The sequence below is a fragment of the Aminobacter sp. UC22_36 genome, assembly GCF_044056035.1.
Classification (GTDB): Bacteria; Pseudomonadota; Alphaproteobacteria; order Rhizobiales; family Rhizobiaceae; genus Aminobacter.
Map to the genome: position 1 here is coordinate 738,661 of NZ_CP171996.1, position 113,555 is coordinate 852,215.

General features: G+C 63.2%; 98 protein-coding genes, 6 pseudogenes and 1 riboswitch (2 of these 105 only partly in view). Of the genes and pseudogenes, 49 read left to right on the forward strand and 55 right to left on the reverse strand.

Features of this window, described 5'->3' with window-relative positions; translation table 11 throughout:
* The 8 genes and pseudogenes from ACHMW7_RS06640 to pyc form a co-directional block, all read left to right on the forward strand.
* A protein-coding gene (locus ACHMW7_RS06640; RefSeq protein WP_395449515.1) for a 4-hydroxyproline epimerase crosses the window boundary here: on the forward strand, positions 1–65 show its end. Its footprint begins 937 nt before the window's first position; only the last 65 of its 1,002 coding nucleotides appear in the window; its start codon lies beyond the left edge, outside the window; the stop codon is at positions 63–65.
* A 345-nt stretch (positions 66–410) separates the two neighbouring features.
* The gene (locus tag ACHMW7_RS06645; protein ID WP_395449516.1) at positions 411–1,313 is read left to right on the forward strand and encodes a branched-chain amino acid ABC transporter permease; all 903 of its coding nucleotides are present in this window, start codon (positions 411–413) and stop codon (positions 1,311–1,313) included.
* A 4-nt stretch (positions 1,314–1,317) separates the two neighbouring features.
* Positions 1,318–2,913: a high-affinity branched-chain amino acid ABC transporter permease LivM gene (livM, locus tag ACHMW7_RS06650; RefSeq protein ID WP_395449517.1), complete on the forward strand. Its 1,596-nt coding sequence runs from the start codon at positions 1,318–1,320 to the stop codon at positions 2,911–2,913.
* Positions 2,913–3,738: pseudogene (locus tag ACHMW7_RS06655) on the forward strand (ABC transporter ATP-binding protein); the annotation flags it as partial. The gene livM and the pseudogene ACHMW7_RS06655, both read left to right, overlap by 1 nt.
* Before the next feature lie 1,312 nt (positions 3,739–5,050).
* Entirely contained in the window at positions 5,051–5,782 is a 732-nt protein-coding gene (locus ACHMW7_RS06660) for an ABC transporter ATP-binding protein (protein ID WP_184768004.1), read from the forward strand.
* Positions 5,783–5,793: 11 nt separating this feature from the next.
* The gene (locus tag ACHMW7_RS06665; protein WP_395449518.1) at positions 5,794–6,141 is read left to right on the forward strand and encodes a DUF6867 family protein; all 348 of its coding nucleotides are present in this window, start codon (positions 5,794–5,796) and stop codon (positions 6,139–6,141) included.
* A 144-nt stretch (positions 6,142–6,285) separates the two neighbouring features.
* Entirely contained in the window at positions 6,286–7,401 is a 1,116-nt protein-coding gene (locus ACHMW7_RS06670) for a branched-chain amino acid ABC transporter substrate-binding protein (RefSeq protein ID WP_395449519.1), read from the forward strand.
* 189 nt (positions 7,402–7,590) lie between these two features.
* Positions 7,591–11,049, forward strand: a complete 3,459-nt coding sequence (pyc, locus tag ACHMW7_RS06675) for a pyruvate carboxylase (RefSeq protein WP_395449520.1) — start codon at positions 7,591–7,593, stop codon at positions 11,047–11,049.
* A 118-nt stretch (positions 11,050–11,167) separates the two neighbouring features.
* On the opposite strand, the gene ACHMW7_RS06680 is transcribed toward pyc, so the two are convergent.
* A complete protein-coding gene (locus ACHMW7_RS06680) occupies positions 11,168–11,998 on the reverse strand; it encodes an SH3 domain-containing protein (RefSeq protein ID WP_395449521.1) in 831 nt (276 codons plus the stop codon).
* A gap of 376 nt (positions 11,999–12,374) precedes the next feature.
* On the opposite strand from ACHMW7_RS06680, the gene ACHMW7_RS06685 reads away from it, so the two are divergent.
* Positions 12,375–13,577, forward strand: coding sequence for an MFS transporter (locus ACHMW7_RS06685; protein ID WP_395449522.1), 1,203 nt, complete (start codon positions 12,375–12,377; stop codon positions 13,575–13,577).
* Here the strand turns inward: ACHMW7_RS06685 and ACHMW7_RS06690 are convergent.
* Positions 13,556–14,449, reverse strand: coding sequence for a LysR family transcriptional regulator (locus ACHMW7_RS06690; RefSeq protein WP_395449523.1), 894 nt, complete (start codon positions 14,447–14,449; stop codon positions 13,556–13,558). The two genes, ACHMW7_RS06685 and ACHMW7_RS06690, sit on opposite strands and share 22 nt — an antisense overlap.
* A gap of 95 nt (positions 14,450–14,544) precedes the next feature.
* Here ACHMW7_RS06690 and ACHMW7_RS06695 point away from each other — a divergent pair, with 95 nt between their 5' ends.
* A complete protein-coding gene (locus ACHMW7_RS06695) occupies positions 14,545–15,495 on the forward strand; it encodes an NAD-dependent epimerase/dehydratase family protein (protein WP_395449524.1) in 951 nt (316 codons plus the stop codon).
* A 54-nt stretch (positions 15,496–15,549) separates the two neighbouring features.
* Here ACHMW7_RS06695 and ACHMW7_RS06700 read toward each other — a convergent pair whose 3' ends face one another.
* From ACHMW7_RS06700 to ACHMW7_RS06725, 6 genes are all read right to left on the reverse strand, one after another.
* On the reverse strand, positions 15,550–15,708 hold the full coding sequence (locus ACHMW7_RS06700) for a DUF3309 family protein (RefSeq protein WP_395449525.1): 159 nt from the start codon (positions 15,706–15,708) through the stop codon (positions 15,550–15,552).
* Positions 15,709–15,804: 96 nt separating this feature from the next.
* The gene (locus ACHMW7_RS06705; protein ID WP_395449526.1) at positions 15,805–18,984 is read right to left on the reverse strand and encodes an efflux RND transporter permease subunit; all 3,180 of its coding nucleotides are present in this window, start codon (positions 18,982–18,984) and stop codon (positions 15,805–15,807) included.
* A gap of 2 nt (positions 18,985–18,986) precedes the next feature.
* Positions 18,987–20,117 carry an efflux RND transporter periplasmic adaptor subunit gene (locus ACHMW7_RS06710; RefSeq protein ID WP_395449527.1) on the reverse strand — a complete coding sequence of 377 codons (1,131 nt, stop codon included), beginning with the start codon at positions 20,115–20,117 and terminating at the stop codon, positions 18,987–18,989.
* Positions 20,118–20,359: 242 nt separating this feature from the next.
* Positions 20,360–21,490: a patatin-like phospholipase family protein gene (locus ACHMW7_RS06715; protein ID WP_395449528.1), complete on the reverse strand. Its 1,131-nt coding sequence runs from the start codon at positions 21,488–21,490 to the stop codon at positions 20,360–20,362.
* 52 nt (positions 21,491–21,542) lie between these two features.
* Complete coding sequence (locus ACHMW7_RS06720) at positions 21,543–22,325, reverse strand: 3-hydroxybutyrate dehydrogenase (RefSeq protein WP_395449529.1); 783 nt, start codon at positions 22,323–22,325, stop codon at positions 21,543–21,545.
* A 122-nt stretch (positions 22,326–22,447) separates the two neighbouring features.
* Positions 22,448–23,041, reverse strand: coding sequence for a hypothetical protein (locus ACHMW7_RS06725; protein ID WP_395449530.1), 594 nt, complete (start codon positions 23,039–23,041; stop codon positions 22,448–22,450).
* 187 nt (positions 23,042–23,228) lie between these two features.
* Here ACHMW7_RS06725 and ispG point away from each other — a divergent pair, with 187 nt between their 5' ends.
* Positions 23,229–24,482, forward strand: a complete 1,254-nt coding sequence (gene ispG, locus ACHMW7_RS06730) for a flavodoxin-dependent (E)-4-hydroxy-3-methylbut-2-enyl-diphosphate synthase (RefSeq protein WP_395449531.1) — start codon at positions 23,229–23,231, stop codon at positions 24,480–24,482.
* A 2-nt stretch (positions 24,483–24,484) separates the two neighbouring features.
* On the forward strand, positions 24,485–25,339 hold the full coding sequence (locus ACHMW7_RS06735) for a transglycosylase SLT domain-containing protein (RefSeq protein ID WP_395449532.1): 855 nt from the start codon (positions 24,485–24,487) through the stop codon (positions 25,337–25,339).
* Between the two features lie 12 nt (positions 25,340–25,351).
* Here ACHMW7_RS06735 and ACHMW7_RS06740 read toward each other — a convergent pair whose 3' ends face one another.
* The 4 genes from ACHMW7_RS06740 to ACHMW7_RS06755 form a co-directional block, all read right to left on the reverse strand.
* Positions 25,352–25,825 carry a PTS sugar transporter subunit IIA gene (locus tag ACHMW7_RS06740; RefSeq protein ID WP_395449533.1) on the reverse strand — a complete coding sequence of 158 codons (474 nt, stop codon included), beginning with the start codon at positions 25,823–25,825 and terminating at the stop codon, positions 25,352–25,354.
* Positions 25,826–25,827: 2 nt separating this feature from the next.
* Positions 25,828–26,013, reverse strand: coding sequence for a hypothetical protein (locus ACHMW7_RS06745; protein ID WP_395449534.1), 186 nt, complete (start codon positions 26,011–26,013; stop codon positions 25,828–25,830).
* Between the two features lie 140 nt (positions 26,014–26,153).
* On the reverse strand, positions 26,154–28,487 hold the full coding sequence (locus ACHMW7_RS06750; protein WP_395449535.1) for a response regulator: 2,334 nt from the start codon (positions 28,485–28,487) through the stop codon (positions 26,154–26,156).
* A 119-nt stretch (positions 28,488–28,606) separates the two neighbouring features.
* Positions 28,607–29,503, reverse strand: coding sequence for a polyprenyl synthetase family protein (locus ACHMW7_RS06755; protein WP_395449536.1), 897 nt, complete (start codon positions 29,501–29,503; stop codon positions 28,607–28,609).
* Positions 29,504–29,652: 149 nt separating this feature from the next.
* Here ACHMW7_RS06755 and mtgA point away from each other — a divergent pair, with 149 nt between their 5' ends.
* The 3 genes from mtgA to ACHMW7_RS06770 all read left to right on the forward strand — a co-directional run bounded on the left by mtgA (position 29,653) and on the right by ACHMW7_RS06770 (position 31,282).
* Positions 29,653–30,363 carry a monofunctional biosynthetic peptidoglycan transglycosylase gene (mtgA, locus tag ACHMW7_RS06760; protein WP_395449537.1) on the forward strand — a complete coding sequence of 237 codons (711 nt, stop codon included), beginning with the start codon at positions 29,653–29,655 and terminating at the stop codon, positions 30,361–30,363.
* Positions 30,364–30,517: 154 nt separating this feature from the next.
* Positions 30,518–30,700 (forward strand): 50S ribosomal protein L32, encoded by a 183-nt coding sequence (gene rpmF / locus ACHMW7_RS06765; protein ID WP_008834724.1) that lies wholly within the window; start codon positions 30,518–30,520, stop codon positions 30,698–30,700.
* 168 nt (positions 30,701–30,868) lie between these two features.
* Entirely contained in the window at positions 30,869–31,282 is a 414-nt protein-coding gene (locus ACHMW7_RS06770; RefSeq protein ID WP_395449538.1) for a hypothetical protein, read from the forward strand.
* Between the two features lie 31 nt (positions 31,283–31,313).
* Here ACHMW7_RS06770 and ACHMW7_RS06775 read toward each other — a convergent pair whose 3' ends face one another.
* Positions 31,314–31,742, reverse strand: coding sequence for a heme-binding protein (locus tag ACHMW7_RS06775; protein WP_395449539.1), 429 nt, complete (start codon positions 31,740–31,742; stop codon positions 31,314–31,316).
* 253 nt (positions 31,743–31,995) lie between these two features.
* Positions 31,996–32,598 (reverse strand): polyhydroxyalkanoate synthesis repressor PhaR, encoded by a 603-nt coding sequence (phaR, locus tag ACHMW7_RS06780; protein WP_395449540.1) that lies wholly within the window; start codon positions 32,596–32,598, stop codon positions 31,996–31,998.
* 295 nt (positions 32,599–32,893) lie between these two features.
* Between phaR and ACHMW7_RS06785 the strand changes: the two genes are divergently transcribed.
* Positions 32,894–34,078: an acetyl-CoA C-acetyltransferase gene (locus tag ACHMW7_RS06785; RefSeq protein ID WP_395449541.1), complete on the forward strand. Its 1,185-nt coding sequence runs from the start codon at positions 32,894–32,896 to the stop codon at positions 34,076–34,078.
* A gap of 185 nt (positions 34,079–34,263) precedes the next feature.
* Entirely contained in the window at positions 34,264–34,986 is a 723-nt protein-coding gene (locus ACHMW7_RS06790; protein WP_395449542.1) for a beta-ketoacyl-ACP reductase, read from the forward strand.
* Positions 34,987–35,058: 72 nt separating this feature from the next.
* Here the strand turns inward: ACHMW7_RS06790 and aqpZ are convergent, their stop codons facing one another.
* Entirely contained in the window at positions 35,059–35,748 is a 690-nt protein-coding gene (aqpZ, locus tag ACHMW7_RS06795; RefSeq protein ID WP_395449543.1) for an aquaporin Z, read from the reverse strand.
* A gap of 735 nt (positions 35,749–36,483) precedes the next feature.
* Between aqpZ and ACHMW7_RS06800 the strand changes: the two genes are divergently transcribed.
* The 5 genes from ACHMW7_RS06800 (at position 36,484) to ACHMW7_RS06820 (ending at position 42,398) form a co-directional block, all read left to right on the forward strand.
* Positions 36,484–39,753: a helicase-related protein gene (locus tag ACHMW7_RS06800; protein WP_395449544.1), complete on the forward strand. Its 3,270-nt coding sequence runs from the start codon at positions 36,484–36,486 to the stop codon at positions 39,751–39,753.
* 5 nt (positions 39,754–39,758) lie between these two features.
* Entirely contained in the window at positions 39,759–40,142 is a 384-nt protein-coding gene (locus ACHMW7_RS06805; protein WP_395449545.1) for an RNA-binding S4 domain-containing protein, read from the forward strand.
* Between the two features lie 150 nt (positions 40,143–40,292).
* Positions 40,293–40,631, forward strand: coding sequence for a ferredoxin FdxA (gene fdxA / locus ACHMW7_RS06810; protein WP_395449546.1), 339 nt, complete (start codon positions 40,293–40,295; stop codon positions 40,629–40,631).
* 359 nt (positions 40,632–40,990) lie between these two features.
* Positions 40,991–41,575 (forward strand): CarD family transcriptional regulator, encoded by a 585-nt coding sequence (locus ACHMW7_RS06815; RefSeq protein ID WP_395449547.1) that lies wholly within the window; start codon positions 40,991–40,993, stop codon positions 41,573–41,575.
* 265 nt (positions 41,576–41,840) lie between these two features.
* Positions 41,841–42,398: a cysteine hydrolase family protein gene (locus ACHMW7_RS06820; protein WP_395449548.1), complete on the forward strand. Its 558-nt coding sequence runs from the start codon at positions 41,841–41,843 to the stop codon at positions 42,396–42,398.
* Between the two features lie 28 nt (positions 42,399–42,426).
* On the opposite strand, the gene ACHMW7_RS06825 is transcribed toward ACHMW7_RS06820, so the two are convergent.
* Positions 42,427–43,200: an amino acid ABC transporter ATP-binding protein gene (locus ACHMW7_RS06825; RefSeq protein WP_395449549.1), complete on the reverse strand. Its 774-nt coding sequence runs from the start codon at positions 43,198–43,200 to the stop codon at positions 42,427–42,429.
* Positions 43,197–43,877 carry an amino acid ABC transporter permease gene (locus ACHMW7_RS06830; protein WP_395449550.1) on the reverse strand — a complete coding sequence of 227 codons (681 nt, stop codon included), beginning with the start codon at positions 43,875–43,877 and terminating at the stop codon, positions 43,197–43,199. The genes ACHMW7_RS06825 and ACHMW7_RS06830 overlap by 4 nt, the downstream gene beginning before the upstream one ends.
* 5 nt (positions 43,878–43,882) lie before the next feature.
* Between ACHMW7_RS06830 and ACHMW7_RS06835 the strand changes: the two genes are divergently transcribed.
* On the forward strand, positions 43,883–44,056 hold the full coding sequence (locus tag ACHMW7_RS06835; protein ID WP_395449551.1) for a hypothetical protein: 174 nt from the start codon (positions 43,883–43,885) through the stop codon (positions 44,054–44,056).
* A gap of 12 nt (positions 44,057–44,068) precedes the next feature.
* Here the strand turns inward: ACHMW7_RS06835 and ACHMW7_RS06840 are convergent, their stop codons facing one another.
* Positions 44,069–44,842 (reverse strand): amino acid ABC transporter substrate-binding protein, encoded by a 774-nt coding sequence (locus tag ACHMW7_RS06840; protein WP_395449552.1) that lies wholly within the window; start codon positions 44,840–44,842, stop codon positions 44,069–44,071.
* Between the two features lie 251 nt (positions 44,843–45,093).
* Between ACHMW7_RS06840 and ACHMW7_RS06845 the strand changes: the two genes are divergently transcribed.
* Entirely contained in the window at positions 45,094–45,963 is an 870-nt protein-coding gene (locus ACHMW7_RS06845; protein WP_395449553.1) for an RNA polymerase factor sigma-32, read from the forward strand.
* On the opposite strand, the gene ACHMW7_RS06850 is transcribed toward ACHMW7_RS06845, so the two are convergent.
* From ACHMW7_RS06850 to thiB, 4 genes and pseudogenes are all read right to left on the reverse strand, one after another.
* Positions 45,964–47,415 carry a M48 family metalloprotease gene (locus ACHMW7_RS06850; protein ID WP_395451280.1) on the reverse strand — a complete coding sequence of 484 codons (1,452 nt, stop codon included), beginning with the start codon at positions 47,413–47,415 and terminating at the stop codon, positions 45,964–45,966.
* 184 nt (positions 47,416–47,599) lie between these two features.
* Positions 47,600–48,360, reverse strand: a pseudogene (gene thiQ / locus ACHMW7_RS06855) (thiamine ABC transporter ATP-binding protein).
* Complete coding sequence (thiP, locus tag ACHMW7_RS06860) at positions 48,357–49,973, reverse strand: thiamine/thiamine pyrophosphate ABC transporter permease (protein WP_395449554.1); 1,617 nt, start codon at positions 49,971–49,973, stop codon at positions 48,357–48,359. Before thiP ends, thiQ begins: the two are co-directional and overlap by 4 nt.
* A gap of 144 nt (positions 49,974–50,117) precedes the next feature.
* A complete protein-coding gene (thiB, locus tag ACHMW7_RS06865; RefSeq protein WP_395449555.1) occupies positions 50,118–51,122 on the reverse strand; it encodes a thiamine ABC transporter substrate binding subunit in 1,005 nt (334 codons plus the stop codon).
* A 44-nt stretch (positions 51,123–51,166) separates the two neighbouring features.
* A riboswitch (TPP riboswitch) is annotated at positions 51,167–51,290 on the reverse strand.
* A gap of 104 nt (positions 51,291–51,394) precedes the next feature.
* On the opposite strand from thiB, the gene ACHMW7_RS06870 reads away from it, so the two are divergent.
* The gene (locus ACHMW7_RS06870; RefSeq protein ID WP_395449556.1) at positions 51,395–52,039 is read left to right on the forward strand and encodes a thiamine diphosphokinase; all 645 of its coding nucleotides are present in this window, start codon (positions 51,395–51,397) and stop codon (positions 52,037–52,039) included.
* A gap of 3 nt (positions 52,040–52,042) precedes the next feature.
* The gene (locus tag ACHMW7_RS06875) at positions 52,043–53,857 is read left to right on the forward strand and encodes an ABC-F family ATP-binding cassette domain-containing protein (protein WP_395449557.1); all 1,815 of its coding nucleotides are present in this window, start codon (positions 52,043–52,045) and stop codon (positions 53,855–53,857) included.
* Positions 53,858–53,866: 9 nt separating this feature from the next.
* Here ACHMW7_RS06875 and ACHMW7_RS06880 read toward each other — a convergent pair whose 3' ends face one another.
* The 3 genes from ACHMW7_RS06880 to ACHMW7_RS06890 form a co-directional block, all read right to left on the reverse strand.
* Positions 53,867–54,805 (reverse strand): homocysteine S-methyltransferase family protein, encoded by a 939-nt coding sequence (locus ACHMW7_RS06880; protein ID WP_395449558.1) that lies wholly within the window; start codon positions 54,803–54,805, stop codon positions 53,867–53,869.
* A gap of 162 nt (positions 54,806–54,967) precedes the next feature.
* Positions 54,968–56,446, reverse strand: a complete 1,479-nt coding sequence (locus ACHMW7_RS06885; protein WP_395449559.1) for a hypothetical protein — start codon at positions 56,444–56,446, stop codon at positions 54,968–54,970.
* A gap of 75 nt (positions 56,447–56,521) precedes the next feature.
* Positions 56,522–57,820 (reverse strand): adenylosuccinate synthase, encoded by a 1,299-nt coding sequence (locus ACHMW7_RS06890; protein ID WP_395449560.1) that lies wholly within the window; start codon positions 57,818–57,820, stop codon positions 56,522–56,524.
* 195 nt (positions 57,821–58,015) lie between these two features.
* Here ACHMW7_RS06890 and ACHMW7_RS06895 point away from each other — a divergent pair, with 195 nt between their 5' ends.
* The 3 genes from ACHMW7_RS06895 to ACHMW7_RS06905 all read left to right on the forward strand — a co-directional run bounded on the left by ACHMW7_RS06895 (position 58,016) and on the right by ACHMW7_RS06905 (position 61,322).
* Positions 58,016–58,909, forward strand: a complete 894-nt coding sequence (locus ACHMW7_RS06895; protein ID WP_395449561.1) for a DMT family transporter — start codon at positions 58,016–58,018, stop codon at positions 58,907–58,909.
* A gap of 74 nt (positions 58,910–58,983) precedes the next feature.
* On the forward strand, positions 58,984–60,708 hold the full coding sequence (locus tag ACHMW7_RS06900; RefSeq protein WP_395449562.1) for a SulP family inorganic anion transporter: 1,725 nt from the start codon (positions 58,984–58,986) through the stop codon (positions 60,706–60,708).
* Positions 60,705–61,322, forward strand: coding sequence for a ParB-like protein (locus tag ACHMW7_RS06905; RefSeq protein ID WP_395449563.1), 618 nt, complete (start codon positions 60,705–60,707; stop codon positions 61,320–61,322). Before ACHMW7_RS06900 ends, ACHMW7_RS06905 begins: the two co-directional genes overlap by 4 nt.
* A 74-nt stretch (positions 61,323–61,396) precedes the next feature.
* On the opposite strand, the gene serA is transcribed toward ACHMW7_RS06905, so the two are convergent.
* The 3 genes from serA to ACHMW7_RS06920 form a co-directional block, all read right to left on the reverse strand.
* On the reverse strand, positions 61,397–62,998 hold the full coding sequence (serA, locus tag ACHMW7_RS06910) for a phosphoglycerate dehydrogenase (RefSeq protein ID WP_395449564.1): 1,602 nt from the start codon (positions 62,996–62,998) through the stop codon (positions 61,397–61,399).
* 68 nt (positions 62,999–63,066) lie between these two features.
* Positions 63,067–64,242, reverse strand: a complete 1,176-nt coding sequence (locus tag ACHMW7_RS06915) for a phosphoserine transaminase (RefSeq protein WP_395449565.1) — start codon at positions 64,240–64,242, stop codon at positions 63,067–63,069.
* 176 nt (positions 64,243–64,418) lie between these two features.
* Complete coding sequence (locus ACHMW7_RS06920) at positions 64,419–64,559, reverse strand: hypothetical protein (RefSeq protein WP_395449566.1); 141 nt, start codon at positions 64,557–64,559, stop codon at positions 64,419–64,421.
* 316 nt (positions 64,560–64,875) lie between these two features.
* On the opposite strand from ACHMW7_RS06920, the gene ACHMW7_RS06925 reads away from it, so the two are divergent.
* Complete coding sequence (locus ACHMW7_RS06925) at positions 64,876–66,306, forward strand: ArnT family glycosyltransferase (RefSeq protein ID WP_395449567.1); 1,431 nt, start codon at positions 64,876–64,878, stop codon at positions 66,304–66,306.
* 93 nt (positions 66,307–66,399) lie between these two features.
* Here ACHMW7_RS06925 and ACHMW7_RS06930 read toward each other — a convergent pair whose 3' ends face one another.
* Together ACHMW7_RS06930 and ACHMW7_RS06935 are read right to left on the reverse strand one after the other, a co-directional pair.
* Positions 66,400–67,089, reverse strand: a complete 690-nt coding sequence (locus tag ACHMW7_RS06930; RefSeq protein WP_395449568.1) for an outer membrane protein — start codon at positions 67,087–67,089, stop codon at positions 66,400–66,402.
* A 189-nt stretch (positions 67,090–67,278) separates the two neighbouring features.
* Positions 67,279–67,995 carry an outer membrane protein gene (locus ACHMW7_RS06935; RefSeq protein WP_395449569.1) on the reverse strand — a complete coding sequence of 239 codons (717 nt, stop codon included), beginning with the start codon at positions 67,993–67,995 and terminating at the stop codon, positions 67,279–67,281.
* A 666-nt stretch (positions 67,996–68,661) separates the two neighbouring features.
* Between ACHMW7_RS06935 and ACHMW7_RS06940 the strand changes: the two genes are divergently transcribed.
* Positions 68,662–69,735 (forward strand): helix-turn-helix transcriptional regulator, encoded by a 1,074-nt coding sequence (locus ACHMW7_RS06940; RefSeq protein WP_395449570.1) that lies wholly within the window; start codon positions 68,662–68,664, stop codon positions 69,733–69,735.
* A gap of 224 nt (positions 69,736–69,959) precedes the next feature.
* On the opposite strand, the pseudogene ACHMW7_RS06945 reads toward ACHMW7_RS06940, so the two are convergent.
* A pseudogene (locus ACHMW7_RS06945) lies at positions 69,960–70,616 on the reverse strand (outer membrane protein); the annotation flags it as partial.
* A 598-nt stretch (positions 70,617–71,214) separates the two neighbouring features.
* On the opposite strand from ACHMW7_RS06945, the gene ACHMW7_RS06950 reads away from it, so the two are divergent.
* The 3 genes from ACHMW7_RS06950 to ACHMW7_RS06960 all read left to right on the forward strand — a co-directional run bounded on the left by ACHMW7_RS06950 (position 71,215) and on the right by ACHMW7_RS06960 (position 72,977).
* Complete coding sequence (locus ACHMW7_RS06950; RefSeq protein WP_395449571.1) at positions 71,215–71,865, forward strand: outer membrane protein; 651 nt, start codon at positions 71,215–71,217, stop codon at positions 71,863–71,865.
* Between the two features lie 346 nt (positions 71,866–72,211).
* Positions 72,212–72,433, forward strand: coding sequence for a hypothetical protein (locus ACHMW7_RS06955; protein ID WP_395449572.1), 222 nt, complete (start codon positions 72,212–72,214; stop codon positions 72,431–72,433).
* Between the two features lie 169 nt (positions 72,434–72,602).
* The gene (locus ACHMW7_RS06960) at positions 72,603–72,977 is read left to right on the forward strand and encodes a hypothetical protein (RefSeq protein ID WP_395449573.1); all 375 of its coding nucleotides are present in this window, start codon (positions 72,603–72,605) and stop codon (positions 72,975–72,977) included.
* 141 nt (positions 72,978–73,118) lie between these two features.
* On the opposite strand, the gene glmM is transcribed toward ACHMW7_RS06960, so the two are convergent.
* Positions 73,119–74,471 (reverse strand): phosphoglucosamine mutase, encoded by a 1,353-nt coding sequence (gene glmM, locus ACHMW7_RS06965; RefSeq protein ID WP_395449574.1) that lies wholly within the window; start codon positions 74,469–74,471, stop codon positions 73,119–73,121.
* Positions 74,472–74,774: 303 nt separating this feature from the next.
* On the opposite strand from glmM, the gene ACHMW7_RS06970 reads away from it, so the two are divergent.
* Positions 74,775–75,407 carry a LysE family translocator gene (locus ACHMW7_RS06970; RefSeq protein WP_395449575.1) on the forward strand — a complete coding sequence of 211 codons (633 nt, stop codon included), beginning with the start codon at positions 74,775–74,777 and terminating at the stop codon, positions 75,405–75,407.
* Between the two features lie 73 nt (positions 75,408–75,480).
* On the opposite strand, the gene ACHMW7_RS06975 is transcribed toward ACHMW7_RS06970, so the two are convergent.
* The 11 genes from ACHMW7_RS06975 to ACHMW7_RS07025 form a co-directional block, all read right to left on the reverse strand.
* Positions 75,481–76,650, reverse strand: coding sequence for a serine hydrolase domain-containing protein (locus ACHMW7_RS06975; protein ID WP_395449576.1), 1,170 nt, complete (start codon positions 76,648–76,650; stop codon positions 75,481–75,483).
* A gap of 205 nt (positions 76,651–76,855) precedes the next feature.
* Positions 76,856–78,790 carry an ATP-dependent zinc metalloprotease FtsH gene (gene ftsH / locus ACHMW7_RS06980; protein WP_395449577.1) on the reverse strand — a complete coding sequence of 645 codons (1,935 nt, stop codon included), beginning with the start codon at positions 78,788–78,790 and terminating at the stop codon, positions 76,856–76,858.
* A gap of 110 nt (positions 78,791–78,900) precedes the next feature.
* Positions 78,901–80,250 (reverse strand): tRNA lysidine(34) synthetase TilS, encoded by a 1,350-nt coding sequence (tilS, locus tag ACHMW7_RS06985; protein WP_395449578.1) that lies wholly within the window; start codon positions 80,248–80,250, stop codon positions 78,901–78,903.
* Complete coding sequence (ybgF, locus tag ACHMW7_RS06990) at positions 80,244–81,290, reverse strand: tol-pal system protein YbgF (RefSeq protein ID WP_395449579.1); 1,047 nt, start codon at positions 81,288–81,290, stop codon at positions 80,244–80,246. Before ybgF ends, tilS begins: the two co-directional genes overlap by 7 nt.
* Before the next feature lie 158 nt (positions 81,291–81,448).
* A complete protein-coding gene (gene pal / locus ACHMW7_RS06995) occupies positions 81,449–81,958 on the reverse strand; it encodes a peptidoglycan-associated lipoprotein Pal (protein WP_395449580.1) in 510 nt (169 codons plus the stop codon).
* 353 nt (positions 81,959–82,311) lie between these two features.
* The gene (gene tolB / locus ACHMW7_RS07000; protein ID WP_395449581.1) at positions 82,312–83,628 is read right to left on the reverse strand and encodes a Tol-Pal system beta propeller repeat protein TolB; all 1,317 of its coding nucleotides are present in this window, start codon (positions 83,626–83,628) and stop codon (positions 82,312–82,314) included.
* A 38-nt stretch (positions 83,629–83,666) separates the two neighbouring features.
* Positions 83,667–84,737 (reverse strand): hypothetical protein, encoded by a 1,071-nt coding sequence (locus tag ACHMW7_RS07005; RefSeq protein ID WP_395449582.1) that lies wholly within the window; start codon positions 84,735–84,737, stop codon positions 83,667–83,669.
* A gap of 7 nt (positions 84,738–84,744) precedes the next feature.
* Positions 84,745–85,197 (reverse strand): protein TolR, encoded by a 453-nt coding sequence (tolR, locus tag ACHMW7_RS07010; RefSeq protein WP_395451281.1) that lies wholly within the window; start codon positions 85,195–85,197, stop codon positions 84,745–84,747.
* Positions 85,198–85,213: 16 nt separating this feature from the next.
* The gene (gene tolQ / locus ACHMW7_RS07015) at positions 85,214–85,924 is read right to left on the reverse strand and encodes a protein TolQ (RefSeq protein WP_395449583.1); all 711 of its coding nucleotides are present in this window, start codon (positions 85,922–85,924) and stop codon (positions 85,214–85,216) included.
* A 362-nt stretch (positions 85,925–86,286) separates the two neighbouring features.
* The gene (ybgC, locus tag ACHMW7_RS07020) at positions 86,287–86,754 is read right to left on the reverse strand and encodes a tol-pal system-associated acyl-CoA thioesterase (protein ID WP_395449584.1); all 468 of its coding nucleotides are present in this window, start codon (positions 86,752–86,754) and stop codon (positions 86,287–86,289) included.
* Between the two features lie 167 nt (positions 86,755–86,921).
* A complete protein-coding gene (locus tag ACHMW7_RS07025) occupies positions 86,922–87,743 on the reverse strand; it encodes a class I SAM-dependent methyltransferase (protein ID WP_395449585.1) in 822 nt (273 codons plus the stop codon).
* Between the two features lie 325 nt (positions 87,744–88,068).
* Here ACHMW7_RS07025 and ACHMW7_RS07030 point away from each other — a divergent pair, with 325 nt between their 5' ends.
* Positions 88,069–89,301 (forward strand): glycoside hydrolase family 5 protein, encoded by a 1,233-nt coding sequence (locus tag ACHMW7_RS07030; RefSeq protein WP_395449586.1) that lies wholly within the window; start codon positions 88,069–88,071, stop codon positions 89,299–89,301.
* Between the two features lie 12 nt (positions 89,302–89,313).
* Here the strand turns inward: ACHMW7_RS07030 and ACHMW7_RS07035 are convergent.
* From ACHMW7_RS07035 to ACHMW7_RS07085, 11 genes and pseudogenes are all read right to left on the reverse strand, one after another.
* Positions 89,314–90,146: pseudogene (locus tag ACHMW7_RS07035) on the reverse strand (metallophosphoesterase).
* The gene (locus ACHMW7_RS07040; protein ID WP_395449587.1) at positions 90,143–90,511 is read right to left on the reverse strand and encodes a GNAT family N-acetyltransferase; all 369 of its coding nucleotides are present in this window, start codon (positions 90,509–90,511) and stop codon (positions 90,143–90,145) included. Before ACHMW7_RS07040 ends, ACHMW7_RS07035 begins: the two are co-directional and overlap by 4 nt.
* A gap of 126 nt (positions 90,512–90,637) precedes the next feature.
* Positions 90,638–91,679 (reverse strand): annotated as a pseudogene (gene ruvB, locus ACHMW7_RS07045) (Holliday junction branch migration DNA helicase RuvB).
* Positions 91,680–91,719: 40 nt separating this feature from the next.
* Positions 91,720–92,340, reverse strand: coding sequence for a Holliday junction branch migration protein RuvA (gene ruvA, locus ACHMW7_RS07050; protein WP_395449588.1), 621 nt, complete (start codon positions 92,338–92,340; stop codon positions 91,720–91,722).
* Between the two features lie 13 nt (positions 92,341–92,353).
* The gene (locus ACHMW7_RS07055) at positions 92,354–92,767 is read right to left on the reverse strand and encodes a type II toxin-antitoxin system VapC family toxin (RefSeq protein WP_395449589.1); all 414 of its coding nucleotides are present in this window, start codon (positions 92,765–92,767) and stop codon (positions 92,354–92,356) included.
* A gap of 2 nt (positions 92,768–92,769) precedes the next feature.
* Positions 92,770–93,021 carry an AbrB/MazE/SpoVT family DNA-binding domain-containing protein gene (locus tag ACHMW7_RS07060; protein ID WP_395449590.1) on the reverse strand — a complete coding sequence of 84 codons (252 nt, stop codon included), beginning with the start codon at positions 93,019–93,021 and terminating at the stop codon, positions 92,770–92,772.
* 61 nt (positions 93,022–93,082) lie between these two features.
* Entirely contained in the window at positions 93,083–93,604 is a 522-nt protein-coding gene (gene ruvC, locus ACHMW7_RS07065) for a crossover junction endodeoxyribonuclease RuvC (RefSeq protein WP_115730442.1), read from the reverse strand.
* A 90-nt stretch (positions 93,605–93,694) separates the two neighbouring features.
* Complete coding sequence (locus ACHMW7_RS07070; RefSeq protein WP_395449591.1) at positions 93,695–94,228, reverse strand: DUF1465 family protein; 534 nt, start codon at positions 94,226–94,228, stop codon at positions 93,695–93,697.
* Positions 94,229–94,646: 418 nt separating this feature from the next.
* On the reverse strand, positions 94,647–95,024 hold the full coding sequence (locus ACHMW7_RS07075) for a hypothetical protein (RefSeq protein WP_395449592.1): 378 nt from the start codon (positions 95,022–95,024) through the stop codon (positions 94,647–94,649).
* Between the two features lie 255 nt (positions 95,025–95,279).
* A complete protein-coding gene (locus tag ACHMW7_RS07080) occupies positions 95,280–96,917 on the reverse strand; it encodes an acyl-CoA synthetase (RefSeq protein ID WP_395449593.1) in 1,638 nt (545 codons plus the stop codon).
* A gap of 52 nt (positions 96,918–96,969) precedes the next feature.
* Positions 96,970–97,740, reverse strand: a complete 771-nt coding sequence (locus ACHMW7_RS07085) for a sulfite exporter TauE/SafE family protein (RefSeq protein WP_395449594.1) — start codon at positions 97,738–97,740, stop codon at positions 96,970–96,972.
* Positions 97,741–97,915: 175 nt separating this feature from the next.
* On the opposite strand from ACHMW7_RS07085, the gene ACHMW7_RS07090 reads away from it, so the two are divergent.
* From ACHMW7_RS07090 to ACHMW7_RS07125, 8 genes are all read left to right on the forward strand, one after another.
* Positions 97,916–98,563, forward strand: a complete 648-nt coding sequence (locus ACHMW7_RS07090; protein WP_395449595.1) for a thiamine phosphate synthase — start codon at positions 97,916–97,918, stop codon at positions 98,561–98,563.
* Positions 98,564–98,569: 6 nt separating this feature from the next.
* Positions 98,570–99,688 (forward strand): tetratricopeptide repeat protein, encoded by a 1,119-nt coding sequence (locus tag ACHMW7_RS07095; protein ID WP_395449596.1) that lies wholly within the window; start codon positions 98,570–98,572, stop codon positions 99,686–99,688.
* 104 nt (positions 99,689–99,792) lie between these two features.
* Positions 99,793–100,359, forward strand: coding sequence for an elongation factor P (gene efp, locus ACHMW7_RS07100; RefSeq protein ID WP_184767932.1), 567 nt, complete (start codon positions 99,793–99,795; stop codon positions 100,357–100,359).
* Between the two features lie 25 nt (positions 100,360–100,384).
* The gene (locus ACHMW7_RS07105) at positions 100,385–101,185 is read left to right on the forward strand and encodes an inositol monophosphatase family protein (protein WP_395449597.1); all 801 of its coding nucleotides are present in this window, start codon (positions 100,385–100,387) and stop codon (positions 101,183–101,185) included.
* Between the two features lie 72 nt (positions 101,186–101,257).
* On the forward strand, positions 101,258–101,947 hold the full coding sequence (locus ACHMW7_RS07110) for a hemolysin III family protein (RefSeq protein ID WP_395449598.1): 690 nt from the start codon (positions 101,258–101,260) through the stop codon (positions 101,945–101,947).
* 199 nt (positions 101,948–102,146) lie between these two features.
* Positions 102,147–103,166 (forward strand): MotA/TolQ/ExbB proton channel family protein, encoded by a 1,020-nt coding sequence (locus tag ACHMW7_RS07115; protein ID WP_395449599.1) that lies wholly within the window; start codon positions 102,147–102,149, stop codon positions 103,164–103,166.
* A 1-nt stretch (position 103,167) separates the two neighbouring features.
* On the forward strand, positions 103,168–104,199 hold the full coding sequence (locus ACHMW7_RS07120) for a peptidoglycan -binding protein (RefSeq protein WP_395449600.1): 1,032 nt from the start codon (positions 103,168–103,170) through the stop codon (positions 104,197–104,199).
* A gap of 404 nt (positions 104,200–104,603) precedes the next feature.
* The gene (locus ACHMW7_RS07125) at positions 104,604–104,906 is read left to right on the forward strand and encodes a hypothetical protein (RefSeq protein ID WP_395449601.1); all 303 of its coding nucleotides are present in this window, start codon (positions 104,604–104,606) and stop codon (positions 104,904–104,906) included.
* Between the two features lie 55 nt (positions 104,907–104,961).
* On the opposite strand, the gene ACHMW7_RS07130 is transcribed toward ACHMW7_RS07125, so the two are convergent.
* Entirely contained in the window at positions 104,962–105,315 is a 354-nt protein-coding gene (locus tag ACHMW7_RS07130) for a DUF1304 domain-containing protein (RefSeq protein ID WP_395449602.1), read from the reverse strand.
* A gap of 138 nt (positions 105,316–105,453) precedes the next feature.
* Between ACHMW7_RS07130 and ACHMW7_RS07135 the strand changes: the two genes are divergently transcribed.
* From ACHMW7_RS07135 to ACHMW7_RS07155, 5 genes and pseudogenes are all read left to right on the forward strand, one after another.
* Complete coding sequence (locus tag ACHMW7_RS07135) at positions 105,454–106,938, forward strand: carboxypeptidase M32 (RefSeq protein ID WP_395449603.1); 1,485 nt, start codon at positions 105,454–105,456, stop codon at positions 106,936–106,938.
* A 230-nt stretch (positions 106,939–107,168) separates the two neighbouring features.
* Positions 107,169–108,822, forward strand: a pseudogene (locus ACHMW7_RS07140) (FAD-binding dehydrogenase).
* A gap of 18 nt (positions 108,823–108,840) precedes the next feature.
* On the forward strand, positions 108,841–109,380 hold the full coding sequence (locus ACHMW7_RS07145; protein WP_395449604.1) for an autotransporter outer membrane beta-barrel domain-containing protein: 540 nt from the start codon (positions 108,841–108,843) through the stop codon (positions 109,378–109,380).
* Positions 109,381–109,655: 275 nt separating this feature from the next.
* Positions 109,656–112,046, forward strand: coding sequence for an autotransporter domain-containing protein (locus ACHMW7_RS07150; RefSeq protein WP_395449605.1), 2,391 nt, complete (start codon positions 109,656–109,658; stop codon positions 112,044–112,046).
* Between the two features lie 403 nt (positions 112,047–112,449).
* Positions 112,450–113,555: the 5' portion of an autotransporter-associated beta strand repeat-containing protein gene (locus ACHMW7_RS07155; RefSeq protein ID WP_395449606.1), read on the forward strand. The gene runs 415 nt beyond the window's last position; only the first 1,106 of its 1,521 coding nucleotides appear in the window; its start codon is at positions 112,450–112,452; its stop codon lies beyond the right edge, outside the window.

Here is a 113,555-nt window from a genome sequence, read left to right on the forward strand (position 1 = left end):
CCGGATTGAACACCATCTTCATCGATGACCGCGATCCGTTCGCGCATGGATTCATAGTCAAATAGTCGTATGGCAGGGAGCTGGAGCAGCCAATATGTCTAGACATTCTTAGGAAAGAGGTCATCGGCAAGACGCAAGGAACTGTTGCGATTGCGTATTTGGGCGCTACATTCTTCGATCATGGCGCGCAAAATCACCGGAATCGGCAAAGACATTGCGTTGAGCCAATGATAGGTTTCGCGATAGTCCAGGGCCTGGACAACATAAAACAGAGGCGGCGGAAAACGCTGTCCGGCAAGCGGCAACGGGTTGAAGAATCACGTTGCAATCCAGGCTCGAAACTTTAGGACTAGGGGAAATATCAAAAGGAATGCGCGCATAGCGCGACATTCCAGGGGAGCCGCATCCATATGCAGTATTTCGTCCAGCAGATGGTCAACGGGCTGACGCTGGGGTCTATCTATGGCCTCATCGCGATCGGCTATACGATGGTCTACGGCATCATCGGCATGATCAATTTCGCCCATGGCGACATTTTCATGCTCGGCGCCTTCGTCGCGCTGATCGTGTTCCTGATCCTGAGCAGCCTCTTTGTCTCGGTTCATGTCGTGCTGTTCCTGCTCGTCATGATGGTCGTGGCGATGGTGATGACCAGCCTCTACAACTGGACCATCGAAAAGGTCGCCTACAGGCCGTTACGTGGTTCGTTCCGGCTGGCACCGCTGATCACCGCAATCGGCATGTCGATCGCGCTGTCGAACTTCGTCCAGGTGACGCAAGGTCCACGCAACAAGCCGATCCCGCCGATGGTCTCGACGGTCTACAACATCAACGGCATCTCGATCTCGCTGAAGCAGATCATCATCGTCGTCGTCACCGTCGCGCTGCTGGCGCTGTTCTGGTACCTCGTCAACAAGACCTCGCTTGGCCGCGCCCAAAGGGCGTGCGAGCAGGATCGCAAGATGGCGGCGTTGCTCGGCATCGACGTCGACCGCACCATCTCCATCACCTTCGTCATGGGGGCTGCCCTTGCCGCCGTCGCCGGCACGCTGTTTCTGATGTATTACGGCGTCGTTGCCTTCTCCGACGGTTTCGTGCCCGGCGTCAAAGCCTTCACGGCGGCTGTCCTCGGCGGCATCGGCTCGCTGCCGGGTGCGATGCTCGGCGGCCTGATGATCGGCTTCATCGAAAGCATGTGGTCGGCCTATTTCTCGATCGACTACAAGGATGTCGCGGCATTCTCGATCCTTGCCATCGTGCTCATCTTCCTGCCCTCCGGCATCCTCGGCCGGCCCGAAGTCGAGAAGGTCTGAGACAATGGCCAATATCGCACAAGCCATGCGCGACGAAACCGCAACGCCGATCCAGCGCGGCCTCAAGGAGGCGCTCTATGCGGGCGCCATCTCCTTCGGCCTGTTCTTCCTGTTCATCGGTCTCAGGACCGACCAGAACATCTCCAACGAGCTGATCCTCGTCCCACGCTGGGGCCTGCTCGCCATCGTCGTCGCCCTGGTGATGGTCGTACGCTTCGTCTACGTCGCATATGCCCAGCCATTCATGGCGCGGCAGAAGATCGTCAACGTCGCCAGCGGCCTGCTGCCGGACAGCGTAGGCACCCGGTTCTTCCGGCTGCCCTATTTCATCGCGGCACTGGTGATTGCCGTTGCGCTGCTGGTCTTCGCCGGTTCGCTTGACGGGATATTCGGGCCTGCACTCGCCGGCTACATGCGCTTCTTCCGCGCGCTGGCGATCATCTACGCCCTGGCATCGGTGCTGTTTTATTTCCGTACCTTCATCAGCGCGCATTTCTCGGCTCTGGGCATCGGCGTGCTGGTGGCCTATCCGATCGTCGTCGTGTTGATCCTGACGCTCATCACCGGGTCCGCGGCTTCCGGCTTCCAGGGCTCGCTCAAATGGGTCGACAATTTCGGCATCCAGATCCTGATCTATGTGATGCTGGCCTGGGGGCTGAACATCGTCGTCGGCCTGGCCGGCCTGCTCGACCTGGGCTATGTCGCCTTCTATGCCGTCGGCGCTTATGCCTACGCGCTGCTGGCGACGCATCTCGGCTGGTCGTTCTGGATATTGCTGCCGGTGGCTGGCTTCATGGCCGCTTTCTGGGGTGTCATGCTCGGCTTCCCGGTGCTGCGTCTTCGAGGCGATTATCTCGCGATCGTCACGCTGGCCTTCGGTGAAATCATTCGCCTGGTGCTGATCAACTGGCGCGAAGTGACCAATGGCGCGGCCGGCATCTCCGGCATTCCCAAGGTCAGCTTCTTCGGCCTGATGTCATTCAACGTCTCCGACCCGAACTATATCGCCAAGGTGCTTGGCATCGCTCAGTCCGGGGCCTACTACAAGATCTTCCTCTACTACCTCATTCTCGGACTGGCGCTGCTGACCGCCTTCGTCACCATTCGCCTGCGACGCATGCCTGTCGGCCGTGCCTGGGAAGCGCTGCGCGAGGATGAAATCGCCTGCCGCTCGCTCGGCATCAACACGACGACGACCAAGCTGACGGCCTTCGCCACCGGCGCGATGTTCGGCGGTTTCGCCGGCTCCTTCTTTGCCGCGCGCCAGGGCTTTGTCTCGCCTGAGTCCTTCGTCTTCCTGGAATCGGCGATCATCCTTGCCATTGTCGTGCTCGGCGGCATGGGTTCGCTTGTCGGCATCGCGGTCGCTGCCGCGGTGATGATCGGCGGTACCGAAATCTTGCGCGAGATGGAGTTCCTCAAGGTCGTCTTCGGACCTGATTTCACGCCGGAGCTCTACCGCATGCTGCTGTTCGGCGTGGCGATGGTCATCGTGATGCTGTGGAAGCCGCGAGGTTTCGTCGGCAGTCGAGAACCCACTGCCTTCCTGCATGAGCGAAAAGCCATCTCCAGCTCCTTCACCAAGGAAGGACACGGCTGATGAACGCGAGCGCATCCATGAACAATTCGATCCTGCAGGTCGAACACCTGTCGATGAAGTTCGGCGGCTTGGTTGCCATCGGCGATCTGTCGTTCGAGGCCAAGCGTGGCGAGATTACCGCCCTGATCGGTCCGAACGGCGCCGGCAAGACCACGGTCTTCAACTGCATCACCGGCTTCTACAAGCCGACCGAGGGCATGATCCGCTTCAACGGTCGGGAAGGCGGCGAGTTCCTGCTCGAGCGCATGCCCGACTTCCAGATCACGGCCAAGGCCAAGGTGGCGCGCACCTTCCAGAACATCCGGCTGTTTTCGGGCATGACATTGCTCGAAAACCTTCTGGTGGCGCAGCACAACAAGCTGATGAAGGCCTCGGGCTACACCGTCATGGGCCTGCTTGGGCTCGGCGGCTACCGCAAGGCATCGGCTGAATCGGTCGATCTCGCCAAGCACTGGCTCGAAAAGGCCGAGCTGATCGACCGCGCCGACGATCCGGCCGGCGATCTGCCTTACGGCGCCCAGCGGCGGCTCGAGATCGCGCGTGCCATGTGCACCGGGCCGGAACTGCTTTGCCTCGACGAACCGGCCGCCGGTCTCAATCCGAAGGAGTCGCTGGCGCTCAACGCCCTGCTCATCGACATCAAGAACAATACCGGCACCTCGATCCTGCTCATCGAGCACGACATGTCGGTGGTCATGCAGATCTCTGATCATGTCGTCGTGCTCGAATATGGCCGCAAGATTTCCGACGGCGACCCGATGTCAGTTCGCACCGACCCGAAGGTCATCGCCGCCTATCTCGGCGTCGACGACGAAGAGGTCACCACGGTGCTTGTCGAGGTCGGCGACGAACAGGTGATCGAAGAGCTCGAAGGCGTGCCCGATCCGGCGCATGGTCCAGGCTCGTCGTCATCGATGATGGCCGGCCCGGTCAGCGACACTATCAGTCACAGCGATGGACACGGCGAAGTCGTGACCATTTCCAAGGGTGCGTCGAAGGCAGCACAGGTCGAAGCCCGTGATGCCGCGCGATCGGTGGCCGACGCAGCAGCAGCTAAGCCCAAGGCCAAGGCGCCGAAGGCGAAAGCGACCGCGACGCCTGCCGCTGGGCTGATGGCAGCGCCCAAACCGGAGAAGGCTGCTCCTGTTGCAAAAGCTCCGGCCAAGCCGAAAGCTCCTGCCAAGAGTGTTGCGTCGGCGGCATCAGCAGCCAAGCCTTCCGCGAAGACCGAGGCAGCCAAACCGGCAGTGGCAAAGGCTGACGCAGCGAAAGCCGCTGCAAAGCCGGCCAAGGCGCTGGCGTCGAAGCCTGCAGCCAAGGCGGCGGCAAAACCGGCAACGGCTGCGACGAAGGCAGTAACTGCGACGGCTGAGCCGGCGAAAGCCGCCAAGGCCACGCCTGCTCCAAAAGCAGCGGCGACCAAACCTGCTTCGGCAAAGGCTGCCAAGCCAGCACCGAAAGCGGAAGTCGTCAAAGCACCGGTGAAGGCCGCGCCGGCGCCCAAGGCTCAGGCGAAATCGAGCAAGCCGGCTGCGGCTCCAAAGACCGCAGCATCGGCCAAGCCGGCTGCGTTGAAGGCATCCGCCGCCAAAGCACCAGTAGCCAAAGTGTCCGCTGACAAACCTGCGTCGCAGGCGCCGGCAAAGCCAGCGAAGGCACCTGCAGCCTCTGTTGCCAAGGCTCAGCCTGCGAAGGCAGCATCTGCCAAGACCCCGGTTACCAAAGCGACGGCTGACAAGCCCGCGGCGAAGGCGCTGGCCAAGGCGCCGGCAGCCTCCGCTGCCAAGGCCCAGCCTGCGAAGGCAGCAGCCACCAAGGCCCCGGTTACCAAAGCGGCGACTGCGTCCAAGGCGCCTGTCGCCAAGACCATCGCCAACGTGCTTGCCGCTCCGCGCGGCGGCGTGGCGGACCGGCTGATCCTGATCAAGGGCATCGGACCGGTCAACGAGAAGAAGCTCAACGACCACGGCATCTTCCATTTCGACCAGGTAGCGGGATGGAAGAAGTCGGACATCGCGGCGGCGGAGGCCTATCTCGCCTTCGATGGCCGGATCGAGCGCGAAGACTGGGTGGGGCAGGCCAAGGCGCTGGCGCGTGAAGCGGCCAAGCCGGCGAAAGCCAAGCGCGGAGGTGGCAAGTGACGGCGGCAAGAGCTTTGCTCGACATCAAGGGTGTCGAGACCTACTACGGCAACATCCGTGCGCTGAGCGGCGTCGATGTTGCCGTCAACGAAGGCGAAATCGTCGCCCTAATCGGCGCCAACGGTGCCGGCAAATCGACGCTGATGATGACCATCTTCGGCACGCCCAGGGCGCGCCGCGGTACCATCACCTTCGCGGGCACCGACATCACCGACCTGCCGACGCACGAGATCGCCAGGCTGCGCATCGCGCAGTCACCGGAAGGACGGCGCATCTTCCCGCGCATGACGGTGATGGAAAACCTGCAGATGGGCGCAAGTCTCGACAACCTCAAATATTACGATGAGGACGTCGAGAAGGTGTTCACCCTGTTCCCCAGGCTCAAGGAGCGTATCGCCCAGCGCGGCGGCACGCTTTCGGGCGGCGAGCAGCAGATGCTGTCGATCGGTCGCGCGTTGATGGCGCGGCCCAAGCTGCTTTTGCTCGACGAGCCTTCGCTGGGTCTGGCGCCGCTGATCGTCAAGCAGATCTTCGATGCCATTCGCGAGCTCAACCGCACTCAGGGCCTGACCGTGTTCCTTGTCGAGCAGAACGCTTTTGGCGCCCTGAAACTCGCCACGCGCGGTTACGTCATGGTCAATGGCGTGGTCACGATGAGCGGCACCGGCAAGGACCTTCTCGCCAATCCAGAGGTTCGTGCGGCCTATCTCGAAGGCGGCCGCCACTAGGAGGATCCATCATGCACGGCATTCTCTATGAGGAAGCCTCGATCTGGCAGTTCTTTTTCGTCACCTGCGTTTTGGGTGGCTGGGCTGCCTGGATGACTGGTCGCGCCTGCGCCCAGACATGGCGAAACTATACCCAGCTCGTGCTCTACATTCTGGGGCTCGGAATCGCTATCCGCTTCATCCATCATGCGTTGTTCAACGGCACGATGTTCACGCTGCAATACTATATCGTCGACACCATCGTGCTTTTGGCGTTCGCAATAATTGGTTATAAATACACGCGAACAAACCAGATGGTGACGCAATACAATTGGCTTTATGAAAAGGTTTCGCCTCTTTCTTGGAGATCGAAGTCCTGAGGGGCAGAAGCTAAATATCGGCGCCGATTCGCCAATGAATCGGCGTGACAACTGCCGGAAAATCGGCAAACTCACCTTTCTGCGATATGGGTGGGCATCGCAAGAAAGAAACTCCACGCCCACTCAATTAATGGGAGTGTTTCAATGAAAAAGTCACTTTTGTCGGCTGTTGCACTGACCGCGCTCGTCGCGTTCAGCGGCAGCGCATGGGCCGATATCATCGTCGGCGTTGCCGGTCCGATCACCGGCCCGAACGCGGCTTTCGGAGCACAGCTCCAGAAGGGCGCGGAGCAGGCTGTCGCCGATATCAACGCAGCTGGTGGCATGAACGGCGAGCAGATCAAGCTTGTGGTTGGTGACGACGTCTCCGATCCGAAGCAGGGCATCTCGGTCGCCAACAAGTTCGTCGCTGACGGCGTCAAGTTCGTTATCGGTCACTTCAACTCGGGCGTTTCGATCCCGGCTTCGGAAGTCTACGCCGAGAACGGCATCCTCGAGATCACCCCGGCTGCGACCAATCCGAAGTTCACCGAGCGTGGCCTGTGGAACGTGTTCCGCACCTGCGGCCGTGACGACCAGCAGGGCGCCATCGCTGGTGCTTACCTCGCCGAGAAGTTCAAGGACGCCAAGATCGCGGTCATCCACGACAAGACGCCTTATGGCCAGGGCCTTGCCGACGAAACCAAGAAGGCGATGAACGCCGCCGGCCTGACCGAAGTCATGTATGAAGGCGTCAACATCGGCGACAAGGACTTCGCGGCGCTGATCGGCAAGATGAAGGAAGCCGGCGTCACGATCATCTATTGGGGCGGTCTTCACACCGAAGCCGGCCTGATCATCCGCCAGGCGGCCGACCAGGGCCTCAAGGCGACGCTGGTTTCGGGCGATGGCATCGTGTCGAACGAACTGGCCTCGATTGCTGGCGACGCTGTTGCCGGTACGCTCAACACCTTCGGTCCCGATCCGACCTTGAACCCGGCCAACAATGCGCTGGTCGAGAAGTTCCGCGCCGCCGGCTTCAACCCGGAAGCCTACACGCTGTACTCCTACGCTGCGATGCAGGTCGTTGCGGGTGCTGCCAAGGCTGCCAATTCGGTCGATCCGCAGGAAGTCGCCAAGGCGATGAAGGCGAATACCTTCCCGACCGTGCTCGGCGACATGGGCTTCGACGAGAAGGGCGACCCGAAGCTGCCCGGCTACATCATGTATGAATGGGTCAAGGGCGACGACGGCAAGTACACCTACAAGCCGCAGAAGTAATTCAGCATCATCTACTGAAGAGAAATGCCCGGCGCTTTGCGCCGGGCATTTTTTTGTGCCGTGGAAAATATGCCGGTCTGACCCAAGGGAAATTAAATCGATTTAAGGGAATGCGTTTTCGGTTGCACCGCAGCATTTTCCCGCTAATCATTCGCCGCCTCTTAAATATCCCGTGCCTGGAGCGTTTTCGTGCCGATCAGCAAGATCCTCGTCGCCAACCGATCCGAAATCGCCATCCGCGTCTTCCGCGCGGCCAATGAGCTGGGGCTCAAAACCGTGGCGATCTGGGCCGAAGAGGACAAATATTCGCTGCATCGCTTCAAGGCCGACGAATCCTACCAGGTCGGCCGCGGCCCCCATCTCGCCAAGGACATGGGGCCGATCGAAAGCTATTTGTCGATCGACGAAATCATCCGCGTTGCCCGGCTGTCGGGCGCCGATGCGATCCATCCCGGCTATGGCCTGCTGTCGGAAAGCCCGGAGTTTGCCGAAGCCTGCGTCGAAAACGGCATCACCTTCATCGGGCCCAAGCCCGAGACCATGCGCCGGCTTGGCAACAAGGTGGCGGCGCGCAATCTCGCCATCGAAGTCGGCGTGCCGGTGATCCCGGCGACCGACCCGCTTCCCGACGACATGGAAGAGGTCAAGAAGCTCGCCGCCCAGGTTGGCTATCCGGTCATGCTCAAGGCGTCATGGGGCGGCGGCGGCCGCGGCATGCGCGCCATTCGCAGCGAGGCCGATCTCGCCCGCGAGGTGACGGAAGGCAAGCGCGAAGCCAAGGCGGCATTCGGCAAGGATGAAGTCTATCTCGAAAAGCTGATCGAGCGTGCCCGCCACGTCGAAGTGCAGGTTCTCGGCGACACCCACGGCAACGCCGTGCATCTGTTCGAGCGCGACTGCTCGATCCAGCGCCGCAACCAGAAGGTCGTCGAGCGCGCGCCCGCACCTTACCTCAGCGAGGAGCTGCGTCAGGAACTTTGCGGCTATGCCCTCAAGCTCGCCAGGGACACCGCCTATATCGGCGCCGGCACGGTCGAGTTCCTGCAGGATGCCGACACCGGCAAGTTCTACTTCATCGAAGTCAATCCGCGCATCCAGGTCGAGCACACAGTCACCGAGCAGGTGACCGGCATCGACATCGTCAAGGCGCAGATCCACATCCTCGACGGTTTCGCCATCGGCACGCCGGAATCGGGCGTGCCTGTTCAGGCCGACATCCGCCTCAACGGCCACGCCCTGCAGTGCCGCATCACGACAGAGGATCCGGAGCAGAACTTCATCCCGGATTACGGCCGCATCACCGCCTATCGCGGCGCCACCGGCTTCGGCATCCGGCTCGATGGCGGCACGGCCTATTCGGGCGCGGTCATCACGCGTTTCTACGATCCGCTTTTGGAAAAGGTCACAGCGTGGGCGCCCAACCCGGTCGAGGCGATCGCCCGCATGCACCGGGCGCTGCGCGAGTTCCGCATTCGCGGCGTTGCCACCAACCTGACCTTTCTCGAAGCGATCATCACCCACCCGGCCTTCCGCGACAATTCCTATACGACCAGGTTCATCGACTCGACGCCCGAGCTGTTTGCCCAGGTCAAGCGCCAGGATCGTGCCACCAAGCTGCTCAACTATCTCGCTGACGTCACCGTCAATGGCCATCCGGAGACGCGCGGCCGTGCCGCGCCCAACCCGGAGGCCGCAGCCCCGGTCGTGCCATGGTTCACCGGCGCCATCCCCGACGGCACCAAGCAGCGGCTCGACGCACTTGGCCCGGAAAAGTTCGCGGCCTGGATGCGCGACGAGAAGCAGGTGCTGATCACCGACACGACGATGCGTGACGGCCATCAGTCGCTGCTGGCGACACGGGTGCGCACCCATGACATCGCCAAGATCGCCGGCACCTATGCCCGTGCGCTGCCGCAGCTTTTGTCGCTTGAATGCTGGGGCGGTGCGACGTTTGACGTCGCCATGCGCTTCCTGACCGAAGATCCGTGGGAGCGGCTGATGAAGGTCCGCCAGGCGGCACCCAACATCCTGCTGCAGATGTTGCTGCGCGGCGCCAACGGCGTCGGCTACACCAACTACCCCGACAACGTCGTGCAGCATTTCGTTCGTCAGGCGGCCGCCGGCGGCGTCGACCTGTTCCGCGTTTTCGACTGCCTCAACTGGGTCGACAACATGCGCGTGTCGATGGATGCCATCGGCGCCGAGGGCAAGCTGTGCGAAGCGGCGATCTGCTACACCGGCGATATCCTCGATCCGGCCCGCGCCAAGTACGACCTGAAATATTATGTCGGGCTCGCCAAGGAGCTGGAAGCTGCCGGCGCACACATCATCGCGGTCAAGGACATGGCCGGCCTGCTCAAGCCGGGTGCGGCACGGGCGCTGTTCAAGGCGCTGCGTGAGGCGACCGATCTGCCGATCCACTTCCACACCCACGACACGTCAGGCCTGTCGGCAGCGACGGTGCTGGCGGCGGTTGAAAGCGGTGTCGACGCCATCGACGCGGCAATGGACGCGTTTTCCGGCAACACCTCGCAGCCTTGCCTGGGCTCGATCGTCGAGGCGCTGCGCGGCTCGGATCGCGACCCTGGCCTGGCGCCTGAATGGATCCGCCGCATCTCGTTCTATTGGGAGGCGGTGCGCAACCAGTATGCGGCCTTCGAGAGCGACCTGAAGGGGCCGGCATCGGAAGTCTATCTGCATGAGATGCCGGGCGGCCAGTTCACCAACCTCAAGGAGCAGGCGCGTTCGCTCGGGCTCGAGACCCGCTGGCATGAGGTGGCGCAGGCCTATCACGACGTCAACCTGATGTTTGGTGACATCGTCAAGGTGACGCCGTCGTCGAAAGTCGTCGGCGACATGGCGCTGATGATGGTGAGCCAGGAACTGACCGTCGCCGACGTCGAGAACCCGGCCAAGGACATCGCCTTCCCGGATTCGGTCGTGTCGATGCTGCGCGGCGATCTCGGCCAGTCGCCGGGTGGATGGCCGGCTGCATTGCAGAAGAAGGTGCTGAAAGGCGACAAGCCGATCACCGCGCGCCCCGGCTCGCTGCTCAAGGCAGCCGACCTCAAGGCAAACCGCAAGGAGATCGAGACCAAGCTCGGGCGCAAGCTGTCCGAGGACGAGTTCGCTTCGTGGCTGATGTACCCGAAGGTCTTCACCGACTTCGTCGGTGCGCAGGACAATTACGGTCCGGTCAGTGTGTTGCCGACGCCGGTCTATTTCTACGGCATGAAGCCCGAAGACGAGGTCTTCGTCGACATCGAAAAGGGCAAGACGCTGGTCATCCGCTGCCTTGCCGTCGGCGACGTCGACGAAAAAGGTATGGTGACGGTGTTCTTCGAACTCAACGGCCAGCCGCGCCGCGTCAAGGTGCCGGACCGGGCGCATGGTGCTTCCGCATCCAAGGCACGGCGCAAGGCCGAGGCCGGCAATGACGCCCATGTCGGTGCGCCGATGCCGGGTGTGGTCTCGACGCTTGCCGTCGCTGCTGGCCAGCCGATCAAGGCCGGCGACGTGCTGCTGTCGATCGAGGCGATGAAGATGGAGACGGCCCTTCACGCCGAGCGCGACGGCACCATCGCCGAGGTTCTGGTGCGCACGGGGGACCAGATCGACGCCAAGGATCTTCTTGTCGTCTATGGCTGATCCTGGTTAGGCGCAGGAGCACCGGCATCGGCCCGAAAACCGGATTCGATTTTCGGAAAGCACGATGCGTAGTCTCAAAGGCTTGGAGTGCCGTGCGTCCATTCGGACGCACGGCACCCTAAAACAGCCCTTGGCCGGCTTTGGCCTCTTCCGCCACAGTGCGGCGGATGAGGTTCTTGTAGATGTAGCCGCGCTGTCCCTGGTAGACGACCGTGCACCAGTTGCAGTCGGTCTCCGCTTCGATCGCGGCATTCGCCGGCACCACCACGATCACTTTGGCCTCGTCGGCCGGCCCGTCGCGCAGATTGGCGTATTTCGCTGCTTTGGCCGGACGCAGATCTGGCAAAGGACCGTTGGCGTCGGAGGCGCTCTCGCCGACCATGCCGGTCGATGCCTCCAGCATGGCTATTTCGGCCTCCGTCTCGGCAACCTGGACGTCCAGCGTACCGCGCAATCCATCGGGTGCGATCGACCCGGTGTCGGTGGAGTCGGGTGTCTCATACACCGCCGGTGCTGACGAACTGGCCTGTGCCTGGCGCTCATCAGGTCCCTGCGTGGCTACGTTGCCTGGATTGGAGGACGATGGCTGCGCTGGCACCCAGCGCGAGCTGTCGGCACCAAGCGGTGTGCGTTGTGGGGCAGGGGTGTCGGCAGCGCGCGCCTGTTTTGGTGCGGTGATGTCTGCCTGCGGTATCGCGGGCTTGGCTGCGGTGCTGGCAGTCTGCGGCAGCGTCACGCGTGGCGGCACGGCTGCCGTTCTCACCGGGTCGGGCGGCGAGGTGGTGACAACAAGGAAACCAGCGACAGCAGCCGTCACAGCCACACCGCCGCCGAGCAAGGCGAGGGTCGGTCTGGCGAGGCAGGCCCTCGAAAGATATGCGCCGGCTTGCTGCAACTGCGTCGCAAACTGGCTGGATGTTCCGGCGATCCGGAACGCGGGGGTGTTCATGGTACAAAACTCCACACACTGGTACGGCGCGGCGACAATGCCGGAGCCGACCCCCAACCCGATTTGGCATGCAAGGCGTCGAAACGATTGCGAACGTGGAGTGTGTTGCCCGTCCCGCCGCAGTTTCTGGATTTTCCGCCTAGCCCAGCTATTCGACGGAATTCGGGCAATCGTTAACCTTTGTTACCGATCTGGCCCAATCATTGCTGCCCAGACCCGCTTGACTGCGAACTAAATCGATTTAGTTTGCGCGGAATGGAAGATGTGGATACGTGCCATCGGTCGGAACCGCGGCTGGTAACATTTTGAATCTGCCGATCACGACAGCCTGAAATCGATTTCAGCTGTTTGGCTCATATGCTAGGAGTCGCGTTCGATGAACGCCACAAATGCCACCGAGATCGCCACCCCTGCCATCGCCGTGCGCGCCCGTTGGGCCGTGGCCGCGGCCTTTTTCATCAACGGCTTCATAACCGGAAGCTGGGCGCCGCAGATCCCGTTGCTGCTCACCCGGCTTGATATCAGCGAATTCGTGCTCGGCCTGCTGATCCTTGTCTTCGGCCTCGGCGCACTGACTGCGATGCCGTTCTCAGGCTATCTGATGACCAAACGCGGCTCGCGGCCGGTGGTCATCGGCTTCGCCTGGATCGTTGTCTTTGCCCTGCTGCTGGTGGCACTGGCGCCCAATGTCTGGGTGACGGCACTGACGATGTTCATCTTCGGTGGCTCGATCGGCGCCATGGATGTCGCCATGAATGCCAATGCGGTGGCGGTGGAAAAGCGGCTATCGCGCGCCATCATGTCGTCGTCGCATGGCTTCTGGAGCCTGGGCGGCTTCGCTGGCGGCGCGCTGGGCGGCATCATCATCCAGAACTTCGGCCATCTGCCGCACGCGCTGTTCGCCACCGTGGTGGCGGCCGCCATGACGGCTTTTGCCCTGCGGCACCTGATCGGCGAGGACAAGCCGGTGGCGCATGAGCACCGGCATTTCCGCCTGCCGCGCCTTCCAACCATCTATCTGGTCGGCATCATGGCGCTGTTTTCGATGATCCCGGAAGGTGCGGTGCTCGATTGGGCGGCACTTTACCTCAAGCAGGAACTCGGCGCCGATATCGCCACCGCCGGCTTCGCCTTCGCCGCCTTCTCCGGCATCATGGCGCTGATGCGTTTCCTCGGCGACGGCGTGCGCAACCGCTTCGGTGCGGTCAACACGCTGCGCTTCTCGGCATTGCTGGCGGCCAGTGGCATGCTTTCGGCCGGCCTCGCGCCCAATCCATGGATCGCCATCGCCGCCTTCGCCATGTGTGGACTGGGCGTCGCCAACATGGTGCCGATCGCCTTTTCCGCTGCCGGCAACCAGCCGGGCGTGGTGCCGAACATCGGCATGAGCGTCGTCACCACCATGGGTTATTCGGGTATCCTGGTGGCACCGTCGGCGATCGGCTTCGTTGCCGGTCATACCGGCTTCGCGCCGATCTTCGTCACGCTGTCGGGCTTCCTGGTGGTCGTGTCGCTGATCGCAGGGCTTGCCCGCCACGCCGATTTCAGGGCCGTGGCTCAGGCCGCCCCGGCGGAATAACGCCTGAACTCTTCGTGCAGGAAATCGGCGACGCGGCGGATGCGCACGCTGGCGCGCACGTCGCGGTGCATGGCAAGCCACACCGGAAGCGAAGGAAGCGCCAGGTCGGGCAGGACGATCTCGAGCAGCGGTTCGCGCTGGATGAGCTGTTGCTGCGCGATGCCGATGCCATTGCCGGTTCGTACTGCCTGCCACAGCACGATGTGGTTGTCGCTGCGTAGCCGAAAGTTGTGCCGTGTGACGCCCGGCAGGAAGTGTTCGAAACCACGGATCATTTCGTCGCTGCGATCGAAACCGATCAGGTCGTGGTCACGCAAATCCTCCGGTGCCGACAGACGACCCCGCCGGTCGAGATAGGCCGAAGTCGCGCACATGCAAAGCGCGATGTCGGTGACCTTGCGCGCCACCAGTTCGTTCTGGGTGGGGCGCACCATGCGGATGGCGATGTCGGCGTCGCGGCGCAAAAGGTTCTCGACCTGGTTCGAGGCGACGATCTCGACCTCGATGCCCGGCTCCTCCAGCCCAAGGCGGGCCAGCATGGCGGGCAGGACGTGTGCCGCCACCATTTCGCTGGCAGCGATGCGGACAGTGCCCTCGATCGCCTCCACCGAGCCCAGCGCCAGCCGCGAGAAGGCAGTGGCCTGTTCGCTGACCGCCCGGCCGCGCTCGAACAGCAGGCTGCCGGCCTCGGTCAGTACGTAACCCTGGCGGCCACGCCGGAACAGCGTGACATCAAGCGCTTGTTCGAGCTCGGCGATGTGGCGGCCAAGCGTCGGTTGACTTGAGCTCAGGCTGCGCGCCGCAGCCGACAGGCTGCCGGTCTCGGCGACCGCGACAAAGCTTCGGATCAGGTTCCAGTCGATCTCGGACATCTATTCAAAAGTGAATATCGATACGCCATATGGAGTCAATTTAAATTCGGTAGTGAATGAGTGAAATGAAGGCCACACAAACAGGAGTGACCGACATGACCACGATAGCAATACTGGGTGCCCGTGGCCGGCTCGGCCGCGCCGTGGCAAAGGCCTTTCTCGACGCAGGATACGAGGTGAGGGCGATCACCCGCGACGGCAAGTTGCCAGCGGAACTGATCGGTGCCGAAGCTGTCGCTGCCGATGCTCTCGATCGCCAGTCGTTGATTGATGCCACGAGAGGCGTCGACATCATCTTCAACGGCTTGAGCCCTGTCTACTCGGACTGGAGTTCGGTCCCGCCGATGGCCGAAAACGTCATGGCTGCGTGTCTTGCCAGTGGTGCTACGCACATGGTCGCCGGCACGGTCTACAATTTCGGCTCGCCGATGCCGGTTGAAATCACCGAGGAGACGCCGCAGCGACCGACGACCGAGAAGGGCCGCATCCGCGCGGCGACCGAAAAGCTGTTCCGGCGCGAGTCAGATGCCGGCCGCGTCCGCACTGTCCTGCTTCGTGCCGGCGATTTCTTTGGCGGCAAGGGCACCGGTTCGTGGTTCGACCTGGTGGTGACCTCGAAGCTCGCCAAGGGCGTCTACACCGCGCCGGGGCCGGTCGATCTTGTGCATGAATGGGCCTATCTGCCCGACTTCGCCGCAGCCTTTGTCGCCCTTGTCGACAACCACGAAAAGCTCGGCACCTACGAGAACCTCAATCTGCCGGGCCATGCGGTCACGGATCTGGAGATCAAGGCTTCGATCGAGCGCGTGCTTGGCCACAAGCTGAAGCTCGCCTCCATGCCGTGGTGGGTGTTGCGCGCCGGTGCGCCGTTCGTCCCGATGTGGAAGGCGATCGTGTCGATGTCGTACCTGCGCTATGAGGCGCATCGGCTTGTATCGTCGCGGCTGGAAGGCATCATCGGAACGATCCCGCGCACGCCTCTCGATGAGGCCGTAGCCGGCGCACTCGCCGACCTTGACCTGCTGCCTCGGGCGAAAGCGGCCTGATCAGTTGCACAAAAGAGCCCGGAGGACGCTCCAGGCTTTTTGGTGTTCAGATCGTCAGACGCGACCCATCAGCATCAGCACCAGCAGCACCACGAGCAGGAGGCCGACAATGCCCGATGGGCCGTAACCCCATCCGCGCGAGTGCGGCCAGGCCGGGACGGCGCCAAGCAGGATCAGGATCAGGATGATGATGAGCAGCGTTGAGATTGTCATTGTCCATGCCTTGAAATCTTGTGTTTCATCAAGGCAGCAACGCAAAAGGCCGCCCGGTTGTTCCTGGGCGGCCTTTCATGCACTCTTGCGGTTGGTCTATTCCGCAGCCTTGGGGAAGGCGACCGCGGGCTCGTCAGGACCGGGTGCCGGCGTGGCGGCGGCCTCGGCCTTGTCCTTCCTGCCGAAGCGGAAAAGCTTGCTGAGCCAGCCACGCTGTCCGGGCTTGCGCTTATCGCGGGTGAACACCATCAGCATGGCCGGCGTCACCACCAGCGTCAGCACCGTCGCGAAAGACAGGCCGAAGACGATGGCCGAGGAGAGCGCGATCCACCACTGGGTCGACGGTGCATTGATCGTCGTCTCGTGGTGGAAGATCTCCAGGCCGAGGCCGAAGGCGATCGGCATGACGCCGAGGATGGCCGAGAGAGCGGTCAGCACCACCGGACGCGCGCGCTCGCGGCAAGTCTGCAGCACGGCGTCGAGCTTGTTCCAACCTTCATCGCGCAGCCGGTCATAGGTGTCGATCAGCACGATGTTGTTGTTCACCACCACGCCGGCCAGGGCGATGAAGCCGATGCCGGACATGACGATGACGAAGGTCTGGCCGGTCAACAGCATGCCGAGCAGTGCGCCGATCACCGCCATGACAACGCAGGACAGCACCAGCAGCACGCTGGTGAACTTGTTGAACTGCGCCAGCAGCACGATGAAGATCAGGAAGATCGCGGCGCCGAACGCGTTGCTGAGGAAGGCTGCCGCCTCCGCGCTGTCTTCGTTCGAACCGGCGAGTTTCCAGTCGACGCCAGGCTTGGCGATGTCGCCGACGGCCTTGGCCACCGCCGCCTGCACTTCAGCGACCTGGAAGCCGCCCGCCACATTGGCCTGGATGGTGATGGTGCGCTTGCTGTCGATCCGCTTCAGGACGCCAGCGGTCGGCTCCGGCTTGCGCGAGACGAAGTTCGAGATCGGCACGGAGCCTTGCGCCGTCTCGATGCGCAGATCGTCGAGCGCCGACAGCGTGCGGCGGTCCTCCGGCAGGCGCAACCGGATGTCCACGGCGTCATCCGTGCCCGCAGGGCGATAGTCGGTCAGTTTCAGGCCCGTGGTTACGAGCTGAACCACAGTCCCGACCGCCGTCGGGCTGACGCCGAACTGCGCGGCCTTGGAGCGATCGACCTCAAGCGCCCAGTCGACACCCGGAGGCGGCAGGCCGTCGGAAAGATCGATGACGCCGGGGACCTTGGCCACGGCCGCCGCCACCACCTTGGCATAGTCGTTGAGCCCGGTCGGGTCCGTCGCCGAGAGCTGGACCTGGACGGCCTTGCCGGTCGGCGGGCCAGCGTCCGGAACGCGCACCTCGACATCGACGCCTGGAATGCCAGCCATCACGACACGCAAGTCTTCGAGGATCTTGTGTGCGGATTGGCGCTCGCGCCAGTCGATGAACTCGTAGTTGATGACGCCGACGACGTCTTCGGGCACGTCCTCGCCGCCGCGCGTCTTGCCGACCTTGGTCAGTACCGACTTGATGCCTGGCCAGCCAATGATCCTGTCCTCGGCGATGCGAACCGCCGTGTCCATTTCCTCAAGCGAGAGGTTGCCGCGGGCATGCACGTAGAGCAGGCCGTAGTCCGGCTCAACCGACGGGAAAAACTCGACGCCATTGCCGAACTTCACGTAGGAATAGAGCCCGCCGCCAAGCAGCAGCATCGTCAGCATGATGGCGGTGATCGGGTAGACCACTGCCTTCTTGACGACCGCCATGTAGAGGCCGTCACGGTTGTCTTCCTCGCCATGCAGCGGCGCCTTGCCGATGATGGCGCCGATTGCCGGCGCGAAGATCAGCGCATAGGCCATCGAGGCGGCAAGGGTGACGATCAGCGTGATCGGCAGGTACTTCATGAAGTCGCCGACGATGCCCGGCCAGAACAGCAGAGGCGAGAAGGCGGCGATGCGGGTCAGCGTCGCGGCAATGACCGGTCCGGCCATGCGCTTGGCTGCTTCCTCGAATGCCTGCTCCTTCGGCATGCCTTCCGACATGCGGCGCTCCGCATATTCGGTGACGATGATCGCGTCGTCGACGAGCATGCCAACCGCCAGGATGAGCGAGAAGAGCACGATCATGTTGATCGTGTAGCCCATCAGGGCAAGCAGCAGGATGCCGATCAGGAACGAAGACGGGATCGCCAGTCCGATCAGCATCGAGGCGCGCCCCGAAAGCGCATAAAGAATGACGATGAAGACCAGGATGACGGCAATCATCACGTGGTTCTGCAGGTCATTGAGCAGCTGGTTGACGAAGACCGACTTGTCCTGGGTATAGGTCACCTGCAGGTCAGGCAGCACCTGCTTGCTCTGGGCGACGAACTCTTCGGCGACCTTTTTCGAGCCTTCGATGGTCTCGACCACATTGGCGCCGATACGCTTCTTGACTGCCAGCGTGATCGCGGGCCTGCCGTCGATGCGGGCGATCGTCTCGGCGTCCTTGAAGGTCGAGCGGACGGTGGCGACGTCGCGAACCCGGACGACGGCGTTCGGGCCGGCCACGACAGGCAGGTTTGCGACATCCTCCGGCGTTTCGATCAACGACGGCACCTTCACCGCATACTTGCCTTCCGCCCCCTCGATTGTACCGGCGGCAACGAGGCTGTTCGATGCGCCGACGCCCTGGATGAGCTGGTCGAGCTGCAGGCCATAGGAGGACAGCTTCACCGGATCGACGATCGCCTCGACAAGCTCGTCGCGAGATCCCTGGATCTCGGCCTCGAGCACGCCCGGCACCTCCTCGATGCGGTCGCGCAGGTCCTTGGCGGCAGCGGTCAGCGCGCGTTCCGGAATGTCGCCGGACAGTGTGATGAACACGACCGGGAATTCGGACAGGTTCACCTCGTTGACTGTCGGCTCCTCGACGCCCGCAGGCAGGTCGCGCTTGGCGTCCTGCACCTTGTTGCGCGTGTCGATCAACGCGTCGCCGAGATCCACCGACGGGTCGAACTCAACGATGACGTTGGCGCCGCCCTGATAGGCGTTCGACTTCATCTCCTTGAGCCCCTTCAGGCTCTTGAGCTGGGACTCGACGGGACGAAGCAGGAGGCGCTCGGCGTCTTCAGGGGAAATGCCCTGATAGACGAGACTGACATACATGATCGGAATGGCGACGTCCGGCTCAGCCTCCTTGGGCACGGCGCGGTAGGCAAGCGCCCCCGCGATGACCAGGAAGAGCAAGACCGAAAGGGTCAGTCGCGCATTGCGGATCGCAAGCTTGACGATATCCATTGTTACTGCGTCCCGGCTGCGCTTTCAGCGAGTTTCTTGAGGGCCGCCTCGTCGGCGACCTGGGCCTGCACTTCGTCGCCTTCCTTGACCAGGTCCTGGCCGGCGATGATGACCTTGGCGTCGGCGGGAATGCCACCGAGCACGAGACCCTTCTGGGTGTCGTCGACCAGGTCGATCGGGTAGAAGACCACCTTCGAGGCGGCGTCGATGGCGCGGATGCCAAGGTCGCCGTTCTTGCCCAGCGTCACCACCGAACGGGGCAACACCACAGCGTCGGTCGGATTGGCACGCACGGTAATCTCCGCGGTCATGCCGGCGGGGATGGCATTGTCCTTGTTGGGGACCGCGATCTCGATCGGGAAGGTGCGGGTCTTGGAGGTGGCGTCGCGGCTGATGTAGCGGACCTTGCCCTTGACCACTTCGCCGTTGATCAGGCTGACATCGGCCTCGTCGCCGATCTTGACGTAGCGCAGGTCGCGCTCGCTGATCTCGCCCTTGGCGAGGATCGGGTCGAGGCTCAGGATCGTGGCAACCTCGCCGCCCTGGGCGACCGAGGAGCCAAGCTCCACCGAGACGCGATCAACGACGCCGTTGAAGGGTGCCTTGACCTGATTGCGCGACAGCTCGGCTTCGGATGCCTGGAGCTGCGACTGGGCGGTCTGGTAGTTGGACCATGCGATGTCGCCGGTCAGCTTGGCCGCCGAGCCTGCCTTGGTCAGTTTCTGGGCTGCTTCCCATTCGGCCTTGCGCTGCGACAGCACGGCCTTGGCCGTTTCGACGGCGGCGGCCTTCTCTTCGGCGTCGAGCATCAGGATCAGGTCGCCCTGCTTGATGTGGTCGCCCTGCTTGACCGGCAGTTCGGCAATGATGCCAGCCGCGCGGGTGGCAAGTGTCGCGCGCTTTTCTGCTTCGGTCTGGCCGGAAATGCGGATGGCGCGGGCGTGCTCGACACGCGGCGGCGCCACGACCATCACGGTGCGCAGGGCTGCTTTGGGTGTCTCGGCTACGGCAGGTTTTTCTTCGGGGGATGTCTGTGCGCTACCCACCGACGAGAATTCGCCAGTGCCCATCCACGCGGCGAATGCCACGAGCACGACCAAGGCTGCAAGCTTATGGAACCTAATCTTCGACATTGTCGTTATCCGTTAAGGACGGTTGCGGCTACCGCCATCTTGCCTGGCGCGTCGCCCCGATATGGTGGCGCGCAATACCGCATTCAATCCGCCGCGGGGGCAAAGTGGCGGAAGGGCGTCTTCTACATCAAATGTAGATCGCAAAATAGTGATAAAAAAGAATGGAAACATCATCCTGACAAAACTGGCAGGAGGTGTCAGCACGCTGCGGTTGTCCAGTCGGAAAGCCGGACTTTCTCGGGTTAGTTGTGTTGGCGAACGGCAGCCGGCTTGGTTCTGGTGGCAAGAAACTCACGCACGCGACGTCCGACAGCTGGCCCGTGCAACGGCTTGAAGCCATCGTCGAGTTGCCCGGATAGGTCGAGTGTGGCCTTCGTGCCGACCGAATCAAAGTTGTCTTCGAGCCAGTCGCTGGCCGAGGTGCGGCCAAGGTCGCGCAAGTATTCGAGGAATGCCCATTCGGCATTGACCTTGGACGACGCCGAAAGATCCTTGAAGGCCTCGTCGGCGTCGATGCGATGCATGCGGATGTCGCGGAATTCGCCATGCGGCAGGCGCCCGGCGGCGATCAGTTCCTTGATGAAGGCGATGGCGCGGAATTCGCGCAGCAGCCCGGCGTTGAAGGTGATCTCGTCGATGCGGTTCTGGATCTCGTTGGCGGTCTTGGGCGTCTGTTCCCGGACCACCGGGTTGATCTGGACGAGCAGCACATCGTCCGTGTCATTGGCCTTGAAGAACGGATAGATCGCCGGATTGCCGCCATAGCCGCCGTCCCAGTAGGGCACGCCCTTGATCTCGACCGCCTGGAAGATCTGCGGCAGGCAGGCCGAAGCCATCACCGTATCGAGATCGATCTCGCCGTCGCTGAACACGCGCAACTGTCCGGTTTCGACATTGGTTGCCGAGATGAACAGGTCGATGTCCTTGCAGGCACGGACATTGGCGAAGTCTATCTCTTCGGCGACCACGTCGCGCAGCGGGTTGAGGTTCAAGGGGTTGGCGACATAGGGCGACAACACCCTCGACATGGTGTCGAACCAGATGTAGCCGGGCGTGTTCTCGATCGACCAGTTGCCCCACAGCACATCCCAGGGCGAACGCTGCACCGGGCTGAAGCGGCCCTTGCGCGCCACCGCGCGCCAGAAGTCCGCGAGCTTGGCGCGCGCGCCTTCCGCGCCGCCACGCACCCAGCCGTCGGCCAGCGCCACCGCGTTCATCGCGCCGGCGCTTGTCCCTGATATCGCCTTGATGTCGAGCCTGCCGTCCTCCAGCAAGCGGTCGAGCACGCCCCAGGAAAAGGCCCCGTGCGAGCCGCCGCCCTGAAGCGCGATGTTGATCGGTTTCGTCTCCTCCGCCTTGCCGTTTCCAGTCATGGCGTCATTATTCCTTTGGTTTGGATTCTTTGCCCGCTTGGCGGAGCCTGACTCACTGAGCCGTCCAGCCGCCATCCACCGAGATGTGCGTACCGTTGATCTGGGCCGCTGCCGCCGACGCGAGGAAGACGGCGGTCGCCGCGATCTGCTCGACGGTGACGAATTCCTTGGTCGGCTGGCGGTCGAGCATGACCTCGCGGATGACCGTCTCGCGGTCCATGGCGTGCGCCTTCATCTGGTCGGGGATTTGCGCTTCGACCAGCGGGGTCAGCACATAGCCGGGGCAGATGGCGTTGCAGGTGACCTTGTCCTGCGCCAGCTCCAGCGCCACTGTCTTGGTCAGGCCCATGATGCCGTGCTTGGCCGAGACATAGGCTGACTTGTAGGCCGAGGCGACGAGGCCATGCGCCGAGGCGATGTTGATGATGCGGCCCCCGCCTGCCTTCTTCATCAGCGGGATCGCGGCCGCGGTGGTGTGAAAGGCCGACGTCAAATTGACGGCAATGATCGCGTCCCACTTGTCGATTGGGAAGTCCTCGACCGGTGCGACATGCTGGATGCCGGCATTGTTGACGAGAATGTCGACGGAACCGAATTCTTCGGCGGTCTTGGCGACCAGCGCCCGGCATTCCGCCGCCTTCGACATGTCCGCCTTGATGTAGACGACCTCGGCCTTGTGCTCTTTTGACAGCCGCTCGGCGATGGCATGGTCGGCCGGCGTGTCCGAGAAGGAGTTGATGACGACATTCATGCCGTCGCGCGCAAAAGCCTCGGCGATGGCGAGGCCGATGCCGGAGGTCGAGCCGGTAACGATGGCAGTTCTTGTCGCGGTCATGGCAGGAAAATCCTTCGGGAATCGGTATGCTGCAATGCAACATATATATGCGCTGTGCGGCGCAAAAGAAGCACCGCCGTTGCACAGTTTCGTGAAATTGTGGTGTGGGCCCCGCGCTTTTTCTACCAGTCGTCGTAGGCCGGGCACTCTGACACGGGCAGCTTCGACAGCTGGAAACGCTTGTCATCGACGCCGGATGACAGCTCGATGCTACCCTCTTCATCCTCGCCGCAATCTGATGTCATGCGCAGCCGGCCGAGCGCTTCGAGATCGATGAGGATCTTGCCGTCGCCGCTGCGTTTGACCATGACCCCGCCGCCGTCGCAATCGACGCCGCAAAAGATCGACTCGCCGTCATCTTTGGGGCTGCATTCGCCCATGGCGGTCAGCGGCTTTGGCTGTTTGTGGCCACGCAGCCGGGCCAGGATCTCAAAATAGTAGTTGCGCTGGCCCTTCGGAGCGAACTCATCGGGGTCATGGATGTAGTAGGCGAGACGGAACTGCATTTCCGTCACCTGCTGCTTGGGATGCGCTTTCAGGTGCGCGGCATCGTAGACGCGGCCAAAACAGGCGCGCGCGCCGGCCTCGGGCGGGATGAGATTGGCGAGTTCGCCCTCCTTGCCGGGCTCGATTGCCTGGGCGCGGGCCTCGGTGACGGCCAACAGGGCGGACAAGACGACAAATGGCAAAATGGGACTGCGAAGCAAGGCTGCCATGGAATCCCCCATGAATGTTGGTCTACAATACCGTATTCGATGGCGCTGTTCATCTCGCCGTTGGCGGTGAGGTAAATGGCCGGCTTGTTTTCGACCCTTGGCGGGCGCGACCACCTGCGATATTGACATCGCGCGCAGCGCGCGCCACCTCAGGCGCGGATACCTCGAGCTTCAAGAAGGCCGTCCGATGACCGGCTATTTTTCGTCCCCATTTCCCCGTCGCAAGTCGGTCGGCGTCAGCGTCGGCGGCGTGATCGTTGGTGGCGAAGCGCCTGTCGTCGTCCAGTCGATGACCAACACCGATACGGCCGATATCGACAAGACCGTGGCTCAGGTCGCAGCGCTGCATCGTGCCGGCTCCGAAATCGTGCGCATTACCGTCGACCGGGACGAAAGTGCCGCCGCCGTGCCGCATATCCGCGACCGTCTCGCCAGGCTCGGCATCGAAGTGCCGCTGGTCGGCGACTTCCACTATATCGGCCACAAGCTGCTGGCCGATCATCCGGCCTGCGCCGAGGCGCTGGCCAAGTACCGCATCAACCCCGGCAATGTCGGGTTCAAGGAAAAGAAGGACAAGCAGTTCGCCGACATCGTCGAGATGGCGATCCGCCACGACAAGCCGGTGCGCATCGGCGTCAACTGGGGTTCGCTCGACCAGGACCTGCTGACCCGGCTGATGGACGAGAACCAGGCGAACGGTTCGCCGCTCACCGCCAACCAGGTGATGCATGAGGCGATCGTGCAGTCGGCGCTGATTTCGGCCGACCTCGCCGAAGAGATCGGCCTGCCGCGCGACAAGATCATCCTGTCGGCCAAGGTCAGCGGCGTCCAGGACCTGATCGCCGTCTACACCATGCTTGCCACCCGCTCCGACCACGCGCTGCATCTCGGCCTGACCGAGGCCGGCATGGGCTCGAAGGGCATCGTCGCCTCGTCGGCGGCGATGGGCATCCTGTTGCAGCAGGGCATCGGCGACACCATCCGCATCTCGTTGACGCCGGAGCCCAATGGCGATCGGACCCGTGAAGTCCAGGTGTCGCAGGAGTTGCTGCAGACCATGGGCTTCCGCCAGTTCGTGCCGATCGTCGCGGCATGCCCGGGCTGCGGTCGCACCACTTCGACGGTGTTCCAGGAACTGGCCCAGAACATCCAGGACGGCCTGCGCAAGAACATGCCGATCTGGCGCGAGAAATACCCTGGCGTCGAGGTGCTGAAGGTTGCGGTCATGGGCTGCATCGTCAACGGCCCGGGCGAATCCAAGCATGCCGATATCGGCATCTCCTTGCCCGGTACCGGCGAAACCCCGACTGCGCCGGTGTTCATCGACGGCAAGAAGGCAGCAACGCTGCGCGGGCCTGCCATCGCCGATGATTTCGAGAAAATGGTCGCCGACTATATCGAGCAGCGCTTCGGTCACGGCGGCAGGGCGGCAGCCGAATAGAGATGCGGAACCTGTCGAGGGCAGCGCTGGCTTTCCTCGTTTTGCCGCTGGTATGCGGCCCGGCACTTGCCGACCCGCCGCGCTCGCCGAAGAAGATGCATGTCGCGCGCGTCTGCGAGCTGATCGACACCCACGCTCGACGCCACGGCTTGCCGAGCGAGTTCTTCGCCCGGCTGATCTGGAAGGAAAGCCGTTTCGATCCCAATGCGGTGAGCCCGGCAGGTGCCGAAGGCATCGCCCAGTTCATGCCGGGAACTGCTGCGATGCGCGGGCTCGCCAATCCGTTCGACATCGACCAGGCGATCCCGGCTTCGGCGCGCTACCTCGGCGAACTGAAGTCCGGCTTCGGCAATCTGGGCCTGGCTGCCGCCGCCTACAATGCCGGCGAAAACCGCGTCGCGCGCTGGCTATCTTCGGGCGGCTTCTTGCCGCTCGAAACCGAGGACTATGTGCTCGATATCATGGGTGAGCCGGCCGACAATTTTTCCGACAAGGCTCATGCCGGCACGAACCGGCCACTCGATCCGAAAATGTCGTTTGCGCTCGCCTGTCAAAACCTGAAGGTCATCATGTCGGCGACCGTCGCGATGGCGAGCGTCCATGTGAAGCCATGGGGCATCCAGGTCGCGGGTAACTTCCGCCGTTCGGCGGCAATCCGGCAGTGGCAGCGGCTTGAAAGCCGGTTTCCGAAGCTGCTTTCGTCGCATGAACCTGTCGTCAGCCGGGTGCGCACGCCGATTGGCCGGCGCGGCATCTATGCCGTGCGCATCGGTGCCGACGATCGCAGCGAAGCAGGCCAGATATGCCAGAGCCTGCGCAGCATCGGCGGTGCCTGCCTCGTCGTCAGGAACCGCTGACGCCAGTTTTGTTCAGGCGGCCGCCGTAATGGTTGGTGGCTGATCGGTGGTGAGCAGGCGATGTGCCGTCGTTGCATTGTCAACCCGGCGCAGGCGCGCCACCACTTCGGCGTCACGCAAGCGACGGGCGATCTTGGCCAGCACGTTGAGATGTTCCTGCGGTGACGCCTCCGGCAACAACAGCAGCACGACAAGATCGACATCCCGGTCGTCGATGGCCTCGAACGGGCAGGGCGCTGTCAGCCGCACGAAAGCGCCGTATGGCCTTTGCAGCCCGGGCATCTTGGCATGCGGTATCGCCACGCCCTGGCCGAGCCCGGTCGAACCGAGCTTTTCCCGCGTCGAAAGCACCGATGCGATCTCGCCCGCCGGGCAACCGGTTCGCCTGGCGGCGTGCACGGCGAGCTCCTTGAGCAGCCGCGTCTTGCCCTCCGGCTTCAGGTCGAGGATCACGTCCTCGACCGAAATCACGTCGGAAATCTCCATCGTCAGCTGGAGAGCATCGTGGCCAGCGCCAACCCGCCCAGAAGCACGCCGGTGACGAAGAACAGGCGCGTGAACATGAAGGGTTCGGTCTGGCCTTTGACCGGCCTGCCGTCATTGGCGGGCTCGTGGCGGGTGGTTTCGACGGTCCGTGCGCTGACGAACCGATCCGGCATCTGGGTGCGAAGCATGTGAAACTTCCTTGTTGTTCGCGCCGGAGCGGCAAGATTGCCGTCGTCCGGTCGCGTCAGGAAGGTAAAAGCCACCGCATCAGGATTCGAGAGAGGGCAAAGCCCCAAGAAGTAAAGAAGTCATAGGCGTCCAGCGGCGCTTATGCCGACTGGGCGAGTTCCGCACTCTCGCTCAGCCACGTGCCGATCTTGGCGCCGAGCTTGTCGGGCGACACTGGCTTGGGCAGGTAATCGTCCATGCCGGCATCGATGCACTTCTCGCGGTCGCCCTTCAGTGCATGTGCGGTCACGCCGATGATCGGCGTGCGGCTGCCATTGGCCGCTTCTTCGGTGCGGATGGCGCGCGTCGCCTCGTAGCCGTTCATCTCCGGCATCGAAACGTCCATCAGGATCAGCTTCGGCTTGAAGGTGCGGTACATCTCCACCGCCGTGCGGCCATTGCCAGCGATGCGGTGGCTGAGGCCAAGGCCGGCCAGGATCTGGCCGAAGACGAGCTGGTTGACCTCGTTGTCTTCGGCCACCAGAACGTCGAGCCCACTGTCCTGCAGCACCGACGGTTCCGGCTGCACGAGCGGCGTCGGGGCGGGGCCGCGGATGACGGTGAAGGCTGGTGGCGGGGTGTGACGGACAGGCTCGCGCACGAACTCGGTGCGGCCGGCCTGCGAACGGGCCTTCTGCACCGCGGCGATCACGGTGCCGAGCAGCACCGCCGAGCGCGCCGGCTTGGTCAGGTGCGCGGCGATGCCAAAATCGAGCACCATGCGGGAGAAATCGATCTGGTCGACCGAGGTCAGAAGCACCACCGGGATCGACGAGATGCGGCTGTCGGCGGCGATCGCCTTGGCGACGTCGGCGCCGTTCATGCCCGGCATCTGGTAGTCGAGGATGACGCAGTCGACGCTGGCGCCGAGCTGGGCGGCGCGGTCGAGGAAGGCGAGGCCAATGGCGCCGCTTTCCGCTGCGGCGCAGTCGAAGCCCCAGCTCTTCAGCTGTTCGATCAGGATTTCGCGGTTGACCGGGTTATCGTCGATCACCAGCACGCGTGCGCCGGTGACGTCGACCGGCACGACGCTGTTCGTCCGCTGCGCTTCATAGACCGGCAGCATGGCGGTGAACCAGAACACCGAACCCTTGCCGATCTCGCTTTCGACACCGATGCGGCCACCCATCAGGTCGACGAGGCGGGCAGCGATGGCTAGTCCAAGGCCGGTGCCTTCGTGGCGTCGGGTGGAGCTGCCGTCGACCTGGGCGAATTTCTCGAACACGCTTTGCAGCTTGTCGGCGGGGATACCGATGCCGGTATCCTCGACACGGATATTGAGCGCCACTGTCCCGTCGACCATCTCGCCGGTCACGTCGACAAGAACATGGCCGCGCTCGGTAAACTTCACCGCGTTACCCAGCATGTTGGTGATGATCTGGCGGAAGCGGCCGACATCACCGGTCACGTGGGTCGGCAAGCGCGGGTCGATGCGAACGATGAGTTCGAGGTTCTTTTCGGCGACACGCGCCGAGATCAGGGTCGCGACATCCTCGACCGCCTCGCCAAGATGGAACGGAGCCGGATCGAGCGTCAGCTGGCCGGCATTGATCTTGGAGAAGTCGAGCACGTCGTTGATGATCGTCAAAAGGGCGTTGCCCGACTTCACGATGACTTCGGTGAAGGTCTTCTGGCGTGGAGTCAGGTCGGTGCGTGCCAGAAGCTCGGCCATGCCGAGCACACCGTTCATCGGCGTGCGGATCTCGTGGCTCATATTGGCGAGGAATTCCGACTTGGCGCGGTCGGCGGCCTCGGCTTTCGACAGTGACTCGGCACTTTCGGCAAAGGCGCGTCGGATGGCATGCTCCATCGGCCGGAACACCCAGGCGGCGACACCGCCGATGACCAGGATCAGCAATGCTGCGGCAGTCGTCAGCAGCCGGTCGCTGCGGGTCTCGGCGTAACGCCGCTCGTTCTCCATGGCGGCGGTGGCGCGCAGCAGCATCGGTTGGGCAAACAGGTCGTTCTGGTTGCGGATTTCGCGATAGCTCCATTCGTCGGAGCTCTGGGCGCTTGCGAGTGCGCCGAGATTGCGGGCGATGTCGCGGGCCGACCAGAACAGATCGCCATTGATCGCGGCGCTGTCGAGCTCGCGCAGGGACTTTTCCGACAGGCGCGGCCGTATCGCGTCGATCGTGCTGGCCAGATGGTTGATGCGGACGTCGAGCCGGACGGCATGGTTGTGCGCGGCAGCTGCGAGCGCCTGCTGCGTTTCGGGCCGCCAGGCGGTGTTCGTCGTCTCGGCGAAACTGCTGGCGTTGCGCAGTTCGCGTGAAAAAAGCTGAAGCTCTGAGGCAATGGCATCGACATCGCGGCGATATGTATTGCCCTGGCTGAAGGCCATCATCACGGCAATGGACGTCAGCGCGAAGATCAGGAGCCCCGAAAGGTATCTGACCCGTATCGAACGGATGAAGGACGAGTGCTCCGGCATGCGCAACCCCAAACACATACGCACAATTTTACAGAGCCGGAATAGACACCATTAACATTAAGAGTTTCTGACCTTCACAACTTATCCGCGTGAGGTTACTGGCCAGACCCAAAAGTAGATCAGCTGTTGCGCTCGGCGACGAAACTTGCGGCAGCCTTGAGCATGATTGCGCGTTCGCCGAAGGGTTCCAGCAAGTCATGCGCCTGGTTGACCAGGCCGACGAGTTGGGAGCGGGCCCAGTTGGCGCCGTGCAGCGAAACCAGGGTCGCCTTGCCGGCAGCGGCGTCCTTGCCGGTCGCCTTGCCCATCGTCTCGGCATCGGCGGTGAGATCGAGCAGGTCGTCGGCAAGCTGGAAGGCAAGGCCGATCGCCGAACCGAACTCGGCCAGCCTTTCGCGGTCGTCGGCGGAGGCTCCGGCGACGATGGCGCCGGCTTCGCAGGCGAAGCGGATCAGCGCGCCCGTCTTCATTGCCTGAAGCCGGATGATGCCGGCCTCGTCGGGCTTGTTGCGTTCGGCGTCGAGGTCGAGCGCCTGGCCGCCGACCATGCCGCCAGGTCCGGCAGCGCGAGCCAGCGCCAGCACCAGTGCAGCGCGACGGTCCGCCGGCAGCGGCGTCGCTTCATCGGCGATGATGTCGAAGGCAAAGGTCAAAAGCCCGTCGCCGGCCAGGATCGCGGTCGCTTCGTCGAAAGCCTTGTGCACCGTCGGCTGGCCGCGGCGCAGGTCGTCGTCATCCATCGCCGGCAGGTCGTCATGGATCAGTGAGTAGCAATGGACGCATTCAAGCGCGGTGGCGACACGAAGCGCGGCTTCGCCGTCGGCATCGAACAGTGCTGCACTTTCCAGCACCAGGAACGGACGCAGCCGTTTGCCGCCATTGAGCACGCCATGGCGCATCGCCGCCATCAGGTGCCCGGGGCGTGCGATCTCGCCGGGCAGGGTGCGCTCGCCGAGCAACTGCCGCAGCTGCGTTTCAACAGCCTCCGCGCGCATGCGCAGGACGGTTTCGAACATGATATCGCTGTCGATCGTCATGGCGGCGAGCGGTAGCGGACAGTCAGACGTTGCGCAAGAAGCCAAGCGCCTTTATGCCAAAAGGCTGACAAGGCAGGGCGGACGGGTTGTCGGAACCGATCATAGAGCCGGAAACCGAAAGGCTGGACATGGCAGCAGCACGACGCGGGATTTTCTCGCGTGGAAGCCTGCGTCGCTGGGTGCGGCTCGGTGCGCTGGTTGCCGCGGTCATGGTGGCGCTGCCGGTGGTGCTGACCATCCTCTATGTGCCGCCGGTCGTGCGCCCGATCTCGACGCTGATGATCAAGGATCTCATCACGCTGCAAGGCTATGATCGCCAGTGGGTGCCGCTCGACGATATCGCGCCCGTGATGGCGCATTCCGTCATCATGTCCGAGGACGGGCAGTTCTGTTTCCACAAGGGCATCGACCTTGGCGAACTCCGCGGCGTCATCAACGATGCGCTTGAAGGCGAAGCGACTCGCGGTGCCTCGACAATCCCGATGCAGACGGTGAAGAACCTCTATCTGTGGAATGGCCGCTCGTTCCTGCGCAAGGTGGTCGAGCTGCCGCTGGCTATCTATTTCGATGCGCTGATGCCCAAAAGACGGATCATGGAGATCTATCTCAACATCGCTGAATGGGGGCCCAACATCTACGGCGTCGAGGCAGCGTCACAGCATTATTTCGGCAAGCCGGCGAGCCAGCTTTCCCGCCGCCAGGCAGCACTTCTGGCGGTCACCTTGCCCAATCCTGCGGCGCGCAATCCGGCGAAGCCAGGACCTGGCCTCAAGCGGCTCGCTTCGGTCATCGAACGCCGTGCCGCCAAGGCCGGCGCCTATGTGCAGTGCCTGGATTAGATTGACACCTTCAGGACCGAAAAAAGAGTCGCTTCGGGCTGGTCAAGCCGGCTTTCGCCGTGTATAGGCTCGCCAACTTTCTCAGTTTCCGGCCCTTGCGCGGCCCTTTCACGAGGGCGGACAGGGTCATTTGACCGATTGGTGGAGTATATCCATGGCTGTTCCAAAACGAAAAACCTCCCCGTCCAAGCGCGGCATGCGCCGTTCGGCCGACGCGCTCAAGGCCCCGACCTATGTCGAGGACAAGAATTCCGGCGAAATGCGCCGCCCGCACCATATCGACCTGAAGACCGGCATGTATCGCGGTCGCCAGGTTCTGACGCCGAAGGAAAGCTAAGCAGCTTTTCCCAGGGGAAAGCCGAACGGCTTTGTCCCAGCGAGCGTATCGGGAAAGGACCGGCCCAGCCGGTCCTTTCTTTTTGCGTGTCCGCATGGTGCTGAATTCACTTGACGCCCAGGCATCAGGGGATTCTAGAAGGTGCCAGCGTAAAGCGGAGACCGGTCCATGCTCGCGGGCATTCCCCTTCTGATCATCCCTTTCATCCTGTTCAATGTCGGCTTGGCCGGCTTGTTCGGTACCGGCGTGAACGGCGACCCGTGGTCCGGCGAGATCCTGTCGCTCAACATGATGTCGGGTGGCGTCTTCACACTGACGCTCGGCAATTTGCTCGTGGTTGTCGGATTGCTGCTGCTGTTTGTCGAGATCGTGAAATCGACGCGGACCAGCAACGCGTCCGTGGTCGACCATCTGCTGTCGACCTTTGTCTTCGTCGCGTTCCTGGTCGAATTCCTTCTGGTGCGCGGGGCCGCACACCCGGTGTTCTTCACCTTGATGGTGATCGCGTTGCTGGACGTCTTGGCCGGGTTTTCGGTTTCGCTCCGCTCCGCCAGTCGCGACGTCACCTTCGGTCGCGAGTAGAAGCGCGTCCCGAGAGGAACGCGCTCGCCAATCAGACCTTTGCGACGAAGCCGGCCGATTCGATGCCGGCCATCGCTGCCAGTTCGTCATTGTCTGATGTGTCGCCCGAAATGCCGACGGCGCCGAGCACGTCGCCATTGTTGTTGCGGATCAGCACGCCGCCTGGCACCGGCACGATCTTGCCGCCCGATACCGCCGAAAGTCCCTGGAAGAAATGCGGCCGCTCGACAGCGGCAACGCCGAGCGCGCGCGAGCTCGAGCCAACGGCAAGCGCGCCATAGGCCTTGCCCGATGCCACCTCGGCGCGGATGAAGGGCGATCCGTCCTGGCGCTGGAACGCAAGCAGATGGCCGCCGGCGTCGAGCACGGCTATGCCGAGCGGCTTGAACTTCTGCTCGGCGCCAAGCGCAAAGGCGGTGTCGATGATGGCGTTGGCCTTGGCCAGCGTCAGTTCGGTCATGGTTATTCCTCCTGATGATAGTGATGGGCGTCTAGCAAACACGCTCCGGACGCCGGGCAAAACCCTGCATCCGGTTGAAACTGCCTTACCTGAATGGGTGGGAGAGGGGTGGGCTGTTCCAGTAACCCCGGATACTGGAGCTTCGCTTCACTCCAGGATTGGAGAGGTCCTCCGGCCCTTCGCATGGCTCAGGGCGTTCGACGCTCGGAAAGCCAAGCAGTTGGCTTTCCGTCGGCCTTTGGCCGACCGCGTCTCACCCCATGGAATCGATTTTCCGCTGCATCGCGGCAAGCTGGTCCTTGAGCTCCTTGAGCTCGTCCGGCTTCTCGGGCGCTTCCTTCTTGGCCGGCTCGGCAGGGGCTGCACCAGCACCGGGCATCGGGAAGGGGGTGAACATGCGCATCGCGTTCTGGAACAGCTCCATGTTGCGACGCGTCTGCTCTTCCAGCGCCTTCATCGGCGCGGCACCCTTCATCATGTCCATCGGCGCCTTGCCGAAGGTCGACTTCATCTGCTCGCGGAAGCGCTCATGCTCCTTGGAGAAGGCCAGCATCGACTGTTCGAGGAAGCTCGGCACTACCATCTGCATCTGGTCGCCATAATACGAGATCAGCTGCCTGAGGAACGGGATCGGCAACATGTTCTGGCCGTCCTTGTTCTCCAGTTCGAAGATGATCTGGGTCAGTACCGGATGCGTGATGTCTTCGCCGGTCTTGGCGTCCTGAACGGTAAACTCTTCGCCCTTCTTGACCATTTCGGCCAGATCCTCGAGCGTGACGTAAGTACTCGTTCCGGTATTGTAGAGCCGGCGGTTGGCGTATTTCTTGATCACGATCGGCGTGTCTTTAGCAGCCATCAGCATCCTCCCCCGGAAGACCGGAATGCCGTGTAAGCAGCCGGTAACATTTCGCCGGCCACGAGGATAAGCGCAAAGCAATCGCAAATCCAAGTGGTTTGTGCACTGCAAGAAGGCAAGTCGGGTCGACGCCGGCAAAAAAATGCTGCGCAGCATTGCTGCAGTGCGGGCGCAGCATTGGCAATCCGGTGATTTTCCGGTTCGACTCGGGTCCTGGAACGGGCAAGAAAAGTCATGAGCGCCAACGTCCTCGACGCGCAATAACCCATTCGTCACACGAAGTCTGGAGAGAAACATGTCCGCCTCGTCCTCCATCGTCGTCGCCAGCGCCGCCCGCACGCCGGTCGGCTCTTTCAACGGCGCCTTCGCCAACACGCCCGCACATGAACTCGGCGCCGTCGCAGTCCGCGAGGCGCTGGCACGCGCCGGTGTAGATCCCAAGGAAGTCGACGAAGTCATCCTTGGCCAGATCCTTGCCGCCGGTGCCGGCCAGAACCCGGCCCGCCAGGCGGCCATGGCTGCGGGTGTTCCGCAGGAGGCAACTGCCTGGGGCCTCAACCAGCTTTGCGGCTCGGGCCTGCGCACCATCGCCATCGGCATGCAGCAGATCGCCACGGGCGACGCCAAGATCATCGTCGCCGGCGGCCAGGAATCGATGTCGATGGCGCCGCACTGCCAGCACCTGCGCGGCGGCGTGAAGATGGGCGACTTCAAGATGATCGACACGATGATCAAGGACGGCCTGACCGACGCCTTCTACGGCTATCACATGGGCAACACCGCCGAGAACGTCGCGCGCCAGTGGCAGCTGACCCGCGACGAGCAGGATCAGTTCGCGGTCGCCTCGCAAAACAAGGCCGAGGCAGCACAGAAGGCTGGCCGCTTTGCCGACGAGATCGTGCCGTTCACCATCAAGGGCAAGAAGGGCGACACCATCGTCGACCAGGACGAATATATCCGCCACGGCGCCACGCTCGATTCACTCGCCAAGCTGCGGCCAGCCTTTGACAAGGAAGGTACTGTCACCGCCGGCAACGCATCGGGCATCAATGATGGTGCTGCCGCCGTCGTTTTGATGACCGAGGCTGAGGCCGCGCGTCGCGGCCTCACTCCGCTGGTCCGTATCGTTTCGTGGGCAACCGCCGGCGTCGATCCGCAAATCATGGGCACCGGCCCGATCCCGGCTTCGCGCCGGGCGCTCGAAAAGGCTGGCTGGTCGGTGAACGATCTCGACCTCGTCGAGGCCAACGAGGCTTTCGCCGCGCAGGCCTGCGCGGTCAACAAGGACATGGGCTGGGATCCGGCGATCGTCAACGTCAATGGCGGCGCCATCGCCATCGGCCATCCGGTCGGCGCTTCCGGGGCGCGCGTCTTCAACACGCTGGTTTACGAGATGCGGCGGCGCAGCGCCAAGAAGGGTCTTGCGACCCTGTGCATCGGCGGCGGCATGGGCGTCGCGATGTGTGTCGAGGCGATGTAAATCGAAAGAAAAAGGGCGGCCACCGAGCCGCCCTTTTTGTCACTAGCGCATGGCCCCGAAAATCGGGGTCGATTTTCGGCAAGGATCATGCGCCAATTCAGGGTGTTACAGCGTCCGTTGCGGACGCGGCGCCGTAAAAGCCTGTCGCAAGGGCATTCCATCAAGCAGCAGAAAAGGGGAAACGCATGAGCAAGGTTGCACTGGTTACCGGAGGATCGCGCGGCATCGGTGCTGCTATTTCGATCGCCCTGAAGGAGGCGGGCTACTCGGTTGCTGCCAATTATGCCGGCAACGACGAAGCTGCGCAGAAGTTCAAGGCCGAGACCGGCATCCCGGTCTACAAATGGTCGGTCGCCGACTACGACGCCTGCGAAGCCGGCATCAAGCAGGTCGAAGCAGACCTCGGCCCGGTTTCGGTGCTGGTCAACAATGCCGGCATCACGCGCGACTCGATGTTCCACAAGATGACGCGCGAGCAGTGGAAGGAAGTCATCGACACCAATTTGAACGGTGCCTTCAACATGACCCATCCGCTGTGGGGCGGCATGCGCGACCGCAAGTTCGGCCGAATCGTCACCATCTCCTCGATCAACGGCCAGAAGGGCCAGGCCGGCCAGGCCAACTACTCGGCTTCCAAGGCCGGCGACATCGGCTTCACCAAGGCGCTGGCCCAGGAAGGCGCGCGGGCGGGCATCACCGTCAACGTCATCTGCCCGGGCTATATCGCCACCGAAATGGTGATGGCGGTTCCCGAGAAGGTGCGCGAATCGATCATTGCGCAGATCCCGGTCGGGCGTCTCGGCGAGCCGGAGGAGATCGCGCGTTGCGTGGTGTTCCTGGCGTCGGAGCAGTCGGGTTTCATTACCGGTGCGACGCTGTCGGCCAATGGCGGACAGTATTTCGTCTGACAGGCTTGCCTGCTGACCTGGAACAAAAAACGGCGCCGAAAGGCGCCGTTTTCACGTCTGGCTGGCGAGGGCTCAGTCCTTTTCGAACATCGCCTTGTGGACGATGCCGGCGATCGCCGCGCCGACGATCGGGGCAACCCAGAACAGCCAGAGCTGCTGCAGGGCGACGCCGCCGACAAACAGCGCCGGGCCGGTCGAACGGGCCGGGTTGACCGAAGTGTTGGTCACCGGGATCGAGATCAGGTGGATCAGCGTCAGGGCGAGGCCGATGGCAATCGGCGCGAAGCCGGCCGGGACACGGCCATGGGTCGAGCCGAGGATGATCATCAGGAACATGAAGGTCAAAACGACTTCGATGATCAGCGCCGAGGTCAGGCCATACTTGCCCGGCGAAGCGTCGCCATAGCCGTTGGTGGCGAAGCCGCCGATGCCGGCAAAGTCAGCCTTGCCGCTGACGATGAGGTAAAGCACCGTCGAGGCGACAATCGCACCGACCACCTGGGCGATGACATAAGGCACCAGGTTCTTGGCTTCGAAGCGCCCGGCCATCATCAGGCCGACCGAGACCGCGGGGTTGAAATGGCCGCCTGATATGCCGCCGACAGCATAGGCCATGGTCAGCACGGTGAGGCCGAATGCCAGCGCGACACCGGCAAAGCCGATACCGAGTTCGGGAAACGCGGCCGCAAGCACGGCACTGCCGCAACCGCCAAAGACGAGCCAGAATGTGCCGAGAAACTCGGCGAATAGACGTTTGGTCATGATTTTCCCTCCAGATGTCGTGCGCCTGCCCGGAACGCCGCTTTTCCGGAGGCCCGCATAGGGGCGCCGTGCCGACTCACCTGGGGAATGGAGACATGCCTTGTTGTTGCACACAACGGGTGTGGTTCCGTTAAGGTAATGCAATCACAGATATTTTGCGCTCAAGCCGTGTGTGCCGCCATGGCACGCAAAGGTTAATGCGCCGATGAGCCGATTGTGGACAAGCCTGTGACTCCCCGGTGGATAATCGGTGGAGGAGTAGGTCAGGACACAACATCTAGCGGTGAACAAATCAGGAAACTTGTCCTATCAGTGATTCGTCGCCTGTTCGTTCCGCATTTGGTTCAAATCTTAACAAAGCGCGGGCTGCGGTGGGGCCGACTCTTAACCCGACGCTAGGAAACATCAACAAAATCATTATTTTGCGCCGAGGCCGCCGAGATGTTCCGGCGCTTGGCCGGCAAAGGTTAACGGCAGGGTGTGGAAGCATGAAACGGGCCACTTTAGAGAATCTGCATGTGGTGCGGCTTGCCAGTGCAAAATCTATATGTTGGGGTGAACAAAACCTGAATCTGCCGGAGTCAGTGATTCGTCGCTGATTCGTTCCAGACTCGTTCCAACTCTTAACTCTGGAACATTCTGCTTTCGCTTCGGCCTACAAATCCCTATGTGTCCAGTCGTCGCGACAGGCGGCGCAACGCCGGGTGGGCCCGGCGCCGAGGGCGGTTCCTTAGAATGAATGTCCACTCCAAGCAGAACGACCCCCTGATCCTGTCAGGCCGCGATGTCACAGCGGTTCTGGGTCCGACCAATACAGGCAAGACCCACCTCGCCATCGAGCGCATGGTCGCGCACGAAAGCGGGATCATCGGGCTGCCATTGCGGCTGCTTGCCCGCGAGGTCTATGGCCGGCTGTGCGAGAAGGTCGGCGCCCACAAGGTGGCGCTGGTGACCGGCGAGGAAAAGATCCTCCCGGCCGGGGCGAAATATTCTGTCTGCACCGTCGAGGCGATGCCGCGCCAGACCGACGCCGCCTTCGTTGCCATCGACGAGGTTCAGCTCGCCGGCGATCTCGAGCGCGGCCATATCTTCACCGACCGCATCCTGCACCTGCGTGGCAGGCAGGAAACGCTGCTGCTTGGTGCTGCCACCATGCACGGCATCCTGCAGAAGCTTCTGAAGGGTGTTTCAGTGGTCACCCGGCCGCGCCTGTCGCATCTTGCCTATGCCGGTTCCAAGAAGCTGACTAGGCTGCCGCGCCGCTCGGCCATCGTCGCCTTCTCGGCCGACGAGGTCTATGGCATCGCCGAGCTGATCCGTCGCCAGCAAGGTGGGGCGGCTGTCGTGCTTGGCGCGCTTTCGCCGCGCACCCGCAATGCCCAGGTCGAGCTCTACCAGTCGGGCGACGTCGACTATCTGATTGCCACCGACGCCATCGGCATGGGGCTCAACCTCGATGTCGACCATGTCGCCTTCGCCCAGAACCGCAAGTTCGACGGCTACCAGTATCGCCAGCTGACCGCCGCCGAGCTTGGCCAGATCGCCGGCCGCGCCGGGCGCCATCTGCGTGACGGTACCTTCGGCGTCACCGGCCAGGTCGACCCATTCGAAGAAGAACTGATCGAGAAGATCGAGGGGCATGATTTCGAGCCGGTAAAGGTGCTGCAGTGGCGCACCGCCACCTTCGACTTCGCCAGCCTCGACACGCTCAAGCGCTCGATCGACACCGTGGCGCCCGTCGAAGGCCTGACCCGTGCGCTGCCGGCGGTCGATGCCCAGGCGCTCGAGCATCTTTCGCGCGACGAAAACATCGTCTCGCTCGCTACCAACCGCGAGCGCGTCGCGCTTTTGTGGGAGACCTGCGCGCTGCCCGACTACCGCCGGATCGCACCGGCCCAGCACGCCGACCTCATCGCCTCGATGTATGACGATCTCGCCCGGCGTGGCCATGTCGACGAAAACTACATGGCCGAACAGGTGCGCCGCGCCGATTCCACCGAAGGCGACATCGACACGCTTTCACACCGGATCGCGCAGATCCGGACCTGGACTTTTGTCTCAAACCGCCCTGGCTGGCTTGCCGATCCGGCACACTGGCAAGAAAAAACGCGAAACATCGAAGACAGATTGTCGGATGCACTGCATGAGCGGTTGACGAAACGCTTTGTAGACCGCAGGACTTCCGTCCTCATGCGCCGCCTTAGAGAAAACACTATGCTTGAAGCCGAAATAAGCCCGTCCGGAACTGTCCTCGTCGAGGGTCATCACGTCGGCGAACTGCAAGGGTTCCGTTTCACCGCCGACCAAAGTGCTGGTGGAGAAGACGCCAAGGCCGTGCGCACGGCAGCCCAGAAGGCGCTCGCCGCCGAATTCGATTCCCGCGCCGAACGTTTCTCGGCGTCGCCCAATGGCGACATCGCGCTTGGCTCGGATGGCGTGCTGCGCTGGATCGGTGCGCCGATCGGTACGCTGGTCGAAGGCGAAGACGCGCTCAAGCCGCGCGTCGTGCTGCTCGCCGACGAACAACTGACCGGCCCGGCTCGTGACAAGGTCGCGGCGCGCGCCGACCGATTCGTCAATTTCCAGGTCGAGTCGCTGCTCAAGCCGCTTGTCGATCTCAAGGCTGCCGAACAGCTTTCCGGCATCGGCCGTGGCATCGCCTTCCAGCTGGTCGAGAATTTCGGCCTGATCAATCGCCGCGACATCACTGAGGAGGTGAAGTCGCTCGACCAGGAAGGCCGTGCCGCGCTGCGTCGTCTCGGCGTGCGTTTTGGCGCCTACCATGTCTTCGTGCCCGCACTGATCAAGCCGGCGCCAGCAGGGCTGGTGACGTTGCTTTGGGCGATCAAGAATGATGGCAAGGACAAGCCGGGCTTTGGCGATGTCGTCCATGCGCTCGCCGCCGGACGCACCTCCGTCGTCATCGACCAGGCCTTCGACAAGAGCTTCTACAAGCTCGCCGGCTTCCGCAATCTCGGCCGCCGCGCCGTGCGTGTCGACATCCTGGAGCGCCTCGCCGACCTGATCCGCCCGGCCCTTGCCTGGAAGCAAGGTGTCGGCGCGCGTCCCGACGGTGCCTATGACGGCAGCGCGTTCATTGTCACGCCGCAGATGATGTCGATCCTCGGTGCCACCGGCGACGACATGGAAGAGATCCTCAAGGGTCTCGGCTACCGCGCCGAGCCGAAGCCCGCTGCCGAGGTCAAGGTCAAGCTCGAGACCATCGATACGGCCGCCCGTGAAGCCGTGGCGCAGGCTGTTGCCGCGAAGGCCGCCGCAGCTGCCGAGGCTGTGGCCAGCACCGAAGAAGTCTCCGCCGAACCCTTCATCGAGACGGCCGAGGCCAGCGAGCAAGCTGCTCCCGAGGTCGCCGAGCAGGCGCCCGAGAGCGAACCGGTGGAGCAGGCAGCTGAGCTGGCTGTCGAGCAGGTCGAGGCCATTGCGGAAGCTGTGGCCGAGGCCGCAGCTGAGCCGGTGGTCGAAGCCGAGCCTGAAGCAGCGTCCGAACCGGACCCCGCTGCGGTTGTCGTTGAAGCTCCTGTCGCCGACGCTCCGGTGGAAGCCGTTGCATCCGAAGCCGCGGAAGAACCCAAGCCGATCCTGTTGTGGCGCCAGGGCCGCTTCGAACAGCGTCCACGTCATCGCCAGGACAACCGCCCGCGTGGCGGCCAGCGCGATCAGCGTGCAACTGGGGCTGCCGGCGCTCCCGCCGCCCGTCAGGGCGAGGGCAACCGCAATGGCGGACGCGAAGGTGGCGAAGCCCGCGAAAACGGCCGTCCGCGGTTCGATCGCAAGCCCGGCGGCAAGCCGCAGGGCGAGGGCGGACGTCCAGACAACCGTGGCCGTGGCGAGCGCCCGCAGGGCGAAAAGCATGGCGGCGATCGCGGCGGCTTCAAGGGCAAGCCGACCTTCCAGCCAAAGCCGCGCGAAGAGCGTCCGGTGCGTGTCGATCCCGATTCGCCCTTCGCCAAGCTCGCCGCGCTGCGCGACCAGCTCAAGAAGTAAACGCCTTGGCCGGCGAGGGAAGACAGCGCATCGACAAGTGGCTGTTCTTCTCGCGCGCGGTCAAGTCGCGTTCGCTTGGCGCCAAGCTCGCACAGTCGGGCGGCGTCAGGTGCAACGGCCAGAAGCTCGGCCAGGCCTCCGACATCGTCAAGTCGGGCGATGTGCTGACGATCACGCTCGACCGCCGCATCCTGGTCTATAGGGTTCTGCTGCCTGGTGAGCGCCGTGGGCCCGCCGAAGAGGCGCGCAAGCTCTACGAAGACATTTCGCCGGCGCCTACGCCCAAGGACCAGGCGCCGCCCGACGCCAGGCCGCCGCTGCGCGAGGCCGGCAGCGGCCGTCCGACCAAGAAGGATCGGCGCGCCACCGACCGCCTGCGCAGCGAGTGACGCAAAGCTTTTTAAAGCTGGGCGACCATGTTGAGAATTACGTTCCGCCAACTGGCTTCTGCGCGGAATGGCCGCCCTTGCAACAGCCCTTCAAAGGGGCTACCTCACCGACAAAGATACAAAAATACGGGAAGTCCCGGAGCCTGCCTCATGACCTACGTCGTCACCGACAATTGCATCAAATGCAAATACATGGATTGCATCGAGGTTTGTCCGGTCGACTGCTTCTATGAAGGCGAGAATATGCTCGTCATTCACCCCGACGAGTGCATCGACTGTGGCGTCTGCGAACCGGAATGCCCGGCCGACGCGATCAAGCCGGACACCGAGTCCGGCCTCGACAAATGGCTGCAGATCAACACCGAATATGCCGAAAAATGGCCCAATATCACGGCCAAGAAGGACGCGCCCGCCGACGCCAAGGAATTCGACGGCGTCGAGGGTAAGTTCGAGAAGTACTTTTCGGCCGAGCCTGGCGAAGGCAATTGAGGGTTGCGCGCCTCAAAAGGCGCTAGATCGTTGGATTGAGTGCCGTTGTCGACTCTTGACGCGGCAGGATGTTCGCGTATGCAGCAAAATCTTGATTCTTCCGACTTTTTGTGTTAGAGCTAGCCCAACATGCCGATGACACACCGTCGATCTATGGCGCATAGCCTAACTCACTGAAAGGTGACAACCCTAACCCGGACCAGAGTAATCTGGGCCCGGCAGTCGCAACATTTGCGGTTTGCCGGTCCAAGGCTCTTCCGATTGGGGGTCGATTGTCGTGCGGCAGAAGGTCGCGTTTTGCGACTGTCCCGATCAACCGGCCTCGGCGGGCCGGTGTCACAAGAAGGAGTTCAGGGCGTATGGCAACTTCCATCCCGCAGAAGAAATCCGCAGCACGTCACGGTTTCAAGACCGGCGAGTATATTGTCTATCCGGCGCATGGTGTCGGTCAGATCGTATCGATCGACGAGCAGGAAGTGGCGGGACACAAGCTCGAACTGTTCGTGATCGATTTCCAGAAAGACAAGATGCGCCTCAAGGTGCCGGTCGCCAAGGCGACCTCCATTGGCATGCGCAAGCTTTCCGAGACCGACTATGTCGAGCGTGCATTGAAGGTCGTGCAGGGCCGTGCCCGCGTCAAGCGCACCATGTGGTCGCGCCGCGCGCAGGAATACGACGCGAAGATCAATTCCGGCGACCTGATTTCGATCGCGGAAGTCGTGCGCGACCTCTACCGCGCCGACAATCAGCCCGAGCAGTCCTATTCCGAGCGCCAGCTTTATGAAGCAGCACTCGACCGCATGGCACGCGAGCTGGCAGCCGTGAACCGCTTGTCGGAGACCGAGGCTGTCCGTCTCATCGAGACCAACCTCAACAAGGGTCCGAAGCGCGGCGCCAAGGCCGACAATGAAGAAGCCGAAGCAGAGCAGGAAGAAGCTGCCTGATCCGGCATTTCAGTTCCATTATGAAAAACCCGGCCAATGGCCGGGTTTTTTGTTTGTGGAGCGAAGCGCCGTGTGTCCAAGCAGACCCTCAAAGGGTGCTGGTGTCCTACTGCCCCGAAATGACTTGCTTTCATTAGATGCTGAAGCCTCTCATTGGATGAGATGCCGGCACGTCTGGACCCTCGCCCATCGGCGGTTTTGTTTTGGAGGCGATCGGTTTTGCTGTATCGGAGGCCAAACATGACCGCTTTAGGACAAACAGCAGATGAGCAAGGCGCTTCTTATCATCGACGTGCAGAAGGCGATCCTCAAGGGCAAGGGGACGCCTGAACGGCAGCTGCTGCTGGAGGCTGCGCTCGAAAATACGGCGGGCAGACTACGCGACCTCCAAGACAAGGCGCGCTCGGCAGGCGTTCCGGTTGTCGTCATCCAGCACGACGGCCCCGAAGGTCACCGGCTGGCGGTTGGGACCGAAGGCTGGGAAGTCCGGCCGGAGCTAGCACCGCAGAGCGGTGATATTCTTGTTCGCAAGAAGAGCTCGGACGCGTTTCATGAGACGGAACTGGGCGCCCGCCTCGGGGAACTGGGTATCTCGCACCTGGTCGTCGGCGGCTGCATGACCCAGTATTGCGTCGACACGACTGTGCGTCGCGCCGTATCTCTCGGCTACGATGTCACGCTCGTCGCCGACGGCCATACGACCGCCGATTCGGCAAATCTTGCCCATGGCGACATCATCGCCCACCACAATGAAACGCTCGACGGTTTTGGTGCCGGCGATGCTGTGGTTGATGTCCGCCCGGCAGCCGAAATCTCTTTCTGACACTTGCTTGGCGCGATCGACGACGGACCTAGCCTTCGCCACCCTGGCCGTGTTGATGCCGATGCGTGATCGTGGCGATGAAGCGCTTGGTGCGCTCGTGCGTCGGCTTGCCGAACACATCGCTCGCCGGGCCTTTTTCGACCACCGATCCCGCTTCCAGGAAAACCACTTCGTGGGCGATCTTGGAAGCCAGACGCAGGTCGTGCGTCGCGATCACCATGGTCGTGCCCTCGCGCGCCAGCTGGCCGAGCACGTCGACCACTTCCTGGGCGAGTTCGGGGTCAAGCGCCGAGGTCGGTTCGTCGCACAAAAGCACCTTTGGTGATGGTGCCAGTGCGCGTGCGATGGCCACGCGCTGCTGCTGCCCGCCTGAGAGCGTTGCCGGCCAGGCATCGACCTTGTGCGCCATGCCGACCTTTTCGAGCAGCGCCAGCGCGCGTTCGCGCGCCTTGGCCTCCGGCCACTTGAGCACGGTCACCAGGCCTTCCATGACGTTTTCGATCGCCGTGCGATGCGGAAACAACTGGAAGTTCTGGAACACCATGCCGGTCTGGCGCCGTAGCTGCTGGATCGCCTTGGCGGTTACTCGATGGCCAGGGCGGAACTCAAGCGTGTCGTCGCCGATGCGCACCGTGCCCGAGGTCGGGATTTCCAGCAGGTTGATGCAGCGCAAAAGCGTGCTCTTGCCGCCGCCGGAAGGTCCGACGAGAGCGGTGACGCTGCCTTCCCTGATCTCGACCGAAACGTCCTTGAGCACGGTGTTGTCGCCGAACTGCTTGACGATGTGGGAAAGCCCGATCATGTCCGCGCCTCCAGGAAGCCGCCATAACGGTTGAGCCGCTTTTCGAGCTTGACCTGCAGCGACGACAGCACCGAACTCATTGCGAGATAGAGTATGGCGGCCTCGACATAGAGGATCAGCGGCTCGTAGGTGGTGGCGACGATGCGTTGCGCGGCCTGAAACATCTCCGGCACGGTGATGGCGGCGGCCAGCGAAGTGTCCTTGACCAGCGAGATGAAGGTGTTGGACAGCGGCGGCACAGCGACGCGCGCTGCCTGCGGCAGGATCGTCCGGCGCATTGCTTGCGACCACGTCATGCCGATCGAATAAGCGGCCTCCCACTGCCCCTTGGCAACCGAACTTATGGCGGCGCGGATGATCTCGGAGGAATAGGCCCCGACATTGAGGGTGAAGCCGATCAGCGCGGCCGGGAAAGCGTCGAGCACGATGCCGACACTGGGCAGACCGTAGAAGATCAGGAACAACTGCACCAGAAGCGGCGTGCCGCGGACGATCCAGACGTAGAAGCGGACGATTGCCGACAGCCACCCTGGACCGAACAGGCGGGCGAGTGCGGCACCCAGCCCGACGGTCAGGCCGAAGGCAAAGGAGAGCAGCGTCAGCGGTGCCGTGAAGACGAGCGCGGCCCACAACAAGGGCCCGAGCGACTCCAGCATCAATTGCAGCCAATGTGGCAAGATGAATGTCCCTTCTCCACAATAGAGCGCTGCGCGTCTGGTCGGACGCGCAAAGGACGCTCTATCCGCATAAACAACTTGCCCGGAAAATCGCAGATTTTCCGGGCAAGTTCATGGGAAAAAATGAGAGGTGGAAAATGCGTGCCTGTCAGGCGGAAGCCACGCTCGCCACCGCCTGAAGGACAATGCCGTTATTGCGAGACGTCGGCGCCGAAATAGGCCTCGGAGATCTTCTTGTAGGTGCCGTCGGCCTTGATCTCGGCCAGCGCCTTGTTGATCGCCTCGACCAGTTCGGGCTCGCCCTTGCGCACGATCACGCCGGAGAAATCGGCTTTGGCCTCTTCGGCAACGATCTTCACGTCGGCGTCGGGCTTGTGCTTCTTGAAGTCGAAGAACGACAGCGAGTTATTGATGGTGGCGTCGGCGCGGCCGTTGAGCACCAGCTGGATCGACTGGTCGAAGCCGTCGGTGCCGACGAGCTCAGCGCCATTGGCTTCGGCGATCTTGCCGAAATTGCTGGTCAGCGACTGGGCCGACTTCTTGCCCTTGAGGTCGGCAAAGCCCTTGATCTCTTCGTTCTTGCCGCTGACGATCAGCACCGCCTTCGAAGCGATGTAGGGGTCGGAGAAGTCGTATTTGGCCTTGCGCGCTTCGGTGATGCCGACCTGATTGATGACCGCGTCGTAGCGCTTGGCATCGATGCCGGCGATCAGGCCGTCCCATTTGCCTTCGAGGAACTCTGCCTTGACGCCGAGGCGCTTGGCGATTTCCTTGCCGATCTCGACGTCGAAGCCGACCAGCGCGCCCGAGGCATCGTGGTAGGTGAAGGGCGCGTAGGTGCCTTCGGTGCCGATCTTGAAGACGCCGGCGGCCTTGATCTCATTAAGATTTTCACCGGCGTGGCCGGCGGCGACGGCGGCGAGCTGGATCGTTGCGGCAACGGCCAGCGATTTAAACCACTTCATTTTATGTGATCCCGATTTTGTGCCGGCCACCAAGGCCGGGAAAGTTGTGATTGACGGCAATCTGTCAGATGCTGCTCTCGAACATAAGGAATGAAATTTCAAATATGGCGTAATACTGGAATCTGAATCTCACAGAAACAGTGTCGCCTCGCCACGCCGGAACATTCGCCGACATCGCGCGTTACTGGCCCTGCGGGGCAGCATCACAATTGCGAAGCGCGCCCTGCTGCTCTCAAGACAAGGGGCGCAGCATGTATATGGATCGGGCAGGCCTGGCCGGCGAGCAGATGATGCTGAGGGCGGCGTCGCGCGCACCCTATCTGGAGCGCGGCGAAGAACTGGAGCTGGCGATACGCTGGAAAGAGCGGCACGACCAGGACGCGCTCAACCGCATCACCACGGCCCATATGCGCCTCGTCATCGCCATGGCGGTCAAGTTCAGGCGCTACGGCCTGCCAATGGGCGACCTCATCCAGGAAGGCCATGTCGGGCTTCTCGAGGCGGCGGCGCGTTTCGATCCCCAACGCGAGGTCCGGTTCTCGACCTATGCCACCTGGTGGATCCGGGCTTCAATGCAGGATTACATCCTGCGCAATTGGTCGATCGTCAGGGGCGGTACGAGCTCGGCGCAGAAGTCGCTGTTTTTCAACCTGCGCCGCATGCGCGCCCGCCTTGCCCAGGGTGGAGGTCCGCTTGGCGGTGCCGCTGCCTATCAGGAAATCTCGATTGCGCTTGGCGTGTCGGAAGCCGACGTCGCGATGATGGACATGCGCCTTTCCGTGCCCGATGCCTCGCTCAATGCGCCGCTCAGCGACGATGGCGATTCTGGCGAACGCATGGACCTTCTGGTGTCGAATGATCCATTGCCGGATGAGCTGGTCGGCGATGCGATCGACATCGAGCGGCGTTCGAGCTGGCTGCACGACGCGCTTGGTGTGCTCAACGCGCGCGAGTTGCAGATCATCGAGGAACGCCGGTTGACCGAGGAGGGCGCGACGCTCGAAGAGCTTGGCACGTCGCTCGGCATTTCCAAGGAACGGGTACGCCAGATCGAGACCCGCGCGATGGAGAAGCTGAAATCGGCTTTGGAGCGACAGAACTCGGCATTCCTGCCGGTCTGACTACCGGTCGGTGACGACCTTGACCTTGTCACCGGCCGATATCGAAGCGCCCGGCGCCAGCGCATTCAACACCCTGAACAGATCGAGCTTGCGGTCGACGCCAACCATGCTGGCGGCGAGCGAACCCATGTTCTGGCCCGGCTGAACGGTGATGACGCGGATGCGCAGCGGCTTGAGGGCCGCCTTTTCCGCCGCCGTCATGACCCGGAAGCTGGAGCTGACCGAACGCGCGATGGCGTCGAGCGTGGTGCTGGCAGTCGGTGCCGCCGTCAGCAGGCGGTAGACCTGCGCGCCGTTGCGGATGACCACGATGTCGAACTGCCAACCCTCGGCATTGGCGCGGGCGAAGGCGGCCTCGTTGCCGTTGATCGTTTCCGAACGCACGCTTGACGGGTCAAGGCCGGCGACCCAGCCGCTTTTGACATAGTCGGCCAGCGGCAGCTTGGCGTCGATGGCCACGCCATCGAAACGGATGGCGGTGTTGTCAGGGCCCGTCGCGGTGACGGCGGCCGCGGTGTTGTCGATGATGAAGCCCTGCGGCACGGCAAACGAGATGCCGAGCTTGGGGTGCAGGAAGGTTGTCCCGCGCACGTAACCCTCGTCGGGCGTGTCGCCGAACAGCAGCCCGTCGATGCCGGCAAGGAAGGAATCGCGGTCGCGCTTGCCGATGCCGGGCGCGCCGAACTGGCGGGCGTGGCGCTGGGCCAGATCGATGCGCTGCGGCGCGTTGGGGTGGCTGGCCAGGAAGTCGAGACTCGCATCGGTCGCACCGCTGACTGCGCGCAGGTCGGAATAGGCGGCCATTGACTGCAGGAAACGGCCGGCGGCAAACGGGTCGTAGCCGGCCTGGCCGCTCATCTTGATGCCGATGCCGTCGGCTTCCAGTTCCTGGTTGCGCGAGAATTGGGCGAGCCGGAGCTTGCCGCGGATCAGTGCTGCCTTGGCCGTCGGGCTTTCGCCGAGCACGTCGGTGACGACCTTGGTCGCCAGCACTTCCTCGGCTTCCTTCTGCTGGCGCTGGATGCCGTGGTTGGCGGTGACGTGGCCCATCTCGTGCGAGATGACGGCCGCCAGTTCTGCAGAGTCGTTGGCCAGCGCCAGGAGTCCACGCGTGACATAGAGATAGCCGCCCGGCAGCGCAAAGGCGTTGACGTTGGGCGAATTGAGGATGGTGATACGGTAGGTCTGGTTCGGGTTGCTCGACACCGTGGTCAGGCTGCCGACAACCTTGGCGACCATGCGCTCCAGCTTGGGATCGGAGTATTCGCCGCCATAGGTCGCCAGGATGCGCGGATGCTGCGCCTTGGCGATTTCGGCGAGCTTGTCGTTGCGCGTGACGTTGTCGACGGTCACCGGATTGTTCGATGGCTGGAAGCCGGACTCGCGAACGTCGGAGGGGTTGAGCACCTGGCAACCGGCGACAAGCGCCGACAGCGCCACGGCGACCAGCAGTCGCGCATAGCGGGGCGTTGTCGTCTCGATCAGTCCGTCGCGGCAGGTGGGCAGAGCTCGCGTCCTTTCAAATTCCTTCGTCGGCGGGCGAAGCAGAAGGCGGCCCACGCCGTTTGGACGTAGCCACACTCAGCTTGCCGACACAATAAGGCCGTCGCCGCCAATATGGCGATTTGGCTGTAAATTATGTCCGCTTCCGGGCAACGCGGCGTGATCGTGCCATCACCGTTCACTGCCGATATAGTGTCTGAACGCTTCAGGTCCAGAATTCGTAAAGAAATCCGCAGTCTTTCCTGTTGCTGCTACAGCGCCAGCCTCGACGAAAACCATGTTTTCGGTCAGTTTGCGGGCATCTTCGGGTTGGTGTGTCACGAAAAGCACGGTCATCCTGCGTTCTGCATGAACGCTTGCCACAAGATCCAGCATATCGTCGCGCAATGCTGGTCCAAGCGAGGCAAAGGGTTCATCCAGCAGGAGAATCGGCCGGTCGCGCACCAACACACGGGCCAGCGCCACGCGCTGGCGTTCGCCGCCGGACAATTCGCGTGGCAGGCGCCTTTCCATGCCGGCAAGGCCGACGCGGGCCAATGCCGCGGCCACGTCCTGCCTGTCCGCAGCGCTCAGACGCAGCGCCGGCGAGCGGCCGAGACCGACGTTCTTTTCGATGTCGAGATGGGCAAAAAGGTTGTTTTCCTGAAACACCATCGACACCGGCCGGTCGGCTGGCGGTGCCATTGTCACGTCCATGTCGCCGATCAGCACCCGTCCTTCGCGCGGGGTCTCGAAACCGGCAACGAGGTTGAGCAAGGTCGACTTGCCGGCACCGCTTGGCCCCATGATGGCGGTGATCTCGCCCGGCGCAAATGTCACGTCGAAGCGCACCATGGTGTCGCTGTAGCTGAACACCACCTGGTCGAGGCGCACCGCCGCACTGGTCGAGGTCATTTCGAAGTCTCCCTGCCGAGGCGGTCGGCGAGCATCGTCAGAGCCAGGCACAACAGGCCGAGCATCAGCGCAAGGCCCGCCGCGTCATCGGTGCGGTAGCTGCCCATGCGGGCGAGCAGAAGGTAGGGCAAGGTCTGCACCGCGTCGCTGCCAAACAGCGCGATGACGCCGAGGTCGCCGAGCGACAGCGCCATGGCAAAGGCGAATGCCGTGGCCAGCGGACGCCTGAGTACCGGCCAATCGATCAGCCGCAGCCGGTTCCAGCCTGATATGCCGAGCTGGCCGCAAAGCCGCTCGTGGCGTTCGCTGGCCGCATCATAGGCGGGACGGACGGCGCGGACGGCAAACGGCATTGCCATGACGGCGTTGACGGTGACGACCATGAATGGTGCCAGCGCAAAGACGTCGACCGACTGCCGCACCAGCACGAACCAGCCGGCGCCGATGACGATCGGCGGTACCACCAGCACGAAGCCGGCGCCTGTGTCGGTGAAGCGCTCGAGCAACTTCCTCGCGCCGCCTGGCCTGCTGCCGGCCAGTGCCCTTCGCGCCATGACAAGGGACAAAGCGAGCATGGCGGCGAGCGTCGCCGACAGCGTGGCCAGAACGATGCTGGTCAGCGTCGCCAGTTGTACCGACGCTTCGCTTGCCAGCCGGCCGAGATCGGCTTCGAGCCCCGAGACGAGAGTCGCCAGCATCGGGCCGCCGACGAAGGCAAGGGCTACCAGGATGACGGCGACGTTGAGCGTCCGTTCGCCGGCCTTTGCCCTGATGTAGCTGCGCTGCGCCACCGGCAGGTTGGCGTCTCCCGTGGTGTTGGCGCCGAGCCGCATCAGCACCAGGACCACGACGGCGGTGAGGGCGATCTGCAACAGGGTCAAAGCGACCGCGCGCGCGGGATCGAAATCGAAACGCAGCGCCTGGTAGATCGCCACCTCCAGCGTCGTCGCTGCCGGTCCGCCACCGAGCGTCAGGACGATGGTGAAGGAGGTGATGCACAGCATGAACACCAGCCCTGATATGCCGGGCAGGGCTGCCTGTAGCGCCGGCCATTCGATCAGGCGGAAGCTCGACCGTGCACCCATGCCGAGCTGGCTCGCCAGCCGCCACTGGTCGGCCGGGACTGTCTGCAGTGCCTCCAGCATCAGCCGCGTCGCCAAGGGCAGGTTGAAGAAGACATGGGCGACCAGGATGCCCGACAGGCCGTAGATGCCAGGCCAGGTCCCGCCGGTCAGTGCCGTCAGCGGTTCGGCGAAATAGCCAGCGCGGCCGTAGAGCGACAGGATTCCAAGGGCTGCGACGATCGCCGGCAATGCGAGGGGGATGGCGAACAGGCGCAGGATCAGCCCACGGCCGGGAAATTGCGGATGCCGCGACAGAGCGCGGGCGACGAAGATGGCAGGTGCGACCGAAAGCAGCGTCGACAGCAATGCCTGCCACAGCGTGAAGCGGGCGACGCGGAAGAGATAACCGTCGAAGGCCGCAGCGGCTCCTTGCGGGTTGCGCGCGGCCTCGATGCCAAGCCCGGCAAACGCCCCGCCGATCAGCACGGCGATGGCGGCGAGCGCGAGGATACCGGCGGTGATGCGGGGCTCGGTGCTGGATCTGGCCAAGGTTGCGCTGCCCCTCACCCTTACCCTCTCCCCGTGAACGGGGAGAGGGAGGCGCCGGCGTTGCCGCTTGTCCCTTCTCCCCGTTCACGGGGAGAAGGTGCCGGCAGGCGGATGAGGGGCAGGGCAGTCACCTCAGATATTGCCTTACTTGCTCATCACGCCGAGCCACTCGTCGACCCAGGCCTTGCGGTTGGCAGCCACCTCGTCGGCGCTGAACAGCAGCGTCTTGGCCGGCTTCACCAGCCTGTCGAAGGCCGGGTTGAGCGGCTTGTCGGTCTTGCCGGCCGGCAGCATCCAGTTGGTCTCGGGCACAACGTCCTGGAAGCCGGGGCTGGTCATGAAGGCCATGAACTTCTCGGCCAGCGGGTTCTTGGCGCCTGTGGTGGTGATGCCGGCGACCTCGATCTGCAGGTAGTGGCCTTCCTCGAAGGATGCCGCCTGGTAGCGCTCCGACTTGTCCGCCACCATGTGGTAGGCCGGCGAGGTGGTGTAGGACAGCACCATCGGCGCCTCGCCCTTGGTGAACAGGCCATAGGCCTCGCTCCAGCCCGGCGTCACGGTCAAAACGCGGCCCTTGAGCTTGGCCCAGGCTTCCGGCGCCTTGTCGCCATAGACCGACTTGACCCACAACAGCAGGCCGAGGCCCGGAGTCGAGGTGCGCGGATCCTGGATCGCGATCTTCTGCTCGGGATCGCCCTCGACCAGTTCCTTCAGGCTCTTGGGCGGGTTCTTCAGCTTCTCGGTGTCGTAGACGACGGCGAAGTAGCCGTAGTCGTAGGGCACGAAGGTGTCGTCCTTCCAGTCGCCCGGCACCTTGACGTCGTCGCCAATGGCGGCGTGTGGTGCAAACAGGCCGGTCGCCTTGGCCTCGGCGGTCAGGTTGGTGTCGAGGCCAAGCACGATGTCGGCCTTGGTCGAAGCGCCCTCGAGCTTGACGCGGTTGAGCAGGGCCACGCCGTCAGCCACGGAGACGAAATCGACGGTGCAGGCGCATTCGGCCTCGAAGGCCTTCTTGACCTGCGGGCCGGGACCCCATTCCGAGGTGAAGCTTTCATAGGTGTAGACGGTCAGCTGGCCTTCGGCTGCGGCCGGGAAAGCAACCGCGGCAAGCGCCAGGGCGGATGTCAGGGACAGGACGAGCGAGCGCATCGGCGCCTCCTTCATGGGTGTTGAAAGGGAATTTGAAGCGCCGGGCGTCCGAAGCATCTAATCCCTCCGCCGGTACAAACCGGATCAGGTTCAGCGGGTTGGCCGGGACGGTTCCCTGTGCCTCTCAGCCGGCACGCAATTGCGCGATCGGCACCCCGTTAGAGCGGCTCAACAAATAGGGCCGTGGCGCAGCCCGCGCAAGCAGTAGTTTGCCGGCCACCGACCATCTCGCGGCCTTCCGTTTCGGCTGCCGGACTGGTAATGCGCATGCCATGACCCGGTTCACCATACTTCTTGGCGGCGAGCTTTTCCGCACCCCGCGCATCGATCGTCAGGTCGCGGGCAGTCGCGTGATCGCGGCCGATGCCGGCATTCGCCATGCCGCCACGCTCGGGCTGATGCCGGAGCTGTGGCTCGGCGACTTCGATTCCGTACCAGTCGATCTCGATCCGCGCTTCACTGGGTTGCCGCGCGAAACCTTTCCGGCCGAAAAGGACAGAACCGACGGCGAATTGGCCATCGCTGCCGCGCTTGGCCTCGGTGCGACGTCGCTTGTGCTGGTCGGCGCCTTTGGCGGCCCGCGCGCCGACCATGCCTTCCTGCATCTGGCGCTGGCGCTCAGGCTGGCCGAGGCCGGCACCGAAGTGGTGCTGACCAGCGGGCGCCAGGAGGCGCTGCCGCTTCTGCCGGGCACGGCATCCTTCGACTATGACGACGGCATGCTGTTTTCCGTGCTCGCCTTTTCCGAACTCACCGGGCTTTCCGAAGAGGGCGCTAAATGGCCGCTTAACAGCGTGAATGTGCCTTTCGGCTCGTCGCTGACACTGTCCAACGAAGTGCGGGGTTCATTGCGGATTTCGCTCGGCAGCGGTCGCGCGCTGCTTCTCGCTCATCCCTTTCCTGCCTCGGATTTCTGAAACATGGCGCCACCGCTTCTCAATCTCGACGGCATCCGTCTGACTTTTGGCGGCCAGCCGCTGCTCGATGGCGCCGCATTGACGGCCGCGGTGGGCGACAAGATCGCGCTTGTCGGGCGCAACGGCTCCGGCAAGTCGACGTTGCTCAAGATCGCCGCCGGCATGATCGAACCGCAGGATGGCGAGGTGTTCCGCCAGCCTTCGGCGACGATCCGTTACCTGCCGCAGATGCCCGACATGGACGGTTTTGCCTCGGTGCGCGCCTATGTCGAAGCCGGGCTCGGGCCTGCCGACGATCCGCATCGCGCCACCTATCTGCTCGACCATCTCGGCCTCACCGGCGAAGAATCGCCGGCCGACCTGTCGGGCGGCGAGGCGCGGCGCGCAGCCCTTGCCCGCGTCATGGCACCCGAGCCTGACATCATGCTGCTCGACGAGCCTACCAACCATCTCGACCTTGCCGTCATCGAATGGCTGGAAGAAGAGCTGATCCGCACCTCGTCGGCGCTGATCGTCATTTCGCATGACAGGCGTTTTCTCGAACGCGTCAGCCGCAATACGGTCTGGCTCGATCGCGGCCAGACGCGCCGGCTCGATCGCGGCTTTGCCCATTTCGAGGAATGGCGCGACCAGATCCTCGAGGAAGAAGAGCGCGACCAGCACAAGCTCGGCCGCCAGATCGTGCGCGAGGAACACTGGCTGCGCTATGGCGTGACGGCGCGGCGCAAGCGCAACATGCGCCGGCTCGGCGAGTTGCAGACGATGCGCCAGCGCTTCCGTGGCCACCGCGGTGCCGAGGGCGTGGCGACGATGGTGGCGAGCGAGGCGGCCGAATCCGGCAAGCTGATCATCGAGGCCAAGAACATCGACAAGGCCTTCGGCGATCTTGAGGTGGTCAAGGGGTTCTCCACCCGTATCCAGCGTGGCGACCGTGTCGGCCTCGTCGGTCCCAATGGTGCCGGCAAGACGACCTTGCTCAAGATGCTGACCGGCGAACTTGAGCCCGACGCCGGCACGATCCGGCTTGGCGTCAATCTCGAGATCGCGACGCTCGACCAGAAGCGCGAGGCTGTCGATCCGCATGAGACGCTGTCGAGCTATCTGACCGACGGGCGCGGCGAAAACCTCGTCATCAATGGCGAGCAGCGCCACGTCGTTTCCTACATGAAGGACTTCCTGTTCAAGCCCGAGCAGGCGCGCACGCCGGTGCGCGAACTCTCTGGCGGCGAGCGCGCCCGGTTGATCCTGGCACGCGTTCTGGCGCGCCCGGCCAATCTCCTGGTGCTCGACGAACCGACAAACGATCTCGACATGGAGACGCTGGAGCTGTTGCAGGAACTGGTCGCCGGTTTTGCCGGCACCGTCATCCTCGTCAGCCACGACCGCGACTTCCTCGACCGCACGGTGACCAGCATCATCGCGCCCGACGGCGAAGGTCGCTGGATCGAGTATGCCGGTGGTTATGCCGACATGCTGGCCCAGCGCGGCGGCACCAAGCTCGACGACCGGAAATCGCGCAAGGCGGCCAACGGCCAAGCGTCCGCTGGCCGCAGCGAGCCGGAGGCGCCCAAGGCCGCGTCGAAGAAGCTGTCGTTCAAGCAGAAATTCGCGCTTGAAAGCCTGCCCAAGAAGATGGAAGCAGTGACCGCGTCGATTTCGCGGCTGGAAAACCAGATTGCCGACCCGGCCTTTTATGAACGCGACCCGCACGGCTTCCAGAAGACCATCGCTGCCCTCGACAAGGAGCGCGCGACGCTGACCGCGCTCGAGGAAGAATGGTTCGAGCTGGAGATGCTGCGCGAGGAACTCGAAGGCTAGCCCAGGGCTTCAAAGGCAGGCTTCGCAGATGGCTGCGATATGGCGGTGGTCGGTGCCACAGCAGCCGCCAAGAACCTTGATGTGGCCGAAGCGGTTGCGCATGGCGCGATAGCGGCGGGCAAGATCGGCAGGGTCGCCCGGGTCCAGCTCGGTCGCCGCGTCAAGCTCGGCATGGCTCTTTGTCGATGCGTTCGCCCGCACGCCGCCGATGCGGTGGATCCACTCGCCGCCTTCCGCCAGCACGCTGTCGAAATGGCTGGGATGGGCACAGTTGATCATGAAGTAGGCGGGGGCGCCGTCTGTCTCGTCGTCGACGGTTTCGATCGCTGCCCGCAAGCTTTCGCCCGACGGCAATCGCCCGTCGGTCTCGACGGTGAAAGAAATCACCGACGGCAGGCCAACACCCATGGCGGCGCAGGCAATGCCGACCGCTTCCTCAGGGTAGTTCATGGTCACGGCGCTGACCACGTTGGCGCCCGCGTCGCGGAACGCGATGACCTGGTCGCCGTGATAGTCCGCGGCCTCGACCGGCGTCATCATCATGTCGGGGCGGTAGCCGTCGCCGCGCGGGCCGACCACGCCATTCACCGGAACCGTCATGCCGCGGGCGACGTAGGGCGTCCGCAGCGCTTGTGCATGGGCTACGGCGCGACGGTTGATGTCGGTGAGCGCCGTGCGGGAATAACCGAGCTTCTCGCCCCAGTCGGGATTGGCCCGCCATGTCGGCGTGTCCAGCACGAAGCTCAAGCCATGTTGCTCGGCGATTTCAAGATAGCGCCGGAAGTAACTGTCGAGCTTGTCGCGCCCGGCCACGTCGAGAAGCAGCGGAAACGCCGCGAAACACGACAGGTCCATCCCCTCGAGGAAGACCAACGTCGTTTCAAGGCCTCCATCGGTGAGAGCGAGGGAGGTGCCGAGATGCGGAAGATCTGTCGTCGCAGGCCACATGACATCTCCGGAGGCATCCGGGGTTCTGTCGTCTTGCGCTACATCCGCCAGCCAGAACGTCTGCCAAAGGCGTTCTTCAGCGTATCACCTTGCTTTGGCAGTCGCTACTGCATCCCCCGAGCTACGCACGCGCGCAACCGACACGCCGGCTAGCGAGAATACTCAGCCCGCTTCCTTGGCCTGCCAGGCCTTCATCGCCTCTTCGAACACCTTGTCGCCGGGGATGCCCTTTTCCAGGGTGAACAGCGCGCGGCGGCCGGATTTGTAGACAACTGGCACGTCGATCCAGCTCTGGCGGCGCAGCAGGTTCAGGTTGGCGTCGACTTCGGCCTTGGTGTCGTTGAGGGCAACGAGGAAGAAGCCGTCGGCGATCTTGGCCGGAATGCCGAGCAGCGAGTTGCCGGCGTCCTGTTCGGAGCTCTTCATCGCCACGCGCAGGATGTTTTCGATGCCGCCGCCGTCGAAACCGTCAGGCGTCAGGAAGATCATTTCCAGGATATGGCTCGCCGGCAGTGTCTTGTCCGCGTTGCGGCGGATGGTCATGCGCAGCTGGATGTCCTTGCCCGGGATTGTCGCCTCGGCGCGGATTGCCGGTTCGGGCGGCAGGTCGCCGCCGGGCGATTCCTGCACCACCGTCCAGACGACGGAGCCGGATTCTGCCGAACCCTGGGCGACATTGGTGCGCTCTTCGTAGAAGATCGCCTTCTGTCCGACGGCCACGGGCGTGTTCTCGCCCGCCACAGGCGGTGTCGTCGTCGCCGCACCCTCGGCAGGTGCCGGCGTAGCCGGCGCAGGTTCCGGTGTCGCCGGCGGCGTTGCCGGGGCCGGCTGGGTCAGGGTCGCGACCGAGGTGCCTTCGCCAACGCCATTGCTGCCGCTGGCCGGACCTGGGTCGACTTCCTTGCCGTCCGCTGTCATGCGCTGGGTGAACTTGCCCGGCTCGCCATTTGCCGGCGCCTGGGCAGCCTGTCCGCCATTGGCGGGCGGAGGTGTTGCAGCTTCACTTGCGGGCGGTGTCGTCTCAGCCGGCGTGTCGCTGCTGGCGCCGAGGAAGGCATCGCGGTTCGACCACAGCGCATAGCCACCGGCGCCGACAACTGCCACGGCAAGGACCGCCGCGATCAGGCCGCCGCTGACGCGCTTGCGCGGCCTTTGCCTGGTGTTCGCGAACGGGTCGCCGCCGTCGGTCGTGTCGAAGCGATCGTCGCCGTCGGCTTCCGGACCTTCGTCGTCCTCGCTTGCCGAGAAATCGGGCAGCGGCTCGCGCTGTTGCGGCACATAGGCCGGAATCGGGGCGGCAGGCGGTGGTGCTGCCGGGCGCTGAGGCTCCGGTGCAGGTGCCGGACGGCTGTAAGCCGGCTGGTCCTTGTTGCGGGCGATCGAGGTAAAGACGTTTTCCAGCTCGGCCAGCGGATCGTCATCGACCGGTGGCGCGTTGAACTCCGCCTCGACGGTGGCGATCGCGTCCTCGAGCGACTTCGTCTGGCGTTCGGCGACGGCTGCGGGCGGCTGCGGATTGAGCGCGGCGAGCTTGGCCGCGATGGTGCTGCGGGCCTTGTCATATACCCGCGCGCGCATCGCCGGCGTGGTGTCGCCCATGCCGTCCAGCGTCTTTTTCAGAACCGCTACGAAGTCTGCCATTCTCTCGTCGACCTATCTCTTCTTCTGGGCCGGGCCGAATCCGGCGGCAAATCAGCCGCCGGAAAGCTGCCAAAACTAGTCTTCAAACGGGTCGGTCACAAGTATCGTGTCATCCCGCTCCGGGCTGGTGGAAAGCATGGCTACGGGCGCGCCGATCAGCTCTTCGATGTAGCGCACATACTTTACCGCTTGGGCCGGCAGGTCGTTCCAGCTGCGCGCGCCGGCAGTGGTGCCTTTCCAGCCTTCGAGCGTCTCGTAGACCGGCTCGACGCGGGCCTGCGCGCCCTGGCTCGCCGGCAGATAGTCGATCAATTCGCCATCGAGCATGTAGCCGGTGCAAACCTTGATCTCGTCGAGGCCGTCGAGCACGTCGAGCTTGGTCAGGGCGATGCCCTTGATGCCGTTGACGGCGACCGCCTGGCGCACCAGAACGGCATCGAACCAGCCGCAGCGGCGCTTGCGCCCGGTGACCACGCCGAACTCATGGCCGCGGGTGCCGAGGAACTCGCCGACCTCGTTCTGCTGTTCGGTCGGGAACGGACCTTCGCCGACGCGGGTGGTGTAGGCCTTGGTGATGCCGAGCACGTAGTGAATTGAACCCGGGCCCATGCCCGAACCCGCAGCGGCCTGGCCGGCGACGGTGTTGGACGAGGTGACGAACGGATAGGTGCCGTGGTCGATGTCGAGCAAGGTGCCCTGCGCGCCTTCGAACAGGATGCGCTCGCCGGCGCGGCGCTTGTCGTCCAGCACCTTCCAGACGCGGTCCATGTAAGGCAGGATCTTGTCGGCGATCGAAGTCAGTTCGGTCATGATGACATCGTGCGTGACTTCGGGGTGACCGAGGCCGCGACGCATCGCATTGTGGTGCGTCAGCAGCCGGTCGACCTTCTGGGGCAGGGTGTCCAAATCCGCCAAATCCATCACCCTGACAGCACGGCGGCCCACCTTGTCTTCGTAGGCGGGGCCGATGCCGCGACGGGTCGTGCCAATCTTCGTTCCGGAATTGGAGGCGGCGTCCTCGCGGAAGCCATCCAGCTCACGATGCAGCGACAGGATAAGCGCGGTGTTTTCGGCGATTTTCAGGCGGTCAGGGCCGATCTCGACGCCCTGGGCGCGGATCTTCTCCAGCTCGGCGACAAAGGCATGCGGGTCGAAGACCACGCCATTGCCGATGATCGACAGCTTGCCCGCGCGCACGACGCCGGAAGGCAGCAGCGACAGCTTGTAGACGACGCCGTCGACCACCAGCGTATGGCCGGCATTGTGTCCGCCCTGGAAACGGACCACGACATCGGCGCGCTCCGACAGCCAGTCGACGATCTTGCCCTTGCCTTCGTCGCCCCACTGGGAACCGACGACCACCACATTGGCCATAATATTTTCCTTCCGACATCGCGGACCAGGCCGCGAACAGTGCAAAATGACAGGCCTCTATAACGCCAAGCAATTGGATGTGCGACCTTTCTTTGCCGCCTGAGGCACAACAAATTCCGCCTTTGGGCGCATTTACTTGTCTGGACCCGGCACCTAGGCCGTGATGTAGCCCATCGCCAGCGAAAGTCCGGCCGCATGCACCGAAACGCCTATGTCCTGCTGTTGGCGACCACGCTGTTTTGGGGCGGCAATGCGGTGGCGGGCAAGCTTGCCGTCGGCCACGCCTCGCCGATGCTGCTGACGTCGTTGCGCTGGGCGTTCGCGGCGGCATTCCTCGGTGCCGTCGGCTGGCCCAGGCTGCGGGCCGATTGGGCGGTGGCGCGCAAGCACATCTGGCTGCTCATCACATTGGGCGGGCTTGGCTTCACCGCCTTCAATGCCGCCCTCTATTCGGCACTCAACTTCACCTCGGCGATCAATGCCAGCATCGAGCAGGCCGGCATGCCGATGGTCATCTTCGCTGCCAACTTCATCCTGTTTCGCATGCGCGTCAGCTGGGGCCAGATCTTGGGCTTCCTGCTGTCGCTGACAGGCATCGCGCTGACCGCCAGCCACGGCGACCTCGGGACCCTGCTTGAGCTCGACATGAATTTCGGCGATGCGCTGATGCTGATCGCGGTGCTGGTCTACAGCGCCTACACGGTGGCGCTGCGCTTCAAGCCCGACATCCACTGGATGAGCCTGATGATCGTGATGACAGCGGCAGCATTCGTCACCTCAATCCCGTTCGTCGCCTGGGAAATCGGCACCGGCCGCGCCATCGCACCCGATGCGATGGGCTGGGCGATCACCGCCTATATGGTCCTGTTCCCGTCGATCCTGGCGCAGATCTTCTACATCAGGGGCGTCGAGCTTATCGGCGCCAACCGCGCCGGGCTGTTCATCAACATGGTGCCGATCTTCGGCACGCTGTTGTCGGTGATGATCATCGGCGAGGATTTCCAGCTCTACCACGCCATGGCCATGGTGCTGGTGCTCGGCGGCATCTGGCTTGCCGAGCACAGCGGGCGCAAGATGGCGCAACCTTAGCAGGAACGGCTGTCGGATATCCCGCGTTATGCGGACAGGCATGCTAGCTTGATCCGAGAATGGGCGAGGTTCGGATGGAAGGTGAAGCCGATCGACGGACCGGGTTGCCGGGCTCGCGGCTGCTGTTCGGCACCCTGCAGGGCTGGCGTCGCCGCGACCTCGGCGGCGACCTGACCGCCGCGCTGACGCTTGCAGCCATCGCCATTCCCGAGCAGATGGCCACCTCACGCCTCGGCGATTTCTCGCCGGAAGTAGGCTTTTTTGCCTTCATCGCCGGCTCGCTGGCTTTCGCCGCCTTTGGTGCCAGCCGCTATCTCTCGGCCGGTGCCGATTCGACCATCACCCCCATTTTCGCCGGTGGCCTCGCGCTTGTGGCCACGGCCGGCTCGCCGCACTATGGCGAGCTTGCTGCCATGCTGGCGCTGATGGTCGGCGTCATCGTCGTTGCCGGCGGGTTGTTGCGGCTGGGCTGGCTGGCGGACCTGTTGTCCGTTCCGGTCACAGCCGGCTTCCTCGCCGGCATCTCGGTCCATATCGTCATTTCGCAATTGCCTGCGATGCTCGGCCTGCGTGGGGTTAGCGGCGATGTGTTTCAGCAGTTGGCCGCGATCTCCAGGGACTTCGGACAGATCAACCTACCCAGCGTCGCACTCGGGCTGGGCGTCTTTGCAGTTGTGTTCTTTGGCGAACGCGTCAGCCCGCGCATTCCCGGCGCGCTCATTGCTCTGGTGCTGGCAACGTTGCTGGCGACCCTGTTCGACCTGCCGCAGCATGGCGTTGCCGTGCTTGGCCCGTTGCCCGAGGGTCTGCCGAAGATTGCGGTTCCAGCTGTCGCCATGGAGGACCTGCGGACGCTGGTGCCCATCGCATTGCTGATCGCGCTGGTGGTGATGGTGCAAACCGCGGCCACCACGCGCTCCTTTGCCAACCGGTCGGGTCCGGGCCCCGATGTCAATCGCGATTTCGTCGGCGTTGGCGCGGGCAGCCTTCTCGCCGGCATGGTCGGTGCTTTCCCCGTCAATGCCAGTCCGCCGCGCACGGCCATCGTCAGTGAAACAGGAGGCCGGTCGCAACTCGCCGGCCTGTTTGCAGCGGGAATCGTGCTGGCCCTGGTGCTGTTTGGTGCGAAGCTGCTGGCCAATGTCCCGGAGGCGGCCCTGTCGGGTGTTCTTTTCTTCGTCGCGCTACGCATCCTGCGCTGGCAGACCTTTGCCGCGACCTGGCGGCAAGCACCTGTCGAGTTCGCCCTGATCCTTGTGACGGCCGTCGCCATCGTGGCGCTGCCGATCGAAATTGGCGTTGCCACCGGCATTGTGCTGTCGCTGCTGCACGGGTTGTGGGGTATGACGCAGGCCCGTGCGATTGAGTTCGAGAAGGTGCCCGGCACGTCGATCTGGTGGCCGCCGGACACGGGCAAGACGGGCGAGCGCGTCGCCGGCGTGCTTGTCGTGGCGTTCCAGGCACCGCTGTCCTTCGTCAATGCCGAACGTTTCCAACGCGACCTCGAGGCGATGATCGCCGCGCGCGCGGGCGAACTGCGGCATGTCGTGCTTGAATGCAGCAGCGTCACCGACATCGACTTCACGGCTGCCGGCATGCTGTCCGACGTCATCGCCTACTGCCGGGCGTCTGACGTCAGCTTTTCCATCGCTCGGCTGGAACCGGTGCGCGCGCAAGTGGCGCTCGCGCGCTTCGGCATCGCTTCCCAGCTCGGAGCCGATCACATCTTCCGCAGCGTCGACAATGCGGTCACCACACTGACGGGGCAGGTGATCGCGGCGAAAGGCAGTCAGCCATGATGAGCGAAACCAGACCCATGCTGAAGCCGGTGCTGGTGGCCGATCTCAGGCCGACGCAGATCACTATCGGTTTCCATGAGGTGGCGCTCAAGCGCCAGGAGTTGCGGGCGCTCTCGGCGCGGAAGGCCGGTGCCTTCCTCGGCCATCATTTCATCCCTGTGGTGCTCGGGCCCAAGGGACAGAACCACATCATCGACCACCATCACCTTGCCCGGGCGCTGCACGAGGAGGGCGTGAGGGATGTGTTTGTCAGCGTGCTTGCCGATTTGTCCATGCTCGACAAGGAGGCGTTTCACGTCGTGCTCGACAACCGCGCCTGGATGCATCCTTTCGATGCCAGGGGAAAGCGCCGACCTTACTCCGACATCCCGAAGTCGGTCGACAAGCTGGTCGACGATCCCTACCGCAGCCTCGCTGGCGAGGTCAGGCGAAGGGGCGGCTACGCCAAGGATCTGACACCCTTCGCCGAATTCCTGTGGGCCGATTTCTTTCGCCGGCGCATCGGCGCGGATGTTCTGGGCGACGATTTCGACAAGGCCTCGCGCAGGGCGCTGCAGCTGGCACGGCAAACCATTGCCAACTATCTGCCCGGCTGGAGCGGGCCAGATATGTAGTCAGGCTTGCCCGCTGCAAAGAAAAAGGCGCGACCTGCGTCGCGCCTCTTGAGGTGCCTTGGGAGGCTTGGTGGTCATATCCCGTTGACGTCGAACTGCAGCCGCTTGGCCGAGTCGATCGACTTGTGGTCGCGCACCTTGGCGAGCACGTCTTCGGGGAACGGCGCGTCGAGATAAAGCAAGGCAATTGCATTGCCACCCGGCCGGTCGCGGCCGAGCTGGAAGTTGGCGATGTTGACGCCGCTCTCGCCGCATACGGTGCCGAGCAGACCGATGATGCCGGGCGCGTCGGCATTGGTGGTGTAAAGCATGTGCTGGCCGACCTCGGCGTCGAGGTTGATGCCCTTGATCTGGATGAAGCGTGGCTTGCCGTCGGAGAAGCAGGTGCCGGCGATCGAGCGTGTCATGTGCTCGGTCTTGACCGACAGCTTGATGTAGCCGTCGAACACGCCCGACTTGTCGCGCTTGACCTCGGCGACGATGATGCCGCGTTCCTTCACCATGATCGGCGCCGACACCATGTTGACGTCGGAGACCTGCGGCCTGATCAGGCCGGCAAGGGCCGCGCTGATCAGCGCCTTGGTGTTCATCTGCGCAGTCTGGCCGTCGAACAGGATCTCGACCTCGGTGATCGGGTCTTCCGTCACCTGGCCGACAAAGGCGCCGAGCACTTCGGCGAGCTTGACGAAGGGCTTGAGCCGCGGCGCTTCCTCGGCGGTGATCGACGGCATGTTGATGGCGTTGGAAACAGCACCCTTGACCAGATAGTCGGCCATCTGCTCGGCGACCTGGAGTGCGACGTTCTCCTGCGCTTCCGAGGTCGAGGCGCCGAGGTGAGGGGTGCAGACGACATTGTCCATACCGAACAGCTCGTTGCTTTCGGCCGGCTCGACCTCGAACACGTCGATGCCAGCACCCGCCACCTTGCCGCTCTTAAGCCCGGCGATCAGGTCCTTTTCGACGATCAGACCGCCGCGGGCGCAGTTGATGATGCGCACGCCTGTCCTCATCTTGGCGATGGAGTCGGCGTTGATGATGTTGCGCGTCTTGTCGGTCAGCGGCGTGTGCAGCGTGATGAAATCGGCACGGGCGAACAATTCGTCGAGCTCGACCTTCTCGACGCCGAGTTCCTCGGCGCGATGCTCCGACAGGAACGGGTCGAAGGCAACGACATGCATCTTGAGGCCGACAGCACGCGTGGCGACGATCGAGCCGATATTGCCGCAGCCGATCAGGCCAAGCGTCTTGCCGGTGATCTCGACGCCCATGAAGCGGTTCTTTTCCCACTTGCCGGCGTGGGTCGAGGCATTGGCCTCAGGCAGCTGGCGGGCGACAGCGAACATCAGCGCGATGGCATGTTCAGCCGTGGTGATCGAATTGCCGAAGGGCGTGTTCATGACGATGATGCCGCGGCGCGAGGCCGCGGGAATGTCGACATTGTCGACGCCGATGCCGGCGCGGCCGATGACCTTGAGGTTGGTCGCAGCCGCGATCAACTTTTCGGTTACCTTGGTCGCCGAGCGGATGGCGAGGCCGTCATATTGGCCGATGACTTCGAGCAGCTTTTCCTTGTCCTTGCCGAGGTCGGGCAGGTAGTCGACCTCGACGCCACGATCCTTGAAGATCTGGACGGCGGTGGTGGAGAGTTTGTCGGATACGAGAACGCGGGGCGCCATAGCTGCCTCCTTGAAGAGTGATCAAACTGTTCGGGAAATGGGCGGCCCGGAGGCCGCCGCAGGTCTGGTCAGGCGGCAGCCTTGAGCGCTGCCTTCTGATTGGCGAAGGCCCAGTCGAGCCACGGCATCAGGGCCGCGAGGTCGGAGGTCTCGACGGTGGCGCCGGCCCAGATGCGCAGGCCGGGGGGCGCGTCGCGATAAGCGCCGATGTCGAAGGCAACGCCTTCCTTTTCGAGCGCTGACACCATGCCCTTGGCGAATGCCGCCTGGCCGTCCTTGTCCAGGGCAGCTACCTCAGGATCGACGATCGACAGGCAGACCGAGGTGTTGGAGCGCGTTTCCGGCACGACGGCCAGGTTGGCGAGCCAGCCCGAAGTCTGAACGATAGCGTCGATGGCGGCAAAGTTGGCGTCGGCACGGGCGACCAGCGCATCGAGTCCGCCCAGGCTCTTGGCCCAGTTCAGCGCATCGAGATAATCCTCGACGCAGAGCATCGACGGCGTGTTGATGGTCTCGCCCTTGAAGATGCCTTCGATCAGCTTGCCGCCCGAAGTCAGGCGGAAAATCTTGGGCAGCGGCCAGTCCGGCTTGTAGCTTTCGAGCCGCTCGACAGCGCGCGGGCTGAGGATCAGCATGCCGTGCGCGCCTTCGCCGCCAAGCACCTTCTGCCAGGAGAAGGTGACGACATCGAGCTTTTGGAAATCGAGGTTCTGGGCGAAGGCCGCCGAGGTGGCGTCGCAGATGGTCAGGCCCTTGCGATCGCTGGGGATGAAGTCGCCGTTTTCGACGCGCACGCCCGAGGTCGTGCCGTTCCAGGTGAAGACGACGTCGCGATCGAAATCGACCTTCTTGAGATCAGGCAGTTCGCCGTAGGGCGCCTCGAACTTGCGCACGTCTTCGAGCTTGAGCTGCTTGACCACGTCGGTGATCCAGCCGGCGCCGAAGGATTCCCAAGCGACCATGTCGACGCCGCGTTCGCCGAGCAGCGACCACAGCGCCATTTCGACGGCGCCCGTATCGGAGGCCGGAACGATGCCGATGCGGTAGTCGGCGGGAACCTGGAGAATTTCGCGGGTCAGCGCGATGGCCTGCTCGAGCTTGGTCTTGCCGACCTTGGCGCGGTGCGAGCGGCCGAGCGGTGCGTCTGCGAGCGCCTGGAGCGACCAGCCGGGACGTTTTGCGCAGGGACCTGAGGAGAAATTGGGGTTTGCCGGACGGAGTCCGGGCTTGGCGACGATCGTCATCGTGATGCTATCCTTCCAGATAGGTGGCCCCTCGTTGGGGAGGGGTGGCCCACGGACGGCGATATGCGTTTAGCGTTCGGGCGTCAAGAGGAAAGTTTCTGTCGCAAAGAGGACATGCCGCAATGGTGCGGGAATGGCGGTCGCCGATCGGTCATTCCAACAAATGCAAACCCTGCCTAATCGGCCGCCTGCAAATAGCCCGCATGCACCAGATGCTCGCGCAGCAACTCCCTGATAGCTTCCTGCCGGCTGGCTTCGTTCTGCTTGCAGCGGCGATATTCGTCCACGGCGTTCAGCACGGCGGATGGAAACCTCATATGCACGGCCTCGGTCCCCGCCGGCCGCCGCCCTCGTTTCGCAAGTCGCTCACGCAATTACGCCCCCAAGCAAAGTCCAATTTCAGGAAAATTAATTTCCTGTAGATGAAATTGCAACAGCGAAGTCCAACGCTCTTTGTGGGCACAGGGAAAACCAACTTGCGGTCCAGGCCGGCGGTTGTGTGGCGATTAGAATTAACGCAGAACGGGCATCGGTTTGCGGGGCTTGCATTGGGGGGGGCGGTTCGTGGCTCACGTGTTTTCACTCGGTCTTCGGTTCCAGGAACGGATTGCCGCCCGTCCGCGAGCCGTGACCATGGCTTCGCTGGCTGCAATCGTCGGCATTTCTCTGGCCCTCGGCTTTTACAATCTCGACTTCCTCTATGGCGCCCATGTCGACGAACCGACGAAGGTGGCACTGGTCGCGGACAAGCCCCACAATTATTTCCACCCACCGTTGCTGATCGTTCTGGCGAGGGTCGTGGCGTGGCTAGTGTCGGCTTCCAGCGACCTTGAAAGGCTTTGGGCCGGTCGCTTCGTCAGCGTCATGGCAATGACAGCCGCAAGCGCGCTTTTCTACCTTGTTATGGCGCGTTACGCAGATCGCCTGCAGTCCATTATCTGGAGTTGCGTTTTCGCGTCGTCTCCGGCAATCGCCGTGCACGCCCATTACTTCAAGGAAGATGCGCTGCTCGTTTTCGCCATTTGCCTTGGCCTCCACGCGCTGGTGCGGCTTGTGGAAAGAATTGACCTGCACAATCTGGTCTATTTGGGCATTGCTCTCGGTCTTGCGCCGTCGGCCAAGTATGTTGGTTTCCTGAACAGCGTCGGGCTATTCGCCTTTGCCCTGTGGTACTGCAGGCTGGGCGTGAGGGGTGCCGCATTGGTGGTCGTCGCGGGCACCGCCACCATGCTCGCCGTTCTGCTCGCCTCCTTCGCGAGCGAAAGCGGAACCGGTCCTGGCGATGTGTTGTCGGGCCTCGCAAGGGAACTCAAGCATGCCGAGGATGGTCATGACCTCAAGGAATGGTTCTGGGCAGGTTATGGATTCACCCATCTGCGCCACCATCTGCTTCCAAGCATCACGGCGATGACGTTTCTGATCGGTCTCGGGGCAATCTGCCTCGCGCTGGTCAAGGACCGAGACCGGCAAGTCGCAGCCTTTGCGGCGGCCGCGATCATATGGTCGTTCGCGCTTGAGCTCTCTCCCCTCAAGATCGTCGGGCAGATGCGCTATGTGCTTCCAGTTGTCATCTATTTCCTGCTGGCTGCCGGGATTGCCAGTTCGCGCTCAGTCGCCATCCGAAGCCGGGCCGGCGCCATGGCCTTGGCTCTGATTGCGCTGACGGTCACCGCACATGCCGGCATATCCTATGTTCGGAACATGAACCCCAGCAAGGACACGCGGACGAAGGCAGTCGAGTTCCTGATCGCCAACGGAATGACCAATGTGGTCTCCGACTATCCGATCGGTCATCCTCTGGCGCAGACACGGGACTATCAAGCGCTGGCCTCGCATGACTATCTGCTGTCGCTCAGATTCGAGCGCTATTTGCGCGGCGGCGAACTGAGGGCACAAGACTCGCAAGTCTACGACCTGGCGTCCATGTTCCACTGCCTCGACGGGCATGCTGTCGCAACGTTTTCCCGGCTCTATGGGGACTATGGCTTCGTGGCGCCGACTGTGAAGATTTACGATCTCAAACGTGGCGCTTCGTGCATCCCGCCAGCAAGAAGCCGGCCGTGAGACGCGGCCGGCTTTTTCGAGGGCGCGCAACGTTTCTAAAAGCAAACGGCGGGCCAAGGCCCGCCGCTGTCATCATGTCGGAGGATCGGGCGCTTACCAGAGGTCGTAGCGCAGGCCGACTCTGACCTGGTGGAAGTCGACGCCCTTTTTCATTTCGACTGCCGGCACATCGGCATATTCCAGGCCTGGTGCCGCGAGATATTGGTAGCCTACGTCGACCGAGGCGTTCTGGCTGACCTTGTAGCTGACGCCGGCATTGAGCGAGTAGGCCAGGGCGTATTGCGTGTCGCGGAGGTGCCAGTCGGGTGTGGTCGAAGTGTCGTCGACCCGCTGGCTGGCATAAATGACACCGACGCCAGCACCGACATAAGGTGTGAAGCCGGCAATGGTGCCGAGGTCGACATAGGCATTCGCCATGCCGGTCCACATGCTGTTTTCCGATTCGATCGTATCGACGCCATTGGTTGCGCCGTAGCGGTCGTGCGCCAGGAAGCCGAGATTGAGGTCGCCGCGCAGGTAGTCGGTGAAATGATAACCCGCGCCGATGCTGCCATTGACGAAGGTGCTGTCCGATTCGACGCCGAACAGCGTGAAGTCATAGGGCGACTTCGTGATGTTGTAGCCGACGTCGCCGCGCAGGTACCAGCCGGAGCCAACTTCAACGGGAACGTATTCCGGCGCCTCGTCGATGACAACGGGCGGGTCGTAATCGGCAGCGCCTGCTGCCAGCGGCCAAAGCATGGTCGCGGCCAGGGCCAGCGCTATGCGAGACGTCAAGGTCATGATCGCATTCTCCCGAAATGGCGCCAGGTGTTGCCCGAGAATCCAGCAGCCGTTTGGATCATCATTAACCATAGAGGTTAAGTCACGGTTAAGGATAACAGTCGGTTAGCGGGTGTTTTGTTGCGGGCTGGGCAAGAAAAAACCGCCCGGCGGGCCGGGCGGTTTGATCCATCGAAGCTGACTGCAGGCCTAGTTCAGCGAATAACGGACGCCAAGCTTGAAGTCGTGCGAGGTGATGTCCTTGAAGGTGATGCCGTTGTTCGGAACATTGAACGCTGGATCGTCGTTGTAGATAGTGCCGGTGCGAGCATCGCCGAGGTTGACGAAGCTGTAGCCGAGGTCGACGGTCATGCGTTCGGTCGCCTTGATGCCAACGCCGGCATGCAACGCCCAAGCCAGGTTCCATTTGGATGTCGTGTGGGCGTAGCCGGCGCCATTGTTGATGACGTTGACATCGCGGAAGCTGGAGATGGTGTTGCGCGACGCGCCAAGGCCAGCGCCGACATAAGGGGTGATGCCGTAGAAGGTGCCGACGTCGGCGTAAGCATTGGCCATGAACAGCCATTCCGACTTCTTGCCGCTGTAGTCGTTGGTTCGCGTAACCACACCTGCCGGCGTGCCGGTGTCGTAGGTGACGTAGTCAAGCGCGTTGAAGCTCGACGCGCCGCGGTATTCGACGTTGAGGTCGCCACGCAGGAAGTCGTTGTACTGGTAGCCGACACCAACGCTGAAGATCGGCGCCGAGCCGAATGTGCCCTTGTCGTGCCAGCCGTGCTCGATGATGGTGGGGCCCTGGAAGAGTTCCGATTCCAGAACCTTCAGCCGCTGGTTGCTCATGCCGATGTGGCCGCGCAGGTACCAGCCGCCATAGGATGGCTGCTCGACCTCGATGATCGGTTCGGGCATGTCTGCCGCAAAAGCCGGTCCGGCCACGCCAACGAGCAGCGCGGCGAATAGTGCGTTCCTTCCAATATTAAACATGCTGATAACCCTATCCCTGCGGACCGCAACGCGCCCGGCCATGACTAACCCGCGTGGATAATGCTTGGTATAGGTTAAGGCGTGCTTAACCGTGTCGGTTAACCACGAATACTTTGCAACCAACGGTTTTGCCGGCCGCCGCTGGCTGCTTTCGGCCCATGACAAGAGATCCAGGGGCACATGTCTGGAGATGTTGTTGCCTGATGGGACGCTGCCATGGCGAAGCACCTGCGACACAAGGAGAAAAACGGTCAGTAGCGTAAGCAGCAGTAGTGGTACGGCGAAATTGAGCTGTTGCTGACCCTGCGAGCGCGCCAAGATCATTGGGACGCCCAGTCATGAAGATGGGACGCTCAGTCATGTGTCTTGCTGGCTCGGTGCCGCAAGGTGGCGGGGATATTGCTTTTGGCTATGACACGCGGACCTGGGCCGGTTCGGCTGGCGATTGCTGGAGCTTGCGGTACTTGTGTTGCTTTCGCATGCGTGGTTCGCAACGCTGCGCGCGCAATGGGATGCGGTCTTGGGCGATCGTGGAAGTGTGGCACCTGCCGGGTGCAGGCGCGCCGAGGGCAAGTGACGGGGGTGATTACGATGCTTGATGCAGACAGCAATCCCAAGACGTGCGCGTCGCTGGCCATCGTCTGGCCATTTGCTCCAGGAGTGGAGTCCTACGCAGCCTGGAAGCTCGCAATATCCAGGCTCGTCGACGTGGCAATCCCTGTTGATACCGACATGGCCTTGTTCGACTTCCATGGCTGCACCTGGCAGCTTCCGGAGGCCTTTGTGCAAATCAATGGTGGCTCGGCTATTTCGATGTCGCGCCCGCAGAGCGTCATCGAGGATCGGCCGATCTCGCAGATGTCGATCTACATGCTCATCGGCGGCAGCGTGGTGACGGATTATGACGGGCTCAAGCAAACCCAGATTCCGGGCGATGTCGTCGTCGTCGACTATTCCTTGCCTTATGAGGCCTTCACGCCCGGCTACGAGGGCATTACGCTCACCTTCGACAGAGCGCGCGCGCCTTTGGGCCTGCAAGGCGATGTCCACGGCACGATGTTGGGCGCTGACAGCCCCGCCGCCAAGGTCATCGGGGCCCAGATGAGAACGCTCATCGAGCATATCAATGAGCTCAGCGTCGATCAGGCCCAGTCCGCCGTCGATGGCATATTGCGGTTTGCCGCGACGACCTTTCCTGCCGCCGCTTCGAGAAGAATGCGCGACGACCTCAATGTACTGAGCCGTGCGCATCGGCTGGCCAGAAAGAGAATGCCTGATCCGGACTTCGGCCCCGAGGAACTGGCGTCCGAACTCGGCATGTCGCGATCGAAGCTGTTTCGATCGTTTGAACCCCATGGCGGCGTGCAGCGCTGGCTGCTTGGCGAAAGGCTGACAGCCAGCCTGCAGGCGATTGTGAGAACCGCAGGCAAAATGAAGATATCGGCCATTGCCCACCAGCACGGCTTTCGCAGCGAAGCCCATTTCAGTCGCGCCTTCAGGAAACGATATGGCATGAGCCCGAGCGCTGCCCTGGCTTTGACCCAGCGATCGCAAGGCAGCACTTTGTACCTGAGCTGGGCGGAGAACGACGCGGGGACTGAAAGCTCGACAGCCGAAGCCTGGCTCGCATCTGCCCAAGCCAGGGAGGCCGAAGCGGCGGAGTGAGTGCCCCGCTCTTGTGATCGCCACGGCAACGAAGGGCGGCAAGCGAGCCGCCCGACTGGTTCACGAAGCCTGGTCAGAACTTGTAGTTCAAGCCCGTCTTGAGCGTATGGAATGCGGTGTCGACGCTGGTACGTCCGTCGTCGCCGTAAAAACTCATTATGTCCGGAAGTCTCGATACTCCCCAGGTCGACATAGAGATATTCGGTCTTGAGCGTGATGTTCTCGGTCACGCCGTATTCGAAACCGGCGCCCGCCGTCCAACCCAGCTTGGTGTCGGAAAACGAATGGCTGCGGGTGTTGCCGGAAGCTCCGTCATCCCAGTAGTCGTTATCGATGGCAGATGTCTTGATACTGCCGTAGGCCGCGCCGCCGGTGCCGTAGATCAGGAAGTTGTCCATGGCATAGCCGAGCCGGCCCCGCAGTGTGCCAAACCAGGCGATCTTGGTCTCAACGTCACGGTTGCCGAACTCACCTAGATCGATCCAGTTGTAGCTCTGGGAGTCCTTTGCCTTGAGTCCGGATGCGGAAAGATCCGCTTCGACGCCAGCAACCCAGTTGGGACCAAGCTGGTGGTTGTAGCCGACCTGCACGCCACCAAACGCGCCAAAGGCCGTGATGTCTTCGGCGAGGCGGTAATCGCCAGCCTCATCCAAAGGACTGGCGGTATGATCGAACGCGTGTTTGAAAGTGCCGCCGCCAATGCCGCCATGGACGCCGATGTAAAAGCCGCTCCAGTCATAGGCGAAGCGTTCCGCGACCGGTGCCGGTGCTGGCTCAACGGTCAGATCGGCGGCCTGGGCCGCAACGCTACCCAAGATAAAGGCAGAATATATTGCAGTAATTCTGAGAGTAATTTTCACGAGCAGCCCCAAGATTCGCATGCGGAGAACATCGTTTTTCTCTACATGAGAAGCCGATCACGCACCTTGATCGCGCGTCTCATCTTGATGACCGGGCGTCCCAATGTGTCCGGCAAGCTGGGTCGATGCAGTGACAGCGCAAATTGGCTGTGCGAGAGCCGCCTTGGCAGTTCACCGAATGCTCTGCTGGGTGGCCGGCACGCGCAACACGTGTTGCGGGGCACGTGTCGGCCACTTTCGCACTCCGGCGTTGCAACGGGTCACTTGACCGGGCCCATAGCCGGTTGAGTTCAAGCCCCGGGCTTCCCAGCGGGGTTTGCGCCACCTGAAGGCTTCGTCGGATGGCGACGTGAAAGACTTCTCGGCAACGGCACTCCGAACGACATGACCGCACGTTTCATCTTCATGACCGAGCGTCCCAATGTGTTTTCAAAGCTGGTGTGGGGCAGTGACAGCATGGCCAGCCGGTGCGAGAGCAACCACGGCAGTCCACCCAATACTCTGCCGGTGGCCGGCGCGCGCAACATGTGTTCGCGTTGCATCGGCCTCTCGCACTCTGGTTCGGAATCACTTCTGTCGAGCCGCACAAATCTGCCTCCGACTGATCTAGGGATGGGTAATGAACAAGATCCTATTTGCCACGACATGCCTTTGCATCGTCTCCGGTAGCGCACTCGCAGCAGACGGTGCCGCCTTCACCTGGACAGGCGGATATGTCGGTGCGCAAGCGGGATATGTCTGGGGAGATGGCAGCTTTGAAGGAATTGATGACCATGCCAATCCGAAGCCGGCCGGTTTCATCGGGGGTGTGTATGCCGGTGCGAACTATCAGTTCGGCAATGACGTCGTCGTCGGCATTGAGGCCGACATGGCCTGGAGTGGGGCCGATGATAGTGCACTCGTTTACAATTCGGCCGGCATTCCCTGGCCCGCCGACTACCCAGTCATCCAGGAGATAAACCGAACCGGCGCGGTCCGTGCGCGCCTCGGATACGCAGTGGGCCGGTGGCTTCCCTATGTTGCCGGCGGCGTTGCTTTTGCCGCGGTAGATCAGAGGCTCGTCGGAGCCGATGGCAATTTCAACACGACCTACACGGGCTGGACGCTCGGCCTGGGCACGGAGTACGCCTTCTCAGACAACATGATCTTCCGGGCCGAGTATCGTCACGCCGATCTCGGAAGCAGGACGTTCGACCTGCAGGATGTACCGCCCTTGGACATCGGGCTCAAGACCAGCGACGTCCGCATCGGCATCGCCTACAAATTCTGACCGCCAACTGGGGCAATGTCTTTTCGGATCAGGAAACCCTGGGGCAACGGGGCGCGCCTGAAAGGCCGGTGCCTGCGGTTCACCCGTGGGCGCTGGCCACAGCGATGTCAGCCTTCAAGGTTCGCGTCGGCGCGGCCCGCAATTGGGATCGGTACACTCCTGCCGACGCCATCAGTCGTCCAGCCATGATTGTACGTCTCATTTTGATGACCGAACGTCCCAATGTGCACGGTCACCGCGCCCAAGGCAGTGACAGCATGATCGACATCGCCGACAGATATTCCCGGTCTTGAAACGCTCGCGCAGGACGGCAAGACGAGCGGAGTGAGTATCGGGGGATACGTGCATGACAGACGAAGCATTTCAGATGCAGCAGATTGATGCAGCATTGGTGGAGCGACCCGCTCACACTCAGTCATCATACATGGGCTGGGTACTACGCAAGGCATGGTCATGCATCACCTTGGCCAGCCCGCGCTCGCATCTTGACCGACGGCCAGACGGAATGGAGGCGTTCGACATGCTTGGCGGCTGGAATGGTTCCGACGCCGGGCCGCGCGACCTCTGACAGGTCCGCGCCGCGAAACCTTCCCGGATGATTCAATCATGCGGACGGTCAGGCAGCGCAAAAGAGCGAAAGCGGCATTGGCCGTTCACCAGGTGCCTGCTGGCCAGTCGCATACGCAATTTGCAAGTGCGTATCGATGTTTTGACAAAAGCAAATATTGAGGGAGCAAATGCCTGGCATTGCGAGAGTGTATTTCATCACGGCGATCTGTTTTCTCGTCGCCGGAATCCTGGTTGGCCTGCAGATGTCGATTGCGCATGACTACGCCGCAACTGGCGCGCACGCACATACCAACCTCCTCGGTTGGGTGACAATGTCCATTTTCGGCACATTTCACGCCCTGAACCCGCGCGGCGCCGGCACCCGCCTGGCGAAGGTGCAGTACTATGTCTACACCGGCGGCGTGGTCGTCATGACGCCGGCGCTCTATTTGCTCCTGACCGGGCATCCGGCATTCGAGCCGGTTGTTGCCGTGTCATCTCTGGTGGTGTTTGCCGGCGTGCTGATGTTTGCTGCGATCATCTTTCGCGCTTGCGCAGACTAGGCGATCTTCGACGCGCCATTCGCGCTTGTCGAAGTGCTGTGCCACGTGGCAACCGGCCAAATACAGCCGCTGGACCTAGTCAGTTTCAGCGTACAAAAAAGCCCGCCGGAAGCGGGCTTTTTTCATCCATGAGAGGCTTGCTCAGGCGGCCGAGCGGCTTTCCGAAATGACACCGACAATGTCGTTGACCACGGTTTCGACCAGTTGCGGGTCGTCGCCTTCGGCCATGACGCGGATCAAGGGTTCGGTGCCTGACGGGCGGATCACCAGACGGCCGGTCTTGCCGAGGCGGTTGCGGCCCTCCTCGATCGCAGCCTTCACCAGTGTCTCTTCGAGCGGCTTGCCGCCGGAAAAGCGCACGTTCTTGAGCAGCTGCGGCACCGGCTCGAAGGTGCGGCTCAGCTCGCTCATCGGCTTGTTCGAGCGCTTGATGCAGGCCATCACCTGGAGTGCTGCCACAAGGCCGTCGCCGGTGGTCGAATAGTCGGTCAAAACGATGTGGCCGGACTGCTCGCCGCCGATGTTCAGCCCGTGCGCGCGCATATGCTCGACGACATAACGGTCGCCGACCTTGGTGCGGTGCAGTTCGAGGTTGATGTCGCTGAGGAAGCGTTCGAGGCCGAGGTTCGACATCACGGTCGCCACCACGCCGCCGCCGGCGAGGCGGCCGCTCTGCTGCCAGGACTGCGCGATCAGCGCCATGATCTGGTCGCCGTCGACGACGGTGCCATTCTCGTCGACAATGACGACGCGGTCGGCGTCGCCGTCAAGCGCAATGCCGATGTCGGCGCGCACTTCGTGCACCTTCTTCTGCAGGCCGGCCGGATGAGTCGAGCCACACTCCTGGTTGATGTTGAAGCCGTTGGGCTCGACATTGATGGCGATGACCTCGGCGCCGAGCTCCCAAAGGGCGGCCGGCGCCACCTTGTAGGCCGCGCCATTGGCGCAGTCGACGACGATGCGCAGCCCCGACAGCGACATCGAGCGGGGCAGGGTGCGCTTGGCGAATTCGATGTAGCGGTCATGCACGCCATCGACGCGCTTGGCCCGGCCGAGCCCGTCGGAATCGGCGAGCAGCGCCTCGACGTCCTGGTCGAGCATCGCTTCGATGCGCTCCTCGATCTCGTCGGACAGCTTGTAGCCGTCGGGGCCGAAAAGCTTGATGCCGTTGTCGTGGTAGGGGTTGTGCGAGGCCGAAATCATCACGCCGATGTCGGCGCGCAGCGAGCGCACCAGCATGGCGACGGCCGGTGTCGGGATCGGGCCGAGCAGGAACACGTCCATGCCGGCGGCGCACAGGCCGGCCACCAGCGCGTTCTCGATCATGTAGCCCGACAGGCGCGTGTCCTTGCCGAGCACGACGCGATGGCGGTGACTGCCGCGCTGGAACGACAGGCCGGCAGCCATGCCGACCTTCATCGCAATCTCAGCGGTCATCGGAAATTTGTTGGCCCGTCCGCGAATGCCGTCGGTGCCGAAATAGCGTCCAGCCATGTTTAGCCTGTCCCCGTGAAGTCCACCCGCGATTGCTTTGCCACAAGCCGGGCCGACCAACGCATCACATTTGGTGAGTTTATGTCACAAAAGCTTAGAAAAGGGTTGGGTTTTTGTGCCTTGTCATGCTGGCCCAGTCGAATTCGAAGCGCCCGAGCGTTTGCTTGATATGTTCCTAGGGGATGACGTTCAATCGATCATAGGCTGGCCTTGCGCGTGGCCCAACAGAGGACTGTCTGCCCACCTTGCCAATCCCGCAAATCCCGCTAGAGAGGAATTCCGGCCCATTCGAAGGAACACGATATGCCGGATATCTCCACACTCATGCTTTTTGCCGCCGCCTCAGTGGTTCTCACCGCGACGCCCGGCCCCGACATGCTGCTCATCGCCTCGCGCAGCATCAGCCAGGGGCGCTCGGCGGGTTTCCTGACCTATCTCGGCATCGCGCTCGGCACCTATTGCCATGCGCTTGCCGCAGCCCTCGGGCTTTCGCAGCTATTTGTCACCGTGCCCACCGCCTATGAGGTCGTGCGCTGGGCCGGTTGCGCCTATCTGCTCTATCTCGCCTGGAAGACGCTGCGCTCCGAGACCGCGGGCTTTGCGCCTGACGCGGACCTCAAACGGTTCTCGTCGAGGCGCATCCTCGGCGAGGGGCTTGCCACCAACCTGCTCAACCCGAAGATGGCGCTGTTTGTGCTGGCGCTGTTTCCGCAGTTCATCCGCCCTGAAGCCGGGTCGATGATCGGCCAGACACTGGTGCTGGCGACGGTGCTCAACGGGATCGGCTTCTTCGTCAACGGCTCTGTCATCCTGCTGAGCTGCCAGTTGCGCCAGCGGGCGGGCGGGCTGGTTCGGCTGGGCAGGTTGCCGCAATATTGCCTCGCCAGCGTCTTTGCCGGGCTGGCGTTCCGGGTGGCGTTGGGCAGCCGAAACTGAGCGTGGTTGCCCGCGCGCCGAGATGAAAAAACGCCGCAGAGTTTCCGCGACGGCGTCTTTTCAGAGCCTTTCATCAACCTGCAAGCTTGGCGCCGGCCAGCAGGTCATCGATGACCGAAGCGCGGAACGCGCCGCTCTCCGGGGTGCCGTCGTTGTTCATCAGAAGCGCCGCCACATGGCTGTTGTCTTCCGACAGGGCGACGATGTTGGAAGCACCGTTGTCGCTGCCGGTGTGGCCAACGATCTTGCGGCTAGCGGTTTCCTCCTCGGTCCAGCCGAGCCCCTGATAGGGGTAAATCTTCGGGTCGACCTGCCTGCGCAACATTTCGGCTGATGCCCGATGGGACAGGATGGCGTTCGGGCCTGCTCCCAGCATGGCATGCAGCGATTTTGCGAGATCGCTCACCGAGCAGCGCAGCATTCCGGCGGGAACGTCGGGATAGCCTTGCTGCGGCAGTTCGACGAACGCACCGCCCTCGAACGTGTAAGGCTTGGCAAGCACGTCAGGTGCAAACTCCCTGATGTACCAATGGGCATTTGCCACGCCGAGCGGGTCGAGGATGTGCTCCTGCACATAAGCGGAGAAGCTTTGCCCGCTGACGCGTTCGACGACGTAACCTGCGAGCGCCACGGCGACGTTGCTGTATTCCCACTTCGCGCCCGGCTCCGCCTTGAGGAAGGAGGTCTCGGGCGCATAGGCGCTGCCGCCCCTCACAAGGTAGTTTCGCAGGAAGTCCGACAGGCTCTGCTTCGGATCGCCCGGGAAAGACACGTCGCCATGGCCTTCATCGAAGACGCTCGATGTGTGGGTCAGCAGGTGATGGGGCGTGATCGGCAGCTGCGGATGGTGTGGGTTGCGGACCTCAAAATCGATGAAATCATTGATGTCGCCGTGCAGGTCGAGGCCGCGGCGCTCGAACAGCTGCACAAGTGCGGAAGCCGTGAAAAGCTTGCTGACGGAGGCCAGGTGCATGGGGGTGTCGACGGTGAGCTTTCGCCGTTGTTTCAGGTCGGCAAAGCCGAAAGCTCCTGAATAAAGCGCAGCGTTTTCCTTGGACGCAATTGCCACGGCTGCGCCTGCAACATTGGCGGCCTTCATCTTCGCGGGAATGCCGGCTTCGAAATCGCGGCGCCAGGCTCCGAACGACGGGTTCTTTTGTTCACCCGCGAAAGCCAGATGTCCTTGAGGAATGAGCAATCCGCTCAGTCCCAGTTTGAGCAATGAACGACGCGTTGAGATCATGATCTATCCCGCTTTCCGTGGCGGCCTGCCGATCGAATACGATTCGGATGCCGCCAGCATGGGCGGCATGCGCGCCTACAACTTCGGCGAAAGCTTGGCGGCTACCTCCAGCATGGCTGGAGCTTCCTTGCCGGCGGGCCCGGAATGCAAAACGCCGCTGAGTTTCCTCAGCGGCGTTTTTCATTCACTTGATAGGCTGGCAGCCTCAGTTCGACGGCTGTGGCTCCATGCCGCCTTCGGGCTCCGAGCCCTTCTTCTTGCCGCGGGTCGAGCCGGCCTTGGGCACGGCCGAGCCGCGCGACGGCGGGGTGTCGTCGCCCATGTCGCGGGCTGGCTTGTTGCCGGCGATCAGCTGCTTGATCTCTTCGCCCGACAAAGTCTCGTATTCGAGCAGGCCTTCGGCGAGTGCGATCCAGTCCTTCTTCTTCTTGGTCAGGATCGTCCTGGCCGTGGAATAGGCCTCGTCGATCAGGCGGCGCACTTCGGCGTCGATGATCTGCGCGGTCTCTTCCGAGACGTTCTGGGTGCGGGCAACCGAATGGCCGAGGAACACCTCTTCCTGGTTGTCGCCATAAGCGACATGGCCAAGCTTGTCGGAGAAGCCCCAGCGCGTGACCATGGCACGCGCCAGCTTGGTCGCCTGCTCGATGTCGGAAGACGCACCCGAGGTGATGTTTTCCTTGCCGAACTTGAACTCCTCGGCGACACGGCCACCCATCATGATCGCCAGACGCGAGATCATGTATTTGTAGCTCATCGAATAGCGGTCGCCTTCCGGCAACTGCATGACCATGCCGAGCGCGCGGCCGCGCGGGATGATCGTTGCCTTGTGCAGCGGATCAGCCGACGGCACGTTGAGCGCCAGGATGGCGTGGCCGGACTCGTGATAGGCGGTCAGCTCCTTTTCAGCCAGGGTCATCGCCGAGGAGCGGCGCTCAGCGCCCATCATGATCTTGTCCTTGGCGTCCTCGAACTCCTGCATGGTGACGAGGCGCTTGTTGCGCCGCGCCGCCATCAGTGCGGATTCGTTGACCAGGTTCATCAGGTCGGCGCCGGAGAAGCCCGGCGTGCCGCGAGCGACGACCTTGAGGTCGACATTGGGCGCCAGCGGCACGTTGCGGACGTGGACCTTGAGGATCTTCTCGCGGCCGACGATGTCGGGGTTGGGCACAACGACCTGGCGGTCGAAACGGCCCGGACGCAGCAGCGCGGGATCGAGAACGTCGGGACGGTTGGTCGCGGCGATCAGGATGATCGACTCGTTGGCCTCGAAGCCGTCCATCTCGACCAGCAGCTGGTTCAGCGTCTGCTCGCGTTCATCATTGCCGCCGCCAAGACCAGCGCCACGATGGCGGCCGACGGCGTCGATTTCGTCGATGAAGATGATGCAAGGCGCGTTCTTCTTGGCCTGCTCGAACATGTCGCGGACGCGACTTGCGCCGACACCGACAAACATTTCGACGAAGTCCGAACCGGAGATGGTGAAGAACGGTACATTGGCTTCGCCGGCGACGGCGCGCGCAATCAGCGTCTTGCCGGTGCCGGGAGGACCAACGAGCAGCACGCCGCGCGGAATCTTGCCGCCGAGGCGCTGGAACTTCTGCGGGTCGCGCAGGAATTCGACGATTTCTTCGAGGTCTTCCTTGGCTTCGTCGACACCAGCGACATCACCAAAGGTGACGCGGCCATGCGCTTCGGTCAGAAGCTTGGCCTTGGACTTGCCAAAACCCATGGCGCGGCCGGAACCGGACTGCATCTGGCGCATGAAGAAGATCCACACGCCGAGGATCAGGATCATCGGCAACCAGGACAACAGCACGGAGAAGATCGAGCCGGAGCCGTCGTTCTCGGGACGGGCGTTGATGGTGACGTTCTTCTGCTCAAGCCGCGAGACCAAGGTGGGGTCGCCGGGCGAGTAGGTCTGGAAGCCGGTCGAGTTGTCGATATAGGTGCCGCTGATGCGGTCACCGGCAATCGTCACCGTCTTGACGCGGCCGGAATTCAGATCCTGGAGGAACTGCGAATAGGCCACTTCGCTCGACGCGCCGCGGGTCTGCGGGGTCTGGAACAGATTGAACAGGGCGATGAGCAGAACGGCTATGATCGCCCACAGCGCGAAGTTGCGATAGTTCGGATTCATCGAGTTTCCCGTTGGCGTTCGTGGGGAACGCGTATGGTGAGAGTAAGCTTGCCCCTAACATAGGCACGGGCTCCGACATTGCCAAGCACGTCCCTAAGTCTGGGTTAAGGTCAAACACCAATGTGACCACGGCATGGCGAGGCCGGGACAGGGGCCGCATCGATCAGGGTTTGTACTGCCCGTGCCGGTCCCAGATCGAAGGCCGGCAGGAAGCGCGCCCAGGGCGCGGCGAGGGCGACTGCATTTGTTAGAACTGCCAAGCCGACCAATGTTTGCTGACGCCAAAGTGCCGGCTCGGCCGCAAGCGCAGACATGACAAGACTTTGCGGTGCATTAGCTTTTGGTGACATGGCCGAGGCGGCGGCGACACCGAGCGGCGCGACGGTCATTTCAGGCGTCTGTTGCGGCGCTGAGATCCTGTAGCGGCCGTCCCAGACATCCGCCACCAGTGGCGCTGGCAAAGGCAACCCGCGCCCCTCGCGCAACACAAAAATGCCGGTGCGCCTGGCGTCGACGAGCGCGCGCGACAATGTGGCGCGGGCCGGTTTTTCCGCAGCTGAATTGCCGGCCAGTCGCTGCAGCAGGTTCTCGATGCGTGCCTTGTCCGGCAGATGCGTTGTTCCTCCGGCGACAGCGATCAGGATGCGCAGCGCATAGGCAGCCGCATCCCTGTCGGATACCTGCGCGAATGCCGGATCGAGACCGAGCAGGCCAGGACTGGCGCGGCTGGCGTACTCGGCGATCAGCGCCGCTGCACGCTCGCCCAGTTCGGTTCGCGCCACAGCTGCCTGCCGCGCGGTGGCAAGGGCGTCCTCGAAACGCTGGTTGTCGTCCTGTCGCAGCGACAGGCGCATGCGCGGCCGCTCATAGGCTTGGTTGGTGTTGGTCGGGTCGTCGAGCCAGCCTGTGCCACGCGCTCTGAGCACATCGCGCAGTTTTTCGCGGCGCTGACCAAGAAGGGGGCGGACGATCCAGACGTCGCCATCAAACAACGTCGCTGGCGCCATGCCGGCAGCACCGCGGCCTTTGCCGCGTTGGCCGCGCATCAGCACCGTTTCGGCCTGGTCGTTGGCGGTGTGACCGGTGACGATGGTTGTTGCACCCGCCACGCGCGCGGCCTGTGCCAGGAGATCGTAGCGGGCGTCACGCGCAGCAGCGGCGATGCCGGTCGACGGTTTGTCGCCGGTCCAGCGCATCGTGCGGTGGGCGATCTCATGGCGCGCGCAGAGCTGCGCTACCTGATCGGCCTCGGCGCCCGAACCGGGCCGCAGCGCATGGTCGACGGTCACGGCGAGAAGCCGCGTTGCAGGCGCATGCCGGTCGAGATGGGATTTGAGAAGAAGAAGAAGCGCTGTCGAGTCGCTGCCGCCTGAAACTGCTGCGACGATCGTTGTCTGCGCGGCGAAGTCGAACTCGGAAAGGTCTTGATAAAAATCGGCGTCGATCGGCGGCGTCAGCACGCGGCGAGAGCCCGTTCCTGCTTGACCCGCTCCTTGATTGCGCCGGAGACGTCGGGATAGCGCTTGCCGATCTCGCTGAAGGTGGCGCAAGCGACTTCGCGCTGCTTCAGGCCGACCAGCGAAACGCCAAGCTTCAGCATCATTTCAGGCGCCTTCTTGGACTTCGGATATTCCTTGCTGGCGGCGAGGAAGATTTCGGCCGCGTCGCGATATTTCTTCTGCCCGAGCAGCGACTCGCCGAGCCAGAAGCGCGCGTCAGCCGTCTTGGGGTCGGCGGGGAAGCGCGAGATATGGTCGCGAAAACCCTGCTCGGCGGTGGTGTAGTCGCCCGAAAGCACGAACTGGTAGGAGTTGCGGTAAAGCTCGTCCGGATCGTTGGTGTCGGGCAACGCGGCAACGGCGGTGCCATTGACCTGCGGCTGGGCCGGCTGTGCAGCGACCGGGGCCTGCGGCTGGGCTGGTGCCGCGGCCTGCGGGTTGGCGGTGTCGGACACGACGTTGCCATTGGCATCGACGGTGATGGTGCCGAAGGTTGTCGGCGGCGCGCCGGTGCCACCGGCAACTGCACCTGGCTCGCCGGTGCCGGATTCGGTGATCACTTCGCCAACGCTTCCGCCGGCGGCAGGAGCGGTCGCCGTTTGCGCCGCACCGGGTTGAGGCGCCGTGGGCGCCTCAACGATCGAGCTGTTGGTCTTGCCGGAGGCGTCGGACTTCTTCTGTCCGCCGCCCTCGATTTCCTGGAAGCGAAACTCGTTGTCTTCCTGCATTTTCCGCATCTGCTCCTGCATCTGCAGGATCTGGAAGTTCAGCTCCTCGATGGAACCGTTGAGCTTGCGGATTTCCTCTTCGAGCGTGGTGACACGCGGATCACCCGCCTGGGCGAGCTGTATCGGAGCTTCGGTGCTCTCAGTCTTGCTGCCGAACACGCCCGGCAGGCCGATCTTTGGGAAGTCGATGCCGATGCCGTCGCGCGCATGCGCGGCCGCCCCGGACAAAAGGAAGATGGCAAGCGTGCCACTCAGGATTGATCGAAAATGCATTAGCCTCTCGCCGTGGAAGAGAATGGGTTGTTTTGCGCCGATGCGCTCTCGTCATTTATCAGGACCGGAGACTTCGGCCAAATTTTGTTTCGAGCAGCAGATAAGCAAAAGGCGGCCCGAAGACCGCCTTTTGTTCAATTTCATGGCTTTGGGGCCGCTTAGCTGCCGGCGCCCGACAGCGTCGTCACCGCGCGACGGTTCTGCGACCAGCAGGAAATGTCGTCGCAAACCGCGACCGGGCGTTCCTTGCCGTAGGAGATAGTCTTCAGGCGGTTCGAGGCGACGCCCTGCGAGATCAGGTAGTCGCGGGCAGCTGCGGCGCGACGAGCACCGAGCGCCAGATTGTATTCGCGGGTACCGCGTTCATCGGCATGGCCTTCGACAACGACGGCGTACTGGCCGTACTTGTTCAGCCACTGTGCCTGGCGGCTCAGGATGCCCTGGGCGTCGGCACGAACCGACGAAGAGTCGGTGTCAAAGAAGATACGGTCGCCGACGTTGACGGTGAAGTCCTGCGACGAGCCCGGCGTAGCCGCGCCTGCGCCGCTGCCGAGGCCAAGATCGGCCGCGTTGTTCGGGGTTTTCTTCGAGGCGCAACCGGCAATCGCCAGAGAGGCGATCAGGGCCACGACCACAGGGTTGGTTGCAAATTTTGCGATACGGCGCATCCAGCCTCTCCTTCGCATTCGAGTGATTTCGTTGAACATCCAGTAACCACGTTGCGGTTAACCGGCATTCAATGAACGTGGTTAAAATTTCGTTGCCGCTCGCTGTAGCGTCCCCGCATACGGCAGTCGTCGAACATGCACTTCGCCGCGCACCGTAGGCGAAAATACGGCAGAAAGGCGGCGTCATTGGGCAAATGACGCCGCCTGGTCCATAAGTCGCGCCTTCACAAGGGAAGGTTAACGAAAGTTCTTATCAGCGCTGCGTCGACTTGGACGCGCAAAGGACGTTGTCACACTTTGACACGGTGCATGGTCCTTCCCGAAAGGTCGAATCCGACTTTCGCGGCGATGCATCAGTCGAGCAGAGGCGACCAGGCCGGGTCGGAGGCAAAGCCCGAGGTCGGGATCGCCTGTTCGTTGCGGCCGGTGAGGTCGACCGAGTAGAGCTTGGGACCGCCGCCGCCGGGCTGGTCGCGGAAGAACATGACGACACGGCCGTTGGGTGCCCAGGTCGGGCCTTCCTGCTGGAAACCGGTCGACAGGATGCGCTCGCCCGAGCCGTCGGTCTTCATCACGCCGATCTGGAACTGGCCGCCCGACTGCTTGGTGAAGGCGATCAGGTCGCCACGCGGCGACCACACCGGCGTCGAATAGCTGCCGCCGCCGAAGGAGACGCGGGTCTGGCCCGAACCGTCGGCGCCCATGACGTAGATCTGCGGCTGGCCACCACGGTCGGAGGTGAAGACGACCTTGGAACCATCGGGCGAATAGGACGGCGAGGTGTCGATGGCGCTGGAATTGGTCAGGCGCGTGGTGGTGCGGCTGCGCAGGTCCATCGAGAAGATGTTGGAATTGCCGTCGTCGCGCAGCAGGCTCATGATCACCTTCTGGCCGTCGGGCGAGAAGCGCGGCGCAAAGGTCATGCCGGGGAAGTTGCCGACGAGTTCGCGCTGGCCGGTCTCGATCTGCAGCAGGTAAACCTGCGGCTGGCCGCTCTCGTAGGACATGTAGGTGATTTCCTGGCGCGTCGGCGAGAAGCGCGGCGTCATCGCCATCGAACGGCCGTCGGAGAGGTAGCGCACATTGGCGCCATCCTGGTCCATGATGGCGAGGCGCTTCTTGCGCGCGGTCTTGGCGCCCGACTCGTCGATGAACACGACGCGGGTGTCGAAGTAGCCCTTTTCGCCGGTCAGACGCTCATAGATGGCGTCGGCGATGATGTGGGCGATGCGGCGCGAATTGGCCTTGTTGGCGAAGAACTGCTCGCCGGCGAGCTGCTGGCCGGCAAAGGTGTCCCACAGCCGGAACTCGGCCTTGAGCCTGCCGTCGGCCTCCTGGCTGACGCGGCCGGTGACCAGCGCCTGGGCGTTGATGACCTTCCAGTCCTCGAAACGCGGCGCGACATCCGGGTTGGAGATCTTCTCGATGAAGGCGCCCTTGTCGATCGGCGCGAACAGGCCCGAGCGCTGCAGGTCGGCGGCGACGATGCCGGCGATCTCGGCGCCCATCGCATCGCCCGACAGGAAATCGGTGATGGCGATCGGCAGCGGCTCGACATTGCCCTTGTTGACATCGATCTCGACCAGTGCGCGTGCGGGCAAGGTAGCAAACGCGGTCATGCCGCTCGCCATCGCGCTGATCAAAAGGATCGCTTTGATTACATGCTTCATTAGGTAGGCCTCTTAGTTCCGGGTGAGCGCGGTGGCGCTCAGAACATTTCGCTCGGGTCGAAATTGACGATGACTTGGTCCCAGCCGCCGGCATATTTGTCAGCCGGCAGGTTGTAGGGGGCGCATTGGAGGACGGCGCGGCGCGCCGATTCAGCTGCTGCGCGCTCGATACCGGCCGAACCACCACCGGAGATGATCTCCGGCCGCCCCTCGACCTCGCCGCTCGGGGTGAGATTGAACTGAATGGAAACCTTGAGGCCGCCGCCGTCCATGGCGCCTGCCGGCACGTTCCAGCAGCGCTGCACCTGACCGCGCAGTGCGTCCATCTCGCTCTGGCTCAGCTTGTTGCCGCCGGTGTCCTTCTTGCCGCCAAGCGATGCCTGTTCGGTCGAGCGCTTGGCGCCGCCACCTGATGGCTTCTGCTTGTTGAGCAGCGCTGCAACCTCGTCGGCGTTGAATTCCTTTTCTTCCGACTTCGGCTTGGACGAGGCCTGCTGGGTCTGCTTGTCGTCCTGCTTGCGGTCCGGTGTCTTCGCCGTCTGCGCCTGCGGCGGCTGTGGCTTGGCCTCGGGCGAAGGCGCATTTTCGGGCAGCTTGACGGCTTCCGCCTCGGCCTGGTCGGAGACGATGGTCTCGGCAACCGGGTCGGGCTTGACATCCTGCTTGGGCTGCGGCTGTGGCGTCACCTCCGTCGCCGGCACCGGTGTCGGCTTGGGCTCGGCCTGCTTCACCGGCTCGGGCTTAGGCTGCTCGACGGGCGTCGGCTTTGGCTCGGGCTTGGGCGAGGGCGGCGGTGCCGCAGCAACGTCGACTTCCTTCGGCGTCGGCTCGGGCGTCGGCGGCTTGTCGCTGTCGGTCTTGTTGTCGCCGACATTCTGGGCGTCGGGCACGATGTCGGGCCGGCTTGTCGGCTTGGGCGCCGGCTTCTCGTTGGCCGGGGCCTTCTTGTCGCCCTTCTGGATCTGGGTGATCGATTCCACCGGCACGATGTCGACCGGGAACGCCTCGACGTCGGCGACTTCGAGGGCGCTGGGTGCCGACAGCGTGAACAGGCCGAAGCCCAGCATCGCCGCATGCAAAACCACAGATGTCGTGAGGCCGGTCTTCATCGCGGGACTACTGGTCCTGTTCCTGCAGCGTGACGAGGCCGATCTTGTTGTAGCCGGCGGCCTGGATGCGAGCCATGACCTTCATCACCGTGCCGTAGTCGGCGGTCTTGTCGCCACGCACGTAGATGCGTTCCTCGTAGCCGGCCTTGGCGATCGCGCCGAGCTTGGCGACGACTTCCTCAAGCGGGATCTCGGTTTCCTGGATGTGGATCTGGCCGGCTTCGTTGATCGAGATGGTGATCGGCTGCGTTTCCGAATTCAGCGCCTTGGCCTGGGTCTCGGGCAGGTCGATCGGCACGCCGACGGTCATCAGCGGTGCGGCCACCATGAAGATGATGAGCAGCACCAGCATGACGTCGACGAACGGCGTGACGTTGATTTCGGACATCAGGCCGTGATGGCGGCCGCGCCGCCGGTGGCCGCGCCCGCCGCGGCCCGAACCGCCCGCGCTAACTGACATACCCATGGTCTACTCCTCAGGCCCGCTGCGCGACTTTTTCATCGATTTGGCGCGAGAGTATGGCGGAGAACTCGTCGGAGAAGCCCTCCATGCGCAGGGCGATCTTGCCGGCGTCGGATGACAGCTTGTTGTAGGCGATAACAGCCGGGATAGCGGCGAGCAGGCCGATTGCGGTTGCCAAAAGCGCCTCGGCGATGCCGGGGGCGACGACAGCAAGGTTGGTCGACTTCGAGCCGGCGATGGCCTGGAACGAGGTCATGATGCCGACGACGGTGCCGAACAGGCCGATGAAAGGTGCTGCCGAACCGATGGTGGCGAGGAAGCCGAGGCGGCCTTCAAGTCGTTCCATCTCGCGCGTCAGCGCCAGGTCCATCGCCTTGTCGATGCGGGTCTGCAGCGCCAGCGGCGACTTGGCACCCTTCTCGAAGCTCTTTTTCCATTCCTTCATGGCGGCGACGAAGATCGCGCTCATGCCTGACGTCTTGCGGTCGGAAAGGTTGCGGTAGAGCTCTTCCAGCGACTGGCCCGACCAGAAGATCTGTTCGAAGCGGTTCAGCGCCGCACGCATGCGGTTGTAGGCAACCAGCTTGTCGACGATGATCGCCCAGGTCCAGACCGATGCGCCGAGCAGGCCCAGCATCACCAGCTTGACCACCCAGCCGGCCTGCCAGAACAACGCCCAAATCGACAATTCCGCGCCGGTCTGGGCGAGAGGTAGGTTTTCCATCTTGTAACAGTCCTTAAGATTCCCGGGCCCGGCTCGCAGCTAGCCCTTGCGCATCATCCCATCGTGGTCCGTTCGCGCGAAGCTTCCGGAAGTGCCCCAAAATGCGCCTTTTCGGCCTTTTCGGGGCGAAATTTGGTGAAAGGAAGGCCGCTCGGAATCCTTACGACTTTCACTGGTCCCTTAATGGACCGTTATGGTTAAAGATGGGTTAGGAATATGCCGCCGCGCTAAGCTGTCGCCCGGCGTATCAGGGGCCGGAGCGGTCCGACGGCCGCAATCGCGGCCCGGTCGTCACACGATCTTGTGATCGCCAAGGGCTCAGTCGCCCGCCCGCCGGTTCAGCCGGCGCCGCCGACCCGATCTCACTGGCCGGGCATGAAGGCTTCGATCCAGTCCTTGGGGAAACGCCTCGGCCGGCCGTTCTCGCCGATGATCGCCGCTTCGACCTTGGCCTCGACCAGCACTTCGTCGCGGCGCTTCAGCTGCTGGGCCATGGTGATGCGGGCGCCGGAGATGTCCTGGGTTCGGGTTTCGATGGTCAGGATGTCGTCGATCCTGGCCGAAGCGCGGAAGTCGATTTCCATGCGCCTGACAACCCAGACGATCTTCTCGCCATGCTTGCCGTCGGCAAGTTCGGTGTGGTGCACGCCGGCCAGGCGCAGGAAGTCCGAGCGGCCGCGTTCGAAGAACTCGAGATAACGGGCATGGTAGACGACGCCCGAGAAGTCGGTGTCGGCATAGTAGACACGTGCCATCAGGCGGTGGCCGAACGGCGTCAGGGCGCCGGCAAGGCCGGCCGCCAGCAGGTCCTGGTCAACATGATCCGCCATCACACGTCCTCGTTCCGGCCGCATCGCCAGGGAAATCCGGCAACAGTGCAGGAATCCGATGGCATTATCGGCGACGAGGATCAAGAACCGTCTGACGGCATTGCGGGCGCGGGCTCATCGATGACGATACCACCCTGCCGTGGGCAGAGCGCGTCATCGCGGTCCCGTCAGGCCATTTCGCTGTGCTTCTCGGCTGGCGCTCCACGCTTTGCCTGGCTGCCGTTCGGCATGCGAGGCTGCGTGTTGACCGGCCCCGGGCGCTTGCGCGAAAATACCAGCAGGTTGGTGCGCATTGCAGGCGGCACGAGCCATTGCAGCAGCGAGACGAAGGCAAAGCCCACTGTCGTGCCGCCGTGATACTTCGGCGTACCGTTGGAAACGTAGCCATGGTGCGACCAGCTTTTGTCGCCGAAGGCCCGCCGAATGCTGCCCAAACTGTTCATGCGGTAGAATGTCGGGAACGCATCCTCGCGCGGCCGCTCGGGCCATACCAGCCGCATCATGCGGTCCTTCACCGTTTCCGGCACGAGATTGGTGCCGATCCCGACATAGCCGAGCCGGTTCGGCGTCAGCGCGCAGAGCCAGCCGCCAGGCTTCAGGACCCGGTGAATTTCCCGTGCAAACTCGTTTGGATGTTCGACATGTTCGATCACCCATTCGCAGATGATTACGTCGACACTGGCATCCTCGAGCGGCAGGCGGCCACCAGGTTTCATGACAAGCGCTTCGTCGAGATGCGGATGCGTCATCACGACCGGGTCGACGTCGATGCCGATGACCTTTTTGACGCGGCCATGGAAATTGCAGAACCACTTGCGGAACGGGGCGCTGCCCTGGTCGAAACGGGAGCCGCGCCCCGCACCCAGGTCGACGACGACCATGTCGGGGTCCACAAGGGCGTTGACGCGCGTGTAGAACTCGATCGCCTCATCGTCCCGCGTAAATCCGCCGGCCGTTGTCTCAGGCCGCCATCGGTCAACCACTGTCATAGTACTGCCCCCACCGCGCGATTGATTGAATTCGATCACTATAGGGGGTCTTAACGAATAAATAACCATCATGATCAGGCAAACTCTGAAAGATCATTATTTAGGGTTAATCTGCGAATCCCTTTGCCGCGTTAAAATATGTGCCGATGTGAAGCCGACGCAGCTTTCCGTGATAAAAGATGGAGGCCCATTTAAGCGAAGTATTATTTAGAATCTCCTTTAATTACATGCCGGCCCGGCTTTTTCACCATGTTCGGCCTTGGGGCTTTCCTTTTCCCGGGCTTTTAGGCACCAGTTCTGTCTGGGTCGAGCGGGAATGGTGGCGATGATCAAGACTGTACTCATGGCACTGCTGGGGCTGGCACTGCCGGTCTGCTCGGCCGATGCCGCGACATTTACGATGAAGCGTGGCATCAATCTCGACATCTGGGAGACCTGGCCCAGCGAAGACAAATGGGGCGACGCCAACGTCATCCTGCCGTTTCCGGAATGGCGCAAGCGGCTCGCCGATGCCGACCTGAAAGCGCTCAAGGACGGCGGGTTCGACGTCGTGCGCATTCCCGTCGACCCCTCGGTGTTCCTGTCCAAAAAGACCGAACCTCTGCGCGAGCAACTGCTTGAAAGCGTCCTGGAATCGGCCCGGCTGGTCAACGCCGCCGGGCTCAAGACGATTGTCGATCTCCACCTGATCTCGGCGGGCGGCAACGGCCAGATCGGCATGGAAGAGGTGATGGACGATCCGGCCAACTTCGACCGTTACGTCGAGCTTGTCCGGCAAATGGGGCTGACGCTTGCCAAGGAAGATCCTGGCCAGGTCGCCTTCGAGTTGATGAACGAGCCGGTCGTCGATTGCGAGGCGGGGAAAACCAAGGCCTGGCCCGAGCGCCTGAAGCGCCTCTACGCCGCCGCGCGCTCTTCCGCGACCCGGCTGACGCTGGTGCTGTCGGGCAGTTGCTGGGGCAGTGCCGAGGGCCTCGCAGCACTCGACCCCAAGGATATCCCCGACGACAATGTCATCTGGACGTTCCATTCCTACCAGCCGTTCCTGCTGACCACGCAAGGCGCCACCTGGGCCGGCGATTTCATTCGTTATGTCACCGGCTTGCCCTATCCGCCCTACTCTGTGCCGCGCGCCGAGCTTGATGCTGTCCTCGACAAGGTCCGGGCGAAGATCAGGGCCGAGGCGCCGTTGCTGCGCCGCGCCGGCATGCTCGCTTATCTCGACGAGCAGATCGCGCTTGTCGACAGCAAGGAAAAGCTCGAGGCCGAGCTCGACGCGCCGTTCCGCCAGGTCGACGCCTGGGCAAAGAAAAACGGCATCGCGCCGGAGAACATCTATCTCGGCGAGTTCGGCATGATCCGCCAGGAGTACAACAACCCCTACGTCATGCCCGGCGCTTGGCGCGCCGCTTATGTCAGCGACATGATCGGCCGCGCCGAGGCGCATGGCTTTGCCTGGTCGATCTGGGGCTATGGCGGTGCCTTCGGCATCGTCGACGAATTCGAGGGGCGGAAGGCGGAACCTGACGTGCTCGAGGTTGTGAAGGGGCTGAAGTAGCTTCGCTTCAGCTCAACCCAGGTCGATCGTGAGGATTTCCGGACGCACGCCGAAACGGATCGGTGCGATGCTGAAACCGAGGCCGCCCGAAACGATCAGGTTACGGCCAGCTTCGACGACGTGGCCATAGGCGTAGCGGTTGCCGTAACGCGAGGGAACGACCGGCGAATAGCCGAACAGGCGTATCTGTCCGCCATGGGTGTGGCCCGACAGGGTCAACGCAATGCGGCTAGGAACGTCGGGAAAAATGTCGGGCTCATGGGCGAGCAGAATGACAGGTGCCTCATCGCCGACTTTCGCCAACGTGCCTCTCAGGTCGTGAAGCCCGGTGAAGCCCTTGCGGCCCCATGCTCTGCCTGGCCTCAAGGCCAGCTGGTCGGCGACCCGCCGCTTCCAGCGCCCGCCTGGCAAGTGTAGGGCCCTGACCCCTGCTGGGCGGCAGCGTCTTCCCACCAATCGTGATTGCCGAGGATCGAGAAGGTGCCCAAGGGTGCTTTCAGGCCCGCCAAGGCTGGTGCCCATTCCGAGTAGTCGACCCAATCGGACATCGGGCGCGGGCGGGAGACATAGTCGCCGAGCAGCACGATGACGTCGGGCTCCAGCGCGTTTGCCTCTTTAACCAGGGAAGCAATGCGTTCAGGCGTCATCCACGGCCGGCAGGCGTGAATGTCAGCCAGTGCAACGACCCGCAGCTTCAAGCCATCGGGCCAGTTGGGCGGGGTCAGCGCGTAGCGTTTCACCCGGGTCAGCAGCATCGGTTCGATGCCGACCGCGTAGGTTCCAAGCGCTGCCGCGGCCAGGATCGAGCCGCCGAGAAAACGGAAGAAGCCGCGGCGGGTGATCAAGTCTTGGCATCCGGGCTGAGGCGCTCGAAGCGCTGCTCGCGCACGCCGCCCGACCACTGGTCGCGTTCTTCCTCGGCGACGAGGGTGAAACCGAACGACTCGTAGAGATGGCGGGCCGGACCCAGCCCGGCGAATGTCGTGAGATAGACGCCGGGAAAGCCGTTGGCGTCGACATGGGCCATGGCCCGGTCCATCAGTCGGCGGCCGAGGCCCGTGCCGCGCGCCTTGTCGCTGGTGATGAACCAGCGCAGATGCGCCAGCGGCTCATCCGGGGACGGCGCCTCCAGGCTGATCGTTCCGAGGAGCGTGCCTCCGTCGTCGTCCTCAGCGGCGAAGAAGTCGAGGCCGGGCCTGAAACCGGTCATGAAAGCGGAAAGCTCGCCAGCGACCTTGGCCTCGAAAGGCAGGCCGAAAACCCCATTCGCGGGCGTAGTATTCGGCGTGCAGGCGAACGATGTCGGCTATCAGTCCGGGACGATAGCCTGGCATGCTCAATCCTCTTCCTGGAACAGGTTGATCTGCTGGATTGCCAGGTCGCGCGGGATCTCGAGGCCGAGATGTTTCCAGGCGTTGGCCGTCAGCACGCGGCCACGCGGGGTGCGCTGGATGAAGCCCTGCTGGATCAGATAAGGCTCGATGATGTCTTCGATGGCGTCACGCGGTTCGGACAGGCCGGCGGCGATGGTCTCGATGCCGACCGGGCCACCGCCGAAATTCATCGCGATCATCGAGAGATAGCGCCGGTCGAGCGAATCGAGACCGAGTGCGTCGACCTCCAGCCGCGACAGGGCTTCGTCGGCGATGCGGCGGTCGACAGGTCCCGACCCGGCCACCGAGGCGAAATCGCGGAACTCGCCGCAGCAGGCGGCCGGCGATGCGCGGGGTGCCGCGGGCGCGCCGCGCAATCTCGATGGCGCCGTCGTCGGCCAGCGGCATGCCGAGGATGCGGGCGCCACGGCGAACGATCAGTTCCAGTTCCTCGACGGTGTAGAAATTGAGCCGGACAGGGATGCCGAAGCGGTCGCGCAGCGGGTTTGTCAGCAACCCGAGCCGCGTGGTCGCGGCCACCAGCGTGAACTTGGCGAGATCGATCTTGACCGAGCGCGCCGCCGGGCCTTCGCCGATGATCAGGTCAAGCTGATAGTCTTCCATCGCCGGGTAGAGGATTTCCTCGACCGCCGGGTTGAGCCGGTGGATCTCGTCGATGAACAGCACGTCGCGCTCTTCGAGATTGGTCAACAGGGCGGCCAGATCGCCGGCCTTGGCGATGACCGGGCCCGAGGTCGAACGAAAATTGACGCCGAGCTCGCGCGCCATGATCTGCGCCATCGTGGTCTTGCCGAGGCCGGGCGGGCCGACGAACAGCACGTGGTCGAGCGCTTCGCCACGGCCCTTGGCCGCCTCGATGAAGATCTTGAGGTTGGCACGCGCCGCCGCCTGGCCGACGAAGTCGTCCAGCGTTTGCGGGCGCAGGCTGTTGTCGGCGTCCTCGCCGCGCTTGTCGGGGGTAATGAGACGGTCGGGCGAGTTCATGCGCCCGTCCTCGCATGGAGTTTGACCGCGGGCAAGCTACTCACCGCGCCAGTTCCTTCAGGCCGAAACGGATCAGCTTGGAGGAATCGGCGTCCGCGCCGGCGCTCTTCATGGCGGCGGCAATGGCATTGGCGGCGATGTCGCGCGAGTAGCCGAGATTGACCAGTGCCGAGACCGCATCGGCGATCGGGGCAGGGGCGACGCCTTCGCCGAGTTCCTGCTTCAGGCCGATTGTTCCAGAGGCTTCGCCGGCAAAGGCCGGCGCCTTGTTCTTGAGCTCGGTGACGATGCGTTCGGCGACCTTCTTGCCGACGCCGGGGGCGCGGCTGACCATGGCGATGTCGCGCAGCGCGATCGCATTGGCGAGATCGGACGGCGCCAGCGTCGACAGGATGGCCAGGGCCACCTTGGCGCCGACGCCCTGGACATTGGCCATCAGCAGCTTGAACCACTCGCGCTCGAGCTCCGTCTTGAAACCATAGAGCCGGATCATGTCTTCGCGGACATAGGTCTCGATGAACAGGACAGCCGCCTCTCCGGCACCGGGCAAGGCGGCGAGGGTGCGCGTCGAGCAAAACGCGACGTAGCCGACGCCATGGACGTCGAGCACGCAGAAATCCTCGCCGATCTCGTCGACGGTGCCCTTCAACTTGCCGATCATGTTTCAAGCCTCGTCATGGATGGGTGTCGGGAGCGATGATTTCGAGGTCGGGAAAATAGGTGCGGTAGCCATCGGGATCGCGTGTCAGAACAGTATAGCCGCGAATGGCCGCGTGCGCTCCGATGAGGAAATCCGGCAGTACCTTTTCTCCCAGCCCCCCGCGACGGCGATAGAGCAGGAACGCTCTGGACGCGGCATAGGCCGCATCCCAAGGCAAGCTTTCCCGGCGAAAGTCGTTCTCAGGCAGCGCCAGATCAACAGCGTCGATCAAATCATAGCGGATCGAGAACTCTGAATAGACGATCTGGTTGATGATCACGCTGCCGCGCTTGCGCGCTTTCTCCAGCTGGCCGCGCGACCATCTGAGCCAGACGGGGTCTCGAACCGCGATATCAACCAGGATGTTGGTATCTACCAGCGTTGCCAAGATCAGCGATCCCTGGTCAGCGCCATCACATCGTCGGCGTTCACCGCCTGGTCGCCAGTTCCTTCCAGCCGGTCGAGCACTGCAAGAAAGCGGTCGAGCCGCTCGCGGTCGGCGAGCCGCCCAATGTCATCCTTAGGAACGATGGTGATCTTGCCACCTTCGATGCCGAAGATGACTTCGCTGTTTGCTGCGATGCCGAATGTCTCGCGCAGATCGCGTGGGATCGTCACCTGGCCCTTGCTGGTAACACGCATGGAAATATCCTTTTTTCTTACAAGTAAGGAATATTCCAACACCAAGAACAAGTCAAGAACATCAGGCGTGAGCGGCGGCCAGGGCTGCCAGCCGGTATGCCGGGCTCTGCCGGTGGTGGGCGTGGCAGATGGCGATCGCCAGCGCGTCGGCGGCGTCGGCGGTGTCGAACACAGCCTTGGGCAACAGCACCTTGACCATCATGGCGATCTGCTTCTTGTCGCCATGACCGACGCCGATGACCGCCTTCTTCACCGCATTGGGCGAATATTCAGCGACCACAAGCCCGGCGCGGGCCGGCACCAGCATGGCGATGCCGCGCGCCTGGCCAAGCTTCAGCGTTGCGGTGGCGTCTTTGTTGACGAAGGTCGCCTCGACCGCCGCCTCATGTGGCATCTCGCGGTGAAGCACGTCGGCAAGACCGTCATGCAGCTGGCAAAGCCGGCTGGCAAGCGCTGCCTTGTTGTCGGAGCGCACGGTGCCGGCGGCGACAAAACGCAGCGAATTGCCAAGGCTCTCGATGATGCCCCAGCCGGTGCGCTGGAGCCCGGGGTCGATGCCAATGATCCGAATCGTCTCTCTCATGCCGCGAACTCTATCTTCACGGAGACAAGACGCCAGAAAAATGTGAACAAAACAGAAACAATCCCTGCGTTGGCGCAGGGCGCTTGCTGCCTAGTTGCGGGCAAACGCCGTGTTGAGCAGCGAGATCTGGTCGGAGACCGGGTTGCTGCGACGCATCGCCTGCACCGGCACCACCGTCGTGCCGTTGCCGTAGATCTCTTCGTCCATGCGGCGCACATGCGCCTGCAAGCGGAGCGAACGGCGCACCAGATCGACAAAATCGGTCGGCAATTCGTTCCAGCCGGCGGCGTCGTCATGGGCGGAAGCGGTGTCGAGCCGCACCTTGGATTTTTCCGAGGCAACCTGGTCGCGGGTCATTTCGCCGGAGTTGGCGGCGCGCTGCAAAAGCAGCCAGGACGCGATCTGCATCAGCCGCGTGGTCAGGCGCATCGATTCGGCGGCATAGAGCGTGGCGGCAAGCCGCGACAGCTTCTTGGCCTCGACGCGGCCGGCACCGTCGAGATATTCGGCGGCCTGTTCGACCAGCCCCATGCCCTCATTGTAGAGGGGCTTGAAGGACGGCGAAAACACCCGCCTTTCAGCGAGCTTGATCGTGTTTGCGCTTTCCCTCGAAGGCTCGTTCATCATCGCTACCCTGCAACCCTGTTCGCGTTCTGCCCGTCTTTTTCGACGGATTCTGCGCGGCCCGTTCCTATACGCCAAGCCCGATGAAAATGCGCTTCCGTCGGTGTGAACGCAAGCGTATGTTTAACAAAGGGTTAACGCGCCGGATTGGACCGCTTTTGGAGGGCGTTCCCTAGGTTTTGCGCGCGAAAAAAAAGAGCCGCGGAAAAGCGCGGCTCTCAGGAGTTTAACAGGGAGGCGTCAAACAAAGTGGCTCCAACCACTCGGTAAGAATCCAGATGACTGGATACGCACAGTAAACAACCGGAATGCTTAATGGGCACTTAAGATTGGTGCCGATTTCGCCTTTTGGCGCGTTCGACTGTGCCGGCACGGCACAGCGGCGCTTCCGCGACGCCCCTGGTAATCTTATGCCGACTCAGGACTTCCACACCGTTGGCAGGGCGATGACGGCAAACAGGAACATCGCGCCGTAAAAGCCCATCGACGAGATCGCCACCAGCGGTTCGATGGCCGCATTGCCGCCGAGCAGGAAGAACAACCCGACCAAAAGGCCGATGCCGCTGACCGCCGTCAGCCAGAAATGGATCCTGGCCAGCATCTTGTCCCGGGCCGCCGGAAACAGATGATAAAAGAAGGCAAACACCGCCGACATCAGCCAGCCTGCCACCATGGTGTGGGCGTGGACCGGCATCTGGCTGTGGTCCTGGCTGATCGACATGTGCAACCCGAGCGCCATGCCGCACAGCGCGTAGACAATGGCGAGCGTGAAGAAATTCCGTGCTACCCCTTGCATTGTGTTCTCCTGATGCCTTTTCCCCCCGCAGGGAATGGGTTGATCTCCGGCCCAAGCAGAGCCGTCGTGCGGTGCATGTGCACCGGCCGTGTTTCCACCGCATGCCGCGCGGCAAGGCCGCATGGGTTCGGTGCGGTTACATTTGGACGAAAATGCTGATGAACGGCCGTTCGCCTCCCCGACGGCCTGGCCTATGACAAGCGCCGTCCTCCCGACAGCGGATTGCAATCTAGCACGGGTCTGCTTGTCCCAGCCTTATCCCTTGGCCATGTCGCGCAGCCGGAACTTCTGGATCTTGCCGGTCGAGGTCTTGGGGATCTCGGCGAAGATCACCGCCTTGGGCACCTTGAAGCGGGCGAGCAGGCTGCGGCAATGCGCGATGATCTCGGCCTCCGTCGCCTGCTTGCCGGGCTTGAGTTCGACATAGGCTATGGGCACTTCGCCCCATTTGTCGTCGGCCCGCGCCACCACCCCGCACGAAGCGACTGCCGGGTGCTTGTAGAGCGCATCCTCGACCTCGATCGACGAGATGTTTTCGCCGCCCGAAATGATGATGTCCTTGGAGCGGTCCTTGATCTGGATGTAGCCGTCAGGATGCATCACGCCGAGATCGCCGGAATGGAACCAGCCGCCGGCAAAGGCCTCGTCGGTCGCCTTTTTGTTCTTGAGATAGCCCTTCATGACGATGTTGCCGCGGAACATCACCTCGCCGATGGTCTCGCCGTCTTCAGGCGTCTTTTCCATCGTTTCTGGATCCAGCACGGTCAGGTCCTCGAGCGCGGCATAGCGCACACCCTGCCTGGCCTTCTTGGCCGTGCGCGGTCCCTTGTCCAATCCGTCCCATTCGTCGTGCCATTCGTTGACGACGGCCGGTCCATAGGTCTCGGTCAGGCCATAGAGATGGGTGACGGCAAAGCCGGCATCGGCCATGCCCGACAGCACCGCCTCTGGCGGCGGGGCGGCGGCGGTGTTGAAGGTGACCAGCTGCGGAAACGCGCGCTTGTCCTCGTCGCGGGCATTGATCAGCATCGACATGACGATTGGCGCGCCGCACAGATGGGTCACGCCATGATCGGTGATGGCGTCGTACATCTGCCTGGCACGTACCCAGCGCAGGCAGACATGGGTGCCGGCCTGCACGGCGAGCGTCCACGGAAAACACCAGCCGTTGCAGTGGAACATCGGCAGCGTCCAGAGATAGACGCAGTGCTTGGCCATGCCGGCATGGATGGTGTTGGTGTAGGCCATCAGCGCTGCACCACGGTGGTGATAGACAACGCCCTTGGGATTGCCTGTCGTGCCTGAGGTGTAGTTGAGCGAGATCGCATCCCATTCGTCGTCGGGCATCGACCAGGCGAAGGCCCCGTCGCCGGAAGCGACGAAGGTCTCGTAGTCGAGGCTGCCCACGCGCTCGCCCTTGGGGTAGGGGGCGTCCTCGGGATAACAGGGATCGTCATAGTCGATGACGACTGGTTTGACGGTCGCGAGCGCCAGCGCCTCCTTGACCACGCCGGAGAATTCCCGGTCGACGATCAGCAGCCTGGTTTCGGCATGGTCGAGCTGGAAGGCGATGATCGCCGCATCGAGCCGGGTGTTGAGCGAGTGCAGCACCGCCTTGGTCATCGGCACGGCGAAATGCGCTTCCAGCATCGGCGGGGTGTTGGACAGCATCACCGTCACCGTGTCGCCCTTGCCGATGCCGTGCTTTGCCAGGGCCGAGGCAAGCTTCAGCGAGCGTTGCCACCATTGGCTGTAGCTCGTGCGCTGATCGCCATGGATGATGGCGACATGGTCGGGAAAGGTCTTGGCCGCGCGCTCGAGAAAACTCAGCGGCGTCAGCGGTTGGTGGTTGGCGGCATTCTTGTCGAGATGTTCCTCATATGCTTTGGCCATCGGTTCCTCCCTACAGCGCCGCGCGTCCCTTGGGGGCCACGCGTGGCCATCCTCACATGAAGTCGACCACCCCGTCATAAAGCAGCTTCAGCGCCACGATTGCCACCGTCGCGTAGGTGAAGGGGTAGAAGATTTCCGGCCGCATCCGCCTGACCAGCCAGGCGCCGGCGAGTGTTGCCAGCGGCGCCAGCGGCATCAGCGCCAGTGAGGCGGTCAGGTTGGCGGTATCGAACTGGCCAAGCGCGAAATAGGGCACCAGCTTGATGGCGTTGGTCACGGCAAAGAAGATGACGCTGGTGCCGGTCAGCACCTTCGGATCCATCCTGAGCGGCAAGGTGTAGACCTGGAATGGCGGGCCGCCGACATGGGCGACGAAGCTGGTGAAGCCGGCGATCGAGCCCCAGAAGGCGCCGGCGATGCCGTTCGGCTCGGCCTTGTGGTCGGCGCCATGGCGCAGGCTGGTGTAGACCCAGCGCGCCACGAAGGCGAAGGCGATGGCGCCGACGATGAAGCGCACGTCGTCGGCCGTCACCAGCGATGCCGTCAGCCAGCCCACTCCGATGCCGATGATCGAGCCGGGCAGCATCTGCCACAGGATCGTGCGGTCAAAGACGCCGCGCCAGGTCCATAGCGATACCACGTCCATCAGGATCAGGATGGGCAGCAGGATCGCCGCGGCCTGCACCGGCGAGATCACCAGTGCCATCAGCGGTACGCCGACGAAGCCGACAGCGCCGCCGAAACCGCCCTTGGACAGGCCGACGAGAATCACGGCAGGAACTGCCGCTGCATAAAACCAAGGGTCGAGAAGAAGTGCGGTCATGAAGAGCCTCTCGAATCCGCAATATCGGGATGACGGGCGGTTGGCGAGTGCTCGCCCCATGTTTTCATATGCTTGGGCTTTCCGGCCTGTCCTGTTCAACGGCGGCACTTTGTTCTATGCCCCAATGCAAACATGATCGCCTTGCATAGGCGTCAAGCACCCGGATCGAACGAACATGAACCCAACCACGCCACCCAATCGCTGCCGCATCGTGCTGATCGCACCGCCCACCGTGTCACCTGCCGATGTCGAGGCGGCACTCTTAGGTGGCGACGTCGCGTCGCTGATCCTGCCGGGTGAGGGCGTCGATGAAGCCTCGTTCCAGAGCTTTGCCGAAAAGGTCGCGGCTGCCGCGCGCGCGGCCGGTGTCGCCGTTGTCATTGCTGGCGACACCCGTGTTGCCGGTCGTGTCCATGCCGACGGCATCCATGTCGAGGGCAAGAAGGCCGAACTGGCCGAGGCGGTCGAGACCTATCAGGAACGCATGATGGTCGGCGTCGGCGGTGCCAAGACGCGTGACGATGCGCTTGAACTCGGCGAGGAGCGGCCCGACTACATCTTCTTTGGCCGCTTCGGCTACGACAACAAGCCCGAACCGCATTCGCGCAACCTCTCGCTCGGCCAGTGGTGGAGCGAGATGATCGAAATCCCCTGCATCGTCATGGCCGGTTCCGACATCGCCTCGGTGGAAGTCGTGGCGGCAACTGGCGTCGAATTCGTTGCCGTGTCGTCGGCGGTGTTTGGCGAAGGCATCGACCCGCGCGAGGCGGTGGCCCGCGCCAATGCGCTGCTCGACGAGACCGCGCCGCGCTTCGAGGGGTAATCATCGATGGACCGTTCGCGCCTTCTTGCCGCTTTGCTGTGCCTGGGCTTTGGGCTCGAGCCCGCGATCGCCGTCGAGGGCGCACCGGTCACGCCGTCGGACCAGGGGGCTGTTCCTTCGCTCGGCAAGTCGCTCGACCTGATCGACCCCAACCGGTTTGGACCAGCTCCGATGCCGCTCGATGCGGTGCCCAGCCCGGTTGTCGAACCTGTCCCGGTGCCGGCTGGATCGCCTGATCTCGGCGCCAACCCGGCGGCCAAGGCGTCCAACGGCATCGACCCCAACCGTTTCGGCGGCAAGCCGTCGGATGAGGCCTATGGCGCATTCCAGCGCGGCCTCTACAAGACAGCCTACAACCTCGCCATCACCCGCGCCGAAGCGGGCGATGCTGCCGCGCAGACGCTGGTGGCGGAAATCCTGTCGCGTGGGCTCGGTGTTGCGCGCAATGATGGCGCGGCGGCCAAGTGGTATGAGCGTGCTGCCGAACAAGGTGTTCCCGAAGCACAGTTCCAGTATGCGCTTCTGCTGCTCGACGGGCGTTACGTCACCCGTGACGACAAGGCTGCCAATGCGCTGATGCAGGCCGCGGCCGAGGCCGGCAACCGTTTTGCCCAGTTCAACTACGCCCAGATGCTGGTGCAGCGCGAACCGGGCGGCAAAGGCCTCGAAAAGGCGGTGCCTTACTACGAGCGGGCGGCGGCGACCGGACTGCCCGATGCGCAATACGCCATGGCCCAGGTTCTTGCCAATGGCGTCGGCGGTAAACTGCGCGACGACAAGCAGGCGCGCCTGCTGCTCGTCCGCGCCGCCAGGCAGAACTACGACTCGGCCCAGTTCGACCTCGGGCTGTGGATGGCCGACGGCCGCGGCGGCGACCGCGACATGAAATCCGCCTTCGGCTGGATGAAGCTTGCCGCCGACGGCGGCAATGTCGCGGCGCAGAACCGCCTCGCCAAATTCTACATGGGCGGCATCGGTGTCGATCCCGATCCGATCCTGGCCGGGGCGTGGTACATCAACGCCCGCCGCGCCGGGCTCAACGATCCCGAGATGGACGACTTCCTGCGCGGCCTGACCGATACCGAGATGAAGCAGGCGCTGGAGCGCGCCAATCGCATCCGCTGATGTCAGCCAAAATCGCGACTTCTCTTGCCTAAAAAGCCATTTTGTGGTCTTGGAGGCGCCGATAGCGCCCCTTCCGGCGCAAACCTCTCTTCCGGAATCCAATCATGGCCAAGATCAACGGCAACGAAATCCGTCCCGGCAACGTCATCGAGCATGACGGCGGCCTCTGGGTGGCGGTCAGGACCAATCACGTCAAGCCCGGCAAGGGTGGCGCCTACAACCAGGTCGAACTGAAGAACCTCATCAACGGCACCAAGCTCAACGAGCGTTTCCGCTCGGCTGAAACCGTCGAAAAGGTCCGCCTCGAGCAGAAGGACTTCTCGTTCCTCTACGAACAGGGCGATGCGCTGGTATTCATGGACACCGCCAGCTACGAGCAGCTGGAGCTGCTCAAGGATTTCGTCGGCGACCGCGCCGCGTTCCTTCAGGACGGCATGATGGTCACTGTCGAACTCTATGACGAGCGCCCGATCGGCATCGCGCTGCCCGACCAGGTGACGCTGACGATCACCGAAGCCGATCCGGTGGTGAAGGGCCAGACGGCTGCTTCGTCCTACAAGCCGGCAGTGCTGGAAAACGGCGTCCGCGTGCTGGTGCCGCCCTTCATCTCTTCGGGCGAACGCATCATCGTCGACACCAACGAGCTCACTTACGTCCGCCGCGCGGACTGAGCCCGAAAACAGAGAGTCCTAGATCATGGCGCGTTCAGCGATCCTAAATGTTATGGTGCAGGCCGCCATGAAGGCCGGCCGCTCGCTGGCGCGCGACTTCGGCGAAGTGCAGAACCTGCAGGTCTCGCTGAAGGGCCCGGGCGACTATGTCAGCCAGGCCGACCGCAAGGCCGAAGACATCCTGTTCGCCGAGTTGTCGAAGGCGCGTGCGGGTTATGGCTTCCTGATGGAAGAGCGTGGCGTTGTCGCCGGCGAGGACGACCAGCATCGCTGGATCGTCGATCCGCTCGACGGCACCACCAACTTCCTGCACGGCATTCCGGTGTTTTCGATCTCGATCGCGCTGGAGCGTCAGGGCCAGATCGTCGCTGCGGTCATCTACAACCCGGCGATGGACGAGCTCTACACCGCCGAGCGCGGTGGCGGCGCCTTCCTCAATGATCGCCGCCTGCGCGTCTCCGGCCGCACCAAGCTTGTGGATGCCGTCATCGGCTGCGGCGTGCCGCATCTTGGCCGTGGTCACCACGGCAACTTCCTGCTCGAACTGCGCAACGTCATGGGCGAAGTGGCGGGTATCCGCCGTCTCGGCTCGGCCGCGCTCGATCTCGCTTACGTCGCTGCCGGGCGCATGGACGGGTTCTGGGAAACCGCGCTGTCGCCGTGGGACGTCGCCGCGGGCATTCTTCTGGTGCGCGAAGCCGGCGGTTTCGTCTCCGACGACAAGGGCGGCCAGGACATGCTCGCCGGCGGCTCGATCGTCGCCGGCAACGAGACCATCCACCGTGCGCTGATCAAGACGCTGAAGCGGCCTGTTACGCCGCGCTGATCCGCCGCGTCACCGGCTTCTTGCCTTCGTTCCCTGCGCTCGCCCATATTAGAGCCCGCGCAGGGACGGACCATGACGGACAATCACCGCAAGCCTGACACTGCCGTGCCCTTCGTCGGGCGCTACAGCCATTCGCGTGCCGAACTGATCGCCGACGGCGTCGTCCACGCGATCGGCATCGTGCTGGCCGTTGCCGCCGGCTCGGCGCTGCTGGCGATCTCCGCTTTCTATACGTCCATCGGCGAATATCTTGCCGCAGTGGCCTTCATTGCCGCGCTGCTCACGGTTCTTTCGGTATCGTGTGCCTATAATTTGTGGCCAATCTCGCCGGCCAAGTGGGTGCTGCGCCGCTTCGACCATGCCGGCATTTACCTTCTGATCGCCGCCACCTACACGCCGTTTCTTGCCCAGCTTGAAGATCGCGTCACCGCAAGCTGGATGGCCGGCATCGTCTGGTCGGCGGCGGCAGCCGGCATGGCGATCAAGCTGTTCCTGCCCGGCCGGCTCGACCGGCTGGCGATCGTCTTTTACCTCGCCATGGGCTGGAGCGGCGTCGTCATCCTGCAACCACTGGTCGCCACCTTGCCGACAGCCACGCTGTGGCTGCTGTTTGCCGGCGGCATGGTCTATTCCTGTGGTGTGATCTTCTATTCCTGGCAGCGGCTGCGCTTCCAAAGTGCCGTCTGGCACGGCTTCGTCATCACAGGCGCGGGCTTGCACTTGGCCGCGATGATCGACCTTCTGGTGGTGGCCCGGCTCTGACCGCGAGCTGTTGCCGAGGTGAGCGTGCGCAAGCGTCTTTCATTTTCGTCACATTTCCGCTTACAGTCGTAGTCCACTAACACGTCGCGCCGAAACTCTTGAAAAGCTCGGCGCGGAGACTTCAAAGTGATGGAGCGGCCCAGGCGCGTCCGAATGGATAGGCGGGGCTCCAATCGCAGGAACCGGAACCGGGGCGCCGATGGCATTGTTGAAATCTCTCGGGGTGGGCAAAGGCTCCGATGTGCTGAGCTACGATCCGCACCGCCTGTCCTCTCCGCAGGTGTTCCTGCTGACGATGATCATCTTCCTGGCGATCGTCGCCTTCATCGCGGCGATCCTGACGCGGCAGATCTCCAGCGCCTTCGTCACCAATCCCGGGCTCAATGGCCTGATCATCGGAGTGCTCGTCGTCGGCATCGGGCTCGCCTTCGCCCAGGTCGGACGCCTGTTCCGCGAAGTGCGCTGGGTCAACTCCTTCCGCGCCGGCACCGAGGCGACCAACCCGGTGCTGCTTGCGCCGATGAAGGCGATGCTCGGACGCTCGTCGGCGATGGCGTTTTCGACCAGTTCGATGCGGACCATGCTCGATTCCATCGCCACTCGCCTCGATGAAAGCCGCGATGTTTCGCGCTATCTCGTCGGCCTTTTGGTTTTTCTCGGCCTGCTCGGCACGTTCTGGGGTCTGCTCGGCACCATCGGCTCGATCGGCGAGACCATCCAGTCGCTCGACCCCGGCTCGGGCGACGCCTCCGCGGTGCTCGAATCGCTGAAGGCCGGCCTCGCTGCGCCGTTGCAAGGCATGGGCACGGCGTTCTCGTCGTCGCTGTTCGGCCTTTCCGGCTCGCTGGTGCTCGGTTTCCTCGACCTCCAGGCCGGCCGCGCCCAGACGCGTTTTTATACCGAGCTGGAAAACTGGCTTTCGACCGTCACTGACCTGTCGTCCGACATCGTCGTTGCCGACGCCAAGAACGGCTCCTCCGATGAAATCCGCGTGCTCTCCGAGCGCTTGCGCAACATGCAGGAGCAGGGCGGCTCCAACCCGCGCGTCGCCGCTGCCATGGCCAATCTCGCCGACGGCATCTCTGGCCTCGTCAAGAACATGCGCAGCGAACAACAGATCATGCGCGACTGGGTCGAGGCGCAGTCGGATGAACAAAAAGCGATGCGTAACACGCTCGAAAAGATCGCCGACGCCCTGAAGAAGGAAGGGGTGCACTAAGGTGGCATTGGCGCGCGGGCGGCGCGGCGACCGCCGCATCGACTATTGGCCGGGCTTTGTCGACGCTTTGTCGACGCTGCTTTTGGCCATCATGTTCCTGCTATCCGTCTTCGTGCTGGCGCAGTTCCTGCTCAGCCGCGAAATCTCGGGCAAGGACGAGGTGCTCACCCGGCTCAATTCGCAGATCAACGAGCTGACCCAGTTGCTGGCGCTCGAAAAATCCAGCTCGCAGGACACCGAAGATGCGCTGGCCAATCTGCAGGCGTCGCTGTCGGCTGCCGAAAGCGAAAAGAGCCGGCTCGAACAGCTGCTGTCGCAAGGGGCAGGCGCCGGCGCCGAGGCCACCGCGCGCATCGGCTCGCTATCCGGCGAGCTCGAAAGCGAACGCCAGGTCAGCCAGCGCGCGCTCAGCCAGGTCGAGTTGCTCAACCAGCAGATATCGGCGCTGCGCCGGCAGATCGGCGCTCTCGAAGAGGCGCTCAACGCGTCCGAGCAGCGCGACAAGGACTCCAACACCAAGATCGCCGATCTCGGGCGTCGCCTGAACGTCGCGCTCGCCCAACGTGTGCAGGAGCTCAACCGTTACCGCTCGGATTTCTTCGGCCGCCTGCGCGAGATCCTGTCCGACCGCGAAAACATCCGCATCGTCGGCGACCGTTTCGTGTTCCAGTCGGAAGTGCTGTTTCCGACCGGCTCCGAGCAGATCAACGAGGCGGGCCGCGGCGAGATGAAGAAGCTCGCCGACGCCATCATCGAGCTGCAGAAGGAGATCCCGCCGGAGATCAACTGGGTGTTGCGCGTCGACGGCCACACCGACAACATTCCGCTGTCGGGCACCGGCCGCTACCGCGACAACTGGGAGCTTTCCTCGGCGCGCTCGACCTCGGTGGTCAAGTTCCTGATCGAAAACGGCGTCCCCGCCAATCGTTTGGTCGCCGCCGGCTTCGGCGAGTTCCAGCCACTCGACGAGAGCGGCACCGACGACGCCCGCTCCAAGAACCGCCGCATCGAGCTCAAGCTCACCGAACGCTAAAGCCGGATTCGGAAAACATCGGATCTGGTTCCAGGCGAGTTCCGTCTCAAGATTTCGTGTGCCAGAAATCTGCCCCATCTGGGGCGGGCATGCGGCACTGGCGGGCCGAATGTGGCGGCCAGGATTATCTTTTCTTAATTAGGCTTCGGCCGGCCGCGAGCCTAGTTTTTGCAGGCAGTCCGGAAGCCGCCGGCGATGACCTCCCACCGCGACGCGACGGTTTCAGACGGCCTGCATTTGACGGGACGTCCTGTTGCGTCCCGCAAGCTCGGGAGTGGCAAAAATGCGCTCTATGGCATTCAAGGCGGCGCTTGCCGCAATCTTAGTCTCAACCCCTCTGGCGACGGCTTTCGCCAAGGAGCACCACGGAACGATGCGCGAGTTCTCGTTCCAGAGCAGCCCAAGTGGCGGCGATACGCCGGAACTCTCCGGCTCCTTCCTACGGCTATGCGCCTGGTGGCCAGCTTCGTGCGGTCCTTAACGATCTCCAGGGGGACGATGCCCGCATTGCAAGCGATCGCCAGGCCAGGCTGATCACGCCGGCCGAGGCGCGCAGTCTTCGCGGCGAAGAGGCGATGATCCGCAGGACGGCGGCGCGCGATTCTGCCAGGGACGGCGGCATGATTCCTGCGGGTGAGTACAGCCAGCTGATGGCCCAGGTCAGCAATCTCAGCCAGCAGATCAACCACGACGCAGCTCTTCACTAGAAGACGCCGAGACCGTTCGCCCCCGGATCGCTTGCCGGGGGCGGACGGGTCAGGGCTACAAGCCAAACCAGAGTGCCGCCAGCGCCAGTGCCGCCGGCACGGTCTGGATGTAGAGGATCTTGCGGCTGACGGTCGCTGCGCCATAGAGCCCGGCGATCGCCACGCAAAGCAGGAAGAACACCTTGACCTGGAAACCTGCCTCGCCCAGCCACAGGCCCCAGATCAGGCCGGCGGCGAGGAAGCCGTTGTAGAGCCCCTGGTTGGCGGCGAGCGTCTTTGACGCCGTGGCGAAATCCGGCTTGAGGCCGAAAGCCTTGTGGCCGCGTGGCGTGTCCCACAGCACCATTTCGAGATAGACGATGTAGAGATGGATCAGGGCGACGAGCCCGACCAATATGTTCGCGACCATAGCCGTCCCCTTCGACCTCAGTTGGGCGACTTGAGCATGTCGGCTGCCGCTCCGGCAAGTGGTGGACCAGCCGAACGGTCTTGCGAATGCGCGCGCTTTGGTATCCTCTCGCCGCGATTTTGAGACAGAGGAGCCACCATGTCCTTCGCAAGACTCGACGAACTCGGCCGCAAGCTTGAAGCGCTGGAACACGCGCTCGCCATCCTTGGCGCCGACGAAGCCACCCACATGGCGGTCGGCGGCGGCGCCAAGCGCGCCGAAGCACTTTCGGCACTCGCCGGCATGCATCACCGCCAGGCAACCGCGCCTGAAATCGCCGACTGGATCGCTGCAGCCGAGACGGAGGCGCTCAACGACGAGCAGGCCGTGGCGCTGCGCGAGTTCCGCCGCCAGTACACCAACATGACGTGCCTGCCGTCGGAGTTCGTCGAGCGCCAGACCTCGGCGCGTCTGCGCTGCGAGCAATTGTGGCGCGACCTCAGGGCCAAGAACGACTGGGCCGGCTTCCAGCCAGCACTTGAGGGCATCGTCGCCATTGCGCGCGAGGAGGCGGCACTTCGTTCGGAAGCGCTCGGCCTCGATCCTTACGATGCACTGATGGAGCAATACGATCCCGGCAACCGCACCGCCGACATCACCCCTGTCTTCACCGACCTCAAGGCGTTCCTCAAGGATTTCGTCCCGGAGGCGCTTGCCGTGCAGCAGCAGCGCCTGGCGAAAAATCCGAAGCGGCCGCTGTCCGGTGTCTATGCCATCGAGCGCCAGCGCGAGCTGGGCCTGGCGATGATGGGGGCTGTGGGCTTCGACCTGACGCGTGGCAGCCTGTCGGTGTCGCATCACCCGTTCTGCGGCGGCGTGCCGTCAGACGTGCGCATCACCACGCGCTACAAGACCTCAGACTTCCTGTCGGCGCTGATGGGCGTCTTGCACGAGACCGGCCACGCGCTCTACGAGCAGAACCTGCCCGAGGCCTGGTCGCACTGGCCGCTCGGCAAGGCGCGCGGCATGGCCGTGCATGAGAGCCAGAGCCTGTTCGTCGAAAAGCAGCTCGGCCGCAACCCCGCCTTCTGGCAATGGGCTCTGCCGCTGGTCGAGCAGCATCTCGGCGAACGCTGGTCGATGGACGAGATCCTGCCGCATGTGCACCATGTCGAGCGCGGCCTGATCCGTGTCGACGCCGACGAGGTCACCTATCCGCTGCATGTCATCCTGCGCTACGAGCTCGAACAGGAGCTGATCTCGGGCCGCCTGTCGGTCGCCGATCTGCCCGAGGCGTGGGACGCCAGGATGCGCGACTATCTCGGCCTGTCGACCATCGACAATCCGGCCGACGGCCCGATGCAGGACGTGCACTGGCCAAGTGCCGCCTTCGGCTATTTCCCGTCCTACACGCTCGGCGCGATGATGGCGGCGCAGCAATGGGCGGCGCTGATCAAGGAACATCCTTCGGTCGACGACGAGATCGCGCGCGGTCATTTCGAGACGGTCAACAACTGGCGCCGCGACAAGATCTGGTCGCAGGCGTCGCGCTGGTCGACGCCTGACCTGCTCGAACGCGCCACCGGCGAAAAGCTCAATGCGACGCATTTCACGGCGCATCTGAAGAAGCGCTACGGCGCGTAGCTGGCGACCTCTCCCGGCAAATCTGGGGGGAGTGACGGCCAACCGGCAAGGTACCGCATCAAGACTTGAGTTCCTCGCCCCCACAAAGTGGGGGAGAGGTGGCCGCGAAGCGGCCGGAGAGGGGGCTTTTCATCTTCCCCAGCGGAACCAATGCGCTCGGACTTTCCGCTTGATCTTGCCGGTCTTTGTCCGAAACTCGCGGCGACACCAAAAGACCTTGGGAGGGGCAGTTGGCGGAGCGGGCGGATGCGATTGTCGTCGGCGGCGGACTGGCCGGCCTGGTTGCGGCGGCCGAGCTTGCCGACAAGGGCAAGCGGGTCATCATCGTCGAGCAGGAGGGCGAGAACTCGTTTGGTGGCCAGGCCTTCTGGTCGCTTGGCGGGCTGTTTTTCGTCGATAGCCCCGAGCAGCGGCGCATGCGCATCAAGGACAGCCGTGATCTCGCGCTGCAGGACTGGCTGGGTTCGGCGCAGTTCGATCGGCCGGAGGATTTCTGGCCGCGCCAAGTGGCCGAGGCGTTCATCGATTTTTCCGCCGGCGAGATGCGGCCTTGGCTTCATGCCCAGGGCATGCGCTGGTTTCCCGTCGTCGGCTGGGCCGAGCGCGGCGGCGCTTTGGCACATGGGCACGGCAATTCCGTGCCGCGTTTCCATGTCACCTGGGGCACTGGTCCCGGCGTGCTCGAACCTTTTGTGCGCCGCATCCGCGACCACGCGGCGGCCGGCCGCATCACGCTGAAATTCCGTCATCAGGCCAGCCGCCTGATCAAGTCCAACGGTGCCGTGTCGGGTGTCGCAGGCGAAATCCTCGAGCCGTCCACCGTCGGGCGCGGGCAGCAATCGGGCCGCAAGGTTACGGGCGATTTCGAGTTTCACGCAGATGCGGTCATCGTCACCTCGGGTGGCATCGGCGGCAATCATGAGCTGGTCCGGAAAGCCTGGCCGGTCGACAGGCTGGGGCCGGCGCCGAAGAAGATGGTCGCCGGCGTGCCGCATCATGTCGACGGTCGCATGGTCGCGATCACGCAAGCCGCTGGTGGTGCGGTGATCAATGGCGACCGCATGTGGCACTACACCGAGGGCCTGACCAACTGGAACCCGATCTGGCCCAACCACGGCATCCGCATCCTGCCCGGGCCGTCGTCGCTATGGTTCGACGCGCTGGGCGAGCGGCTGGAGGCGCCGTTCCTGCCCGGCTTCGACACGCTCGGCACGCTCCGGCGCATCCTGTCGGGCGGCCACGAATACTCCTGGTTCGTGCTGACCCAGAAGATCATCAAGAAGGAATTCGCGCTGTCCGGTTCCGAGCAGAATCCGGACCTGACCTCGAAACGCTGGATCGAGGTGCTGAAGAGCCGCCGCGCCAAGGGCGCGCCGCCATCGGTCGAAGCCTTCAAGCAGCATGGCGAGGATTTTGTCGTCCGCGACAATCTCCGCGACCTGGTCGCGGGCATGAACGCGCTCGCCGGCAACGACCTCATCGACCACGACCGGCTGCACGCGCAGATCGCGGCGCGCGACCGCGAGATCGACAACCCGTATTCCAAGGACGCCCAGATCACCGCCATCCATGGCGCGCGCCGCTATCTCGGCGACCGGCTGGTGCGCACCGCCAAGCCACACAAGATCCTCGACCCCGGCAACGGCCCGCTGATCGCCGTCCGCCTCAACGTGCTCACCCGCAAGACGCTTGGCGGGCTGCACACCAATCTGGATGGCCAGGTGCTGGGTGCGGACGGTGAGATCATCCCCCGGCCTCTATGCGGCGGGCGAGGTCGCCGGCTTCGGCGGCGGTGGTTATCACGGCTACAACGCGCTCGAAGGCACCTTCCTCGGCGGCTGCATTTTCTCTGGCCGCAACGCCGGCCGGCACGCGGCGCGCTAAGCCAACCAATCCGGCCGCTTGATCGACACCACGCGCACAGTCTCGTTCCCAGGTCTCAGCGAGACGCTCAAGGCAGACGCCGATGCCGGTGCGGCGCAGGTCTTCGTCGAGGTGGGTTATCGCGCCGAGATGGGTCGCGTCGCCGTCGAACCCTATGCCGGCTTGGCCTATGTCAGGATCGCGACCGAGGGTTTTGCCGAAACTGGTGGAGCGGCAGCGCTCACCAGCGACAGCACCAGCTTCGACAGCACCACCTCGACGCTCGGGTTGCACGCGGCGACGGACTTCAACCTCGGCGAGGCCAAGGCAACCTTGCGCGGCGGCCTCGGCTGGCGGCATGCCTATGGCGATGTCGAGCCGTCGTCGCTGGTTTCCTTCGCCGGCGGCGACAGCTTCACCGTCCATGGCGCCCCGATCGCCCGCGATGCGTTGCTGCTCGCAGCCGGGTTCGACGTCGCGATTTCGCCCAGGACAAGTATTGGCATGGCCTACACCGGCCAGATCGGCAACAGCGCGCGTGACCACGGAGCGAGGGCAACGTTGGCGGTGAAGTTCTGAGCCATGGCGCCCGCCGAAGCGGCACGGAGCCAACCTGTCAAATCTTCGATTTTGGAACTACACCCAAAAATGGCGCGGGCTGAAATCTTCCCAACCATGGTGTTGTCGTTTAGGTGTGGCTCATTCATTTATGGGCCTGCCTGAGGGATAAAGCTCCCCTCCCGACGGCAGGTGGGGAGCAAACAGTGCCTGCCATCTTTTCCAGAACGCGCGCTCTGTCGGGCGTGTCATTCGTTGTTCTGTGCGGTTTGCTCCAGCCCGCCTGGGCCGATCCAGTGATTCTCCTCGATGGCCAGGACATCACCACGGACATCGGCTTCGATCCATTCCAGGAATTCACAGTCGGTGCTGGTGCCACCGGTACCTATTCCGGCAGGATCTACGAAATCGGCGAAGTCGGCTACATCAGGAAGACCGGCGGCGGCACGCTCGTCGTCACCAATGGCAGCAACAGCTTCAGCTCCGGCGCCATCATCAGCGCCGGCGCTATCCGTGTCACCGGCGGCTCGGTGCTCGGCATGGGAACCATCACGCTCGACGGCGGCACGCTGCAGTCGGGCGCAGCGGCGCTTCAGCTGATCAACCACACCATCCAGTTCACGTCGGCCGGCGGGGCGATCGATACCGGCAGCTTCGATCTGACGACCGAGGCCCAGATGATCGACGGCGATGTGCCGCTCGGCACCTTCACCAAGCTCGGCAGCGGTGCGCTGATCCTTACCAACCCGTACGGCTTCAGCAACTATGCCACGGCGACCAACCTCGCCGAGGGCAGGATTGTCGCCGGCTACGGCAACGTTTTCAGCACCAACAGCAGCTACACGGTGGCCAGCGGCGCTTCGCTCGTGCTCGACGGCTATCACCAGGCGATCGGCTCGCTTGCGGGTGCCGGCGCTGTCGATCTCGGCAGCGCTACACTGACGACCGGCAACGACAACAAGAGCACCACCTTCTCGGGTGTCATCTCGGGCGCCGGCAAGCTGGTCAAGACGGGCAGCGGCACCCAGGCGCTTACGGGCACCAATCTCTATTCCGGCGGCACTATAGTCGAAGCCGGCACGCTGATTGTCGGCGTCGGCGGCGCGGGCTCGATCCACAGCTGGGTCGAAGTCAAGTCGGGCGCCCGGCTCGGCGGCAGCGGCACCATCGGCGGTGACGTCACCGTGGCTGCCGGCGCCACCCATGGTGCGGGCAACTCGGTCGGCACCCAGACGATCAACGGCAACTACGCCAACCACGGCACCCTCGAGGTCGAGGCGACTCCGTCAGGCGCCGACAGGCTCAACGTCAACGGCACCGTCGACATCTCGGGTGCAACGCTCAACCTGGTGCTTTCGCCGTCGACGATGGGCGCCTGGCTGCCGGTCAACGGCCCCTTCACGCTGATCGCCAATGACGGCGGCGACGCCGTTACAGGCGCATTCGCGTCCGTCGGCAACCTCAACAACCTGCTCTTCCTCGACCATCTGCTCGACTATGCCGGTGGCGACGGTAACGACGTCACGCTGACGCTCAATCGCAACAACGTCACGCTGGGCAGCATCGCCGAGGCGCCCAATCAGGCGGCGACGGCCGGCGCTGTCGCCAGCTTGCCGAATTCCAATCCCGTCGCCGCCGCCTTCCTGATGTCGACCGACGAAGACGAAGCGCGCGATGCGCTCGAGCAGCTTGCCGGCGATGTGCATGCTTCGGTCAGCGGTGGCTCGACGCAAACGAGCCAGTTCCTCGGCGAGTTCGCCAATGACCGTGTCCGCTCGGCCTTCGGCGATGTCGCAGCACCCGACCTGCCTGTGATGGGTTATGGCGAAGGCGGGCTTGAACTGGTCGCGGCGGACGCCGACCGCTTCGTCGTCTGGGGCCAGGCGCTCGGCAACTGGGGTTCGTCCGACGGCGATGGCAATTCGGGCGGCTTCGAGCATGCGAGCGGTGGCCTTGTTGCCGGTGGCGACACCATGGTCGGCGACGGCTGGCGTCTTGGCCTGCTTGGCGGCTACAGCCGCACCAGCTTCGATGCCGATGACGGCGCTGCCTCAGGCGACAGCGACAACTTCCATGTCGGCGTCTATGGCGGCCGCCATTTCGGTGCCGTCGCGCTGCGCGCCGGTGCGTCCTACACCAGACACGCGATCGACACGAGCCGCACGGTCTCGTTCCCGGGTCTCACCGAGACGCTGAAGGCCAGCTACGATGCCGGCACGGCGCAGGTCTTTGTCGAGGCAGGTTATCGCGCCGAGATGGGCCGTGTCGCCTTCGAACCCTTTGCCGGCCTGGCCTATGTCTCGACCTCGACGGACGGCTTCACTGAATCAGGCGGTTCGGCGGCGCTGACCAGCACTGACAAGAGCTTTGACAGCACGACGACGACACTTGGCCTGCGCGCTGCCACCGACTTCAATGTCGGCGACAGCAAGGCGACGGTGCGCGGCGGCCTTGGCTGGCGCCATGCCTTCGGCGATGTCACGCCCAGCTCGACAGTGGCCTTCGCCGGCGGCGGTGACAGCTTCACCGTCCATGGCGCGCCGATCGCCCGCGACGCGTTGTTGATCGAAGCCGGCCTCGATTTCGCCATCGCGCCCAAGGCCAATCTCGGCCTGAGCTACACCGGTCAGGTCGCCAGCGGCGCCCGTGATCACGGCGTCAAGGCAAGCCTCGGCGTCAAGTTCTAAGGGGCAAGAACGGTGCAAGCGTCCGCTGCTCCCATTTGCCTTCGCTGGCTTAGTTTCACTTTCTTGCGCGAGTCATCGTGCAGCACTCGCGAGTCCAGTTGGCGGTTATGTCAGTTGTCAAAAGTTGAGTGTTCCATCTCTAATATTCTGTATTGCTGTAAAAGCTTCGCTGCTTTAAGCAAAAGCTATTGTTAAGTTTTGGGTGGGGATTGGGGTCCCCGCGCAATGCCTTTGCCCGGTTTGGGCGCGCATACCAAGTGGTGGGGATATCATGCATTTTTTTGACCGCAGCTCTGCTGCGCGGACTCGTTTTGACGTTTCTCTCTCGACCAATCCATCATCCAGACAAGTAACCAGCGGGAGCAGGCGCCGAACCATCCTGCGGTCTGGAAGCGCGCTAGCCGTGGTTGCTGTCGTAGCTTCGCTGGGAACGGTCGAACCGGTTGCCGCGCAGCAGGTGTGGAACGGCGGTGGCAACAACTGGGACTCGACGGCGACCAACTGGACCAACGGCGGGTTGCCCGGAATATGGGCCGGGGGTGGAGCGCTCTTCAACGGGGGACCCTATACAGTTGGCGTCGCGGGCGATCAGGCTGTCACCGGTATTGAATTCCAAACGAGCGGCTACAAACTGCTCGGTGGTGCGCTTGTCCTGAGCCAGAATCCGCCAGTAGGCGGTGGGGACGCCGTTACGCTAGTCCAAATTCAGAGCGGGATTTCAGCCGAGATCGGATCGATGCTCAAGAGCGGCGCCACCGACAGCGGGCTCGGTGTCATCGGAGGGGGAACACTTACGCTATCTGGAATGAACACCTACACCGGATTGACATACATCGGTGCCACCACAACTCTTGCCCTGGCAGGCCAGGGGCGCGTCAACGCCTCTAGCGGTGTCGAAGTGATCGGTACCTTCGACGTGTCGGCCGCAGCTTCGGCGCAGGTCAAGAACCTGACCGGTTCAGGATCAGTGCTGCTTGGCAACGCCGGACTGTCGATCACAGCGGCAAACGGAACGTTCTCCGGCACGATGAGCGGGGGCGGGTTGAACGTTTCCGGCACCAAGCTTGTCCTGACAGGTGCCAACACCTTGACCAGTGCCGGCATTAGCGGTGGTGCGACGCTTCAGATTGGCGACGGTGGAACAACCGGCTCCGCTGGTGGGTCGCTGACCAACTATGGCACGGTCATCTTCAATCGTTCCGACGACGTGACGATCGCCGGCAACGTCACTGGTCCTGGCGCTTTCGCGCATGTCGGCGGCGGCAAGCTGGTCCTGACCGGCAACAACAGCGGCGCGGCCACCGTGCTGATTTCGAACGGCGGCACGCTGCAGTTCGGCGATGACAATGCGAGCGGCTGGGTTGCCAGCAGCTCCGGTGGCACGATCACGATCGATGCCGGTAGCGAACTAATCTCCAAGATGTCGAACAACCAACGCTGGAGCGGCAAGCTTGCTGGCGCGGGCGATTTCTTCAAGCAGGGATCGGGGACCATAACGCTGGGCGGCGA

Bases quoted from the DNA above. Each gene is read 5' to 3' on its own strand.
- ACHMW7_RS07070 (WP_395449591.1), bottom strand. From the start codon at position 94,228: ATGAACGAGCCTTCGAGGGAAAGCGCAAACACGATCAAGCTCGCTGAA.
- ACHMW7_RS06915 (WP_395449565.1), bottom strand. From the start codon at position 64,242: ATGACGATCGTCGCCAAGCCCGGACTCCGTCCGGCAAACCCCAATTTC.
- ACHMW7_RS06740 (WP_395449533.1), bottom strand. From the start codon at position 25,825: ATGGAGATTTCCGACGTGATTTCGGTCGAGGACGTGATCCTCGACCTG.
- ACHMW7_RS07090 (WP_395449595.1), top strand. From the start codon at position 97,916: ATGAACCCAACCACGCCACCCAATCGCTGCCGCATCGTGCTGATCGCA.
- mtgA (WP_395449537.1), top strand. From the start codon at position 29,653: ATGGCAGCAGCACGACGCGGGATTTTCTCGCGTGGAAGCCTGCGTCGC.
- ACHMW7_RS06715 (WP_395449528.1), bottom strand. From the start codon at position 21,490: ATGACTGGAAACGGCAAGGCGGAGGAGACGAAACCGATCAACATCGCG.
- ACHMW7_RS07060 (WP_395449590.1), bottom strand. From the start codon at position 93,021: ATGCGTGTTACCAGCAAGGGCCAGGTGACGATCCCACGCGATCTGCGC.
- ACHMW7_RS06720 (WP_395449529.1), bottom strand. From the start codon at position 22,325: ATGACCGCGACAAGAACTGCCATCGTTACCGGCTCGACCTCCGGCATC.
- phaR (WP_395449540.1), bottom strand. From the start codon at position 32,598: ATGGCTGCTAAAGACACGCCGATCGTGATCAAGAAATACGCCAACCGC.
- ruvA (WP_395449588.1), bottom strand. From the start codon at position 92,340: ATGATCGGCAAGTTGAAGGGCACCGTCGACGAGATCGGCGAGGATTTC.
- ACHMW7_RS06690 (WP_395449523.1), bottom strand. From the start codon at position 14,449: ATGTCCGAGATCGACTGGAACCTGATCCGAAGCTTTGTCGCGGTCGCC.
- ACHMW7_RS06885 (WP_395449559.1), bottom strand. From the start codon at position 56,446: ATGGCAGACTTCGTAGCGGTTCTGAAAAAGACGCTGGACGGCATGGGC.
- ACHMW7_RS06900 (WP_395449562.1), top strand. From the start codon at position 58,984: ATGGAAGGTGAAGCCGATCGACGGACCGGGTTGCCGGGCTCGCGGCTG.
- ACHMW7_RS06815 (WP_395449547.1), top strand. From the start codon at position 40,991: ATGGCAACTTCCATCCCGCAGAAGAAATCCGCAGCACGTCACGGTTTC.
- ACHMW7_RS07080 (WP_395449593.1), bottom strand. From the start codon at position 96,917: ATGGCCAAAGCATATGAGGAACATCTCGACAAGAATGCCGCCAACCAC.
- ACHMW7_RS06840 (WP_395449552.1), bottom strand. From the start codon at position 44,842: ATGAAGTGGTTTAAATCGCTGGCCGTTGCCGCAACGATCCAGCTCGCC.
- ACHMW7_RS06970 (WP_395449575.1), top strand. From the start codon at position 74,775: ATGCCGGATATCTCCACACTCATGCTTTTTGCCGCCGCCTCAGTGGTT.
- ftsH (WP_395449577.1), bottom strand. From the start codon at position 78,790: ATGAATCCGAACTATCGCAACTTCGCGCTGTGGGCGATCATAGCCGTT.
- ACHMW7_RS07105 (WP_395449597.1), top strand. From the start codon at position 100,385: ATGGCGCGTTCAGCGATCCTAAATGTTATGGTGCAGGCCGCCATGAAG.
- tolR (WP_395451281.1), bottom strand. From the start codon at position 85,197: ATGTCAGTTAGCGCGGGCGGTTCGGGCCGCGGCGGGCGCGGCCACCGG.
- ACHMW7_RS06880 (WP_395449558.1), bottom strand. From the start codon at position 54,805: ATGTGGCCTGCGACGACAGATCTTCCGCATCTCGGCACCTCCCTCGCT.
- ACHMW7_RS06835 (WP_395449551.1), top strand. From the start codon at position 43,883: ATGTCCCTTCTCCACAATAGAGCGCTGCGCGTCTGGTCGGACGCGCAA.
- ACHMW7_RS06725 (WP_395449530.1), bottom strand. From the start codon at position 23,041: ATGGCAGCCTTGCTTCGCAGTCCCATTTTGCCATTTGTCGTCTTGTCC.
- ACHMW7_RS06665 (WP_395449518.1), top strand. From the start codon at position 5,794: ATGCACGGCATTCTCTATGAGGAAGCCTCGATCTGGCAGTTCTTTTTC.
- ACHMW7_RS07110 (WP_395449598.1), top strand. From the start codon at position 101,258: ATGACGGACAATCACCGCAAGCCTGACACTGCCGTGCCCTTCGTCGGG.
- fdxA (WP_395449546.1), top strand. From the start codon at position 40,293: ATGACCTACGTCGTCACCGACAATTGCATCAAATGCAAATACATGGAT.
- ACHMW7_RS06800 (WP_395449544.1), top strand. From the start codon at position 36,484: ATGAATGTCCACTCCAAGCAGAACGACCCCCTGATCCTGTCAGGCCGC.
- ACHMW7_RS06670 (WP_395449519.1), top strand. From the start codon at position 6,286: ATGAAAAAGTCACTTTTGTCGGCTGTTGCACTGACCGCGCTCGTCGCG.
- ACHMW7_RS06790 (WP_395449542.1), top strand. From the start codon at position 34,264: ATGAGCAAGGTTGCACTGGTTACCGGAGGATCGCGCGGCATCGGTGCT.
- ACHMW7_RS07040 (WP_395449587.1), bottom strand. From the start codon at position 90,511: ATGACCGGTTTCAGGCCCGGCCTCGACTTCTTCGCCGCTGAGGACGAC.
- ACHMW7_RS06960 (WP_395449573.1), top strand. From the start codon at position 72,603: ATGCCTGGCATTGCGAGAGTGTATTTCATCACGGCGATCTGTTTTCTC.
- ACHMW7_RS06940 (WP_395449570.1), top strand. From the start codon at position 68,662: ATGCTTGATGCAGACAGCAATCCCAAGACGTGCGCGTCGCTGGCCATC.
- ACHMW7_RS06745 (WP_395449534.1), bottom strand. From the start codon at position 26,013: ATGCTTCGCACCCAGATGCCGGATCGGTTCGTCAGCGCACGGACCGTC.
- ACHMW7_RS06925 (WP_395449567.1), top strand. From the start codon at position 64,876: ATGGCTTCGCTGGCTGCAATCGTCGGCATTTCTCTGGCCCTCGGCTTT.
- ACHMW7_RS07005 (WP_395449582.1), bottom strand. From the start codon at position 84,737: ATGAAGACCGGCCTCACGACATCTGTGGTTTTGCATGCGGCGATGCTG.
- ACHMW7_RS06775 (WP_395449539.1), bottom strand. From the start codon at position 31,742: ATGACCGAACTGACGCTGGCCAAGGCCAACGCCATCATCGACACCGCC.
- ACHMW7_RS06930 (WP_395449568.1), bottom strand. From the start codon at position 67,089: ATGACCTTGACGTCTCGCATAGCGCTGGCCCTGGCCGCGACCATGCTT.
- ACHMW7_RS06845 (WP_395449553.1), top strand. From the start codon at position 45,094: ATGTATATGGATCGGGCAGGCCTGGCCGGCGAGCAGATGATGCTGAGG.
- ybgC (WP_395449584.1), bottom strand. From the start codon at position 86,754: ATGGCGGATCATGTTGACCAGGACCTGCTGGCGGCCGGCCTTGCCGGC.
- ACHMW7_RS07095 (WP_395449596.1), top strand. From the start codon at position 98,570: ATGGACCGTTCGCGCCTTCTTGCCGCTTTGCTGTGCCTGGGCTTTGGG.
- ybgF (WP_395449579.1), bottom strand. From the start codon at position 81,290: ATGCATTTTCGATCAATCCTGAGTGGCACGCTTGCCATCTTCCTTTTG.
- ACHMW7_RS06820 (WP_395449548.1), top strand. From the start codon at position 41,841: ATGAGCAAGGCGCTTCTTATCATCGACGTGCAGAAGGCGATCCTCAAG.
- ACHMW7_RS07030 (WP_395449586.1), top strand. From the start codon at position 88,069: ATGATCAAGACTGTACTCATGGCACTGCTGGGGCTGGCACTGCCGGTC.
- ACHMW7_RS06875 (WP_395449557.1), top strand. From the start codon at position 52,043: ATGGCGCCACCGCTTCTCAATCTCGACGGCATCCGTCTGACTTTTGGC.
- ACHMW7_RS06645 (WP_395449516.1), top strand. From the start codon at position 411: ATGCAGTATTTCGTCCAGCAGATGGTCAACGGGCTGACGCTGGGGTCT.
- ACHMW7_RS06825 (WP_395449549.1), bottom strand. From the start codon at position 43,200: ATGATCGGGCTTTCCCACATCGTCAAGCAGTTCGGCGACAACACCGTG.
- tolB (WP_395449581.1), bottom strand. From the start codon at position 83,628: ATGAAGCATGTAATCAAAGCGATCCTTTTGATCAGCGCGATGGCGAGC.
- glmM (WP_395449574.1), bottom strand. From the start codon at position 74,471: ATGGCTGGACGCTATTTCGGCACCGACGGCATTCGCGGACGGGCCAAC.
- ACHMW7_RS06905 (WP_395449563.1), top strand. From the start codon at position 60,705: ATGATGAGCGAAACCAGACCCATGCTGAAGCCGGTGCTGGTGGCCGAT.
- serA (WP_395449564.1), bottom strand. From the start codon at position 62,998: ATGGCGCCCCGCGTTCTCGTATCCGACAAACTCTCCACCACCGCCGTC.
- ACHMW7_RS06710 (WP_395449527.1), bottom strand. From the start codon at position 20,117: ATGTCGAAGATTAGGTTCCATAAGCTTGCAGCCTTGGTCGTGCTCGTG.
- efp (WP_184767932.1), top strand. From the start codon at position 99,793: ATGGCCAAGATCAACGGCAACGAAATCCGTCCCGGCAACGTCATCGAG.
- ACHMW7_RS06975 (WP_395449576.1), bottom strand. From the start codon at position 76,650: ATGATCTCAACGCGTCGTTCATTGCTCAAACTGGGACTGAGCGGATTG.
- ispG (WP_395449531.1), top strand. From the start codon at position 23,229: ATGACCGGCTATTTTTCGTCCCCATTTCCCCGTCGCAAGTCGGTCGGC.
- ruvC (WP_115730442.1), bottom strand. From the start codon at position 93,604: ATGAGAGAGACGATTCGGATCATTGGCATCGACCCCGGGCTCCAGCGC.
- aqpZ (WP_395449543.1), bottom strand. From the start codon at position 35,748: ATGACCAAACGTCTATTCGCCGAGTTTCTCGGCACATTCTGGCTCGTC.
- ACHMW7_RS06755 (WP_395449536.1), bottom strand. From the start codon at position 29,503: ATGTTCGAAACCGTCCTGCGCATGCGCGCGGAGGCTGTTGAAACGCAG.
- ACHMW7_RS06770 (WP_395449538.1), top strand. From the start codon at position 30,869: ATGCTCGCGGGCATTCCCCTTCTGATCATCCCTTTCATCCTGTTCAAT.
- ACHMW7_RS07025 (WP_395449585.1), bottom strand. From the start codon at position 87,743: ATGACAGTGGTTGACCGATGGCGGCCTGAGACAACGGCCGGCGGATTT.
- ACHMW7_RS07085 (WP_395449594.1), bottom strand. From the start codon at position 97,740: ATGACCGCACTTCTTCTCGACCCTTGGTTTTATGCAGCGGCAGTTCCT.
- ACHMW7_RS07115 (WP_395449599.1), top strand. From the start codon at position 102,147: ATGGCATTGTTGAAATCTCTCGGGGTGGGCAAAGGCTCCGATGTGCTG.
- ACHMW7_RS06935 (WP_395449569.1), bottom strand. From the start codon at position 67,995: ATGCCCGAACCGATCATCGAGGTCGAGCAGCCATCCTATGGCGGCTGG.
- ACHMW7_RS07075 (WP_395449592.1), bottom strand. From the start codon at position 95,024: ATGCAAGGGGTAGCACGGAATTTCTTCACGCTCGCCATTGTCTACGCG.
- ACHMW7_RS06920 (WP_395449566.1), bottom strand. From the start codon at position 64,559: ATGAGGTTTCCATCCGCCGTGCTGAACGCCGTGGACGAATATCGCCGC.
- ACHMW7_RS06950 (WP_395449571.1), top strand. From the start codon at position 71,215: ATGAACAAGATCCTATTTGCCACGACATGCCTTTGCATCGTCTCCGGT.
- ACHMW7_RS06705 (WP_395449526.1), bottom strand. From the start codon at position 18,984: ATGGATATCGTCAAGCTTGCGATCCGCAATGCGCGACTGACCCTTTCG.
- livM (WP_395449517.1), top strand. From the start codon at position 1,318: ATGGCCAATATCGCACAAGCCATGCGCGACGAAACCGCAACGCCGATC.
- ACHMW7_RS07130 (WP_395449602.1), bottom strand. From the start codon at position 105,315: ATGGTCGCGAACATATTGGTCGGGCTCGTCGCCCTGATCCATCTCTAC.
- ACHMW7_RS06870 (WP_395449556.1), top strand. From the start codon at position 51,395: ATGACCCGGTTCACCATACTTCTTGGCGGCGAGCTTTTCCGCACCCCG.
- rpmF (WP_008834724.1), top strand. From the start codon at position 30,518: ATGGCTGTTCCAAAACGAAAAACCTCCCCGTCCAAGCGCGGCATGCGC.
- thiB (WP_395449555.1), bottom strand. From the start codon at position 51,122: ATGCGCTCGCTCGTCCTGTCCCTGACATCCGCCCTGGCGCTTGCCGCG.
- ACHMW7_RS06785 (WP_395449541.1), top strand. From the start codon at position 32,894: ATGTCCGCCTCGTCCTCCATCGTCGTCGCCAGCGCCGCCCGCACGCCG.
- ACHMW7_RS06700 (WP_395449525.1), bottom strand. From the start codon at position 15,708: ATGACAATCTCAACGCTGCTCATCATCATCCTGATCCTGATCCTGCTT.
- ACHMW7_RS06685 (WP_395449522.1), top strand. From the start codon at position 12,375: ATGAACGCCACAAATGCCACCGAGATCGCCACCCCTGCCATCGCCGTG.
- ACHMW7_RS06680 (WP_395449521.1), bottom strand. From the start codon at position 11,998: ATGAACACCCCCGCGTTCCGGATCGCCGGAACATCCAGCCAGTTTGCG.
- ACHMW7_RS06735 (WP_395449532.1), top strand. From the start codon at position 24,485: ATGCGGAACCTGTCGAGGGCAGCGCTGGCTTTCCTCGTTTTGCCGCTG.
- ACHMW7_RS06895 (WP_395449561.1), top strand. From the start codon at position 58,016: ATGCACCGAAACGCCTATGTCCTGCTGTTGGCGACCACGCTGTTTTGG.
- ACHMW7_RS06955 (WP_395449572.1), top strand. From the start codon at position 72,212: ATGACAGACGAAGCATTTCAGATGCAGCAGATTGATGCAGCATTGGTG.
- ACHMW7_RS06890 (WP_395449560.1), bottom strand. From the start codon at position 57,820: ATGGCCAATGTGGTGGTCGTCGGTTCCCAGTGGGGCGACGAAGGCAAG.
- pal (WP_395449580.1), bottom strand. From the start codon at position 81,958: ATGCGCCGTATCGCAAAATTTGCAACCAACCCTGTGGTCGTGGCCCTG.
- ACHMW7_RS06695 (WP_395449524.1), top strand. From the start codon at position 14,545: ATGACCACGATAGCAATACTGGGTGCCCGTGGCCGGCTCGGCCGCGCC.
- ACHMW7_RS07135 (WP_395449603.1), top strand. From the start codon at position 105,454: ATGTCCTTCGCAAGACTCGACGAACTCGGCCGCAAGCTTGAAGCGCTG.
- ACHMW7_RS06750 (WP_395449535.1), bottom strand. From the start codon at position 28,487: ATGCCGGAGCACTCGTCCTTCATCCGTTCGATACGGGTCAGATACCTT.
- tolQ (WP_395449583.1), bottom strand. From the start codon at position 85,924: ATGGAAAACCTACCTCTCGCCCAGACCGGCGCGGAATTGTCGATTTGG.